Below are 115,343 nucleotides of genomic sequence, written 5' to 3'. Positions count from 1 at the left end.
CATATCATCCGCTTCGAGTCTTAGGAAGGGGATGATAACATGGTTACATATTCGGATTTATTTACGTTTGTAATTATGATATGCGCTATTATTACATTAGTCAGAAATGACAAAGACAGAAAATAGCCGCCCTGCTCTCTGGTAAAGAATTAGGCGGCTATCTCTGATAGTTACTTTTTAATTTTTCGCCGAGGCGGATAGGTTTGAGCTATCTTCTCGACTGTCTTAGTAAGTATATTATAGTCAAAATTATAAAATATGTCAATTATCTTCAACCATTTCACACGCTGCCCGGCTTGAAATGAAAGGAGATAGACACATGCCAACTTACAAAGACGAAAAGACCGGCACATGGTTCGTAAAATGTTACTATACCGATTACATGGGGAATAAGAAACAGAAGAAAAAGAGAGGATTTGCACGTCAGAAAGATGCTAAGGAATGGGAATACAGTTTCCTCAGCTCCCTGCAGTATGATTCAGACACTACTTTCGGGAGTGTCTCTAATGACTTCATAGAGGAAAATACGCCTAGAAGACGAAAGACAACGATTAGAAGCTATAATATTGCCCTTAAGCATATTTTGCCCACATTTAAGGATATACCGCTCTCAGAGATTAATGAGAAGATGATTATCCTGTGGCAAAATGAACTGTTAAACACGGAACTTTCAGAGGTATACATCAATAAAATTGATACCATGTTCCGCACAATATATAAATATGGGGCAAAACGCTGTGGACTACGCTCCAATCCATTTGACGGCATAGAGAAGATTGGAAAAGCAAGCAACAAATCACTGCACTTTTGGACGCATGAACAGTATAATGCGTTCATACCATACATTGAGCAGCCTACTACACGAATGGCTTTTCAAGTGCTTTACTACTGCGGTATTCGTATAGGCGAGTTATTCGCCCTCACAGCCGGAGATATTGACTTAGATGAACAAATCATGCATATTACCAAATCATTGCAGAGAATGGAGCGTCAGGACGTTATAACCCCACCAAAAACACGCAAAGGAATAAGGGATATAACCTTACCTAATTTTCTTGTGAAAGAACTTGAAAATTACATGTCAATGATATATGATTGTAACGGCGAAACTAGGTTGTTTGAAATTTCCAAGCAATCGCTATATTATCCAATGAAAAAATATTCAGAGATTGCCAGAGTTCCGCGAATACGCATACATGACATAAGACATTCTCACGTTGCCTTGTTGATTGAAAAGGGTGTTTCTCCGCTCGCTATCGCTGAAAGACTCGGGCATGATGATATAAAGATTACGCTCGGAACTTATGGGCATTTATACCCAAATAAACAACGAGAGATTGCGGACCTCTTGAATACTTTATAATAAAATAGTACCGTTTCAGTACCAAGAAGTATTAACAATCCCTCAGCAACCTTGATTTTAAGCCAAAAATATAAAGAGTGTTCGCGACCTTCCACTCGTAAAACAAAACTAAAGGAGAAAACAGAATATGAAAAACAAAAGTGTATTATTTATGGCACAGGCAGCCATGATCGCTGCAATCTATGTGGTGTTGACAATCGTATTTGCACCATTCAGCTTTGGGGAGGTGCAGGTTCGTATCGCTGAAGCATTGACTATCTTACCGGTATTTACTCCGGCAGCTATTCCGGGACTATTCATCGGATGTCTGATTGGTAACATCCTCGGTGGTGCGCTTCTTCCGGATATTATTTTCGGAAGCCTTGCAACGTTAATCGGTGCGTTATTTACTTATTTGTTACGTAAAAGATCAAAATTCCTTGCACCACTTCCTCCGATTTTGGCAAATATTGTCGTTGTTCCTTTTGTACTTCGCTATGCTTACGGTGTACTACTCCCAATCCCATTTATGATGCTCACAGTCGGCATCGGCGAGATTATTTCATGCGGTGTACTGGGAATGATTGTATATACTGCCTTACACAAATATCAATATATACTTTTTAAAAAACAAGTCTCATAGTAAAAAATAGGAAAGAGTGATGATATTCTCTTTCCTATTTTTTTATATGTTTTTCACTTGACATATATAGTCTACCGATATATTATATAGTTAAACTATATATAGTTATCCTACACATAAAAAGGAGGTATTTCAATGTCAATTGATAAAACATTAGTTTCAGGGAGTGTTACGATGCTCCTTCTCAAGCTTTTGTCGGAAAAGGATATGTATGGGTACGAGATGATTTCCACATTACGTGAGCGTTCACAGAATGTTTTCGAACTGAAAGCCGGTTCCTTATATCCTTTGCTTCACAATCTGGAAGGAAAGAATATTGTGGCTTCTTACGAGAAAGAGGTACTTGGAAAAGTACGAAAGTATTATCACATAACCAAAGAGGGGCATGCATTATTGGTTCAGAAACAAGAAGAATGGAACGAATATGTCGGTGCTGTAGCCGACGTCATGTTATTGGAGGTGTAATCTATATGGAGGAATATTTGAAAACTTTATTAGAACAAATCCGCTGTAAAAAAGCACATGCTTCCATTTATCATGAAATCAGGGGGCACATCGAAGAACAGGTGGCAGACAATATAGCAGAGGACATGAGCAAAGACGATGCTTTAAAAGCGGCGCTAAATGATATGGGGGATCCTGTTCAGACAGGTGTGGAGATGGATCAGCTCCATCGCCCGCAGATGGCTTGGCGCATAATTGTGGCAATCGGTATACTGACACTTTTCAGCATTTTGATACAGTATCTCGTCACGAGATATATTCCAGACAATAACGCATATTTTTTCCGCCATCATATATTTAATGCAATAATCAGTTTTAGTGCGATGATTGTAGTCTATAGGATCGATTACAGCCTGATCGGAAAATATTCCAAGTGGATTGCCACGATCTTCCTATTGTTTTTCGCTTTCCAAATATTTATAGTGGAGATGCGCCTCAACGGAACTCTTTATATGCGCATTTTATCCAAAGTGCTTATAATGTCACCGTTGTTCTTTCTGTACGTGCCGCTTTTCGGCGCAATCCTATATCAGTATCGAGGAAAGGGCTGGCGCGTTGTTCCAAAAATTTTCATTTGGATGGCTCTTCCGCTTTTTTTAACGCTGGAGCTGCCGAATCTCGGGGTAACCATTTCACTATTTTTCATGCTGGCAAGCCTATTGACCATTGCTGTATGGAAAGGATGGTTTACATTCCATAAAAAGAAATTTTTGACGGCATTTTGGGGAATCTCTATTTCATTCCCGATTGCCAGTGTTGCGATTCTGATGCAGACCGGAAAGCTTGCGCTATATCAAATTGCACGTATTCACGCATTGTTTGATCCTACGGTGGAAAACCATGCACTGCAAACACTCCGCAGTATCGTAACAAACAGCGCTTTTATCGGCGCAAGCAATAAGAAATCACTACTGCAGGAAGGGCAAAACAGTGATTATATTCTATCCACACTTTCCGCTTATTACGGAATATTAGTGGCTCTTGTTGCCGTTCTTCTTATTCTCTTATTGATCAGAAAAATATTCCAGATTTCTTCCTCACAGAAAAATCAGCTTGGAATGATGATGGGATACGGATGTGGAATAGTATTTTTTGTCTCCGCTTTTTGGAATGTGCTAGTTACACTTGGACTTGTATTTCCTACCTACACTTTTTTACCATTTTTCTCCTATGGGGGCGTTACTATGGTTGTAACTTACATTCTTCTGGGAATTGTACTCAGCATTTATCGGTACAAAAATGTGTTATCCGACACATACATGTACAAAAAAAATTGGGATGTCGCCTAAGCGATACCCCAATTTTTTTCTTATTTCACATATCCGATAAACGTGTGACCACTTCCAGCTACCATAGAATCAATTTCTTCTGCTGTACTTGTTCTGACTGCTCCGTCTGCCGGATCAATATAAGTGACTGTTGATGTGTCATATCCGATCAAAAGTACTGCATTGGAACTATCTGTCATTGCGATGACCGGAGTTCCTCTTCCGATAATATAAAGCATCTCCTCTGTTGTGCATCCAGTCAAATCCATTCCCTCTCCGCCGGAATATTCACTTAGAATATCAATTGCCGATTTACCTGCGTTCATCTCCTCTGCCACATTGACGTTCTTGCCCTCCAACGCCAAAATTTGGCGAATACATGCCACAAAGGTCGACTCACCTTCCTGAACCGTAAATCCTTCCATCTCCACTTCATACCGAAGATCGCGGTTTCCTCTCTCCCAGACGTACGCCTGATCTGAAGATACCACTACGCCTGATACCTCATCGGCCTTTTGAACTGCATATCCGGCCTTGTCATATAAGCCAAGCATCTGTCCAAGACCGTATACATAGAATTTTCCTTTTTCACTCTCACTGTCAAACGCAACCGTTGTAGGATTCTCATACAATACCTGCTTCGGTTTTAAAATCTTTGGTTTCTTATCATCGATACCATCTGCATATACAAGTCGGTATTGCAGCTCTTTCAAACTGGTCGAGTATTCCTGTAAAGAAATATTGCTCTCCGCCTTCTCCTCATTATTTGTAATATAATCTCTGTCTATTGAAGTATAAGTATCTCCGCTTTTTGTCACACGGTTCAATGTGATCATATTGTTTTCCACAAATACATCTGAAATATAAACATTTTCAAATTCATATGTCTTTACAATCTTGTCATCAGAGTCCTTGATTTCCAGCTTGTACATTGGAAGTATCTCAGAACCGGACACTGTTTTCCCTGCATCTGACGCTCTTAAGGTTCCATACACAAAGTCTTCTGAGATAAATCCAAGAGGTCGTATATTTTCACCTTCTGCCGCTGTCACCTTCTGTGTCTCTCCGGTCATGAAATTCAAAATAGTCACTTCCGTAGAATCATTGAGTCCTCCATTATCCTGGTAAGCAATCAGATGTCCGTCGTCTCCCGCAACGTACTGACCTTCTGCTAACGATTCTACAACCGCTTCTTTTTCACCGGTCTTCAAATTTACTTTATAAATAGTTCCGTCCACTAACACATACAACATGTTCTGTTCATTGTTGTAATATACCAGTTTCCCAAGCTCCTCTTCTGCAATTGCAAAAGATTTATTACTTGGAATAAACGCTTTCTCTTCCACAACATTTTGAGACAGATTAAAGTAGTAAATCGCCGCACCTACTTCTCCTTCATGTTCCCCACGGTTCATATAGCCATAGACTGCAAATGTCGTATTTCCATCCTTATCCATGGAAATAATTTTGATCGCATGCTGGTCATACAGATTCCGCACATCTTCTTTCTCCGTATCTGCAAAACTAAATACAAGCGCCAACGAATCTTCATTCTTATCAAAGCACCACAGTTCTCTCTCCTGAATAAATGACACAATACTTCCGTCCTCATTTGTCTCATATTGAACATTTTTCGGAACAATTCCAAGGTTGATTCCTTTTCCCGATAAAATCTGGTTAGAAGACTCCAATATCTGATTCATCGTCCTGTCATAATCCAAAAGATAAAGCTTTCCTTTCAGATAGCGCACACGGAAGAATTCTCTTACATTATATGTCTCCTGATCATTGTCGTCTCCTTTACACTTAACTTGATATTTCAACTGAATCGCCGTGTAAGTAGAATTTGTTTCTTTAATATCCCACTGGATATCGCCGGAAATCTCAGGTGAAAGTTTTCCCCATGTGACATGATCCAGATCTGAATGGATCGTCACATGTTGAAGTGTGGTATTATCTCCCTCTTCATTTGGTTCAATCACAGCTGTAATACTGTCTGTGTCTGACTTATTCAACATATTCGTGTGAAGTGTGTTCGCAAAATCAATACATTCCTTCACATAGTATTCATCTGACTTCACAATTCTTGTATAATAGCGAATTTTATTGTCTTTATCTATGTTCAATGTAATCTTCAAAACACCTTCTGTCCCCTCGGTCAGAACATTTCCGACACTCAAGGTCATTGTTTCTTTAAGTGTCTTCTCCGTCTTTTGTAAAAGCCGGTCCTCTCCGTTTAATGTATATACCTCATACGTAAGCGACTCCGGATCCATCTCATACAAATTCATACGAATCTCTACTGTGTTATCTGCATTCACTGGTGTGATCGTATCGCGCATTGCCGGAATATTCATCTCATCCTTATATCCCACAAGATGATTGATTTCATCTCCGTCCGTCACAAAGGAAATCATCGGGAATGTCGCCGCATTCATCTCGACTGTCATGTCAGAATTGCCCTGATTCGTGATAAAACTGAACACGATCACAGCAACGATAAAAACAGCCGTCAAAACCCCTATTTTAATGATTCTGTCTTTCATTTACTATACCTCTTTTTCTTCTAATAGCTTTTTCAATGTAGGCGCGATATTCAAAAACTGCTCGCAGGCCTCCAATTTCTCCCCATTCTTTTTTTGATTCCCACTCTTCACCGCACGAATCAGGATATTTTTTGGCGTATGCTCCATATCGATAAACTCTAAAATCTGTGCATCATAGCCTTGTCCTTCCAAATATTCCGCCCGCATCGCATCGGTCACAAGTGCTGCCAATCGCTCCTTGATCAGACCATATTTCAGGATCGGTGCAAGAGTCTCATTTTTGATCTGCCTGTTCAATTCATGCTGACAACACGGAACGGAGAAGATTACCTTTGCATTCCATCCGACCGCTTTTGCAAGCGCAAAATCTGTTGCAGTGTCACAGGCATGCAGCGTCACGACCATGTCCACTTCATTCACGCCCGTATAGTCCGCAATATTCCCCTCCAAAAACTTCAGCTTTTTATATCCATATTTTTCACTCAGCTCATTACAATGACGTATCACCTCTTTTTTCGGGTCCAATCCTATAATACGAACATCTATCTGTTTTAATTCATGCAGATAATAATACATTGCAAATGTCAGATAAGATTTTCCACATCCGAAATCAAGAATTGTCACTTCCTTGTCCCTGTCAAGCTGTGGCAGGATATCTTCTATAAATTCCAGAAAACGGTTAATCTGACGAAACTTGTCGAATTTTGTCCTGACAATCTTTCCTTCTGCCGTCATGACTCCCAAATCCTGCAGAAACGGAACTGTTGTTCCTTCCTCTAAGATATACCGCTTACTTCTATTATGAGAAAGATCCACTTCTTTTACACAGCCAGTCTGCTGCTTTTTCTGAATCGTCACCTTCCCTTTTTTACTCACAAGCACTGTGTATTTTACTGTTTTTGTCTCCATCTGCATCTGGCGAAACTTTTCCATATATCCGCACAGTACAGACACCGCCTGAGCTGCATCACAATTTTCATGAAACACCTGATTGTTTTGGTGTTCCTCACACTGAAACAGCAACACTCCCTTTTTCAAAATCGGTCTTACCTTCACTTTTTTTAGCCCGTCTTTCTCTCGCGGATTGCTAAGCGTTGCTGCAATAAAATCTATATTCAAACTCTGTTGTAACAGTTCTTTTATTTTTTCCATAAAACTGACCTCTTTTACTTTTTTCAACTATCACCCATTATTCTACAAGTTCTGCACCCGAAACGCAAGAAAGACAAGGAATTTTTTCATCCCCTGTCTTTCATTTTGTTACTAACCCGTAACCTCTTTTAAGATTTTGTCACACTTTGTCCGACAACCGCCTTCGGAAATACGATCGTAACCTTGAATAAATCTCCATCCAGATACAGTTCAAATTTTCCGCCCTGTAATTCTGTCAGATTCTTTGCAATCGAAAGACCAAGACCACTGCCTTCCGTACTTCTTGATACATCTCCCCGGATAAACCGCTCGGTCAGCTCATCTGCCGAGATATTTAATGGCTGCTCAGAGATATTCTTCAACGAAAACTCCACTGTATGCTCTTTTTCAATCAAATCCGCATAAACTCTCGTACCTTCCAGCGCGTATTTTGCCGCATTGTTATAAATATTCTCAATTACACGCCACATCCGTCTTCCATCGGTGCGGACCATAACCGGCTTCTCCGGAACATTCAGCACAATCTGAAGATTTCGCTTTTCAAATTTCTCCGCAAACTCACCGGTTGTCTGATTAATCATTTCCACAAAATTGATATTCATATATTCCATCGTAATATTCCCACTGCTAATCTTCGACGCTTCTACCACATCCTCCGTCAGATGTTTCAGCCTCTGGGCCTTAGCCTCCAGAATATCCAAATATCCTTGAATCTTCGGATCTTGAATATTTTCACGTTTCAACAAATCAACATAATTAATGATTGATGTAAGCGGTGTCTTAATGTCATGAGATACGTTTGTGATCAGATCCGTCTTCAAACGCTCATCTTTCATACTTTTCTCTACCGCTTTGCTCAAGCCTTCCCCGATATGGTTGATGTGCAATGCCATATCAAGTTCATCATCTTTCAAGCCCTTCGTCGGAATCTGATACTCTACATTTCCATCTGCAATGTGACGAATTCCATCTTTGAGTCTCTGTCTTGCAATCGCTTTTCGGATCAGATAATACAGCGTCACTCCCTCAACGAGGAACATGACAAACATCCAGCCGCCGGTTCCCATTGTACCGATCGCAATCCAGTGTACCACAATAAATGCCAGTGCACCTGCTGTCACTTTAAATGTGCAGCTTCTATATGCAAAAAACTTCTTCAGACCACGAATCAGCCAGCGCAGAACACTGTTCTTCCACAGCATTTTCGCCTTAATTCTTCGAACAATACTCAGATAGCCGATAAAAAATGCCGCACAGCATAAAAGCATCGCAAAACCTAGCAAGATCCAATCATCATCTAAAAATCCTCGTTCCAAAATCGTCGCCGCATAGGTTCGATATCCATTGCTCCAGTATTTCACACCCCACGTGTCAATAAGCGCATAGACAAAAGAGAGTGCCAACACCCACACACCAGCAATCAACGCAAGCGCAAGCTCCGTCTTAACCCGGTCAAACCACATAAGGTGCACACCTTCATCTTTTCGAGTGCGCCCTGCAATGATGGTGAGCCATACAAATCCAATAAAGAATCCCGCAATCGAAACAAGTGCGACAGCAAGCATTGTGTTAATCATTGGCGCATATTTATCAAACAGCTTATTTTGCAAATAAAAGCTGTCCTGAATCGGATATTTCGTATCAACCGAAACCACATACATATAGTTGTCTGTACCGGCCATTGTTCTCGAAGACCAATTGTCCGCTTCCGTATCCAGATTTGTCTTGAAATCCGCAAGTTTTGGTGTCACAACTACATACTTTCCACTCTCGGTGAGATTTTTTACATATTCCTGCATGTTGTTAATGTCCGTATATACCTGTCGGTTCGTGTATAATTTTCCACTGTTAAAATCTGCAAATATATAGGTAAGGTTTGTGTTTCCTTCTGTCCAGTATTCCTGGAACTGCTCATATGCGCTCAGTTCACTTTCCAGATTAGAAAGCGTGTTACTCAATGCTCGATAAATCTCACTGAGCTTTCCATTCCACTTTGGATTCTCATTTACAATCTGCAGCAATGACTTTCCATCTGCCGTCATATAGCGCTCCGGAATAGCAGTCATATTCCAGCAATCCGTATAGACTACCTTTCCATCCGCATCCAATACCTGCATCACATCTTCATCATAATAATTCTCTTCTACATATCCATCTTCCAACTCTTCCATCTGATCAACATCAGAAGTATCGTCTGAGAACTTCAGTCCTTCTTTGAACAGCTTTGCAAACTCTTCTTCCGTATAGTATGCGTATGTACCATCCGTTTTTTTGCATACGATAATATTGTCTCCTGAGCTTTCCTCCGTTCCCCAATTGTCAACCCAGTCCGATAAATCTCCTAAGCGATATGCGATTCCGGATTCATCTTCCCCTGTAATCTTTTGGGAATCCATATATGCCATAATATCCACAAACTTATTCGCATCATATTTTCCGTCTGTCTCAAAATTCTTCTGAAGATCAATCTGATTCAAAATAGTGTGCGATGCCGACTGCAGATTCTCTTCAAACCCTCTTGTTTCCTTATACTCACCCTTTGAAAGATCATTGAGATTCTTCCCATACTCCTGTCCCGGATAAATCAAAATAAATACAACACAAAGCACTGCCAGTACTGCAAAAATATGCTCCAGAATCAGAAGAATTCCTTTCATCGGTGCTGATTTGTACCAATGTTTCATAAATACTCCCTTCTAAAGCTTTTCTATCTTATATCCTACCCCCCACACAACTTTCAGATATCTTGGTTCTTTCGGGTTAATTTCGATTTTCTCACGAATATGGCGAATATGAACTGCAACTGTGTTGTCCGCTCCTATCGCCTCTTCGTTCCAGATATTTTCATAAATCTGGTCGATAGAAAAGACTTTCCCTTGATTTTTTACTAATAGCAACAAAATATTGTACTCAATCGGTGTCAGTCTTACCGATTCACCATCTACCGTCACTTCTTTAAGTTCATCGTTAATCGAAAGTCCGCCGACTTCGTACACTTCTTTCTTCTCATCCTGCACTGTGCTTCCAAGCTGTGTGTATCTTCTAAGCTGCGATTTTGCTCTCGCAACAAGCTCTAACGGATTAAATGGTTTTGTAACATAATCATCCGCTCCAATATTCAGTCCCAAAATCTTATCTGCATCCTCTGATTTTGCAGATAAAATAATAATTGGCAGACTGTTCTCTTCACGAATCTTAAGGGTTGCTCTGATTCCGTCCAGTCTTGGCATCATCACATCCATAATCAGGAGATCGACGTGCTCTTTTTTCAATGTCTGAATCGCTTCCTCTCCATCATAGGCTTTTAATACCTCATAACCTTCCTGTGTCAAATATATTTCAATTGCCTCCACAATTTCTTTGTCATCATCACATACTAATATTTTAAACATAATCATCACCTCCCTTGTAGTATACAAGATTATCAAACAAATTTTAAGAGGCAGATAGGAAATTTCTTAATATTCGTTTAATTTAAAAACCCGCACATCATTCCGATGTGCGGATCCTAATATCCTATAGCCCTTTTGCCTTTTTTACACAAGCTTTCATTGCTTCTATTACACTGCCTGTGCCGCAAACTGATAAGCCTGCTGCCCCGGCATTCCATCCGCAACTGCTCCATCTGCCATTGCCTCAATCAGCATAAACACATATGCCGGCGAACTTCCACTGACAGATACAACCACATCCATTAAGTTTTCACTTAATACCTGAGCCATTCCAAATCCACTCAAAATATTACATATATAATCAAGCTCTTCTTTTGTAACTAAATCATTGTGGCAAACACCTGTGATTCCTTCTCCTACCAGAGCAGGGGTATTTGGCATCGTACGTACAAGTTTTACCGGTTTTGCAAATGCACCCGCCAGATATTCCAATGTCTTACCCGGTGCAATAGTAACAATAATCTGAGTTTCTGTAATCAGCTCTTTGATTTCTTTAATTACTGCATCATAAAACTGTGGTTTCACAGACAGAACGAGCACTTCTGCTGTTCTTGCAACCTCTTTATTGTCTGTAGTAACATGAATTCCAAGACTTTCTTTTGCCTGTCTGAGCCCCGGCTCATACAAGTCAGATGCAATCACTTCCTCCGGCTTAAAAATATTATTTTTTAAAATACCGCCAATCATTGCTTTCGCCATATTTCTGGCGCCTATAAATCCTAATTTCATAATCTTATTCTCCTTGCTTTTTAATTAAATGACTGCTCTGTTCTCTCAATAATCTCATCTTGAAGCGCTTTGCTCAGGTTACGGAAATGATCACTATATCCCGCAACACGCACAATCAAATCTTTATACTCAGGTAGAAATTAAACACATCTTTCATGATGTTATCTGCATAATCATCGTCATTTCCATTAATCTGTTTCTATTTTTATATCTCTTTAATAAAATTATTTTTTCTTTTAGAATCTAATCATATTTTGGACACATTTTTCTTTTATACTTAGAGTCAGATAGTTGATAGAACAACTATCTCCCCCCTCATAAAGTAATCATCTTCAGATTTGAAGATGTACACTTTACTCTCATTCCTTTAGATAACTATAAAACAACGAACCCCGTTAACCTTTCGGTTAACGGGGTTTCGCTGTTTACGGGCTTCCCCAGAATTTGGATTTATCACCTCAAACTATGTTTTCAGCATAACATACTTTTTCTCCCTCGCGGGATAAAAACTAACGCCAGAACTGCAACAAACATCGTTAAAATTTCCGCTCCTGGAACTGCAAGCCAGATTCCATTCATTCCCCAAAATTGTGGCAGCACTATCAAAAACAGCAACAACAACGCGAACGAGCGAAGGAATGTAATTCCTCCTGCAAAATATCCTTTCCCATAAGCCATCATACGTACTGCTGAGAAAATGTTAATTCCGGAAAACAAAAATCCCAAACCATATATCCGCATTCCGGAAACCGCCAGTGTATATACACTGCTATGTTTATCGGCAAAAAAAGATACACACATTGGTGCCAGAAAAAAAGTCAATGCATAAATTACAATCGGGGCAATACTGAAAAAACGATATGCATACCTCTCAAGAGCACGGCATACATCAAGTTTTTTATCTCCATATGCATATCCAAGCGGAGGTGCCATCCCCATAGAAAAACCGGAATAAATCCCAATAAACAAAAATTGCAGATACATAATAATGGAGACAGCAGCTATCCCATCTTCTCCGGCAAACGCCATCGCCGTTCTATTAAAAACAATTGTTGTGATCGCGATTGCCAATTGATTCACAAACTCGGACGTTCCGTTTATCATACAGTTAAATCCTATCTTGAAAGACAGTCCTCGAAATGTAAATTCCAAGGTATGTTTCTTCTTCACAAAATAGTAAAGTCCCATAGAAAAAGAAAGTAGCAGTCCTAAAATCGTAGCAAGTGCAGCTCCCAAAATCCCCATGTCCATACATCCCACAAAAACATAGTCCAATACAATATTTAGTAGACCTCCTGCAAGCGCCGTCAAAAAGCTGTAAGTGGGTGAGCCGTCCACGCGAATAAAATAAGTAAGCAGCTCTTTTCCAATGACAACAGGAGTACCGACAAGCCACCAAAAAGCATATGTTTTGCAATCACTCATCGTTAATTGTGTCGCGCCCAGTAATTCCAATAGCGCAGGAAGTTTTATCCAGATTAAGGCAGATACACCGCATCCAACCAACAGTGACAGCAGCATGCTGACAGAAAATGTTCTGTTTGCTTCTTCTTTTCTTTCCCCACCGATATGAAGCGCTGCAAGTGCACTCCCACCTGTTGCAAACGCCAGTGCAATTCCCGTCAATATATTTACAATCGGATACACAATATTGATAGCCGCTAATGCATTTGTCCCCACATAGGACGACACAAAAATTCCATCCACAATGGTATATACCGTATTAAACAATGCCGTCAAATACGTTGGGATAATAAACTTTAATAATTTTCCAAACCGCACTTCCTTCGCTGAATCAAAAATCAATAATTTTTCCATATGTTCCCCCTCCTCAGTGCTATTTTAAACCTTAAAGTAACTTGAAGGTCAACACAAAATATCTTATAATGAAAGAAAAATTATCAGGAGCAATCATCATGAAAAAACAATTTCACATTGGAGAGATTTCAGAATTTTTCAATCTGCCTGCTTCCACCTTACGTCACTGGGAAAGCACAGGGATTTTGACACCAAAAAAGAATCACGAAAATAACTACCGCGAGTATACGATAGAAGACTTTATGAATCTCTCCGATATTATTTTTTACAAAAGTCTGGGACTCCCGCTCAAACAGATACAAACGATGGAACAGTCCACCCCTGAAGAGCATTCCTTTTTATTACATGAAAAAATTGATGAATTAGTTCAGCAACAGCAAGAACTTCAGCACCGAATGCAAAAACTTCGCAATCATCTAAATGCTATAAATACTTTAAATGAGCTGAAATCCCATCCATTCACAGAAGTCGACATCGATACCGACTGTATTGTCTCTTTTGATTTAGGTGAAATCGAAAAACTCCGACAATATATTGAGAATCCGTATCTGTATTCTCGTGTACAGCATTCAGAACATATTCAGTCAGAGCTTCGGGGATTGACGATTCCGTCTGAACAGCGCTCTTTGTTTCCCGATACTCAGGTACTTTGGGAGAAGAGCAGACACCGTTACATCGCTTGTTTGATGAAAGAAGAAGTCACGGAAGGATTTCCTAATAATTTGTCTCAACTGCTGTCGCAGATTCAAAAGACATACCGCACCGGTTTTATAATCAGCCGATTTTTATTGCGTGCCAAAGAAAATGGAAAGCTCTATGACTTTTACAAAACATTTGTTGAAATTGAGGAGGATTCTTATTTATGTTAACATCACTTGCATTTATTTTTCTCGTAGGTCTTGCTGCCGCAGCTATTTGTCAGCAATTAAAGCTACCCCGTATTATTGGAATGCTCATCACCGGAATCATTCTAGGTCCATATGTTCTTGACTTGCTTGATCCTTCTATTTTGTCCATTTCATCCGAGTTACGGCAAATGGCTCTGATCATCATTCTGTTAAAGGCCGGATTGTCATTAGATCTGTCTGACTTAAAAAAAGTCGGGCGTCCCGCTGTTTTGATGTCATTTGTACCTGCAAGTTTTGAAATACTCGCTTTTTTCCTTTTTGCCCCTCATATTTTGGGGATTAAACCGATTGAGGCAGCTGTCATGGGAGCCGTTCTCGCTGCAGTATCTCCTGCTATTGTCGTGCCACGAATGGTCCGCCTGATGGACCAGAATTACGGTACAGATAAAAGTATTCCGCAGCTTATCCTTGCCGGTGCCTCCTGCGATGATATTTTTGTCATCGTGCTGTTTTCCACATTTTCCAATATGGCCCAAGGTGGAAATGCACATCTGATGGATTTTGTCAACATTCCGGTTTCCATCTTGTTCGGCATCGTACTCGGTGGCATTACCGGGTATCTGCTCAGTTTATTTTTCGAGACAGCATATGCACACAAGCATTGTGTCCGAAACAGTATGAAAGTGATTATTGTATTAGGAATTTCTTTTTTGTTAATGGCAATTGAAACGTGGATGAAAGACATTGTATCTATATCCGGTCTTTTAGCTGTTGTAAGCATGGCATGCCTGTTAAAAATTAAAAGCACCACTTTTGTTTCCAAAAGACTTTCTGATAAATTTGGGAAATTGTGGCTCGCCGCAGAAGTCATTCTGTTTGTTTTGGTCGGAGCTGCTGTAGATATCCGCTATACACTAAACGCAGGCGGCGCTGCCATTCTCATGATACTGGTTGCACTTCTATTTCGTTCTGTCGGAGTTGCGATATGCCTTATCCGGACAAGGCTCACAAAAAAAGAACGGTTATTCTGTATCCTTTCCTATCTTCCAAAGGCTACCGTTCAGGCTGCTATTGGCTCTGTTCCGCTTGCTATGGGACTCCCTTGCGGACAGATTGTCCTTTCCGTTGCAGTTTTAGGAATTTTAATCACTGCCCCGCTTGGTGCCATATTGATCGATGGCACTTACAAAAAACTACTTTGCCAATCAAAAAATAAGAAATAACTGAACGTTTTCATTGATTCTTCAAAAACTGTTCACATTTTTCTTACTTTTCTATCACACTTTTTACACAAAAAGCCAGTATACTAATAACCATAAAAGATATTAATCTTTTTATATCATTTTCTTTTTCATAATTGCCGGTCATAAGACCGGCTTTTCCTCTGTTTATCCCCTTTTTATATACAACATAAATCTTCTTAAGATTAACTTAATAAAATTTCCTTTTCTTTTAGAATTTAATCATATTTTGGACACATTTTTCTTTTATACTAAAGTCAGATAGTTGATAGAACAACTATCTCCCCCCTCATAAAGTAATTCATCTTCGGGGTAACTCGAAGATGTACACTTTACTCTCATTCCTTTAAATAACCAAAAAAGAAAGCTGTTACAGCTTTCTTTTTTTGTCTATCTTTTTCGTTTTTCCATCCAAGTCAGCAAATCGTCAAAAACCAGACTACGATCCACTTCATTTAAAATCTCATGGCGGTCATTTTCATATAACTTCATAGAAACATCTTCTATTCCACATGATTTGTAATTTTTATAAATGTTTTCCACACTCTTTCCAAAGTTACCAACAGGGTCGTCTTTTCCAGCAACCAAAAATATAGGAAGTGTCTTTGGTATCTTTCCATTTTTTTCCTGATGGTTTACTGCCAGTATTCCACAGAACATCTGATAATAAGCGTTTACGGTAAACACAAAGCTGCATAACGGATCTTTTGCATACTTTTGAGAATTAACGGGATTCCTTGACAGCCAGTCCGAACCATTTGTCTCTTGTGAGAACTTCTTATTGAAACCGCCAAACGCCATATTGTTCACCAATTTACTGCGGTATTCCCAGCCTTTTCCAAAAGCAATAATACGACATAGCACTTTGCCGGCTGTAAGAAGCAGATTGGACTTGCTTCCAGTTCCCATCACAATGGCTCCCGAAATGCCATCCCCATATAATCCAAGATACTGTCGAAGCAGAAAAGATCCCATACTATGTCCCAGCATAAAATATGGTACATCTTTATATTTTTTCTTCGTTATCTTTCTCAAATGGTGAATATCTCCTATCACGTAGGTATTTCCTTTGGATTCATGAAAAAATCCAAGCTTATCTTTTGACGTGACAGATTTGCCATGACCTAGATGGTCATGGCCCACAACATAATATCCTTTTTCTGCTAGAAATCGTGCAAATTCATCGTAGCGGTCAATATGCTCCACCATACCATGGCACATCTGCAATACCGCCGCCACTTTCCCATCCGGTATCCACTCAATTGCATGAATCTGCGTGGCGCCGTCTTTGGATGGATAATAAAATTCGTTTTTCACTACTCTTTTGTTCATTTACATCATCTGCTATCTATCATGAATTCTTATATAATCTCTGTGCGGACACAATGGTTTATAAGCCGGACGGATGATCTTATCCACATTCTTCAGCTCTTCTAACCGGTGTGCACTCCAACCTACGATACGTGCTGCCGCAAAAATCGGTGTATAAAGCGCTTTTGGAAGCCCAAGCATTCCATATACCAAACCACTGTAAAAATCGACATTTGCGTTAACACCTTTGTAAATTCTACGTTTTTCCCCAATCACTTCTGGCGCCATATGCTCTACCATCTCATACAAAGCATATTCTTTTTCGCAGCCTTTCTCCGTTGCAAGCTGCTTTACAAATTTTTTAAAGATATCTGCTCTTGGGTCAGAAACAGAATATACTGCATGTCCCATTCCATAGATCAGCCCTTTTTTATCAAATGCTTTTTTATCAAGCAGATCTTCCAAATATTTACGAACTGCATCCCTGTCTTCCCAGTCTGACAAATGTTCTTTCATATCTTCAAACATCTGTGTCACCTTAATATTGGCGCCACCATGCTTTGGCCCTTTCAAAGATGCCATCGCTGCCGCCATAGTCGAATAGGTATCTGTTCCGGATGAAGTTACAACGTGTGTCGTAAAGGTCGAGTTATTTCCACCGCCGTGATCCATATGTAATACTAATGCCATATCCAGAATCTTTGCCTCTAATGGTGTATATTTCCGATCTTCACGAAGCATCATTAAAATATTTTCCGCCATAGACAGTTCTTTTAATGGTGCATAGATATATAAATCTTCACCTCTGCGATAATTGTAAGCATGATAGCCATATACCATTAACATCGGGAACTGGCTGATCAAATTCAGACACTGGCGCAGAACATTCGGAATCGATGTGTCATCCGCTTTTTCATCGTAAGAATACAGATTCAGTATAGAGCGTGACAAACTATTCATCATATCTCTGCTTGGTGCTTTCATAATAATATCACGCACAAAATTCGGTGGAAGTGTTCTTCTCTCTGACAATGCTTCTGTAAATCTCTTCAGCTGCCCTTCTGTCGGAAGTTCCCCGAACAACAGCAGATATGTCGTCTCTTCAAATCCGTAATGTCCCTCTGCCAAAAATCCATTCACCAGATCCTTGATATTGTAACCCCGGTAATACAAATTTCCCTCACACGGTACTTCCTCACCGTCTACAATCTGAGATGCACAGACATCAGAAATGTTAGTCAGCCCGGCGAGAACACCCTTTCCGTTGACATCACGCAGGCCTCTTTTTACCTGATATTCTGTATATAACTCTTTTTCAATTGCATTGCTTTCTTCACACAATTTTGCAAGCTGCAAAATCTCTGGTGTAATGTCAAACAATAACTCGTCTATTGAATTTGCCATAGCCATTCCCCTTTCCGTCTTTAAAGTATTGTAGTTTATTATACTAAATTGTAAATAAAAAAACAACAAATATATCATGAACGATTTCTTAAAAAAGAGACAAATTTTTGTAAAATTTGTCTCTTTTTTCAAAATATTCTAATTGCTCGTCGGAAAATATGGTCTCAATGCTCCCGCCACATTACTGATCGGCATCGTCTGAAGCCAAACGCGTCCAGGTCCCGTAATCACTGTATTAAACAGTCCCTCTCCTCCAAATACGACATTTTTTAATCCTCTGATTGTCTGAATGTCCATCTGGCAGCTTGGTGTCATCGCCGCAAGATGTCCTGAATCAATTACGATCTGCTGTCCCGGCTGCAGTTCATATTCCACTACATGACCATCAAACTCAGCAAAAACCGTTCCTATTCCAGACACCCTCTGCAAGATAAATCCTTCTCCACCGAACAATCCCGATGCCACTTTTTTGTGGAAATGAATCGACAGTTCCACACCTGCTTCTCCCGCAAGAAACGCACTTTTCTGGAAAATCATCTCATTTCCAGGTGATACCTGAAATGCCTTGATAGAACCCGGAAAGCTTGAAGCAAATGCGATCATTCCATTTCCGCCCTGTGCTGTGTAAGTATTTTGAAATAAAGCTTCTCCTGAAAATGCTCTTCCAAATACTTTTCCGATACCTCCGTTTGATGTCGTCTGCATCTCCATATTCGGTGACATCCACGACATTGATCCACGCTCTGTGATCATTTTTTCACCGGATTCCAAATAACAGATGACAACCGGTAATGTCTCCCCTTTGATTTCATAACGCATATGAATCCCTCCTTTGTGAAGTTTATAGCTGCTGATTAATTCTATCACTAAGCACTGCAAATTCCTGCAATGTCAAAGCTTCACCTCTCACACTCGGACCTTTTCCAAGACTTTCGATCGCAGTTGTGATCACTTCTTTCGGAAGATGAATCTCCGGCGAATTATTCAGTCCGTTGGCAAGTGTTTTTCTTCTCTGATTAAAAGAAGCACGGATAATCTGGAACATTAATTTTTCATTTTCAACCTGTACCGGCGGTTCTTTATGACGTGTCAGACGAATGACTGCCGAACCAACCTTTGGTCTTGGCATAAAACAATTCGGCGGCACATTCGCAACAATATATGGTTCTGCGTAATACTGCACAGCGAGGGAAAGTGCCCCGTAATCTTTGGTCCCCGGTCCCACCTGCATCCGATCTGCCACCTCTTTTTGCACCATGACAGTAATACTTTCAATCGGTACATGGCTTTCAAACAAGCCCATAATAATCGGTGTCGTAATATAATACGGCAGATTTGCTACCACTTTGATCGGCTTGTTGTCATTATATTCCTTTGCAAGTTTTGGAATATCCACTTTCAGCACATCGTCATTGATCACAGTCACATTGTCGTATGCCTGCAACGTATCCTCCAAGATCGGAATCAATGCTTTGTCGATCTCCACCGCCACAACCTGTCTTGCAGCACATGCGAGATACTGTGTCATCGTCCCGATTCCCGGTCCGATCTCCAGCACAAAGTCATCCTTCGTAATCTCTGCTGAACTGATGATTTTATCCAACACATGTGTGTCGATCAAAAAATTCTGTCCAAACTTTTTCTGAAATGAAAAATCGTATTTTTGTAATATTTCAATTGTATTTTGCGGATTGCCTAATGTTGGCTTTGTCATATATTTACCTCAAATTCTAAATAAATCTCTTCCATTTTTCTCTGTGCGGCTAACAACTTCATCGTAGCTGATTCCTTTGAGCTGCGCGATCTCCTGAGCGATATAAGGAATATTCAGAGAAGAATTGCGTTTTCCTCGATTCGGAGCCGGTGCAAGATACGGCGAATCCGTCTCCAGCAGAATCTTTTCCATCGGTATATCTGCCACAACTTCTTTGAGTTTCTTGCTATTCTTAAATGTGACAACACCTCCGACACCGATGTGAAATCCCATCTTCACATATTCCTGCGCCATCTCTTTTGAATACGAAAAGCAATGAATTACACCGCGAAGTCCTTTTGCATGCTGCTGCATCATCTCAAGCGTGTCCGCCGCCGCATCTCTGCTGTGAATGATGACCGGAAGGTTGAATTCCCGCGCCAGTTCAAGCTGCCTTTGGAACCATTTTTTCTGTATCTCATGAGATTCGTTATCCCAATAATAGTCAAGTCCAATTTCTCCAACTGCCACAACCTTATCTCTCTTGCACTGTTCTCTCAAATATGCAAATTTTTCCTCATCCAGTATTCCTACTTCATCCGGATGCACACCTACTGCCGCATAGATAAATGGATACTCTTGTGCCAATTGTACCACTTCTGTGCAGGATTGAAAAGTGGCACCGACATTAATAATCGTGCCAATGCCATTTTCCTGCATAGAATTTAAAAGCTCTGTTCTGTCTTCCTCAAACTGCTCATCATCATAATGCGCATGGCTTTCAAATATCATTGCTTCCATCTTATAAAATCTCTTTTCTTAACTGTTCCGGAGTCTTCTGTGACAATAATGCCGGCGCAATATCAAATACTGTCTTCGCCCCACATTCACCATTTGCGGAAAGTCTGTATGCCGCTCTTGCATAAGCAACTAAAACACTTGAAGTAAACTCCGGATTTGAATCCAGTTTCAAAGAATACTCAATCACATGTTTATTTCCTTCTCTTCCTGTCTCTCCTGTGCGGATCACAAAACCACCGTGAGGCATTTTGCTGTGATTTTCCTTTAATTCTTCTTCTGTGATAAATGTCACTGTTGTGTCATAATCTGCAAAATAGTTTGGCATTTCCTTGATTGCTTTTTCAATCTGTGCCTTGTCCGCACCTTCTTCCGCTACAACATAGCATTCACGCAAATGCTTCTGTCTTGTCGTAAGCTCCGGCTCACTTCCACTTCTTACTTCTTCAACTGCCGCTTCAATCGGTACTGTATACTGGATTCCGTTTTTTACTCCTTCTACACGACGGATCGCATCAGAATGTCCCTGACTTACACCTTTTCCCCAGAATGTGTAAGTGCTTCCCTGTACTAAAATAGACTCTGCGTAAATACGGTTCAGCGAAAACATTCCCGGATCCCAGCCAACAGAGATAATCCCAATATGATTTCCCTCTTTTGCTGCTGCATCTACATTTGCAAAGTATTCCGGAATCTTTGCGTGTGTGTCAAAACTGTCAATAATATTAAAGTTCTTTGCAATCTGTGGACCCATAACCGGGAGATCTGTCGCAGAGCCCCCGCACAGAATCATCACATCCACTTCTCCTTTCAGAGAAAGTACATCATCTAAATGCACCTTTTTCACACCTTCCGTGAGAATGTTTACATCCTCCGGATTACGGCGTGTCACAACCGCCACAAGCTCCATATCATCGTTACGCTCAATTGCAAGCTCCACACCACGTCCTATATTTCCATAACCTACAATACCAATTCTGATTTTATTCATTTTTCTGTTCTCCTTTCAACTTTGGGGACGTAGTAAAATTCAATTTTACTACGTCCCCAATTGAATTTTGCCCTGTCCCTTTTTGACTTTTACGTGAACTAATTTTAACAAATTTCCGCGCCTGCCGGCATTGTTTTTTCCGGTGTCATCAGCGCAAGGTTACCTTCTGCATCTTCTGCACACAAAAGCATACCTTCTGACAGAACCCCTGCAAGTTTTGCAGGCTTCAAATTCACAAGTACCATAACTTTTTTTCCAACCATTTCTTCTGCTGTATAATGTCCTTTGATACCTGACACAATCTGTTTTACCTGACTTCCGATTTTCACCTGCGAGCAAAGTAATTTTTTCGATTTTTTTACTTCCTCACAAGCGATAATCTCTCCAACCTGGAACTGCATCTTCATGAAATCGTCAAATGTGATCTCTTCTTTTGCTTCGATATCAATTCCTTCCTCTTCTTTTTCTTCCTCTACCGGTGGATGAAGCTCTTCCACTTTTTTTATCACTTCTTCCAAATCAAGTCTCTGGAATAAGATCTCCGGCTTATCTGTTACATTTCCGCCGTTCAACTGAGCAAGAATCTTTTCAGCTGTCTCCGGCATAAAGGATGACAATAATTCTGCTCCCTTAGAAATGCTGTCAATCAAGTTATAAAGCACTGTCTCAAGACGATCTTTCTGCGCTTCATCTTTTGCAAGTACCCAAGGCATTGTCTCATCAATGTATTTGTTGCAACGTTTGAAGAGATTGAAAATCTCTGTGATCGCATCTGCCACACGAAGTTTGTCCATCTTCTCCTCGACAGCTGCCGGAGTGCCGTCTACAACCGCCTTCAAGTCTGCATCTACATCCCCTGCTACTCCCTTGTCAGTCACGCTTCCGCCAAAATATTTATTTGTCATGGAAACTGTTCTGTTCACAAGATTTCCAAGTGTATTTGCAAGATCAGAGTTCATACGCTCTACCATCAGCTCCCATGTGATTACACCATCATTTTCGAATGGCATCTCATGCAGCACAAAGTAACGGACAGCATCCACACCGAACATATTCACAAGCTCGTCTGCGTAGATTACATTTCCTTTCGATTTACTCATCTTTCCGTCACCCTGCAAAAGCCATGGATGTCCGAAAATCTGTTTCGGCAATGGCAAATCCAATGCCATCAAGAAAATCGGCCAGTAAATTGTATGGAAACGAATGATATCTTTTCCAATCAAATGCAAGTCAGCAGGCCAGTCTTTTTTGAACTGTTCTGTGCTCTCGCCGTCACAGTCATAACCAATACCAGTGATGTAGTTTGTCAGCGCATCAAGCCATACATATACAACATGTTTTGGGTCAAAGTCTACCGGAATTCCCCATTTAAATGAAGTTCTCGATACACAAAGATCCTGAAGCCCCGGCAATAAGAAATTGTTCATCATCTCATTTTTACGGGAAACCGGCTGAATAAATTCCGGATGCGTGTTAATGTGCTCAATCAGTCTGTCCGCATATTTGCTCATTTTGAAGAAATATGCTTCCTCCTGTGCTGGTTGCACCTCGCGTCCACAGTCCGGACATTTCCCGTCTACTAACTGAGATTCTGTGAAAAATGACTCACAAGGTGTACAGTACATTCCTTCGTAGTGTCCTTTGTAAATATCACCTTGTTCATATAATCTTTTGAAAATCTTCTGAACTTGTTTCTCATGGTAATCATCTGTTGTACGAATGAATTTGTCATAAGAAGTATTCATCATATCGGCAATCGCCTTTACTTCCCCGGCAACTTTATCCACAAATTCCTTTGGTGAAACGCCTGCTTCCTCCGCCTTCAACTCAATTTTCTGTCCGTGTTCGTCAGTTCCTGTCTGGAAAAATACATCATATCCCTGACTTCTCTTGTATCTTGCAATCGCATCTGCAAGTACAAATTCATATGTGTTTCCAATATGCGGCTTGCCCGATGTGTAGGCAATCGCTGTCGTCATATAAAATTTCTTCTTGTCCATGTTCCTACTCCTTTTTGTATAAAAAATGAAACCCATCTTCCCAACAAAAGTTAAGAAGACGGGTCTGATACCGTGTTACCACTTCTCTTCGCTTATACTTCACAGTATAAACCTTATCAAGTATGCTCATACACCATACTCTGTCGCTGTAAAGGGCGATCCCTTTGTGCTTCACTAAAATCTTTCAGCTTGGCACACCGCTCAGGAGCCATCTTCGATATCTCTTTCATCGTCTCTTCTCAGCTTCATGAGACTTCTCTGTAAATGTCTGAAATATCTACTCTTTCCATCATTGCGTTTCCTGTTTTTAATGTTATTTCACATGTGAAAATCGTATCACAGGATTTTCTCGGTGTCAAGATTCCCATTTTTCTTTTTTATTACAGTTCGCACATCAGTCAATAGTAAATGGCGTGGAGTGAACTGTAGTCACACATCACTCTACTTCCAATACTTATCCAAGTACTTTTCTATTTCTTCTTGTGACAATGAGAATTCTTCCATCAAATTCTTCCTTGCCTGGTCTTTAGAAATATTACATTTCATGCAAATACGAATTGTTGCTTTAATCCCTTCAGCCAATCCCTCATTTAGTAAGTCTTCCCTCAAGGCTTTTCGAAATTCTTCTTCGTCATATTCTGTCAAAATCATATCTACGACCTCCGCTCGATTTTTTTGAAGTACATCTGCAAGAATTCCATTTTTAATACAATTATCCACTGCAATCTCCACTGACTTTTCAAACTGCATCCCCTCTGCAAGATACTTGCGGATTATTGCGATAAACTCTGCATATTCTCTCAATTGCTTACACTTTTCCATCAATTCTCGATTCTTCCCCAAATTAATATTAAGCACAACTGCTGTACATTCCAGTGCTGGATTCATTTCCCCTTTGTCCTCAATAAACAAATCACTCAACTTCAACTCCTGACGTTCCGGCTCCTTTTTTGTTCCATTGTAAAATACAATATACTGTGGGAACGGAATATGTAGTGGCGATGTAGAATACAATCGATATTTCACCGGCTCAATGTACTCCCGATACAACGATGAAAAATAGAATAAGCCACGCAACGGTAAGTTGGGACTGAACGAGCTCTGATGTTCATAAAGATTCATCACATCACCAATGATAAAGGACAGATCATTTTTCATCCCCATATAGACCACGTCTTCAATCGTTGTGATAGTTAAATCATCGGGATTCGTATAATTGCTGTCATTGATCGCATTGTAAAGCTCCAGCAAATCCTTTTTCTCATGGAAAATAACTCGGAATACCCTGTCTTTATACTTCTTATTTATCTTATGTTCTACCAAATGTTTTCCTCCTTTACATTTTATCAAATACAAATCTATGAATCAATGAAAAGAGCATACTTTCATAGGCGCCACCTACCTTTTTAATACAGAATAAACTATAACTTTTTCATAAAATACAAATCGGATTTCTTGTGACGAACGCCACGGAATTTTAGAAAATATAGAATGTTTGATTTGTAGAATTAATCATAGCACGATAAGTCCCAGATTACAATATTTTTGACCAAAAGAGATGCACCGACACAATGCATCTCTTTTTCCAATCTGATTACAATTCTCCTCCGTTTGTTTTGATCACCTGCTGATACCAGTAAAATGATTTTTTCTTCAGGCGTGCAAAGTCTCCTGTTCCGTCATCATATCTTCTCACATAAATCATTCCGTAACGTTTTGCATATTCTCCGGTAGATGCAGATACAAGGTCAATGCAGCCCCACGGTGTGTATCCCATCAGATCCACTCCATCTTCCACCGCAAGCTTCATCTGTTCAATATGCTGTCTGAGATAATCGATGCGGTAGTCGTCATTTACTGTTTGGTCCTCCTCCAGTACGTCTTTTGCCCCCAATCCGTTTTCTACAACCATCAGTGGTAAATGATATCTGTCACTTAAGTCATTCAACGCATAACGCAGTCCTTCCGGATCAATTTGCCATCCCCAGTCTGAGGCTTTCAGATATGGATTTAAAACTCCTCCGAGGATATTTCCCTCCCCGCTCTTTTCTTTTGAGTCTGCCGTCTGGCAAGAAGACATATAATAAGAAAATGTGATAAAATCTACTGTTCCGTTCTTTAAGATTTCTTCATCTCCTGCTTCTTTCTCCAACACAACTCCCATCTCTTTCAGAAGAGAATCTGCATATGCCGGATATGCTCCGTATGCCTGCACATCTGCGCAGTAATAATTGTAAAGACGATTGTATTTCTGGCAGACAAGAACATCCTTTGGATTGCATGTCAGCGGATAACTCGCCGCGTAAATCATCATATTTCCGACTTTATATTCCGGATCAATCTCATGCGCCATTTTCACGGCAAGTGCAGATGCAACGAACATGTGATGAAGTCCCTGAAATCTCTGCTGCGGAATGTCCGGCTGTTCCATGAACACCGTAGGATTTTCCAAATCATTTAAGATTCCCTGATTCAAAAGCGCTCCCATCGGTGCCACAGAGCTGTTGATCTCATTAAATGTAAGCCAGTATTTTACCTTCCCTTTATAACGCTCGAAAATTGCGCGGCAATAATTGAGATAATAATCGATCATTTCTCTGCTCACCCATGCATTACATTTCTTCGTCAATCCAAATGGTACTTCATAATGCGAGATAGTAATGATCGGTTCAATTCCGTATTTCAGACATTCATCAATCACTTCCTCATAGTGTCTTAAACCTGCCTCGTTTGGCTCTTTCTCGTCGCCGTTTGGGAAAATTCTTGTCCATGCAATTGAAAAACGATAGCATTTGAATCCCATTTCCGCAAATAGTTCGATGTCCTCTCGGAACTTTTCATAGTGACGAATCCCCTCGTGACTCGGATAAAATGTCCCCTCCTCCAGCACCGGAGTAATTCGCTTGCTCTGTCCAAATTTTCCTCCTGTACAAATATCAGAAACTGACACACCTTTTCCATCTTCGTTCCATGCACCTTCACACTGATTGGCAGCTGTAGCGCCGCCCCACAAAAATTTTTCAGAAAATCCCATCTTCTTATCCTCCTATCACAAGTCTTTCATTTTCTACTGTTACTCCACCGAGCTCTTCCGCATTGGTGATGATCACCGGAGTCTGAATCTCGCATCCGGCTTTTTGAATAGCATCTATATCAAATTCCAACAGAAGCGCTCCCTTTTTTAAATGCTCCCCATTTCCGGTATGTGCCTTGAATGGCTCTCCTTTCAAAGCTACCGTTTCGAGTCCTACATGAATCAACATCTCGATTCCATTGTCGGATGTGATTCCGATTGCATGTAATGTATCAAACAGATTTTCACACACTCCATCAAAAGGTGCATATACTTTTCCTTTTACCGGCGCTTCGATTTCTACTTTTCCGGTAAGAACAGCTGCACTCTTCTGTAATTCTGTTTCTTCTGCAGCTTCCTCCTCTGCCTCACCCTTTGTGAGAATAAAGGAGAGGACAAAAGAAAGTACGAGCGTCACTGCAAAAATGATTACCGCATATAAAAAGTTTTTCCCTCCATCCGGAGAAATGAACTGTACCAAAGATGTCATGGACGGAGTCACAAATGCATAAGATTTTACCTGTAAAATTCCTACGATCAATCCACCGATTCCACCGGAAATACACGCTGCAACCATAGGCTTTTTCAACTTTAGAGTAACTCCATACATTGCCGGTTCTGTTACCCCTGCAAGCAGTGCAGATACAGCCGCCGGAAATGCCATCTTTTTCATTTCTTTATCTTTTGTCTTAAATGCCGCTCCAAATGTAGCTCCCGCCTGAGCAGTGTTGCTGCACAACATTGCCGGAAGCAACATCAAATCATATCCCACACCGGAAATTCCAAGCATAGACGCCGGCACGAATGCCCCGTGCATTCCGGTCATTACGATAAACGGCATAAATCCGGCAAACAGCATCATCGCAAGCCATGGTGCAAATCCATAAATTCCGTTGATTACGGATTGCAGACCATTTCCTATGATTAATCCAAGCGGTGCGATTGCACAGAGGGTAATCGGAGTTACAATCATTACAATCAAAAGCGGTTTCAAAAAGCTTTTTGACCACTCCGGTGTGATTCGATCAACAAGTTTCTCCACATATTTTAAAAGCAGTGTTGATAACATTGCCGGAATAATCGAAGACGAATAACTTCCATGTACTACCGGTATCACACCAAACAAATATGTCGCACTATCACCGGCAAGCAATAAAACGGAGCGTCTCCAAGTGCATTCATCAAAATATAGGTGTCACTTGTCGTCTGCATCACATTCAAAAGTGTCGGACCGAAAATGACGAGCAGTACCTTCACAAGACCGCCTGCAATAATCGCTGTGAACAGCGGTGTCATACACCCTGCAATAAAGTCCAGCGCCGCAACAATCGGATTAACTTTTTCTATATGCTCTGCTGCATCGCCTCCGACCGCTGTATCAGAAATACCGGTTGCAGCTACTACTTCCTTGTAGACATTTCCAACGGAATTTCCGATAATCACCTGATACTGTCCCCCCGCAATATTGACTCCCATAACACCCGGAATCTTTTCTACCTCTTTTTTGTTTGGAATACTTTTGTCCTTCAGAACAAATCTTAATCTGGTCATGCAATGTGTCACCGACGTAATATTCGCAGTGCCACCAACTGCTTTTACGACTGCCTCTGCAATCTGTCTGTTTTTCTCTGCCATAATTTTTTCTCCTTATCGTTACTACGTTTTCTAAAATTATCTTCTCGATTCATGTGCACCTGCCCCGAGAAAACAAAAACCTCCCACAACAGAGCCGCTATACGCCATCTCTGCCATGGAAGGTAATGCCCAAATGGTTACAATCCTTCTCTCGTACATATCCTGTTAATATGCAGAATCAGATATAATTTTTCTTCTTTTGAAAGTATAATACCACATTTTCTTTTAAAATATCGTTCCAGCAATTCGACACATACCGCAATCCCCGGAAACTCATCTTTCATGCTCTGATACATGATTCCATTGTCTGAATAAAGCATCTTGTTTCCTGCAATCCGGTCTAGCAGATACATCAGATGCGAGGAATAACGCGCAAAATTAAATGAATCTCTGTCAATCACAATTCCTATCTCATCTTCCACGATACTGATCGTGTCTTCCAGAATCTCCTGATATTGCTTCTTCAACTGATCAGCCACATCCGTCTTAAGCCTTGTATCATATCGGGCATTTACAAAATTCATTGCAATTCCCGAAGCTTCATTCGGATCTAACCGAACATTGAATCTGCGTTCTATCTGCTTCACTGCATATTTTCCAATGCGTGCCTCCGCCGGAAATGTCTGCTCCACTTCATAAATCAATGGCATCTGTACATCGATATTTTTCTGTGCCCTCTGAATACTAAAGTGAATGTGATCGGACATCGTCACGACCAAATTCGGGTTCATCTCATACCCCAGCTCATTTTTTGCAATCTCCACAAGTTTCGCTGTAAAATGAACCACTTTTTCCGGAATATCCTTGAAAAGTTCAATATACTTTGGGTCAATATCGTAAAATGTCCGTGTGATCAAGTTCAGGTCTTCAACCTCATATGGAGTTTTGGGAAATCCAATACCTTTACCGACAGCAATCAGTTCTTTCCCCTCACCATCGATACAAATGGCAAAATTATTGTTTAATTTGTTAATTACTTGCATCTCTCTCCAATAAAAAAACTCCTCAAGACACTAAACACCTCATTTTCACTAAACAGGTACTATTAGTAATGCCTCAAAGAGTAACAATCTAATTTACATGTATATATTAGCAAAATACATTAATTTTGTCCAGCGGCACATTACACAAATATTTCTTGCGATTTTTAGTGGTTTTCAAAATAATATTTTTCTTTTTAAATAATTCCATTATTTATTTTACATCTCTTCACTTTCCCCGAATATCGCTTTCAGCACCGTTGAGAATACTGCTGCGACAGGCCATATGATCCAACTTCTTCCCCAGTCAAATGTATACAAACTATATCCAAGATACACTGCCGTCACCAGTGGCCAATAGATGGCAGCCCATTTTTCTGTTTTCCTGTCTATCTTTTTGGCTTTCGCCGTATATTCTCCTTCCTGCAGCAATCTGTCGTATGTCTCTCTGACCATGCACACCTGAATCAAAAGATAGACCGCAACAGCAACAATCATAAATAAAAAAACAATTCCTGTCACTAACAGGTGATCCGGAAGTCCAAACGCCCCCATCACAATAAGTGGAAGAATTGATATGATGCATAGACTGACACCAATTACAATTCCCATTGTATAACGTTCCGAATACCCTTGTTTTTTCTCTTTGATAATTCCGGTAACGCCGTATTCCAACTCAATGATTTCTGTATCAATATACTGGTATTTTTCCATTTTCATTCCGGTTGTGATAAAAAGAGCGACTGCCGGAATCACCAACAAAATTAATGCAGCAATTCCTATGCCTCCTGCCACATCTTCACTGATTCCGATCTTTCCGTATTCCGCCATACTTGCCAAATAAATTAATATCACCGGACTCAAAATACACAAAACAACCCCCACTCCGATTCTCTTTGCCGCACACCGTCTATCCTTTATATATTCCTTCGACTCTTCCAGAGAAATTTTATAAATGGTTTCACCGCCTGCCGCTTTCTCCACCGTCTCCTCTACAAAAATTTCTGCCTTTTGTGTTTCTTCTATATCGTCTCTCAACAGATAATCCGTACTCACGCCAAACACTTGACTCAGCAGCAGAATTTTACTCAGGTCCGGAATAGAAGCGCTGCTCTCCCACTTCGACACAGACTGCCTCGACACGTGAATCTTCTCAGCAAGTTCCTCCTGAGACCAACCATTTTTCTTTCTCAGCTCCATAATCTTTTCCGCTAAAATCATATTATCTCTCCTCCTGTATTGAATTTATACCACAACTCTAATCCATTTTCCAGTTGCAATCTACCAACTCCCCTTGAAAATGTGTCAACCGGCAGTTGCAAATGCCGAAAACACGCCACTTCCTGCTGTCATACATTCCCCGCATCCCACATAAGATACTAAAAACGCTCTGGAGTCTTTTATGAAACAGAAAAAATATTACGTATCTCTTATTTCATTTTTTCTCGCTATCACCATCCTTCTCACCAGTTGTTCTTCTCCCTCCATTCCGACAAATGCGAATACTGCATTTCAAAATTTTACCCGAAATCTGTTTGAGCAAGATGTCGTTTCCACAACAATCGGTCTGCACTATACCTTGCAAAATCCAGAATCCTACGGTATCAAAGAAATTCCGATTACATATGGTTCCTTCGATATAGATGAAACCGCTTCCTACGCAGCTCTTGAAAACTGTAGTGCAGTACTCGATAAATTTTCCTATGATACTCTGTCGAAAGAAAATCAAATCACATACGATGTCCTTTCTTCTTATCTGGATACTGCAAAAAAAGGGATTCCGTACAGTCTCTACGAAGAACCACTCAGTCCGGTCACCGGCATTCAGGCACAACTTCCGGTTCTGCTCGCTGAGTATCAATTTTTTTCTGCAAAAGATATCGAAACCTATTTAGCCCTCCTTAAGACGACACCGCAATACTTTGATTCCCTCATTCAGTTTGAACAGAAAAAATCTGATGCCGGATTGTTCATGGCAGATTACACCGTCAACTCCATTTTGGAACAATGCAACGCATTTCTTGCTATGGGAGATTCCAACTATCTACTATCCACGTTTGAAGAACGGCTCTCTGCGCTGGAAAATCTGACAGCGGAACAAAAACAAAGTTATATCAGCCAAAATCATGAACTTCTTTCTTCTTCGATTTTGCCCGCCTACGAGCACCTTGTGTCTGCACTCACTAAGCTCAAAGGCTCTGGTAAAAATACGAAAGGTCTCTGCAACTTGCCAAATGGAAAGGATTACTATGCTTATCTTGTTTCCCGCGACACAGGTTCTCCGCATACGGTAGAAGAAATTCAAAAACGAATCTATGCTCAGATTAGCTCCGACCTCATTGATATGCAGACAGTTGCCGCCAAAAATCCAACTCTCTCTCTGGAGACTTCCGTCACTTACGACGTTCCGCCGTCTGCTATCATACAGGATTTGGAGCAAAATATTACTGATGCATTTCCAAAACCTGCAAATGTCACCACTCGGATTAAATATGTTCCAGACGCACTGGAACCATACTTAAGTCCCGCATTTTACATGATACCTTCCATCGACAATACTTCCGAAAATGTCATCTATATCAATCAAGCTCATACTATGGAAGATATTCGCATGTTTACGACACTGGCGCACGAAGGCTATCCGGGGCATCTCTATCAGACTACCTACTATGCCAATACCAATCCGGACCCACTCCGAAATCTTTTAAATTTCAGCGGTTACGTGGAAGGCTGGGCGACCTATGCTGAAATGTGCTCCTATTATCTGAGTTCTTTGGAAAAACCGTACGCCACGCTGCTACAGAAAAACAGCTCTGTCCTCCTCGGGCTTTATGCGGCTGCCGACATCGGTATTCACTACGACAATTGGAGTCTTGCGCAGACCACTCAGTTTTTTACTTCTTACGGAATCAAAGATGAGAAGCCAATTCGAGAAATTTATGAGTTGATTATCTCTGATCCTGCCAATTATTTAAAATATTATGTGGGATATGTAGAAATTTTAGATTTGAAAAAAGCGTCACTCAAAAAGAAGAAAGAAAAGTTCTCACAAAAAAAATTCCATAAATCGATATTGGATATTGGTCCCGCTCCGTTTGATGTAGTGGAAAAATGGTTGTGATCTGCATACAATATAGCAATACCATTATGAAAGAAAGGGAATTTATGTATATCCTTTTTAGTATTTTCATCATCATATTACTGTTTTTCTTTGTAATCAATCACTCTCGAAAAAAATGTATTATACGTAAAATCTGCTGTATGACACTGGAAGAAAAATGTAATTTGCTAAATGCTATCATTGAACCGATGGGATTTTCCTATCTGGCTGATCAGGACATTTTTACTTCCACGCGTGATGCCTGGCAGCGCAAAATGGGATATCAGTCACTTTATAACCGAGGTGCTGTGCATTTTAATATGGTGTTCGACTATCTTCCGGTCTACTTTGACTACAACGATAAAACCTGGATGATTCAGCTCTGGAAAGGACAATACGGAATCAACACCGGAGGGGAAATCGGCGTATACTATGCAGACCACATTGTCTCACAGGAACAGCTTGACACCACATTATTCCAGGCAGTCGACGATTCGGATATATTAAAAATGTCAATGTATCTGATACGAGATGGGAAATGTGTTTTTCGGCTGACCTGCGTTCATTGGTGGCTCACCGGATTTTCTATGGGGTTATTTTCATGGCCAAAACAGCTCTCCCTGAATGCCTCCATCACCTTTCCAGACTGTGCAATGATGAATGCATTTATCGAAGGGCTCCTAAAACAGTCTTACTGTCGATGTGACCTCACCATCTGCGGACTGACATTGACTTTTGACATGAAACCTCTTTGCCGCCATAAAAATTGTCTGCAAAAATTAGCTGCCTGGTTCTCTCAATGGAAAAACCGCATGTTTTGTTGGCTCTTTTTATTTGCTACTCGACCATTTTGTCTTTCTTTAGATCGGCTTCTCTATCTTTACTATTTTCTTCCGTTTGCATTTCGAAAGACAATGTATGTTCGTGGCTACAAACGAAAATATATTCGCCGTTGTGGCTGTAGGAGGCAATAATTATGGGATATGAAACAAGAATTTCAAAAGCATTTGAGGGGGCATTAAAGCTCCCTCTCAGTGACAATTCTAAGTATGCTCTGTTCAGTGACTGCCATCGGGGAGTTGGCACTTCCAATGATAATTTTCTAAAAAACCAGCATTTATATTTTGCAGCCTTACAACACTATTACCAAAATAATTTTACCTATATTGAATTGGGCGATGGGGATGAACTTTGGGAAAACCGATCCTTTAACCGGATCCTTGAAATACACAGCAATGTTTTTTGGCTTCTGTCCCAGTTCTACTATCAAAAACGGCTGTATTTGATCTACGGCAACCACGATATTGTAAAACAGAATTCCTCTTTTGCCACCTTGAAATGTAAGATTTATTATTGCGATGCAACCCAATGTTACCTTCCGTTATTTCCAGGTATTACGTTTCAATCTGGGATTATTCTCTGGGATAAAAATCATAAAAAAGACATTTATCTCACTCACGGACACCAAGCTGATTTTTTTAACAGCACCCTTTGGAAAACAGCTCGTTTTCTTGTACGTTATGTCTGGGGTCCACTGGAACAAATCGGTTTTTCCAATCCAACCAGTGCCGCACGCAATCACACAAGAAAGCAGAAAATCGAAGAACGACTTACCCGATGGGCAAAAAACGAAAATCGTATCCTCATTACAGGACATACCCACCGCCCGATGCTCGGCACAAAAGATTCCCCTTATTTTAATACCGGAAGCTGCGTGCACCCACGGTGTATCACCTGTATCGAAATCGAACACCGATGTCTGACGCTCGTGAAATGGTGCCTGGATATCCACGAAGATATGAGTCTGTATGTCTCACGAGAAGAATTAGCCGGACCAATTTGCGTGGATGAATATTAATTGGGGACGTAGTAAAGCTCAAAAAGGGACAGGGCAAAGTGCAAAAAAGGGACGTAGTAAAATTCAATTTTACTACGTCCCCAATTGTTATAAATTTATATTCCCGCTCTTACCGGATGCGCTCAATCTTGACATTGCACGTGCCAAGGATGCAGAAGAAATATGGTATTCCTGTATGCTTTGTTTCTGTCTGAGTTGTTCTTCTGCACGCTCTTTTGCTTCCTGTGCTCTTTTTACGTCAATCTCTTCCGGACGTTCTGCTGTATCTACAAGCACATAAACTCGTCCGTGAGATACTCGTGCGAACCCGCTTCCGACAATCGCAATCTGCCATGTCCCATCTGGCATCTTAATCTTCAATTCTCCGCAATCAATTGCCATGATCACACTCTCATGATGTGCCAGCACTTCCCGCTGTCCATCCAGTGCCGGAATAATCACTCCGGTACACGGACCATCATAAAAGAGATGGTCACTGGCAATTAATCTGATACTAAATGTAGTTTTCATAACACTCAGCTCCTTTTAATGTTCCATTGACTTTGCTTTTTCAATCACATCATCAATTGTACCGACATTAAAAAATGCAGCTTCCGGATACTGATCCATCTCACCATCAATGATTGCTTTAAATCCGCGGATTGTCTCTTTTAATGGAACATATCTTCCCGGAATTCCTGTAAAGTTTTCCGCTACAAAGAATGGCTGAGATAAAAATCTCTGTACCTTTCTTGCCCGGTAAACAGTTGTCTTATCTTCTTCTGATAACTCTTCCATACCTAAGATGGAAATGATATCCTGAAGTTCTTTATATTTCTGCAAGATAGCCTGTACATTTCTTGCTACTTCATAGTGTTCTTCTCCCACAACATCTGCTTCCAGAATACGAGAGTTTGATTCGAGCGGATCTACCGCCGGGTAAATTCCCTGTTCTACAATCTTTCTTGACAATACAGTTGTCGCATCCAAGTGGGCAAATGTTGTCGCCGGAGCCGGGTCAGTCAAGTCATCAGCCGGCACATAAACAGCCTGTACAGATGTTACAGAACCATTTTTTGTAGACGCGATTCTCTCCTGCAGTTCACCGACTTCATTTGCAAGAGTTGGCTGATATCCTACTGCTGAAGGCATACGTCCAAGAAGCGCGGAAACTTCTGAACCAGCTTGTACGAAACGGAAAATATTATCAATAAACAACAATACATTCTGATGTTGTTCATCACGGAAATATTCTGCCATGGTAAGCCCTGTCTCAGCCACACGCATACGCGATCCAGGCGGCTCGTTCATCTGACCGAACACCAAAGCAGTCTTGTCAAGAACCCCTGACTCTTTCATCTCCGACCACAAGTCATTTCCTTCTCTGGAACGTTCTCCTACTCCGGTAAAGATAGAATATCCTCCATGCTCTGTTGCGATATTACGAATCAATTCCTGAATCAACACGGTCTTACCTACACCGGCACCACCGAACAGACCAATCTTACCACCTTTTGCATATGGAGCCAAAAGATCGATAACTTTGATACCTGTCTCCAAAATTTCTACTACAGGACTTTGTTCTTCAAATGTAGGAGCATCTCTGTGAATTACCCAATGCTCTTCATTCTCCAAAGACTCACCGCCATCAATTGTATCTCCAAGAACGTTAAATAAACGCCCCAATGTCTTATCTCCTACAGGTACTTTAATCCCTGATCCGGTTGCAGTTACTTCCATATCTCTGCTCAATCCTTCACTGGCATTCAGCATGATACAACGTACTGTATTATTTCCAATGTGCTGTGCAACTTCCATCACGCAGCGTTTCCCATTGTTATCTACTTCCAACGCATCTTTGATATATGGAATATCATTATTTTCAAATTCCACGTCAACGACAGGTCCCATAACCTGTACGATTTTCCCTTTATTCATGCGTTTGCAACCTCCCTTCTGTTATTTTGCTTTCTTCTTTTTCTGTGCTTTTGCACCACTGATTACCTCTGTGATCTCCTGCGTAATGGCAGCCTGTCTCACTCGGTTAAATTCGATATTCAGATTACGCAAAATTTCTTTTGCACTCTTTGTGGCACCATCCATTGCCATCATTCTTGAATTCTGTTCACTACAGAACGACTCAACAAGTGATCCGTAAATAAATCCAGTCACATAATTCGGAATGATACAATCCAATACATCCTTTGGTGTCGGAAGCATCGGAATCTCATCCAGCTGAATTCCCGCCGGGACCTCACAAAATGCTCCTGACTGAAGTGGAAGCAGCTGCTTTGTCTCAGCCACCATCTCCACCGCATTCTCCATTCTTGTATAAATAATATGCACCTCATCCAATTCTTTTCGATTGAATAAATCTAACATCTTCTCAGCAATCACTCTTGCGCGGTGCATCGTTGGCTTTTGCACTGTGTATTTAAAAGAAGTATCTACATCCACATTTTTCTTTTGAAAATAACTTCTTCCAAGCTGTCCCAGCACAAACAACTCATTATGTCCCGGCTTATCCAAAAACTCCTGAGCCAGTTTGATAACATTATGGTTATATCCTCCTGCAAGACCTTTATCTGCCGTTACCACAATATAGCCTTTCTTTCTGTCAGCTTCTTTTATCTCCGGGCGCTCATCAAAATACTGATGTTCGATCCCACCCTGCATATGTCCAAGAATACCGGCAATCATGATTTGCAATGTATAAAAATACGGCTCTGTCTCTTCCAAATTCTTTTTCGCTTTCTGTAAATTAGAAGAGGCAATCATATGCATAGCACTTGTGATCTTCATCGTATCTTTTATACTTTTCATTCTGCTTTGCAGCTCTCTTGTATTTGCCATACTAACACCTGCTCTTGAATTCTTTTGCTAACTCTACAATTTTATCAATTAATTCGTCGGACAATACTTTCTTTTCTTCAATTTCATTTACAATCTCTGCATGTTCTATTTCAAAGAAATTCAGCATATCCTTCTGGAAATCTTTGATTTTTGAAATCTCTACATCAACCAATACTTTATGTGTTGCCACGCACAACGTGATAACCTGTTCATGTAAACTCATTGGATGGCACAGTGGCTGTTTTAACAGTTCCATCAAACCTTTACCATATTGCAACTGCTCTTTTGTCGCTGCATCCAAATCCGAACTAAACTGTGTAAATACTTCCATCTCACGGAACTGTGCAAGGTCGATACGGATACTTCCGGCAACTTTTTTCATTGCCTTTGTCTGTGCTGCACCACCTACACGGGATACAGAAAGACCTACATTGACCGCCGGTCTCATACCTGCAAAAAACAGATCACTCTCAAGGAAAATCTGTCCGTCTGTAATAGAAATTACGTTAGTAGGAATATACGCAGAAACATCTCCTGCCTGTGTCTCAATAATCGGAAGTGCGGTAATCGAACCACCACCAAGCTCATCACTCAATCTGCTGGAACGTTCCAACAATCTTGAATGCAAGTAAAATACATCTCCAGGATATGCCTCACGTCCAGGAGAACGTTCCAATAACAACGATAATGCACGATATGCAACTGCATGTTTTGATAAATCATCGTACACAATCAGCACATCTTTCCCTTTGTGCATAAAATACTCTGCAAGCGCTGTTCCTGAGTACGGTGCAATATATTGTAACGGTGCAGAATCACTCGCTGTCGCAGATACAACAATCGAATAATCCATGGCATCATTTTTTGTAAGAGTTGATACAATTTTTGCAATTGTAGATGCTTTCTGTCCGATTGCAACATAAATACAGATAACATCTTTTCCTTTTTGGTTGATGATCGTATCTGTTGCAATAGATGTCTTACCTGTCTGTCTGTCACCGATAATCAACTCTCTCTGTCCGCGTCCAATCGGGAACATAGAGTCAATTGCCAGGATTCCTGTCTCAAGCGGAACACTGACTGATTTACGATCAATAATTCCAGGTGCCTCTTGTTCAATCGGACGGTATCCGTCAGAAGGAATATCTCCTTTTCCATCAATTGGTGCTCCCAGAGCATCCACAACTCTTCCTAAGTATGCATCTCCAACCGGAATTCCGGCTTTCTTTCCTGTTCTTGTTACCTTTGTACCTTCTTTGATTCCTGTGTCTTTTCCAAGTAAAATGACACCGATCTCATTTCTTCTGATATCCTGAACCATACCTTTTACGCCTGTTTCAAAGATAACAATCTCTCCATACATTGCATGGTCAATTCCGTAAACAGTTGTAATTCCGTCACTGATCCAGATAACAGTTCCGACCTCCTGGTCTTTTGTTTCTAACTCATAATTTTCTATCTCGCTTTTCAAAATAGAAATAATTTCTTCTGAACTAATTGAGCTCACACTTTCACCTCCAGATCAATCTTAACTGGTTCATACGGCCACGCAGACTCCAGTCATATTCATAGTCTTTCACATGCAAAATAAATCCTCCGAGCAGCTTATCATCCTGTTCAAGCTGCCACTCTACTTCTTTTACATGATACTTTTTACATAAAAATGTTTTCATTTGCTCTAACTGCTGTTCACTAGGGCAATCCACATACGTAAGAACTGCCGGTAAAATTCCGTTCTGTTCGTTATAGTACTCTTTGTATGCGGAAAATATATCTTCAATTACTTCTACGCTATGGTAGTCGCATAAAATTTTCAGGAAATTTTTGATTTCCTTTTGAAATACTTTTTCTATAATGCTGTGTTTTACCTGAATTGGAATAATCGGACTCATCAGGGAGGTTCTAAGCTTTGGCACTTTCTTGAAAGCTTCTTCTGTCTCTTCTATGATCGTTTTGTCAATTCCTAACTCATAAAGAACTTTCGCATAATTAATTGCCGTTTGCGTCATTTTGCTCACCTACCTGGGATAAAAATTGTCCGTATAGTGCCTGATTTGCCGCCGCATTTTTCTGCTCTCCAAGCATTTTTGAAACTGCCACAAGTGCAAGATTGGCAACTTCTTTTTCCATGCCGCGCACTGCTTTTTCTCTGTCTAATTCCACAGTCTTTCTCGCATTGTCAATGATTTTTCCAGCCTGCTCATCTGCCTCTTTGACAATTCTTGAATATTCTTCCTGTGCTCTTGCCTTTGAATTTTCCACAATTCTCAAAGATTCGTCATGTGCATCATTCAACGAATTCTCATACTGAGCTTTCAACTGCATAGCATCCTGTTCCGTCTTTTTTGCAGTTTCAAGCTGAGTTTTGATCATTTCATCTCTTTTCTCAATGATTCCCATAACCGGCTTGTACAAAAACTTTCTCAGCAGCAAATACAGTACCAATATGTTAATAATGGTGATAACAAGGTTTGAAACACTTAAACTAAGCATCCTGATAACCTGCCTTCCTGTATATTATTTGTTAATATTCACACCGTTGTCTGATACGTGAACTATAAAAATTATTTTAAGAATAAGATGATTAATAATGCGATAACGAAACCGTAAATAGCTGTTGCTTCGGCTAAGGCACATCCAAGTAAGAGTGATTTACTGATCTTGCTCTCTGCTTCCGGCTGTCTTGCGATTGCATCCACTGCTTTTGATGTTGCGATACCAATACCGATACCTGCTCCAATACCTGTTAAAACTGCAATACCTGCTCCAATTGCGATTAATGTTGTTGACATAATAATTTCTCCTTTTCTTCTCTTTTTGTAATTATTCTAGTGCTTCTTTTATAAATAGTGATGTTAAAAATACAAACACATACGCCTGAATCAATCCATCGAAAATGTCGAAGTAAAAACTGAATGGAATCGGCAGTAAAGCCGGCATGATAATCTTGATCAATTCCATTACTACAAATGCTCCCAAAACATTTCCGAAAAGACGCATGCACAATGACAATGGCTTGATAAATATCTCAAGGACATTGATTGGTGCGATAATAGGCATCGGCTCCGCAAAGCTCTTTACCCATTTCTTTAACCCTTTCTGATGAAACCCTGCGTACTCAATTAAAATAATACTCATAATTGCAAGCGCTGCAGTCACATTCATATCCTTTGTCGGCGGCTTAAATCCTAGAAGCCCTATCAAGTTAGCAATTCCAATATAAATGCCAACTGACATCAAATACGGAATGTATCTCTTTCCCTCTTTTCCAATAATCTCTTCAAAAAAGTGGTTCATTCCGCCAACTGCCGTCTCTAAAATAAGCTGTTTTTTACTTACACGTTCGACCGACAGATTCCTAACGAGGCAGATACATAGCAACGTGACGACTGCCATAATAATCCAGGTAACTACAACCGATTCTGAAATAGGAATACCTCCGAAAATCGGAATAGTAAATGCTGTCTCGCAGTTTAATTCTTCTAATAATTGCGTTCCTAAATTTTCCGTATCTATTCACTCCCTTTCCTCATTTTTCGTTCGACTTATTATACAACTTTGATTTTGAGATACAATCCGCAATCCGCGAATAATTTGACGAATATCATTTGTTTTTTTCAGCAGTTTGTACATTGTATTTTTAGAAATGCGTGTATGGCTCATATTTTAATAACGATTCATCCCCCTACAATTGTTCCGCCGTCTCATCTTCCGATAAAAAACGTTCCAAAGACTGGGCCATTGCAATTGCTCGAATTACAGCACTTTTCGCCATGTCCATGTGAATACTTTCAAGTCCATTTAATCCCACAAGGGCGTATTGTTGCGCTAACGTATAATCTCTCATATTGAACCTCCTGCATCTTTGTTATTTTCATCCAAATTTTACATAGTTGCATTATAACATATAACAAAGAAAAAAATGGAGGAGTTAATGATTTCTGTAAACCATTAACTCCTCCATATCCTCAATTAGTTGCCAGCCATACACTTGCCATAATCCCAGCCAGCGTTGCAGCAAGTGCCCCGGCAAGTGTATATCTGGTCTTTCGCACTTTCGCCGCCATAAAATATACGCTCATCGTGTAAAATATTGTCTCTGTACAGCTCATCATAATCGAAGCAATCAAACCAATTCTGGAATCCGTGCCATATTCTTTAAATATATCTAGTACCAATCCCGTTGCCGCCGAGGAAGAAAACATTCTCACAATCGCAAGCGGAACCAACTGTGATGGAAATCCAACATATGCCGTCATTTTCCCGATTATTTCTGACAAAAAATCCAAGAAGCCGGAAGCTCTCAATATTCCGACTGCCACCATAAGTCCGATTAACGTCGGCATAATTTTAATCACTGTAAAAAATCCGCTTTTTGCTCCCTTGATAAAGTCATCATATACATTCACTTTATTAAATACACCATAAGCAACAATTCCTAAAATAGTAACCGGAACAATAAAATCTGATAAATATAAAAGAAGCTTCATAAATTACTCCTGTTTTCGTAATCTATAAAATATATGTACTTCATTAGCTAAACATACTAAATCAATCACCTTCTCTGAGAAAATCCCTCAAATTATCAATAAATAATACAACTTCCGTTCCCGCTTTTCTTCTTATAGTTTCTTCTTTATTATGTAAAAATACATCGCAATCAGCAATAACGATGCCAAAATCCAAGCTATGGGACTCGCCATACAAATTCCAAAATAGCTTTTATATCGTGAAGCAACAATTGCTGTCACACCTCTTCCCACAAGCTCCGCAATTCCCGCCATCATCGGAAGTAAACCAAATCCCATACCCTGAATTCCGTTTCGATATAAATTGACCACTGCCAAAGGGATAAAGAATACACCTACACATTTCAGATAAATGTCTACAGAACCAAGGATATTTGTCAAATCTCCGGACAAGAACAATACCGTCAGATGTTTTCCGACCGTAGCAATCAAAACTCCTGTCACGATTGCATATGCAAATGAAATCAATGTTGCTGACTTAAATCCATCTCGAATACGTTTGATTTTTCCTGCTCCCACATTTTGTGCGGAATAGGTTGCAAGCGTCGTCCCCATAGCAACGAATGCCTGTGATACCAACTGCTCAATCTTACTTGCTGCTGTAAATGCAGCTACCATTGTAGAGCCGAGCACATTCAACGCAGACTGTACCATCATTGTTCCAATCGCCGTGATTGAATACTGAAATGCCATAGGAAGTCCTATACTCAACTGAATTCTTGCCATTTTCCAATCCATTGTCCAGTCCTCACGATGCATCTTAAGCACCGGAACTGCCTTTATAATATACACAAGGCAAAGAATTCCGGATACTCCTTGTGAAATAACAGTCGCATACGCAGCTCCCGCCGCTCCCATATGGAACACGATAATAAATACCAAATCCAAGACAATATTAAGCAGTGCTGCCAAAATCAGAAAATACAACGGCACCTTACTGTTTCCAAGTGCACGCAAAATACTTGACAGCAGATTATAAAGCACCTGTGCCACAATCCCTGCACAGATAATCATAATATATTGATAGGCATCTGCAAAAATATCAGACGGTGTATTCATGAATGTCAAAAGCTTATGCATTCCCAGCATACTTATAATCGTAATCACAACCGAAATCACTCCCGACAGCACTGCTGCCATCGCAACAGTCTTTCGCATCCCTTTCATATCTCCCGCACCAAATCTTTGCGCAGTCATCACCGTAAAACCGGCAGTCAGTCCAATCAGACTTGTAATGATCAGAAACATAATCGTTCCCGTCGATCCGACTGCCGCCAATGCTTTTGTTCCAACAAACTTTCCAACTATGATCGTATCCGCCATACTGTAAAACTGCTGAAATACGTTGCCCAAAAAGATTGGAACCGTAAAATTAAAAATCACTTTTGCAGGATTTCCTACCGTCATATCTCTTTCCATCAATATTACCCCCTTGTTAATTCTTCCCTGCACAAATTGAGCGCAGCTTCAATCACCTTATCCATATCATAATATTTGTAGCTTCCCAAACGCCCTCCAAATATCACATTCCTCTCCTTCTTCGCAAGCTCCTGGTACTGCTCAAACAGCCGATTGTTCTGCTCATCATTTACCGGATAATACGGTTCCATTCCCACTTTCCATTCCAGCGAATACTCTCTTGAAATAACCGTTTTTTCCTGCATTCCAAACTCAAAATGCTTGTGCTCAATAATACGCGTATACGGAACCTCTCTTTCCGTATAATTCACAACTGCATTTCCCTGATAGTTGTCCGTATTCAATACTTCTGTCTCAAATCTTACCGAACGATACTGAAGCGCCCCCAACTGATAGGAAAAATACTCATCAATCATGCCTGTGAACACAGTCTTTTCTGCAATGTCCGGATTTTCCTTGATAAAGGAAAAATAGTCCGTACCGGTCTTCACCGGGATCCCATCCAGCATCTTTTCCACGATTCTTGTGTATCCGCCAATGGGAATTCCCTGAAAACGGTCATTAAAATAATTGTTGTCATAGGTAAAACGCACCGGCAAACGGCGAATAATAAATGCCGGAAGTTCCTTACACTCTCTTCCCCACTGTTTTTCGGTGTACCCCTTTACCAGTTTTTCAAACACATCTTTTCCGACAAGAGACAGTCCCTGCTCTTCTAGATTCTTTGGCTCTGTAATTCCCGTCTCAGCCACCTGCTGCGCAATCTTTTCTTTCGCCTCCTGTGGCGTTTTGATCCCCCACATTTTGCTGAATGTATTCATATTAAACGGCAAATTATAAAGTTCATCTTTGTAAACAGCAATCGGCGAATTGATATAATGATTAAATTCTGCAAACTGATTGATATAATCCCACACCTCTTTATTGGACGTGTGGAAAATATGTGCTCCATACTTGTGCACCTGAATTCCTTCTATTTCTTCACAATAAATATTTCCGGCAATGTGATTTCGTTTTTCAATCACAAGGCATTTTTTTCCACTTTTCTTTGCTTCATGTGCGAAAACTGCACCAAAAAGTCCTGCTCCCACAATCAAATAATCGTATTTCATATTTTTTCTCCATTATTTTGTCTTATCTCTCCCCATTTTAGACAATTCAGCTTAGAATCGCAATATTTTTCTCCATTGATTTTCCCTTTTTATTGCACTAAAATAGTATTTAGAAAATTAGGAGGTGTTATTTTATGGGTGCAAAACAACAAGCTTACAAAAAACTTGCAGATACCATGATCAAAAATTTTTTCAAAAGAAATATCGAGGCTTTCTATTGTGATGATCGAAATCAAGCAGTTTCATTGGCAATGGAAATGATGAAAGATGGCAATACCGTCGGTTTTGGCGGTTCTGAGACATTGAACGAAATCGGAATTTTAGATACAATCAAGAATTCTTCTTTGACTTTAATTGACCGGAATACTGCAAAGACTCCGGAAGAGAAAAAAGAGATGTATTTTAAAAATGCGATGGCAGATTATTTTTTGATGAGTTCCAACGCCGTTACGATTGACGGAGAGTTAATCAATATCGACGGTAACGGTAACCGCGTTGCCTGTCTCATTCACGGTCCGGAGCACGTCATCCTCATTGTCGGGATGAACAAAGTAGTCACAGATGTAGAATCCGGAGTTGCCCGCGTCAGAAACATCGCTTCCCCTGCAAATGCCGCTCGTCTCGGAACAAGAACTCCTTGTGGCGCAGTCGGACATTGTGGCAACTGCAATTCTCCTGACTGTATGTGCTGTCAGGTTGTCATTACAAGACACTCCAGACACACCGGAAGAATCAAAGTTATCTTAGTTGGCGAAGAATTAGGTTATTAAGAATTTCTTAAAGGGGACGTAGTAAAATTGAATTTTACTACGTCCCCTTTTGAATGTTTTAACAATATTTTTGAATGATTTCCTGCATTTTATCAAACTGCTGTTCCATCTCGTCCACCAGTTTGAACTGTGTGCGGGCGCGAACCAGATTGTGTTCCGGATACGCTGTTTTAAAGTAAGTGTCTCCCTGAAGATAATCTGTCAGGAAACGGATTCCACACTCTAATGTCATCAGTCTTGCCCCCCAAGGCAAGCTTTCTTTTTCTTCCTGTGTCAACACATCACCAGTACCTTCCAAATAGCCTTTTACATATGTGTCATACAGAGAAATATCAAAGTGAACCAAATCCAGATCCTTCTCATCTTCCGCCGCTGTGGCAGCGCCAAAGCGAATCGAATCTCCGAAGTCATTTGCTGCAAGACCAGGCATAATTGTATCTAAATCAATAATACAAAGTCCTTTTCCAGTCTTGGCATCAAATAAAATATTATTTAATTTTGTATCATTATGTGTAACACGCAACGGAAGTGTTCCCTCTTCCTGCTGTTTTACAAGCACTCCACAGTCCTCTTTTCTATTTAATGCAAACTCAATTTCTTTCTTGCAGGAAGCTGCTCTGTTCTTAATATCACGCTTTAACGACATCTGGAATGCCTCAAATCGTTTTACCGTATTGTGGAAATCCGGGATTGTCTCATTCAACTCAGATGCCGGATAATTGCCAAGCTGTTTTAAGAAATGTCCGAAACTGTTTCCTGACTGATAGAACTGTTCCGGTTTCTCCACAGACTGGAAACATACCGAATCATGGATGAAGTGATAGCTTCTCCAAGGTTGTCCCTCGTTATCCTCAAAATATGTACATCCATTCTTTGTTTTAATCGCAGCAAGTGTCTCCCTATCCGGATCACCGCCTTCTTCTCGAATCACATTTCTCAAATACTCAGTCACACGGAAAATATTTTCCATAACTCCGGCAGGATCTTTGAATACATTGTTATTTACTCTCTGCAAAATATAACACAACTCATCTTCTCCATCTACCGGCATATATACTGCATATGTCTCATTGATATGTCCTTCACCAAATGGCTTTACATAGCTGCACTGTGTTCCAAAACCAAACGCATACAATGCATCTTCAAGATTTCTGTTCTTGCCTACTCCATCTATCTTTCTTCTAGTCGAAAATACAACTTCGCCCTCTTCTACTTTTCTCTTTGACTCAATTGTACAGTTCGCCTTTACCACACTTCCAAGACCGATATGTGCGCCGCATCCCACAAAAGAATCATGATCCACTACAGCGCCACTGTTTACCAAAACACCATGCTCAATCACAGTATTTGTGTTCACTACCGCATTCTGCATAATAAAACTTCCCTCGCCAATCTTTGCACTCGGGCTTACTACTGCAGACGGATGAATAATTGCCGGAACATTGTATCCAGCCTCCATCAATTGTTCTGTCCAATACAGACGCATTCCATTATCTCCAAGACCTGCCACTGCAGTGTCATACTTTTCCAGAAATGCTTTGTAATCACAGCATTTCCCTATAATATCTGTTCCTATAACAGCATCATCTAAAAAGACAACCTCTTCATATCCAAGTATTTTTGCCGTCTCCTGAATCATATGACCAAATCCACCAGCACCTAAAATCAATAAATTCTTCATCGTAATCTTCTATGAGCAAATCCGCTCATGCTTCCCCTTTCACTATAATTTTTCTTCATTATAACATTTGTATCTGCTTCTGTCTCCCTTTTCACAAAATAATATTGGGTTTAGTTTTATTCATTCCATACCACTTATTGAGCGTATTGTAAACATACAACTTTTACGCTCAAAACATTTCTTAAAATTTTCAAACTCTTCGTCTTTTTCCCATCACCACCGCAAACACCACACCCACAGCCGTACTGATCGTTGTCGCCACAATCCCAGCACCTACAATCCCAGCCGGGTTCACACTTCCATATTGGCTGCGATATGCGATAATATTAATCGGTATCAACTGTAATGAGGAAATATTCAGGATTAAAAATGTACACATATCCCGGCTTGCAATTGTCTTATCCCGATTCGGATTGATTTCCTGAAGGCTCTTCATCGCCATTAATCCTGCCGGTGTCGCTGCCCAGCCAAGTCCCAGAAAATTAGCAATCATATTTGTTGTAATATGTTCATTCGCTTTATGCCCTCTTGGAATATCAGGGAACAAAATCCGCACAATCGGCTGGATTTTTCTCGATGCTGCCTTAATGATTCCTGCCTTTGTTGCTATTTCCATCAAACCGACCCAAAAAGACATCACTCCCATCATCGTAATACAAAGCGTCACTGCCTCCTTAGAAGAATCCAATGCCGCATTCGTAATTTCCGGCATCTTTCCGTTAAATGCTCCAAACAAAATTCCAATTACAATCATACCTGCCCAAAGGTAATTTAGCATCATTTCACCACATTTATTTTTTATAAAATGTATGCAGGAGGTTTTCAACTTATGTTCCTGTTCACACCACGCCATTCGCAGTAAATGAATCCTCATGTAAACATGAACTCATTTGCTATTGACTGATGTGTGAGCTGTAACCAAATTATCAATCCGGTTCAGTATATTCTTTCTCTTCTCATCAAATAGCAGATTCTTGTTATATTGATAATAACGCTTGCACTCATAATTTTGCAAAAACTGTACGCTGTAAAAATTAGTGTTGAGCTCTGTCACAAACACGGTCATCTCCTGACTATTACCAAATGCAATCTCCATAAAATCAAATCCATACTCCAACATTTGTCCTGCCGCATCCAGTTCTTTTTGATACGCCTCATTTTCTTTGGCAAATTCCTTTTTCACAAGTTCAAATGCCGCTTCATGTTCCGGATTTCCTGCTTCTTTTAGTAACTTTTCATATTGCTCCAATTTCTCAATTGTCTGCTTCAACGCATACCCTTCTTCACGATTTAGTATTTTTGCTTTTTTCTTTGAATTCAATGTCTGCTCCATCTCCTCGCAAATCTGTTTCAGAGATAGTGACCCACTTTTATAGCCCTTCAGTTTTTCAAACAGAACCGTGATGCTCGCTTCTTTCTTGTATGTCTGTCGAAATGCCTCTACTGTCTTTGCAAGTACAAGACTTACAACACTTAACTTTTCATCAAACGATGCATGTCCGACTTTTTTCACAAGAATCGGATCGATTTTTCCCTGCATCACCTGTTCAATCTGGTAATCTGCCTGATATTTATAATAAAGCTCCAAATAATTTGCAAAATCTTTTGCTATCTTCGGATACTGAATATACTGCACTACAACCTCCCAGTCTACTGTGATTTCGAGTTTTTCATATACCTGAATCAGACGTGATAAATCCTCCCATCCTCGCGGAGTTGCAAACAACATTCCATCCACAGTTGTCTCCATCTGATAGAAATATGCCACTCTCGTTGTCAGATAAGAAATCACCGCCGGATGAATATCCTGCACATACGCATATTCTTTCCAAACCGAAAAATCCGGCTCCACCTCAATTTTCTTCACACGATCCATAGTCACCACGTCAAACTCACGCACTGATTTGTTATATTCTGGTGGGTTTCCCGCAGCCACAATAATCCACCCTTCCGGAATGGCATGATTTCCAAATGTTTTATATTGAAGGAACTGAAGCATCGCCGGCGCCAATGTCTCCGAAACACAGTTGATCTCGTCGATAAACAAAATTCCTTCTTTGAGGCCACTTTCTTCAATTTTATTGTACACCGATGCAACAATTTCGCTCATTGTATATTCCGTCACTGAATATTCATTTCCATCATATATGTGCGTTGAGATAAACGGAAGCCCGATAGCGCTCTGTCTCGTATGGTGCGTAATTGTATATGCGACAAGACCAATTTCACACTCTTTAGAAATCTGCTCCATGATCTGCGTTTTTCCAATTCCCGGCGCCCCAATCAGAAAAATCGGCCGCTGTCTCTGCGATGGAATCTCATAATTTCCTTCTTCATCCTTCAACAAATATGCCTCTATTGCATGTTTTATTTCCTGTTTTGCTCTCTTTATATTCATTCTATTCTTTTTTCCTCCAACTCTTCCGGTTCTATAATCAGTTTTATCGCCCAAACCGGCACATCTACATCCCGATAATCTTCTTTTAGAAATACAAATGCAACCTCATAGTTTGGACGCTTTGCCGGAAATGTTCCATACCCATCCGTAAAATAAATTAACCCTTTTAATCTGTGAAATGCTTTCGCCTTTAGCAATTGGTTGACATATCCAAACACCGGACGAAAATCCGTCCCTCCAAATCCTTTTACCTCAAAATGCTCCATATATTCATCCAACTCCTGCCGATTTGTAATCACTACATCCGACTGCACTTTATCATCGCACTGAATGACATGCACATTTATTTTTCGAAAGAAACTTTCTGATTTACCCAAAATACTGAACGTTTCCTCCAGAAATTTTTTTATTAACTCTTCTTTACAAGACATCGATGTGTCAATCGCAATGACAAAATCTTCAATTTTGCGCAATTCTTTTGTTTCCTGTGGCTCAATCAACGGCATATTCCCGTACATTTCCATTCCGTAATTATAAAAAATATAATCAAAGCTATCCTGATCCACCTGCATTTCCTCTTTTAAAATCGCAAACTTTTCCAAAAACTTTCGATAGTCATATCGGTTACGATTTTCAATCTGTACTTGATTTAAAATATTTTCCGCATTCTCAGAAGCCTCCTTTGAAAATGTCTCCATCTCCGTCTGCAATTTCTCATTTTGCTCTTTCCACTTTTTCTCCCGCTCAATGCATTTTTCAGGGGACACATTCTCGTTCCACAAAACATGATCATCCACAAAAAATTCTTCCTGCATTTTTCCAAACTGCTCTTCTTCTAAATGCATCCCCAGCAATTCCCAGTACACCCCTTTTGGCGTCAACACTTCCATCTTTTCTCTCAATTTTTGGTAAACTCCCTTTCGATATGGAGGCACATATTTGCGGACACTGTGCTCATTGAGTTCATCTATGATTGACTCCACAACAATATCACAAGCTAGATTCCAATACTGTTCATCCGTATGATCCGGTTGTTTCAAATGCCCGAAAAGACAGTGAAAAATCATATGAAGATACGCACGGTTTACTTGCACCGGCGTCCTCTGGTACAGCCCAATCAGATAGTCTGGATAAAAATAAACCGTAAATCCATCCGTCCCCATACCGGAAATCTTCGTGTCCGGCAGAAATTCAAATCCGCTTAAAATCACATCAAAAAAGCGCATGGACAAATATAGCTCATTCCTTGCATTTTTCAAAATATCTATGCAAATCTCGATTTTCTCGAGTTCTTTTTGTTGTTGTTTTTGAATTGGATTCATAACTCAAACGTCTTCCTTTTTACTTGAAATCTTTGATGTTTTAACTCCATCAAATAGCTTGTCAGTTCCACTCTGCTTTTTTTATTAACCTGCTCGATTAAATACTCCAGCGTCTTTTGCTCTGAAATACAATGCTCTGCCAAAAATTTACATTCTTTCTCCCGCATCTTTTCCGCTGCCCATTTTATGCATGTTTCAATGTGATCCTTCAAAAAGCTCATATATTTTTTCTTTGCCTTCTCACTTAACTGATACGGATATAAAAGCCTTCCGAACACGAGCCGAAATAACGTATCTTCATATTCCCTTCCTTTTGCCCATTCAAACCGCTCATCGTACAGATGAAACTGAAGTTCTTGCCGAACAAAACAATTCCGGTACATCATACCACTTCCATGCGTGTGTGTCTCCAAAATCCTCGCAGGCGTATTTTCGACCGCCTCCTCAAAAAACTCTGGGAATATCAGTTTCGCTTCCCCCTGTTTACTGTGATAAAAAATTGTCTGCTCCTCTGGCAATTCCATCAAAAGCTCACGCAGACAAGATTTTTCATTCTCCACAAAAGTCACATCAATCTCCCTCACCTTGTGACACCCCGTAAATGCTCCCGCACCGATATCTTTCAACGTATTGTAAAATTGTATTCTCCTTAAATTGCGGCAATTGTAAAATGCATATCGCCCAATTTTTTTAATAGAGTTTGGAAGGATGATTTCTTCAATCGGGGACGTAGTAAAATTTAATTTTACTACGTCCCCGATTGGTTGCGAAAATGCATAATCTCCTATCTCCGTCACCTCAAATCCATCAATTTTTTCTGGTACTTCTATAGCCATACTATTCCAAAAAGCTCCTGTAATTCGGGCTTTGTTGTCATTTACTTTATACTCATACTTTTGAAAATCTTTTTCCATTTTATTATTTTACCTCTAAAAATTTTTCAAAAAACTACAAATTTATTTTAATAAATTTTTTTTAACTTGTCAAAAAGGGACAGGGCTATTTTCGTTTTGGGACACCACAATACTCAATTGGGGACGTAGTAAAATTAAATTTTACTACGTCCCCAATTTAAACTTCTATCTCTTTTTCTTTCAATCTCCGATGTACAATTCCACGAAACAATGTATAAACCACCGAAGCAATCGGAATAAAAATCAACATTCCGACAATGCCCATCAAGCTCGCTCCAATACTGACTGCAACAAGCACCCAGATAGACGGCAGCCCCACAGAATTTCCAACGACATGCGGATAAATCAAATTTCCTTCGATCTGCTGTAATACAAGGAACATTACCACGAAGATCAATGCCTGCATCGGATTCACCATAAAGATCAAAAGTGCTCCGATTACACATCCGATAAATGCTCCAAAAATCGGAATTAATGCCGTAAATGAAATCAGGATTCCAATCAACAGTGCATATGGCATTCCAAAAATTGTCATCGCCACAAAAAACATACTTCCAAGAATAATTGCCTCAACACACTGTCCGGTTAAGAAATTAGAAAAAGTCTTATACGTCAGTGAGCTAAGCGCAAGCAAAATCTCTGTCCAGTCCTTTGGCATAAATGCGTACATCACCTTGCGAACCTGTACGTTTAACTTTTCTTTCTGAAGCAGAATATAACACGAAAATACAAAAGCAATAAAGAATGTCGTCACACCACTTACAATACTTTTTGCAGCCTCAAATGTAGATCCAAGCACGCTTCCAGCACCATTTTTAAAGAAATCAATACCGCTTTTAATCATCTCATCCCACTTGAACTCCATACTGCCAATCCACTTCACGATTTCCTTATTATCCTGAAAAATATTTTCCGCCCACTCCTGTACTTGCGGAATGAACGCCTGAATATTTCTTCCAAGATTCATCGCCGTATCTCCCAGCGCCGGCGCTACGACAAACACAACGATTCCAATGATTCCAAGTACAAACAAAATCGTAATCAGAAAGCTTGCAGGTCTGGCAAATTTCTTTGCCCATTTATTCTCCTTCATTTTCTTATTTCCGAAAAACTTTTCCTCAATGAAATGCATTGGCACATTGAGTACAAATGCAATCGCACCACCAAGTACAAACGGGAAAATCACTCTGCCGATAAAACCAAGACCATCTAGCACTACTTCGTAGTTCCATAGCCCAATCAGTATAATTGCTGTAAAAACAATCAATCCTCTTATTTTCTTAATCGTTTCCTTATCCAAATTCATTTACTCGCCTTCCTATCGTCTTTTACGAATCCATTTCAGAAGCTGAATCACTGGAAGATTCAAAAGTGCAAGACCATAAACAGTAAATAATTGTGTCACATTCAACGGAACAACCTTAAATACATTCTGTAATGCTGGAATTGTCAATACACTTGTAATCAATACAAAGCCAATCAAAAATGCACCAATCAAGTAAATATTATTCCACAATTTTTTACTGAACATCATCGGTCTGTCTGATTTACAGTTAAATCCATGTACAAGTCTTCCTGTACATAATGTACCAAATGCCATCGTACTTGCAAGCACTGCATCACCGCCACGGTAACCAATCAAAAATGCTAACATTGTCATCAGACCAATACAGAAACCTTCTGTTCCAACCTTAATCAAAAAGTCCTTTGTCAGAATCGATTCATTCATCGGACGCGGTTTCTCATCCATGACAGTCTTTGTATGCGGCTCCAGTCCAAGCGCGATTGCCGGAAGACTGTCTGTCAACAAGTTGATAAACAACAGATGTACCGGGGCAAACGGAACCGGAAGTCCTGCCAGCGAAGCATATAATACTGCAAGAATTCCACCAAAGTTACCTGAGAGCAGGAACTGAATAGAACCCTTGATGTTTTTATATACATTTCTTCCATTTTCAACTGCTTTGATGATAGTTGCAAAATTATCATCTGTCAATACCATTGCCGCTGCGTCTTTTGATACTTCACTTCCTGTAATTCCCATCGCAACACCGATATCCGCCTGCTTCAATGCCGGGGCATCATTTACACCGTCACCTGTCATCGCAACAATATTTCCTTTATTCTGCCATGCACGCACGATACGAATCTTATGTTCTGGAGAAACTCTCGCATATACGGAAATTCCATCTACAAAATCCATCAATTCTTCATCAGACATATTATCAATCACAGAGCCTTCACACGCTTCTGATTCATCTTTCAAAATACCAATTCGTTTTGCGATAGCTGCCGCTGTTACTTTATGGTCTCCCGTAATCATAATAGGCTTGATTCCCGCACGGATACAATCTGCAACTGCTGCCTTAGACTCTTCTCGCGGCGGATCCATCATCGAAATCAATCCCACAAATATCAAGTCATCCTCATCTTCTAACTGCAGCACCTGATCTTTTTGAATCGGTTTATATGCAAACGCAAGTACTCGCAAACCGCTTCTTGAAAATTCCTGATTCTGATTTTCAATCGCTTCTTTATCTTCCTGTGTAATCTGACAGACTTCTGTTCCCTTTTGAATCTTTGTAACACGATTTAAAAGTACATCCACCGCACCTTTTGTCACCATAACCGGTCCATTCTCCAGCACATGTGCTGTAGACATTAATTTTCTGTCGCTGTCAAACGGAATCTCACTTGTACGAGGGAATTTTCCCCTTACATACCCTGCTTCTGCTCCAAGCTTTGTTCCTAGATTAATCAGGGCTGTCTCTGTCGGATCCCCAATTTCCACACCATCTACATTTGTAGAGTCATTACATAAAATACTATATCTTAAAAGTTCTTTTTGTCCAAGCGCCTGACGGTCAATCTCTGCCGCCGGAATTCGTTTTCCATTTACATAATAATCTTCTACAGTCATACGGTTCTGAGTCAATGTTCCAGTTTTGTCAGAACAGATAATCGATACACTTCCAAGACCTTCCACTGCCTGTAATTTACGGATAATTGCATGCTCTTTTGCCATCTTCTGTGTTCCAAATGACAGCACGATCGTCACGATAGAACTAAGCGCTTCCGGAATCGCTGCAACAGCCAGTGCTACTGCAAACATAAAGGAATCTCCGATGTTGACTCCCTGAAATACATTTACACCAAACAAAATGCCACAGAAAATTAAAATTACAATTGATAATTTCTTTCCAAATTCATCTAAGTTCATCTGAAGAGGTGTTTTCTTTTCAGATGTCGTCTTCAAAAGTGTAGCAATCTTACCTACCTCTGTATCCATTCCAATAGCTGTTACAAGGAAAGAACCACGTCCATATGTCACAAAACTTCCTGAGAATACCATATTGGTTTGGTCACCTAATGGCACTTCGCCAGTAATCGTATCTTCTGACTTTTCTACCGCAAGACTTTCTCCTGTCAGTGCACTTTCGTCAATTTTCAAACTCGCATTTGTCAAAATACGTCCATCAGCCGGAACATAATCTCCTGCTTCCAGAAAAACTTCGTCACCGATTGTTACCTCTTTTGACGGAATCTGAATCACATTGCCATCACGGAGTACCTTCGCAAGTGGCGCCGATAATTCTTTCAGACTATTCAACGACTGTTCTGCCTTTACTGTCTGAACCGTTCCAAGAATTGCGTTAATCGTAATTACGATCAAAATAACAATTGCACTCTCTGCATCTCCAAGTATCCCCGATACGACTGCTGCAACAATCAAAATAATGACAAGGAAATCCTTGAACTGCTCCAGAAATATCTGAATCGTACTTTTCTTTTTTCCTTCTACAAGTTCATTCAGACCATACTTTTCCTGGTTCTGCTGCACTTCACTTGAAGTCAATGCCTCTTCTTTTCCATTGACTTCCCGCCTCACTTCATTTTGTGAGAGCTGATAATAATTTTTCATTCCAAAATCCTCCATTCTTCCGTGCACTACCTAGTCTCTATTGTTTACATTTTCACCCTTTTTATAAAAAATTACAAAAGAGAATAAAAAGAGACCTTTATTGCACGTTAATTATGCAATAAAAGTCTCACTATTTCATTACGATACGGATGAAATTCATCGTATTGACGACATCGTAAACGTTTAGTAACGCTAGTTACTCCCTTTTATCTATAAAATACTATAGTCAACTTTTTTGGTTCTGTCAACTGTAATTTTTAATTCTTTTACAATTTGATACAACAAAAGCATCATAACCTGCGTCGCCGCAAGCGACCACCAAATTCCGATAATCCCGAACACAGCCGGCAATAAAAATAGAAATATCGGTGCCACAATCAATGTCTCCCCATAGATCAACGCCATAGCCGGCTTTACTTTCAATGTTGCATTTAAATAAGATATATGAAATTTTGCAAGTCCGGTAAACAAAAACGACACCGCACTAATTCTCATTCCCACATGAAAAAACTGCTCTGACTGCTTTGACATTCCAAAAATAGCCGGAAAGAAATCCGATACTGACACGACAACTGCAAGCATAACTACTCCTAAAACAATGACACTTGCTGACGCTACTCTTTTAATATACGCAAGTTCCTCTCGTTTTCCTGCGCCACAGTAAAAGCTCATAAGCGGCTGAGAACCATCTCCCACACCTACCAGCATCGACTGCACCGGAAATACAATATAAGAAATCACTGCATAACACGCAACCGCTGCATCACCACCGTATTTCAGGCACTGCAGATTTGTAAAAATCAGCACAATCGACGGTGCCAGAGACAGTCCAAATGCAGACACCCCAATCTGAAAAATTTTCACACTTCTTTTCCAGTTCCAAACCAACTGTACCTTTGTTTTTCCTTTGATATAAATTAAGTAAATGCAAATAAAAATCACGGATATCTGCGCTGCAATCGTGCCAAGAGCAGCTCCCCGAATTCCCAGTCCCACTTTAAAAATGAATACATAATTCAATGCAAGATTTACGAACATCCCTGTGACCATACTCACCATAGCGCTGACTGCCATCCCTCTGTTTCGAAGCAACGGTATCATTCCTGAACCGATGATCTGAAAAACACATCCTAAAATAATAATCTGCACATAGGCCTCAGCCTGCATCAGTACCTCTCCTCTTGCACCAAGAAGCTGTAATAAGATCGGATACGTCAAAAACAATATTACACTTAATAAAATTCCGACTCCCACAAGCAGACACACCGTCAGATGATACGTTTTTTCACTTTCTTGTTTCTCATCTTTTCCAGCTAAATTCGAAAACAAAACACTGCCGCCACTTCCAATCCCTATCCCTGTTGCAGTAATCACTGCAACAAGCGGCCATGCAAGGTTAACTGCTGCAAGTCCGGTATCTCCCGCTGCCCGTCCTACAAATAATCCGTCCATTACGGAATAAAGTCCTGACAGCATCAGTGAAAACACCGTCGGGAGACAATCCCTGATAAGATTTTTCTGAATTACTTTCTTTTCCATAGTCACTCCTTATCGCACAAAAAGGGCAAGGATTTCCACCTTGCCCTAAAACTTCATTCTCACTAGTTTGTGATTGTTTTTTCTGTTTCTTTATCGAATACGTGAATTTTTTCTGCATCTAATGCAAATTTCACTGTATCGCCTGTTCTTGCTGTTGTTCTTGGGTTTACTCTTGCTGTCATACTTGTTCCTTCGTAATCGAAGTATAAGTAAACTTCAGCACCAAGCATCTCGTATACACGGATTGTAGCTTCGATTACTGTATTTGGTGAAGCTTCAATAAACATCTGCTCATCATGTACATCTTCCGGACGAATACCAAGTACAACTGTCTTTCCATCATATCCTCCTTCAATGAGTTTTTTCGCTTTTGCTGGTGGAAGTTCAATTGCAGAAGGTCCTGCTTGAAGATAAACTTTATCTCCTTTTACCTTACATACTGCATCTACGAAGTTCATCTGTGGTGATCCAATGAATCCTGCTACGAATAAGTTACATGGTGTATCGTATAATACCTGTGGTGTATCTACCTGTTGAACAATACCGCCACTCATAACTACGATTCTTGTTCCAAGTGTCATAGCCTCTGTCTGGTCATGTGTAACGTAGATGATCGTTGTACCTAATCTCTGGTGTAATTTAGAAATCTCGATACGCATCTGTCCTCTTAATTTTGCATCCAGGTTTGATAAAGGCTCATCCATAAGAAATACTTTTGGATTACGAACGATAGCACGTCCCATAGCAACACGCTGTCTTTGTCCACCTGATAATGCTTTTGGTTTACGATCTAATAATGCTTCCAAGTCAAGAATCTTAGCTGCTTCACGAACCATCTTGTCAATCTCATCTTTTGGCACTTTTCTTAATTTCAAACCAAATGCCATGTTGTCATATACTGTCATATGTGGGTATAACGCATAGTTCTGGAATACCATCGCAATATCTCTGTCTTTTGGCTCTACGTCATTTACTAACTTATCTCCAATTCTTAATTCTCCAGAAGAAATATCTTCCAATCCTGCAATCATACGAAGTGTTGTAGATTTACCACATCCTGATGGTCCTACAAAGATGATAAATTCTTTATCTTCAATTTCAAGGTTGAAATCTTTTACTGCTTCAAATCCATTTGGATAAACTTTATTAATATGTTTCAATGATAAACTTGCCATTTCAATCTTCCTCCTAAAAGCTTTCGTTTTCTAACTCTTTCTAAAGTATATAAAAAAAGCCAATTAGGGTCTATGCCAAAGTTGAACAAATTTTTTTCAGTTGTCTCGTCAAGTCGACGAATCTTACGAAATAAGCATCTGATACACATCCCGTTTCCCGATTCCCCGATCTTTTGCCACTTTTTTCATTGCCTCTTTCTTATCCATACCTTGATCCAAATAGAAGTCCATATGCTCCTCTATACTCATCTCTTCCCACTTTGCAACTTCTTCCTGACGAAGTTCCTCGCGGCTTTTTCCTTCAATGACAAGCACACACTCACCCTTTGGCTCATTTGCCTCATAATATGCAAGTGCTTCCTCAATTGTTGTTGCAAATGCAGTCTCGTGCTTTTTGGTCAATTCCCGGCACACCGTAATTCTTCGGTTTCCAAGTCTCTCCAACAGTTCCCGCAGTGTACGAACAAGTCTATGCGGCGCCTCATACAAAATCATTGTCCGTGTCTCATTTACAAGTTCGTTCAATACAGACTGCTTTTCTTTTTTATCTGTCGGCAGAAATGCCTCAAACGCAAATCTTCTTGTCGAAAGTCCCGACAACGTCAATGCCGTAATACATGCTGCTGCTCCAGGCAGAGATGTGACTTCAATCCCTTCCTCATAGCACATCTTCACAAGCTCTTCCCCCGGATCTGATACCCCCGGTGTTCCTGCATCCGTCACAAGTGCAATCTGCATCCCATCTTTCAGCTTCTCAATGAGCTTTTTACCTTTTTCTATCTTATTATATTCGTGATAACTTGTCATCGGAGTCTTAATTCCAAAATGATTCAAAAGCTTTATGCTATTTCTCGTATCCTCCGCTGCGATCAAATCCACCTCACCCAATGTACGCACAACACGATATGTCATATCTTCGAGATTTCCAATCGGTGTCGCACACAAATACAGCTTTCCTGACATATTTGTGCCTCCTTCTTATTTCATCGCATACTCCGAAAGCAATTCTTCTGAATATACGCCCTGCTCTTTATAGACAATCAATGGCGGCTCCACGCGCATACGTGAATTCGCCCCACGCATTCCTTCAATCAGCACCATATTCGGTTCCTTATGTACAAATGGATGTACCATTCTCATACGTTTTGGCTCAATTCCTACCTGTATCATCTTTGACAGGATTTCCGCCAATCGAAACGGTCTGTGCACCATATAAAATCGACCTCTCGGCTTTAAAATTCTTGCGCTTTCCCGCAAAATATCATTCAAATCACAAAGCACCTCATGCCTTGCAATTGCCTTTGCATCCGACGGATTCTCAATACCGTGATGTCCAATCATATATGGCGGATTTGTTGTTATGACGTCAAAAGAGGCTGGTCCGAATAATTCGGCTGCCTCTTTGATATCTCCCGTCACAATGTCAACTTTCTCTTCCAAATGATTATGGGCTACGCTTCTTCTTGCCATGTCAGCACTTTCTTCCTGTATCTCCAGTCCGGTAAAATGCATCCCTTCGGTCTTTGCCGTAAGTAAAATGGGAATGATCCCTGTTCCTGTTCCAAGATCCAGCGCACATTCTTTCTGTTTTACACGGGCAAAATTGGCAAGTAATACGGCATCCATTCCAAAACAGAATTTCCCCGGATGCTGTATGATCTCATACCCGTTAATCTGTAAGTCATCCAGACGTTCGTCTGATTTCAGATTAGTTATCATCTAATTTTGACGCTCCTTCATTCTTCTCCAATGCTGCAAGTTCCTTCATCTCTTCTTTGGAAAGTCTCACATCATTTTTTCTCTTTCGCGGTCTGAATTTCAGCTCATCCACTTTGTACTCGCGAATCTCTTTCTCATCATTTTCTAACGTCACAACTACTTTTACAAGCTGGCGAAGCACACTGACACTCTGTACTTCTCCTTTCAAGCCCTCATTCGTTGTAACTGTGTCCCCGATTGCCGGAAGACGGCTGTTCAATTCTTCATACGTCTCTTCCTCATTGGTCAGACAACACATCAGCCTTCCACACACACCGGAAATTTTCGTCGGATTCAAAGAAAGGTTCTGTTCTTTTGCCATCTTGATTGATACCGGTGCAAACTCTGATAAATATGTGTGACAACAAAGCGGACGTCCGCAAATTCCGATTCCGCCCCGAATCTTTGTCTCATCACGCACACCAATCTGACGCAGCTCAATTCTTGTACGAAATACTGCTGCCAAATCTTTTACAAGCTCACGAAAATCAATTCTTCCGTCTGCAGTAAAATAAAACAGCACTTTATTATTGTCAAATGTATATTCGGCATTGATCAGCTTCATATCCAGATTGTGTTTTCTTATTTTTTCCAGACAAATTTCAAATGCCTCTTTTTCTTTCTCTCGGTTCTTTTCTTCCGCTCTTTTGTCTTCCTCTGTGGCAATTCGAATTACCGATTTTAGCGGCTGCATGACCTCTTCGTCCTTCACTTCTTTCGGTCCTGTCACAACAGTTCCAAACTCTATGCCTCTTGCTGTCTCCACAATTACTTTATCACCCTGTCTGATGTGAAATTTACCTGGTGCAAAATAATAAATCTTTCCTGCCGGACGAAATCTTACTCCGATTACTCTTGTCATATTCTAGTTCTCCTTTATCGTAAGCAACAATAATTCCATTACCAGATCAAAGTTTACATTCGCTTTCAGGCGTGTTTTCGCCTTTTCGATACTGTCCAGAATAATCTCAATTCCCTCATAAGAACTTTTGCTTGCCTTCTCCTTGATGTAAGTCAATTGGTCACCAAATACAACTTTTCCTGCTTCTTTTGTTGCCTTATAAAGCAGAACATCCCGGTACCAGACAGTAAGCAGATCCAGATAATCTGTCACTTCTAATTTATATTTATTAATCTCTTTTATCGCACTGACAATCTCGTTCAGTTCCATCTCATCAATATATTTTAACAACTGAACTGCTTCTTCTTTAATCTCATTAAAGTGTTCTGACGTTGCCAGCATAATGGCACGCCCCATGTTTCCCTGTGCAAATGCGGCACAGATATCTGCCTGATAATCCGGAATATGCAGTTGCTCCATCAAATACTTTTTAATCAAAGTATCCTTAATATTCCTCAATTTCAACATGACACATCTTGAACGAATTGTCGGCAGCAAACTGTCTGCATTCTCTGTCAGCAGAAAAATAATGGCATATTCCGGTGGCTCTTCAATCGTTTTTAGCAGTGCATTCTGCGCCTGCACAGTCAACAGATCCGCTTCCGGAATAATGTATATCTTATAGCGGTTGCTGTATGGCTTGATCATAATGTCACCATTGAGCTGCTCTCGTATATCATCTACACTGATTGACCCCGGCTTTTCATGCTGTATCGTAATGATATCCGGCTGATTCCCGCTATCTGCCTGCCTGCAGGAACGACACTCACCACAAGGTTCTAACTGGCTGTTCTCACATTGCAGAGTCATTGCAAATAATTTTGCAAGCATCTTTTTTCCAGAGCCTTTTGCGCCATTTAAGATATATGCATGAGATACTTTATCCTGCTCTACGGCATTTTGTATATATTGAATTATGTCTTTGTGTCCTACAACATCTTTAAATCCGCTCATATTATTACCTTTCTATTACGCACTTTCTTATACAGTTTCACTCGACGTGCAACCTTGCCATCGCTTTGCTTACGTGAACATTATATCATAATTCTTGGTGAATACATAGCATAATTTCTTGGATGCAGTTTTCCATATTGTCATTAAAATAATGGTGAGTTATCCCCATTCTTTGTAAGTTTTCCTCAGAGAAATCCTCTGCATCTGCAAGGAATCTCCTGCACAGTTCTTCGTATTTTGGCTCTTTCTGTTTTCTTTCTCGTTCTACCGCCCTTAACAATCGCACTCCATCGTCAACATCAATGTATATAGGTACCAATGAGTCCGTCCCCATATATGCGAGCATCTTTGCATATGACTCTAAAGTCCCGATTGCAATGTAATTCTCATCTCCGTCAAACTGTCCGTCATCCACCGTAAAATATTTCCACACTCCGTGTACCGTATTGTATGCGCGAAGCTCGATTACTTTCCCTTGTGCTTCGAGCTCAGCCAATCTTTTTTCATCGACAAAATAATATTCCACACCCTCCTGCTCACCTTCCCGAATCGGACGTGTTGTATAGATTACAATTGTCTTAAGATTTGGCATCCTCTCTTTGATCTGTTTAAAAATTGTATCTTTCCCGGAGGCACTTTTCCCCATAAAATAAAAAATCTTACTCATTTATCCACACCTTTATCTGTTTATCCACTTCCAGACCTTCAATCGAAAATCCTAACTGCTCATACATTTCCAAATATGCAATCACATCCTCCGTAATCTGCTCTCCCGGCACAATAATCGGGATTCCGGGTGGATACAAATACGCATATTCCATCGAAATTTTTCCGATACTCTCTTTCCATCCACAAAGTTTTCCGCACTTTTTATGCAGTACGTCAGAACTTTTTGCACAAAGTCTCGTTCTCGGAAGTTCTCTCCACACTCGTTGTTTGTTCATGGCAGACAAGGAGCAATCAATTTCTAACAATGCCTGTGTAAATCTTTCCAATCCTTCTTTCGTGTCTCCTACTGCCGTCATTCCAAGCACATAGTCTCCCGAGGTCATCTCCATCTGCAAATGATACTTCCTACGCAATATTTTTTCAAGGTCTCTGCTTGAAATATTTGTATTTCTCACTGAAATCACAAATTTAGAGCAGTCATAATGTGAAGTCTCGACAAGCCTCAAACAAGAAAGTTTTCCCAACTCTTCCCGCATTTTTTGCAAGTTATCCACATAAGCCGAAAAGATATCCTCACCTTTTTTTTCAATCAATTCCATACATTCATCTATGCTTGCCATCAATACATACGACGGACTGCTGGATTGTAACATGTGTAGATACATCCTCACTTTTTCTCTATTTACAAACGTTCCATTGATATGAAGCAATGCGGTCTGTGTGAGCGATGGAAGTGTCTTGTGCACACTATGTATGACAATGTCTGCACCATTTTCATTCGCATTTTTCGGAAAATACGGATCAAATCCAAAATGTGCTCCATGTGCCTCATCCACAATCAACGGAATCTCATGTGCATGTGCCACTTCTGCAATCTTTTTCACATCAGATACCACACCGTCATATGTCGGTGATACAATCATAACTGCCTTGATATTTGGATTTTTTTCCAATAACAACGCAATCTCATCTGCTTTTACTTCCCCGTTTAATCCTGTTTTCTCATCGTATTCCGGATAGACATACACCGGTTCCAGCTCATTTAAATAAATGGCATGATACACAGATTTGTGGCAATTACGGGCTACAAGAATCTGGTCTCCTTTGTCAGTCACTCCCATAATCGCACTCAGAATTCCAACCGTACTTCCATTTACAAGAAAATGTGTCTCATCTGCACCATATAATCTCGCTGCACGTTCCTGCGCCTCCCGAATGATCCCGTCTGCGTGGTGGAGATCATCAAACCCATCTATTTCGGTAATATCAATTTTATAAGGCAGATCATTCTCCATCATTTTTTCATTTCTTTTGTGCCCCGGCATATGCATTCCATAGAAATCACTCTCACTATATTCGTTCAGATAATTGTAAATTGTCTTCATGTTCAGCTCCCTACTAAAATGAGCCACATCACAGGATGCAGCTCATTTCTTTATTTATGCTTTTCATATTTATCATAATATTTTCAATCGTTTGATTCTTGAAATACTATAACACAAATTCAAACAAAATGAAATACAGATATTTTATAATTGCTACTATTTTCTTCTTTTTATTCCGGTTACAAACACGCCTCCAATTACTAAAGAGAAAACTGTGAAAAGCAATGGCGTCTTAATATTCGATTTATCACTGGTTTTAACACTACTTTGACTCTTTATATCAGCATTTGGTGTTGTTGAAACATGGTTGTTGCTTCCCTCCGATTTATTTGTGTCTTGTGAATTTAAATCTGCAGCACTTTTTGTTTCTACTATAATCTCCCTTGTAACCTGTGCTTTATTTCCTGCTGCATCAGTTACTTCATAGACAAGCTCATATGTGCCCGCTACGCTGGTATTCACTTTTCCTGTTACGATAATCTTATGAGTGATATCACCATCTACATTATCTTTCGCAGTAACACCTCCCATTTCATCGAAAGTATCGCCTTCTTTTAAAACTGTTTTTTCCGGAACCGTTAGCACTGGCTTTTCTGTATCTGTTTGCACATTTACATAATAAACATTCGTTCTGGACAAACCTCCGTTTTCATCTGTAACTTCAGCATACCAGCCATTGATACCCTCTTGTGCATCTTTCCACTCATAGGATGCTGTTGTTCCACTTTCAACATGTTTTACACTTCCTATAACATCTTCCTTATACACATTTACTTTAAAATCATCTGTCTCCAATGTTTTCACTTTTGGAACAATTCCAAGTTCAGAAAATGGCACTTCAAAGCTTTCTGCATCATTTAAATTAGCATTTTCTACAGAAAACTCATTTCCGGGATTTGGTGTTTCTGATGGTTTTGCATCGTAATCTCCATAATTGCTAAAATCTGATCCACCGTAAGAAGGGGTAAATGTTCTTACAATCATACGCTGTCCCTCTACATCAAAATGCATCAGTCTTATATATCCGGCTCCTCCTTCCATAAGTCCCTGATAATCAAACAGCATATTGTACACTTTTCTTGTACTTCCATCTGCATTTGTAAATGTATCAATTCTTGTCTTCGCATTATGATAATGTCCGGAAAGAACCATGCAGACATTTTCATTTTTCGAGACAACTTCATCGTAGATTCGCTGTGGTTCCTCGCCAAGTCCACCGCTTGCTAGCAAATATTCATGGAAATTCAATATCGCTTTCCTTTCCGGATATTGTGCCAACACATCGTTCATCCACTGTATTTCTTCATCTCCGATACCCCAGCCCATGTAAAGCATAATAAAGTCAATTCCGTCTACAGAAATCAAATCATAATGACCACGGTTATTTTTGTAACTTCCACCGTACCATGGATTTGATAAATAACGATTTTCTCCAAAGTACTGTGTATAGTTTGAATAATCTCCATTTAAGTGTCCCACATCGTGATTTCCCGCAAGAACTCCATACGGGAATTTAGCCACATCTAATTTTTTATAAGCCGCGTCTGCCTGTTCCCATTCTTGTATATTCGGCTCATCATCAATGATGTCTCCATCATGGAACAAATACTGAATGTTCATTCTCTGTCTGTTGCCAAGCAGCCAATTATGAATATTCATCTGATGCTGATATTGTCCGTCATTAGACTGATCAGTATTTCCATCATAATCTTCATTATAATACTGTGTATCACTCTCTACCGCAAAGGTAAAATCATAGTCTTCGCGTGGAGTATCGTTTTGATTATGTGTTTCCACATTATCCGGAGTTTCGTTCATTGCATAAGAAGCTATCTCTGGAATATCACCATTTTGTGGTGGTGTGTATCCTTCTCCATTTTGCACAATCACTCTGACTTTTCCGTCTACAATATGATTCTTCAAGACAACTTCTCCTGCCAGTGTCATCTTATCACCTTCTGTTGTCTGCTTTGCATCTACCTTCTCCCATTCTTCTGATTCTGTGTTATACACATACATAAATGTCTTGGTATTATTTGATTCTCCTGACCATTGAGCTGTAATGACTGTGTTTTCATTTGCCTCTTCATCAAGCTGTATTTGGAAACTGTCGTAAGGAAATCCATTTCCTGTATTTTCCTCAAATGCCTTTTCAATGCTTCCACTCTCTGCACTTACACCACTGTCCTGTACAATATTGGTATCTCCCAGCTCATATTTTTCACCTTTCTTGAAGGTAACAGTCATTTCATCCCCTGCTTCGTCTTTTGGTGTCACAGAAAGAACCGGTGCCCTATTTACAGTCATTCCATTTTCCGGTGATACATTTTCCTCAAGACTTGCAGATTCTTCCGGTGTAGTAAAATGAATTTCCTTTTGTGCACTGTTTCCCACCTGATCTCTTGCTGTAATTTGAATCGTATGTTCACCTGCCACCATTTCCAATGCACGGAAATCATACGGAACAGAAATTGTTTTACCGTCAAGTGTTACTACTGTTGAAACGCTCTCGCTAATTGCATCCTTACTTGTAACCTCTATTGTTCCATTGTGATATTGCTTTCCCTCCTCAATATTGCTTGTAATCTCCGGTGCGGTATTGTCTACTGTTACCGATACCTGCTCATCTCCATTGGATACGGTATGCTCTCCATCCGTGGTTTCTGTTGTATCCCAAAGATAGCGCATAGCTTCAAAGTCACTATCCTCTAGTTGGAAATTTGCATATAGAATTTCATATTTTGAAGCACCGTCTCCCATTGAGATATTGGATTCCTGTGACGGAATATTAACATTTACTTTTGGAACTTGATCCAAATTGTCATGCTCCACTTCACCTAAACCTTTCTTGGCTTCATAAGAGACTGGTGTCAGTGTCTTTCCATTCGGCAAAATCATACGAATATTGCGAAGCGTAAAGTCATCGTTATTTTCAATATTATGCTCTAATACGTTTGCTTTATTTCCCGCATGGAATTCCACAGTAATTGTTTTCTTCTCTGCGTCAAACTTGTCCGCATTTATATCGTATACATAAGTTGCAACATTACTATACGTTCCCTCATTGAATACTCCTACCACATCTCCGTCTACTGCCACTGCGTTTTTGAAGAATACATCCGTGTCTGTAGCTTCAAAAGCAATTTTTCCGCTGCCGCTAATAGATTTCTGAGCCTTACTTGAATAGTCAGTTCCATCTATAAGCAGCTGCGAACCATTTGCTATAATCTGCTGTTTGTCTGTAATGACATCACCGTTCTTCAGGTTTAACCCTTGAGACATTTCACTGTCTGTATTATTAACGGTCTTTTCTTCCGTTGTAATGACAGAATATCCATCGCTCACTTCAAAATAATACGAAAAACTCTTTTTATTTAAAAGATCAACATTACTCAATATCCTTTCAAAGCGATTTTCCCCCGCACTTCTTCGTGTCAAATTATAACTCTTATAATCTGACTGATTACTGTCTTTCATATATAATGTGACTGTTTTAACTGTAGACTCTTCAGAAATAGCTTCCACTGAAAATGCCAAAGAATCTGTTTCATTATTAAATGTCGTTTCTGTATAATCTGTTACTGCCGGTTGTTTCACCGGTGCTGTTATCGATGCCTGGTACATCGCTTTTTCTTTATCTGTAATTGTGCCAGGAGTAGGTGTTTCCTCGTCAGAAGTCATTGCTGTTGTAAAGACATCATTTACATACTGATTCTGGAAAGTAATAGATTTATCTGCTGTTGTATTATCTGCATTATTATCATTATACACCACATTATCTACCATATCGCCTACATTAGTCGTAAGGCACAAGCCTCTTTTTCCACTATTTGCCATTCCTCCAACAGAGATGTCAATCAATTGATCCTCTGTTAAACTGACACCAAATTTACTATTAAAATCCGAAAGTGTCAGACCATCGTTGGAACCATTTTTAATCCAAAATATAAGAGTTTCACCTGGTTCGAGAATTTTATCTTCTGCAGTTTCCCACCATACAGTCTGCACTCCCGTATCCGGATATGTATATGACAAACGATAGTCTTTCAAATTAATACTTTTGTTTGCATTGTTACAGATTTCCACAAATTCATATGCATCGGCTCCCTCTACATTAGAACTGTCAGGAAGAATTTCTGTAATTGTCAATGTCGGAGCTTTCACACTTGATGGTGCTAACTGTTTTGCTGCTTTAGTTTCTATACTTCCCCCTTGAACTGCCAGCAGTCCGATAATTCCCAAAACTGCCAGTTGTCTGCTTCTTTTCTTCATTTTTGTCTCCTCATACTTTTTTAACTATATTTTTATCTGATATATAAAAAATACTCCTTAACTCTTTGTTTTTCTATCTTGTTTCTGTAAACACTTTTTTAAATAATTGTAAAAAAGGAGACTACTAAAAAATAAAACCCTGACTTTTACCACAACAAAAATCAGAGTTTTATTTTAACATATTTTATTTATCTTTAATCTCACTGTGAAGTTCTTGCAATGATTTCACTTCACCGCAGCCCGGTTTCTTCAATGATTGAATACCACTTACAGTTGCTTTCGCTGCTGCCATTGTTGTCATATACGGCACTTTTTTCTTAATTGCAGCTTTACGTAAATAACTATCATCTACATTTCTGTCTTTTCCAATCGGAGTATTAACGATTAAATCAATCTTTCCGTTTGTGATCAGGTCAAGGATATTTGGTCTTCCTTCCTGCAGTTTATTCACAATCTCTACTTCGATTCCGGCATCCTGAATCAATTTTCCTGTATGCTTAGATGCAAGAATCTTGAATCCTGTATCCGCGAAGTCTCTCGCCAGATCAACTACTTCATCTTTATCTTTGTCATTTACCGTAATCAACACAGTTCCTTCCAACGGAAGTTTTGTCTGTGTTGCTTCCTGTGCTTTAAAGAATGCTTCTCCGTAAAATCTTGAGAGTCCAAGTACTTCACCTGTTGAACGCATCTCAGGTCCAAGTACAGGGTCTACTTCCTGGAACATATTAAATGGAAATACAGCTTCTTTTACTCCATAGTAAGGAATATCCTGTTCTTTCAATTCCGGTACCGGAGATTTTCTTCCTGTCAATTCACTTGTCACAATATCAATTGCAAGAGGCACCATTCTGACATTACATACTTTTGATACAAGCGGCACAGTTCTAGATGCTCTTGGGTTCGCCTCAAGAACATATACTTTTCCGTTTTCAATTGCATACTGCATGTTCATAAGACCTTTTACATGCATTTCTTCTGCAATTCTTCTTGTATATTCTTTAATTGTTTTTACGTTTTCCTCAGAAATATATTTTGACGGAATGATACAAGCAGAGTCCCCTGAATGAACTCCCGCGAGCTCAATGTGTTCCATTACAGCCGGCACAAATGCATGTGTTCCGTCGCTGATTGCATCCGCCTCACACTCTGTTGCGTGTCCTAAGAAACGGTCGATCAAAATCGGACGATCCGGTGTCACACCAACTGCAGCATTCATGTATCCAACCATGCTTTCTGCATCGTATACAACTTCCATTCCACGTCCACCAAGTACGTATGACGGACGAACCATAACCGGATAACCAATCTTCTCAGCAATTTCCAATGCTTCCTCTACATTAACAGCCATTCCTGATTCCGGCATCGGAATATCTAATTTTTCCATCATTTCACGGAATAAATCTCTATCCTCTGCAAGATCAATTACAGAAGGAGCTGTTCCAAGAATCTTCACACCGTTTTTCTCAAGATCAGCAGCAAGATTCAATGGAGTCTGTCCACCAAATTGCGCGATTACTCCAACCGGTTTTTCTTTCTTATAAATACTAAGTACATCTTCCAATGTAAGTGGTTCAAAATACAACTTGTCAGATGTATCGTAATCTGTAGAAACTGTTTCTGGATTACAGTTTACAATAATTGTTTCAAATCCAAGTTTTCTAAGTGCAAGAGAAGCGTGTACACAGCAGTAATCGAACTCAATACCTTGTCCGATTCTGTTTGGTCCACCGCCAAGAATCATAATCTTCGGTTTTTCTTCACTTACCGGATTCTTATCTTCTGCATTGTATGTTGAATAGTAGTAAGCATTGTCTTTCGTAGCACTTACATGTACGCCTTCCCAAGCTTCCTCTACACCAATCTCGATTCTCTTTTCTCTGATATCGGCTTCATCTACTTCCAAAATCTGGCTCAAATATTTATCTGAAAAACCGTCTTTTTTCGCTGCAGTTAAAGCTTCATCGGAAGGAAGATTTCCTTTATAAGCTAAAAGAGCTTCTTCTTCTTCCACAAGTTCTTTCATTTGTTCAATGAACCAGTGTTTTACTTTTGTCAATTCATGAATTTCATCCACAGTTGCACCTTTGCGAAGTGCCTCATACATAATAAAATGACGTTCGCTAGTCGGTGTAATCAACATTTTCAACAATTCTTCTTTTGATTTTGTATCAAAATCTTTTGCATGTCCAAGTCCATAGCGACCTGTCTCAAGGCTTCGGATTGCTTTCTGGAATGCTTCCTTATATGTCTTACCAATACTCATAACTTCACCTACGGCGCGCATCTGAGTACCAAGTTTGTCCTCTACACCTTTGAATTTTTCAAATGCCCAACGAGCAAATTTGATTACAACGTAATCACCATCCGGAACATACTTATCCAATGTTCCATATTTTCCACATGGAATATCTTTCAATGTAAGCCCTGTTGCCAGCATTGCTGATACCAAAGCAATCGGGAAACCTGTCGCTTTAGAAGCAAGTGCCGACGAACGCGATGTTCTTGGGTTAATTTCGATAATGATATCTCTGTCTGTTTTTGGATCATGCGCCCACTGTACATTACATCCACCGATTACCTTAACAGAATCTACAACTTTATGAGATTTTTCCTGCAAACGTTTCTGTACTTCTTCTGAGATTGTAAGCATAGGAGCTGAACAGAATGAGTCACCTGTATGGACACCAAGCGGGTCAATATTTTCAATGAAACATACTGTAATCATATTACCTTCAGAGTCACGAACCACCTCAAGCTCTAACTCTTCCCAACCTAAAATAGATTCTTCAACAAGTACCTGGCCTACCAGACTCGCCTGAAGACCTCTTGCACATACAGTCTTTAATTCTTCTACATTATATACAAGACCGCCTCCTGCTCCACCCATTGTGTACGCCGGACGAAGTACTACCGGATAACCTAATTTATCTGCGATTGCAAGCGCCTCATCTACCGAATATGCAACCTCACTTCTTGCCATCTCAATTCCAAGACTGTCCATAGTCTTTTTAAATTCAATACGGTCTTCACCACGCTCAATCGCATCTACCTGAACACCGATTACTTCTACATTATATTTTTCAAGAACTCCCGCCTCAGCTAATTCCGAGCATAAATTAAGACCCGATTGTCCTCCAAGGTTTGGTAGTAATGCATCTGGTCTTTCTTTTGCGATAATCTGCTCAAGTCTTTCAACATTGAGAGGTTCAATATAAGTAACATCAGCTGTCTCCGGATCTGTCATAATAGTAGCCGGATTCGAGTTCACGAGTACGATTTCATAACCTAAATTTCTAAGAGCTTTACATGCCTGTGTACCCGAATAATCAAATTCACACGCCTGCCCAATAATAATAGGACCTGAACCAATAATAAGTACTTTCTTAATGTCTTCTCTCTTTGACATATCTATTCTCCTCCTATTCCGTAATCTCATAAATTTTTATCACCAAATATTATACATGTTGGTGATAGCGATGTCAATTACTAATTAAACTCCCTTCCTTCGTTGCCTTAACAGGCAAGAATTTTATATTTTTGTTATTTTTTCTACAAACCTGTTCAAATCTATGATATACTAAACGCTGGAATTTATTACAAAAGAATATAGGGGAAATTATGAAACACTTAAACGCATTAAAAAAGGCAATTGTTGCAGGAGTTTTAATCGGGATTGGATGTACCGTATATCTCAATATGGATAATTCGATCGCCGCTTCTTTTCTGTTTGGATTAGGTCTCTTCACGATCATCAATCTAGAATTGAACCTATTTACCGGAAAGATTGGCTATCTCGGAAAAAACAACTACATTGAAATTCTCATTACTCTGATCGGCAATGCAATTGGCGTAAATATCATGGCATTCCTTATCAAACAGACCCGTCTTAATGATCGGTTAGTGGAAAAAGCCATACCAATTGTGGATAACAAACTCTCAGATACCTACATAAGTTTATTTCTTCTTGCGGTTTTCTGCGGAATGCTAATGTTCATTGCAGTTGCAACATTTAAAAAACAGCCAAATATCCTTGGAACACTCGCGGTTTTCCTATGTGTATCTGTTTTTATTCTAGCCGGATTTGAACACTGTATTGCAAATATGTTTTATCTTGGACTTGTTAGTACTCCAACAAAATACTTCTTACCTTTGATTGTCATGATCTTAGGAAACAGTACAGGTGGAATTCTTCTTTGTAAATTAACAAAAGATGGACAATAAAAAAAGAGATAAGCTATCTCTTTTTTTATTGCATAGAACGCAATTTTCTATATAAAAAAACATCTAAGAAATCTCTTAAATGTTAAAATAAATGAAGCATCGGGGATTCGAACCCCGGACAACTTGATTAAAAGTCAAGTGCTCTACCGACTGAGCTAATGCTCCACAACTATTAACTTGTACTACCTTTCAGTAGCAATGCCCAGAGCCGGAATCGAACCAGCGACACGAGGATTTTCAGTCCTCTGCTCTACCGACTGAGCTATCTGGGCAGAAAAAATTGCGGGGGCAGGATTTGAACCTACGACCTTCGGGTTATGAGCCCGACGAGCTTCCAGACTGCTCCACCCCGCGTCAATATCTAATTAATTATATGCATATATTTATAAAATATACATTATCTTTCGGAATTTATATTCCTAATGGATGGAGAAGGATTCGAACCTTCGAAGGCGGTGCCAACAGATTTACAGTCTGCCCCCTTTGGCCACTCGGGAATCCATCCAAAAAGCCGATGATCGGACTCGAACCGATAACCTGCTGATTACAAATCAGCTGCTCTGCCAATTGAGCCACATCGGCGAAGTTTATTACTACTTCAATAATAAATGGGACCAATAGGGCTCGAACCTATGACCCTCTGCTTGTAAGGCAGATGCTCTCCCAGCTGAGCTATGATCCCATGAGATATTAAATTCTATGTATCAAATGATACAAACGACCCGGAAGGGACTCGAACCCTCGACCTCCGCCGTGACAGGGCGGCGCTCTAACCAACTGAGCCACCGGGCCAAATATTATGTACCTTCAAAATCACATACAATCCACTCGATAAGTCTCTCTTCATCCTTCTTGTTCCTATCACCTTTTGGTTATGCCCTCGACCGATTAGTAACAGTCAGCTGCATACATTACTGCACTTCCACCTCTGTCCTATCTACCTTGTCGTCTTCAAGGGGTCTTACTAACTTGACGTTATGGGATATCTCATCTTGAGGGGGGCTTCACGCTTAGATGCCTTCAGCGTTTATCCCTTCCCGGCTTGGCTACTCTGCCATGCTCTTGGTAGAACAACAGATTCACCAGCGGCCAGTCCAACCCGGTCCTCTCGTACTAAGGTCAGCTCCTCTCAAATATCCTACGCCCACGCCGGATAGGGACCGAACTGTCTCACGACGTTCTGAACCCAGCTCGCGTACCGCTTTAATGGGCGAACAGCCCAACCCTTGGGACCTACTCCAGCCCCAGGATGCGATGAGCCGACATCGAGGTGCCAAACCACTCCGTCGATGTGAACTCTTGGGAGTGATAAGCCTGTTATCCCCAGGGTAGCTTTTATCCGTTGAGCGATGGCAATCCCACTTTATACCACCGGATCACTAAGTCCTACTTTCGTACCTGCTCCACCCGTCGGTGTCGCAGTCAAGCTCCCTTCTGCCTTTGCACTCTTCGAATGGTTTCCAACCATTCTGAGGGAACCTTTGAGCGCCTCCGATACCCTTTCGGAGGCGACCGCCCCAGTCAAACTCCCCACCTGACATTGTCCCCCAGCCGGTTCACGGCTGCTGGTTAGAAATCCAATACTGCAAGGGTGGTATCCCAACAGCGACTCTGCGGCAACTGGCGTCACCGCTTCCTAGTCTCCCACCTATCCTGTACATGCAATATCGAATCCCAGTATCAAGCTGGAGTAAAGCTCCATGGGGTCTTTCCGTCCTGGCGCAGGTAACCAGCATCTTCACTGGTATTTCAATTTCACCGGGTGCATTGTCGAGACAGTGCCCAAATCATTACGCCTTTCGTGCGGGTCGGAACTTACCCGACAAGGAATTTCGCTACCTTAGGACCGTTATAGTTACGGCCGCCGTTTACTGGGGCTTAAGTTCAAAGCTTCGCGTTACCGCTAACCTCTCCCCTTAACCTTCCAGCACCGGGCAGGCGTCAGCCCATATACTTCACCTTTCGGTTTTGCATAGACCTGTGTTTTTGCTAAACAGTTGCTTGGGCCAATTCTCTGCGGCCAGCTCTCACTGGCACTCCTTCTCCCGAAGTTACGGAGTCATTTTGCCGAGTTCCTTAACAATGCTTCTCCCGTCGGCCTTAGGATTCTCTCCTCATCCACCTGTGTCGGTTTACGGTACGGGTACGATATGAACAATAGCGGCTTTTCTTGACGCATGGCTCACGGACTTCCTTACTTATATTTCAGTACGCATCACATCTTCAGATTGACTGGCGGATTTGCCAACCAGTCTCTTACCTTGCTTGCACCGGTCTTTCCATTCCCGGCTTCCGCTTTCCACACGTGTCCCCACAGTTCTGTCATATCATAGTACAGGAATTTCAACCTGTTATCCATCGACTACGTCTTTCGACCTCGCCTTAGGCCCCGACTTACCCAGAGCAGATCAGCTTTACTCTGGAAACCTTAGATATTCGGCCGGAAGGATTCTCACCTTCCTCTCGCTACTCATTCCGGCATTCTCTCTTCTTAAAAATCCACTGCTCCTTCCGGTACAGCTTCTTCTCTTTAAGAATGCTCCTCTACCAATCATCTTGCGATGATTCCACGGCTTCGGTAGTGTGTTTCAGCCCCGGACATTTTCGGCGCAGGACCTCTCGACCAGTGAGCTATTACGCACTCTTTTAATGTATGGCTGCTTCTAAGCCAACATCCTGGTTGTCTTCGAAATCCCACATCCTTTTCCACTTAACACACATTTTGGGACCTTAGCCGGTGGTCTGGGCTCTTTCCCTTTCGACTATCCAACTTATCTCGTATAGTCTGACTCCCATACATCATCTACGCGGCATTCGGAGTTTGATATTCTTCGGTAAGCTTTGACGCCCCCTAGGAAATTCAGTGCTCTACCTCCGCAAGACTCGTATGAGGCTAGCCCTAAAGCTATTTCGAGGAGAACCAGCTATCTCCGGGTTCGATTGGAATTTCTCCCCTACCCACACCTCATCGCCACCCTTTTCAACGGATGTGCGTTCGGTCCTCCATTGCCTTTTACGGCAACTTCAACCTGGACATGGGTAGATCACCCGGTTTCGGGTCTGCTCCGACTGACTATATTCGCCCTATTCAGACTTGGTTTCCCTTCGGCTCCGGACCTTCAGTCCTTAACCTCGCCAGCCAGCGCAACTCGCCGGACCGTTCTACAAAAAGTACGCGGTTGAGCATGTAAAGCTCTTCCACAGCTTGTAAACATATGGTTTCAGGTTCTCTTTCACTCCCCTCCCGGGGTCCTTTTCACCTTTCCTTCACAGTACTATGCGCTATCGGTCACTAAGGAGTATTTAGCCTTACGGGGTGGTCCCCGCTCATTCCCACAAGGTTTCTCGTGTCTCGTGGTACTCTGGATACTGCCATGCTCACTCGTCTTTCATGTACGGGGCTTTCACCCTCTCTGGCAGGCTTTCCCAAAACCTTTCCATTAGACTCGCTCGTCAATTTTGCAGTCCGAACCCCGACCTGCACGCAGGTCGGTTTGGGCTCTTCCGCTTTCGCTCGCCGCTACTCACAGAATCGATGTTTCTTTCTCTTCCTCCGGCTACTTAGATGTTTCAGTTCACCGGGTTCCCTTCTTAACGTTATGGATTCGCGTTAAGATGACGGAGGGTTGCTCCGCCGGGTTTCCCCATTCAGATATCTCCGGATCGTAGGATATTTGCTCCTCCCCGAAGCTTTTCGCAGCTTATCACGTCTTTCATCGGCTCTTAGTGCCAAGGCATCCACCATACGCTCTTTCTAGCATAACCAACTGCTTCCATCCACGGGAATGGATGTCTGCTACACACACCTAGCGTGATGTGCGTTGGTAATAGGTCATTTTTTTAATTCGTTGTGTTCGAATGAGTTAATTATTAGTTTTAACAATTACCTCGGATGTCTTGATATTTTTCTTATCATTTCGTTTCTTGTATGCGATTTTCAAGGTACATTTGATAATCGTCCACAACAATTCTTCTGTGTTTCCAATTATCGAATGGAGATAACGAGATTCGAACTCGTGACCTCCTGCTTGCAAGGCAGGCGCTCTCCCAACTGAGCTATACCCCCAAATGGTATGTTTCAATATTTACTTTATCGATGGGCTTAAGTGGACCTTACTTCCTCAGCCTCATACTTAAAGACCTGGGCTTAAGTGGACTCGAACCACCGACCTCACGCTTATCAGGCGTGCGCTCTAACCGGCTGAGCTATAAGCCCTTCTTTGTAGATTCGGCAGCCACCTACTCTCCCACACCGTCTCCAGTGCAGTACCATCGGCCTCCCAGGTCTTAACCATCGTGTTCGGGATGGGTACGGGTGTTTCCCCTGGGCGTATCGCCACCGAAAAGTTTTGTACTCTTTGAGCACTCATAACTAAACAACAGATTTCTTTCAATCCCTTACTTCTTCCCTAGAAAGGAGGTGATCCAGCCGCACCTTCCGATACGGCTACCTTGTTACGACTTCACCCCAGTTATCGGTCCCACCTTCGGCAGCTCCCTCCTTACGGTTGGGTCACTGACTTCGGGCGTTACTGACTCCCATGGTGTGACGGGCGGTGTGTACAAGACCCGGGAACGTATTCACCGCGACATGCTGATTCGCGATTACTAGCGATTCCAGCTTCATGTAGTCGAGTTGCAGACTACAATCCGAACTGAGACGTTATTTTTGAGATTTGCTTCCCCTCACAGGTTCGCTTCCCTTTGTTTACGCCATTGTAGCACGTGTGTAGCCCTGGTCATAAGGGGCATGATGATTTGACGTCATCCCCACCTTCCTCCAGGTTATCCCTGGCAGTCTCTCCAGAGTGCCCACCTTAAATGCTGGCTACTGAAGATAGGGGTTGCGCTCGTTGCGGGACTTAACCCAACATCTCACGACACGAGCTGACGACAACCATGCACCACCTGTCTCCTCTGTCCCGAAGGAAAACTCCGATTAAAGAGCAGTCAGAGGGATGTCAAGACCAGGTAAGGTTCTTCGCGTTGCTTCGAATTAAACCACATGCTCCACCGCTTGTGCGGGTCCCCGTCAATTCCTTTGAGTTTCATTCTTGCGAACGTACTCCCCAGGTGGACTACTTATTGCGTTTGCTGCGGCACCGAAGAGCTTTGCTCCCCGACACCTAGTAGTCATCGTTTACGGCGTGGACTACCAGGGTATCTAATCCTGTTTGCTCCCCACGCTTTCGAGCCTCAACGTCAGTGATCGTCCAGTAAGCCGCCTTCGCCACTGGTGTTCCTCCTAATATCTACGCATTTCACCGCTACACTAGGAATTCCGCTTACCTCTCCGACACTCTAGTTACATAGTTTCCAATGCAGTCCCGGGGTTGAGCCCCGGGCTTTCACATCAGACTTACACAACCGTCTACGCTCCCTTTACACCCAGTAAATCCGGATAACGCTTGCACCATACGTATTACCGCGGCTGCTGGCACGTATTTAGCCGGTGCTTCTTAGTCAGGTACCGTCATTTTCTTCCCTGCTGATAGAGCTTTACATACCGAAATACTTCTTCGCTCACGCGGCGTCGCTGCATCAGGGTTTCCCCCATTGTGCAATATTCCCCACTGCTGCCTCCCGTAGGAGTTTGGGCCGTGTCTCAGTCCCAATGTGGCCGTTCACCCTCTCAGGCCGGCTACTGATCGTCGCCTTGGTAGGCCGTTACCCCACCAACTAGCTAATCAGACGCGGGTCCATCTCATACCACCGGAGTTTTTCACACTGTGCCATGCAGCACTGTGCGCTTATGCGGTATTAGCAGTCATTTCTAACTGTTATCCCCCTGTATGAGGCAGGTTACCCACGCGTTACTCACCCGTCCGCCACTCAGTCGCAAAAACTTCAATCCGAAGAAATCCGTTTAAGCGCTTCGTTCGACTTGCATGTGTTAAGCACGCCGCCAGCGTTCATCCTGAGCCAGGATCAAACTCTCGTTAAAAGTGTTTGTTCCGGTTCAGATAACTGCTAGCTATCTTTCCCTTTACTGTTTTAGGTTGACATTTTCATGTCTGTTCTGAATTTTTCTCTTTCAAGAATCTTTCAGGGTTATCTTGTCATCTGTTGTTTAATTATCAATGTTCTTTGTTTTTGTTGTCTTGCGACAGCTATATTAGATTACCACATCTTTTAGAGCTTGTCAACAACTTTTTTAAAGTTTTTTATTTTTTATTTTAATGCTCTTTTTTCAAAGCGGAGAAAGAGGGATTTGAACCCTCGCGCCGGTTGCCCGACCTACACCCTTAGCAGGGGCGCCTCTTCGGCCTCTTGAGTATTTCTCCGAATTGTTTTTTGATATGATATTCACATTGCTCTCCTGCAATGCAAAAGTTATTATACTAGAGGATTTTACAAATGTCAACGGTTTTTTTAACTTAATTTTCATATTGACTCAATTCCTTGTTTTTATTAAGGATTTCAGGCATTTTATTTTTCTTTGTAATCCTCATATCTTGCCATAATATATAGATAATCAGACAGTCTGTTCATATATTGCATTGCTTTCTTATCCACATGATATTGAAGTTCTACCCTTTTAAAGCATCTTTCTGCACGCCTTGCAACTGACCGCGCGACATCTAGACGTGCGGATGCTTCACAGTCACCGTAGAGAATGAATTTCTTTTCTCTTGGAAATGCATTTTCTATCTTATCAATTTGGCTTTCAATATAAGTAATTTGCTCATTGTTTACTCTAAAGTCTGCATTCGCAGAGTCTGCAATTCCTGCCATCACTGTAAGCAGTACCTGTTGAATCGCAGATAATTCTCGTTTTTGTTCTTCTTTTACCACAACTTTTGCCAAACCAATATTACTGCTTAGTTCGTCTATTGTTCCTAACAGTTCAATTCTGTCATCTGCCTTTGACACCTTAGTCTCGTTGAGTAAAGATGTCATACCTATGTCCCCCGTACCTGTATATAACTTCATTTTTATCACTCCTCGCTTTGTTTTACTGTAAACTAATATTTAAAATGGCTGCTAAATCTAAGAATATAATTTCCGCTCGTCAGCTGTTCTCGCGTCTTTAGCGGAAATATCTTGTTTGCACCGACTTCTTTCGTCGGATCTTTGTAATATGTTGTATCTCCTATTTTAATTGCTGTCCATGCATGATTTAAAGGACTTCCTCCATTAGACACTGTTCCAAGACAAACATAGGACTCTATCCCAGCTTTCCGACATAACTCTGATAAAATCATGGAAAGCCCCGCACACACTGCAGATTTATTTGTCACAGATGAAATATACACACTAAATTGTAATTCTTCGTCCTTCGCCTCTCCATATCCTATATTGGGTGTATAGTTCTCTGTATAATCCATATTTTCGATGATCCAATTACTAAAATACTCAACTGCCTCTTCCTGTGTCAGATTTTTAGGCATTTTAGAAATAACATCATCTAATATTTCATTCGTCTCTTTTTGAATACTCTCATATTGATTCATTAAATCATTGGAAATTGTTGAAAAAATTTTCTTTTCCGATTCATAATTTGTCACAATCATATCATCTGAAATTTCAAACTGATTTAACCTCGTGTCTTCCTCTCCAACATAGAGTTCCAATAATAGTTTACCTATCTTTTTCTCTTCCAAGTCCTCTTTTTTCTGATTTGTTCCCCAGTTTACAAGTTTATTTTCTGATGTAAATGGTAATGTTAAAAGAAAATAAAAATAGTTGTTATGATTGTTAAACCGAACTGCATCTGCGATTCTAGATAATTCGTTGACCGATATCTTTTTATCCAAAAGAATCTCTCCACCTTGATACACATCTAACTGTTCTATAATTTTATGGTAAACCTCCTGCTCATCAGAGGTTAATTGCTCATAATAAAAATTTGTATCAATATACTCATATGTCAATGCCAGCTCTTTAATCTGATTCTTTGCTACATTTTGTGACTGGTTTTCACTAATGATATTGATTGCCACTAATATTGCAAATACAATGCAACAACAAATAATCAGATATTTAGGTTTTATTTTCATGGCTCTCTCCTACCGCTCATTCTCCTTAATAACTTCCTCAATCCGTCTTTTTACTTCCGCCGCAATCTCCACTGTCTTCATATCTTTATATTCTTCGTACAGCATCGGTTTTAAGAAATGTACCTGCACATCAACCTGTGAAATTGTCTTTGTATCAAATGGTTTGAAGGAATCAATCAGTGCAACCGGCACAATCGGACATTTTGCTTTTGTCGCTGCTTTGAAGCTTCCACCTTTAAATTCTCCGACTTGATTTCCATTTTTTGATCTCGTTCCTTCCGGAAAAATGAGATAGTTACGTCCGTTTTTTACCTCTTCTGACACTGCCATGATAACTTTCATGGACTGTCTCACATCATCGCGGTCGATTGTAAACGCTTTCATGCAGGCAAATACCTGCTTTAAAAATTGTATATTTTTCACTTCCTGCTTTGCCACAACAGAAAATGGATGGTCCGGGCAGGCATCTACAATCGCCAGCACATCATACAGTCCTTGATGGTTCGGGAAGAACATAAATCCATCTTCTTTCGGTATATTATTCTGTCCATGCACATCAATATGTACATTCCCGCCTCGATTAGCTCGTTTTACAATAAATTTCAACATGTCATAGCGCTGCTTTTCTGTGTATTTTTCCACATGACTTGCATAATAGCACAGCTTGCACCACATATATGGAACAAGCAGAATATTTCGGAATACCATCATTAAAATTCTTTTCATCTTTTTGCCCTCTTTTATTTTTTATACTGTTCTATTGCAGTCTCGTACAGATTATTGCCTTCGCAGTCAATTACAACGATAACGGGAAAATTTTTTACAGTCAGCCGACGTATTGCCTCTGTTCCGAGATCGTCGTAGGCTACCACCTCGGACTCCTGAATACATTTTGAAAGAAGAGCCCCTGCACCTCCGACTGCCGCAAAATAAACTGATTGATTGCGAATGATTGCATCTATGACTTCTTTGGACCGTTTTCCTTTTCCAATCATCCCGCCAAGTCCTAAGTCTAGCAGCTTCGGTGTGTATTTATCCATACGGCTTGCGGTCGTCGGTCCAGCAGATCCGATTACCCGTCCCTCTCTCGCCGGAGACGGTCCCATATAATAGACAATCTCATCTTTGAGCGGAACCGGAAGTTCTTTTCCTTCCCGCAATGTCTCATCCATTCTTTTATGCGCTGCATCACGTGCTGTATAAATTGTTCCTGTGATATATACATAATCTCCGGCACGCAGTGTTTTTACGATTTCTTTTTCCAGTGGTGCTTTTATATATTTTTCCATAATGACCTCCTATAATACACGAACAATATGACGGTTCACATGACAGCAAATATTAATTGCAACCGGAAGTCCGGCAATATGAGTTGGATAGGTGTTGATATTTACCGCAAGAGCCGTCGTGGTTCCTCCAAGACCTCCCGGTCCTATTCCAAGACTGTTGATCTTCGCAAGTAATTCTTTTTCCATCTCTTTGACATACTGAATATCAGAGTGTGTTCCGACTTCTCTTGTCAATGCCTCTTTTGCCATAAGTGCACATTTTTCAAATGTGCCTCCAATTCCAACTCCCACTACCATCGGTGGACATGCATTCGGACCTGCTTCTTTAACAGCTGTCAGGACCGCTTCTTTGACACCTTCTATTCCGTCTGCCGGTTTTAGCATAAAAACACGGCTCATATTCTCACTTCCAAATCCTTTCGGTGCAACTTTGATTTTTACTTGCGAACCTTCCACAATTTTATAATGAATGACCGCAGGTGTATTATCTTTTGTATTTTCACGAATAAGAGGATCTTTGACGACGGATTTTCGTAAAAATCCTTCCACATATCCCTGACGTACCCCCTCATTGACCGCATCCTCCAATGAACCACCTTGTAAATGGACATCCTGTCCGATTTCCAAAAAAATCACTGCCATTCCTGTATCCTGGCAAATTGGTATCATATCATCTGCAGCAATCTGAAGATTCTCCTCAAGCTGTTCTAATATCTGTTTTCCAAGAGGTGATTGCTCTGCTTTTTCGGCTTGCTTCATTGCTCGCTCCATATCTTCGGATAGAAAATGGTTCGCTTCGATACACATTTCTTTTATATTTGTTGTAATTTCTTTTATATTGATTGTACGAATCACGTAGGTCACTCCTTTCAGGCTAAAAGAGCCAAAATATAATATGTATTATCATATCATATTCTGGCTCTTCTTTCTATTTTTTATTTGTCCGTCAAATATTGTTCTGCCTCTTTTACAGCCTGCATTTTTGCATAGTTCCACTTGCGTATATCCAAATTCCGATATCTTTCCTTTATGTCAGAAAAATAATTTTTCAATACATTCTTTGGTTGCTCTAAATCATCATAATACCAATAATCATTTTCACTCCATGTAATCTCTTGTGGCTGAATCTTGGCAATTGCTGGTGCTGCATCATCGGATAAACTATAAACAAGATAATTCAGTTCTCCCATATTCATATTTTCTGTATTTGCAATATTATATGTTGCAATCCAATAGTCTGGTCTCGCCAAAGAAAATACAATATAACAACAGCCAACTACCAGCATGATATAGCGAAACAACGGAAATTTCTTTTTATAAATGCTAAGAATTGTTCCGAGCATTACCAATGTAAGTGTTCCCAAAAACCAAAGCACAAACATCCGTAAAAATGTAAGATGATAAACATCTACATACATCCACATGCGGTACGCAGATGAAAAAATCATAATAAACGTACACATACAAATGATTGCAAGGATTCCTTTTAAAATCTTATTTTCTTGAAACAAATAGATACTTACGAGCACCATCAAAAAGTTAATAATACTCACAAAGAGAAGTTCCCAAAATCCGGAACGTGCATACTCTGCATAAGTGATTTCTGCCGGAATTCCACCATCCTGTCCTATGAACAGATATATAATCTGAATCACACTGTAAAAAAGATATATTACTGCGATAACAGATGTAAATGTAATTCCTACTATCGGATTGCATTTCTTTCCTCTCGTCTCTGTTTCCTCTTCTGGTTGGTATCTGCATAGTGCACTGAAAAATGCATAACATAAAATGCACATTATCAAAGCCATCATACAAATTCCAAAAATATTCCCAAATTGAATATGGCTTGCTATATTTCCAAAATACATCTCAAAGATACGATCTGAATGTACGAGCAACGGAAGAATGAGCAATAAAAGTCCTGCTGCAATTACCACTCCGACTAAAATATACACTGCAATCCTTTTCTGTTTTGATGATTTTGGTGCAATATACGCTGCCGCATGACGGAACGGATAAACGATACTCCCAAGCGTTATTCCAAGTACCACAATTATATTTCTAAAGTATACTTGAAAGCTCCAATTGAGGTCTTTGTAAAACTGATGTATCATCATTACAACAAACAATAAAAAGATTCCAACCCAGTTAAAAAATATGATAAATGCATTGGTCGTCATAAAGCTTGAAATTGCAAGCAATATCATCCCTAAAATATAAATCCATGTATATCTTTGGATTGTAAGCCCAATCTTTTTCACATATCGGACTCCAAACAATATTGTAACCACAATAAGAATCGGAAACGTAACACCATTGAAGTTACTGTACATACAAAACGCAAATATCATTCCGTATAAAAGACTCATTAGACCAAAGAATGGAAATTGTGTTTCCATTTTGCTAATCAATGTTTTTTCCATAATGTCACCTCTTTTTTCTTGTCAAGAATAAAAATACAATCTGTATTATCCAGCAACTCACACTTATGAAAGCAATTCCATTCAAATGAATCTGCCAAAATGACAGGTTTGCCGCATAGTTATCCGCCAATACACCAAAAAAGAAATAGATTGATATCAATGCAAACAGAACCATTGTGGAAATTACGAGAAAAACTGTTCTGCAATTTTTCTTTTTTATATTTGCCACTGTTGTAATAACAGTAATTCCACCAAGCACATATACCGCAATCATAACAAAATGAAAATAGTTCATTACATCTGTCAAAGTATTCATACTATCCTCTCCTTTTCAATATCACTCTTCTTCATCAGGAACATACTCAATAATATCTCCCGGTTGACAATCAAGAGCCTTACATATTGCTTCCAATGTAGAAAACCGAATTGCTTTTGCTTTATTATTTTTTAAAATAGATAAGTTTGCCATCGTGATATCCACCTCTTTTGAAAGCTCTGTCAGCCCCTTTTTCCTCTGTGCCATGACGACGTCTAAGTTAATGATAATTCCCATATGGCACCTCCCTAAATTGTAAGATCATTTTCTTCTTTGTAATTGATTGCCTGGCGAAAAACACAGGATAATACAATACAAAAAAGTGCTGCGATGAAAAATACAAGAATAATAATCAATGTGGCCGGTGTTGGGACAAAAAATACTTTTAAAATAAATAAAATAGAAATACTAAAACTGCAGACTGACATAATTTCTAAACTTTTTACATTCTGCCACACAAAGCAATCATCACAAATTACCGTCTTCATCATTTTACGGAGCTGTCCTAAAATAAATATTCCAAATATAGATGATGCCGCAAATACAACCAGCATCTTGTAATAATTCTGAGCAATTGCTACTGAATAGTATTCTCCTGCTAATTTTAGAGTGAACGGCAAAGTCACAACAACTATCATTCCAGAAAAATACATGATATCTAATATGATTTTTGTAAATTTAATAATTTTTTCTTCTCTCATAGCTTTTTCCTTTCTTTTAATGTCTTATTTGTTGATGTTAATATATCACATAACATTCTGTTTTTCAATAGTTTTTTATCGTTTTTCAATATGTATTTATTGTTTTATAAAAAGTTACAAAAAAAGACACAGCACTATTTTGTGCTGTGACTCTTTGCAAATACTGTAGCGGCTATAAACGCCACAAACGGCACGGTACATATAATTCCGATACTTCCGGCAATACTTCTGATTACTTCGATTGCTATAAAGTCTGTATTCATCAACTGCTGGAATCCGATTCCGTAGGAATAGATCATAACCATCATGTTTAATGAATTTCCTGCAAATGCAAGAATCAATGTGTTCGACATTGTTCCCATTGCATCTTTTCCAATATTCATTCCTGACCGGAACAACTCCCACCTTGTCAGTTGTGGATTTACTATGTGAAGTTCCGCAATGGAAGATGCAATACTCATTGCCACATCCATTACCGCCCCCATACATGCAATTAAGATTCCACACAGGAAGAGATCCTTTATCTTTAAATCAGTTGTTCCCATGATGAGAAGTAAATTTTCCGCTTCTTCCATCTGGTATGTTGTCACTGACATGAATCTCTGTGCAATAACAGAAAATCCTGCTCCTGCAAGCACTCCGCACATGCTTCCGATTGCTGCGACCACAGTCTTAATCTGAATCCCATCTATCAAAAAGAACGTTACCAGATTACAAATCAGAATGAGAACAATTGTTACAAGGAGTGCCGAATATCCTTTCATTGTAAGCGGCAGTAAAATCCATATAATACACACCATCGTGAATATAATACCAACCGCTGATTTTGCTCCCTTTTTTCCGCCAATGACAATTAACAGTAAGATAAAAATTGCAATCGCTGCTATAATCTGTGGTACTCGATAATAATTATAGACCGATACCTGATATCCTCCATCATCATCTGTATCAATTCGGATAGATACTTTATCTCCCTGACTGACTCTGACATTATACAGAGAACTGAAATAGTTTGTTACTTCTGCAGTTTCACCTTTGTATGCTCCTGTCAGTATTTTTACCTGAAGTTTCATATCCCCACGCCACAGACCATCTGTACTCTCATCTACAGTCACATTATCTTCCAGAATTCCAACTACTTTTCCAATTTCATAAGAAGTCCCTGATGTATCTCCTTCTTTGTAAACTGGTCTGTCATGGTTTGCATAGTAGATCACCAATATAAAAGCAAGGGCAGCCAGCACCCCAATGAGCAACTGGCCACCTTTCCTTTTCATAGGTGAAGTCCATATTTTTTTCATTTTTGTTCACCTGTTTTGCTGTTTAGTTTACTTTTCTCTTTTTTGTAAATGACACTGCGATCACTGAGGCTGCAATCAGAACCAGATACATTGTAACAGCTTGTTGATCGCCGGTCTGAGCCCCTTTATTTGCTGTATTTTGAGGTTTCTTGCCGTTTCCATTTTGACTACCGCTTCCGGCATTTCCACTGTTTCCGGTATTACCATCATTGTTGTTATTACCGCCATTGCCATTATTACTCTTTTCTACAAGTGCCTTTTTCGCATCCTGAAGTGCTTTTACTGCTGCATCTACTTCTGCCTGTGTTGCATTTTCATCTGCATATACACGTTGTGCCTCTTTCAATGCCGTAGCATAGTTGTTCCAGCTTTCTTCTGTATAACTGCTCTGTGATTTTGCAGGAAGTTTTTCTATTTCTTCCAAAAGCGCATTCTTATCAACTGTCACGCCAGTCTGTTCTTGTTTAATCTCATCACAGTTACGGACTCTTAAGCATGTGACCGGAATGTCTGACTCTCCTTCCGGATGTGCATATACAAGTCCTACTGCCGAAACGGTTGCTCCTTTTTTCACGAAAGATGCCAGTTCATTCTTTCCGGTTGTTCCGGAAGTAATATAACCGTCAATAAAGACATTTCCTTTTTCTCCGCTTCCATCCTCAATCCAGAACTGTGATACTCCGGTTCCATCTGCACTGTAAACTACATCTGTTACCTTTCCACTGATCTGAACAAGCTTTCCTCCGTTCTCTTCATAATTCATCGCATCTTTTGCAGATAGTTTTTCCGGATCATACACATGGGTATCATCTGGAATGATCTCGCTTTTAATGATCTGGATTTCTTTATCTCCCTGATATGCGTCTACATATCCGGTAATTCTGATTTTTGTTCCGATTTCCAGACCCGTCTGTGCATATGGGAATACGGTAATTCCGGCAGTGTCGTCCTGCACGTAAATAGCATCAAAGAATTTGTTATTTTCATTGCTCGTACCTGCTGTCACATAGCCTTCGATTGCAAATACATCACCCATTTTTCCCTCTTTACGCACTGTCTCAATCGGTGTCGTCTCAAGCTCTACTGTCACTTCATCCAAAATATTCTCTACAATTGTCTTGTTGAGGTATGGCAGATCCCAAATATTATCCTGCTCCGCCTTCACTTCAAAGTCAGAGATAAATACAGTTCCTGCCACAAATACATTTGCACCGCTATCAAGCGTCTCATGTGCAAGCGCCACCATATCTCCTTTTTCTACTACAACCGGACTACCTGATACTGGATTTCCGTTTTCATCTTTGCAGTCAATAGAATATGTTGTGTCATATCCTGTAATCAGTGCCTCTGCTTTTCCGGCTGCAACTGCATCTTTGTCAAGGTTTACCGTACATCCGCTGTATGCACTGTATTCCTGATCTTCTACTGCACCTTCTAAATATTTTGAATCTTTGTTGTAGTTTTTCAGATATAAGCGGTATGGCTGACCGCCGTTATTTGTCTCGTCATATGCTTCATCACTGTTCAGGGTTGTTGTTGCCCCGACTGCTTTTAAGAGCTTGTTCATCTCTGTTGCTGTCTGGCCGCTTGTTGTATCCTGATAATCTGCAATTCCGCATGCGATTAATGTGCCGCCTTTATCTGTGTAGTCTTTTACCATGTTAATAAATTCATCACTGAAATGCGAAGGTTTGTAATCTCCGGCATTTGCTGTTCCTGTTTTCTTTGCCGGTGCTGAGACAACAAGCAATGCACAGTCTTCTAACATTTCTGGTGTGATCTCATCTTTCACAACCTCAACTTTTACATTCTTGTCTCCCGCAATCTTTGTAAAGTTTCCGACATTTCCACCATAATATCCTGTCACATAGTCATTGTAATGTGTACCGTCAATGATTACTTTTGTCACCATCTCCGGCGTTACATATGTAAGCTTCAAAACGCTGCTATAAACTTTCTCTACTCCGTTGAGTGTTGCATTCACTGTGACATTTAGTTCCATGTTTCCTACTTTGTCATAAGTATAATCAAATGTGTAAGATGCTGTTCCCATCGAATCTACTTTTGTCAGGTTATTTTTCTCCAAATCAACTTCATGTACATTTTCTCCATCTACGGAAAATGTAATTGAGTTGATTGTCATATCTGTATTTTCATTGTTGTATAAATCCAATGTAACAGGCAATGCCTCTCCTTTTACCGGAAGTACTTCGGTTGTAGAGATTCCGTTGATTCCTGCTGCTTCCACTTCTCCTACCCATACCGGAGCCGTCACTGCTATATCACCGTCAGTCTCTGTGATTTTCAAATAGTAATATGAATAGTTATTATCTATCTGGAATTCTACTGTATCTGTATTGGCTGCAACAGTCTCTTCTTTCAGTACAAGTCCGCCATTTGTAATGACTTGAACTTTTCCGATAGAATCATCAGTCTTATCACTTAATTCTGCTTTTAAAGTAACGGTGTCTCCTACCTGTCCTTCTGACAAAATAGAGCCCATCTCATAACCATCTAATGTGTAATAAATGTTTAAGTCATTATCTTCAGTTGCATACACACGATAGTTGCGCATTGCATCATAGATATTTTCCTGTGTGAGGCTGTCAGCTAATACAACACTTCGTGCTGTGTTGGCATCTCCCCAAAGTCCTTTGTGGTTGTCCTGATTGTTTGTCGGAGCTACATGCCATCCTTTATCAAGTGCTCTCTGATAGTACTCGTAAGATGGGAAATATCCGGAACTTCCGATTGCTCCTTCTCCATTTCCAACTTCAATTGTTGTGATCAGCTTGTCAATTTCTTCATCGTAGTGAGCAAAATCACTGAAATCACCAAATGTCGTTCCTGGGTGATTGAATTGTGAAATTGACTGTGGCGCTGTCTTTAACGCTGCATAGTAGTTCTGCAAGGCTGTGCTGTATGTTGAGAATTCTGTCTGTGTCCTGCTCTGGAACCCTTCCGTATTGAAAGTGTTCATATGTCCAAGACCGTTTGACCATGTCATCTCATATCCAAACAAACCTACAAAATCGTCAGTTGTATACTTTTGAGCAAGCTCATGTCCTTCTGTCCATTCCTCACTCATAGAACCGTCTGTAATAGATGCACTGTCTGCGTTGTCAAACGAGTTCGAGTGATCTGTCAGTGCAAGGAAATCAAGATTTTCCACCCCTGAAGCATGTTCATATGCCTGCTGTGCAGTTCCCGCACCATCGGAATAGCTTGTGTGGGAATGAAGCTGTCCAAAATAAAGATTATATTTTTCACTTGTTCTCTCTGTGTAAGAAAGTGTAACAATGTTGCTGTCTTCATATCCTTCTTTGACTGCTTTTACTTTGAACGTCATTGGAAGTTCTGACAACACAATTTTTTCTGTGTACTCTGTCCAATTCTGTCCATCGTCAGTAGAATATAAAATAGTTGCACCTTCTGTTGCACATTTCAAAGTGACTTCTGTGTTTTTCATAACTGCGCCGCCATTTGGTGTTGCCTCTACGTTTTTCACCTTGCCGCTTGTATATTTGTAAATTGTCTTAATACTGTCTGACACACCATCTTTTGATGCATATGCCCGCATATTTGCAGGAAGCTTTTCTAAGACAGGTTTGTTGGCATCATCGTATACTTTGTACTCTCCGCCATCTATTGAATAATAAATAGCCGCACCTTCTGTCGCACTTGTCAGTGTGATCTCGGTTCCCGTTGCCGCTTCTCCGGATGCCGGATCTGCTTTTACATAACCGCAGATATCATCCGCAATGACCGGACTTCCGGTAAGCACTACCGAATCTATACGAAGTGTTCCTCTTTTATCTGGTGTTCCTTCTTTTCCATCTGCACGCTCTGTTCCTGCTACAAGACGAACATATAATTTCTCCGCATGTTCTGCTCCTTCCGGAACATCAAATTTAAAGTTAATGTATTCCCCCGGAGCATAGCTTGTCTTTGCAATCCCGTCTTTGACATCTCCCGATTTACTTACTTCATACGGTTTTCCATCTGAGCCATAGCTTGTATATTTGTAAGAATAAGAACCGGTTGTAAAATCCTCAAATTTTGTTCCATCTACAGAGTACTGAAGCTGATAAGAGCCTGCCCCTGTCTTGCTTGAGCGAAGACGGAATGAAAGTTCCATCGCTCCGTATCCTTTTGAAGATAATGCAAATTGCAGGTAATCATTGTTCCCTGATCCTAATCCGGTACCGCCCATATAGTAAGAAGTAGAATCCGTGTTAGAGCTCGTTGCTTTTGTGTATGGGAGTACTTCTTTGCCGGACACAACTGCTATATAATTTGCATCGGTATCCAACATGTCATTTGTCTTATACAAATCCCCTGCAATGCTTGTCTGCACACCAGCTTCTTCGTAGTTGGCATTTCCTGCCCACTGTGCCACATTCAGAACAGTATCTGTCTCTACCTGAACACCTTCTTTTGCCGGATAGAAATACATCAAGTACGCGTCTGCTGAGGAACCTTCTTTCTTTCCGAATGTTGTAAACGTACTATAGTATTCTATGTATTGATTTTTCTTTCCACCATACTCTGCATTGACACTTCTTAAAAAGAATCCGCCATTTTCGTCTGCTTTTTCTACTTCCCACAGACTATAATCACTTTCTTTTTCTTCTAACGTAAGGCTTCCACCACTTTTTCCAGTTGTGAGGTATTTGCCTTGTGCAGTAAGTGTGTAATATCCTGTCTTTTCATCTAATGATGCTTTCAAAACTGCTGAGCCTTCCGGTGCATCTAAAACATCTTCTTCCGATGGTTGTCCATCCAATGCTGCCAGCCTTGTTCCACTTGCGGAAGCTGACATTACTTTTTTGTTTGCCGGATTGTACATTACAAACACATCGCCGTCTTTTAACTCTGTGAGTCTTTGTCCTTCTGATGGATCCGGTTCTGGCTCCGGAGCCGGCTCTTCTTCCACTGTATACGAAAATACTTTCTGTTCACTGTTATTGAATCCTTCTTTTTGTGAATATGCAGTGATTGTTGTATTTTCTGTAATCGTGATTGCTGCATCATATTTTGTAAATTCCTGTGCATCATTTACTTTGTAGTAAATTTCTGCCCCCTCGGTCTGGCAGGATAATGTGACCTCTGTTCCGGCTGCCACCTTGCCAGGTTCTACGGATGCCTCAACCTCGGCACAAGTCTCGGTCGTTTCTCCGCCATCTTCTGTCGTTGTTCCTTTAATCACAATATGGTTAATATTGCTTGCTCCGGTCGGTGCAACTGTACCGCCGTTCACACTTGTTGTCCCAACTTTTTTTACACGAAGTGCAAAATTCTGTCCGGAAAGCTCTGCCGGAAGTTTCACATCTTTGTATAATTGTGTCAAATTGGTACTTGTAATTTCTACCGCTCCGCCGTCAACGACTGTCCAACTCTGTCCTTTATCCAAAGAATATTCCAATTGGAAATTTTTTGCTCCTGTATTTGAGGAACGAAGCGAAGCCGAAAATGTTAAATTTTCATACTTTTCTGCATTGATTTCGGAAATGGTCCAATAACCTTCTTCTTCCCAGTTATTCGCCGCCAGGCTTTTTGACGAATATCCGGTATAAGTTGCTCCTGTGACATTAAGCTGTCCACTTCCTGATGTCGCACCTGCCGGAAGGCTGGAAGGCGCGGAATCCTTGTCCTTGTATTCCCATGCTGCGATTGTCTGAACTGTCTCTGCCGCTTTTGAAGGAAGACTGATGTTGCTACATACCATCATAACTGCAAGAAGCACTGCAAACATTCGTGACACGATACTGATTTTTCTACCTTGTTTCATAAAAATCCTCCTCGTCTCAATTAAATTGTTACATTGTACTATTTTGCTACAGTTGTTATTTCTTTTCTACCATACTTTTGCAAAGTTCCAGTTAAATCTATCCTCTATTCTCTTTTTTTCTAGCAGAAAGCTCTATAGCTGCCACACCTGCGCCGCCAGCAATAACTAACACTACCCATGGCATTGTACTTGCTGTATCGCCTGTTTTTGGACTCCTTTTTGGCGGTGTAATTGGTTTCGGAGCCGGTGTTGTGTCCGGTTTTTCTTCTGGTTTGGAATCTGTTGTCTTCAGAAGTTCTTCTGCGATTGCTTTCACGTTCTGAAGTTCTGTCTTTTCTTCTGTTGCCAAATCACCTGAAGATAAAATATAGTTTACCTGATCTAAAATATTTTGAATCTCTGTTCGATCTGCCTCTGTCAAAGAAGCCTTGTCATAACTTCCAAGTGCATCTTTCCACTGCTGAATCTTGTTCTGTAATGTCAATGTATGAACAGTTGTATCTAACTCAATGTTCAATCCTTTTGTATCACGGTGTTCTCTCAATGCCGCAATCGTACTTAAATTATCTACCGGAGCTTCATCCATCGGTACAAGCGGTGTCATTCCTTTAAATACAGAACCGTCCAGTGTTGCACAGTATTCATTTACACATACGTTGTATGTCTTTGTTGTGTCGTTGACATCAATCATCTGACCGTCATCTGTCATGATGGATAATACTTTGATTCCACCGTCTACAACTTTATATGTTGCTGTGATACCTGCAAACTGATCTCCCAAATTCGAAGCCTGATATGCCACAGTAGAATCAATTTCCGGATTTAATCCAATCAAAGCACGCTCCAGCTGCTGTCCCATCTGTTGTCCGGTAATCGCAAATGTCAAAATGCGGTTTCCAAATGGTGAGATTGTGTAAATATCTGCCACCGTAATATCACGGCTTGACGCTCCTTCTGCCATCTCAAGGTTTGCACGGATTCCACCTCTGTTTGCAAATGCTGCCACTGTGTTCTGATCTTTTGTCGCTGCAAGCATCATATCTGCAAGCCAGTTACCTGCGATAGAAGATGTCCCGTTCGTCTCATCGATAAAGTCTTTTGTAATGCTTTGGTCAACTGTTCCGAGTACTTCGTACATCTCACCTTTTACTGCATCCCATGCCGCCTGACTGATCTTTGTAACTTCCGGATCTAATTGTGTATTATTTCCATTGTTGTAATATAAGTAAGAATGATCTCCGCCTTTTGGAGAAATGTCCTTGAATTCCGGTGTTGTCACTTCTACGTCTTTTGTCTCAGGATTCACTTTAATCTCTGCTGTAGAATATCCATATGCATAGCAATTTCCCTGCATATAGTCGATACCGTTATCAGCAGTTCCATTTACATTTTTATGTGTATGTCCCCCTGCCACAAGATCAACGACTTCCGGATCCATCTCTTCTGCAATCGATTTTGGATCAGAATGTGCAAGAATAACCACAATATCGGCTTTCTTATCTACTTCTTCCGCAAGTTCCTTTAATTTTTCCCGATTGTCATCGATTGTATATGGTGCAATCTGAGAAGCCTTGATATCTGCTGAGTAGTCATCTGCCCAGCCGACGATTCCGACCTTGTAATCTCCTTTGTCTACGATCGTATAATCCTGTGTGAATTCTACACGTTCACCACTGTCTTTATAGTACAGGTTACTCATAAGAACAGGAATATCCGAATCCCCCTTGTAAGAACCAATCTCATATGGAGCCATGGTTCCTTTTGCATCTGTCGCATATGTTTTTACATCCCAGTCAAACTCATGGTTTCCAAGTCCTACCGCATCATAGTCCATCTGATCATATGCTGCACGCATTGCTGCACCATAAGTCAGATTAGAATGTGGCGTACCTTGATAGATATCACCGGTATCCAAAAGCAGTACGTCCTCATACGCATCGTTATTGCGTGCATCGTTTACAATTTTTGAAAAATATGCAAGACGATATTCAAACGTATCCTCTTTGTAACTGGAGACATCTGTAATGTATCCATGTACATCTGTCGTCTCAAATACTTTTATTGTGTCCCATCCAGTGTAATCTGGCTCCTGTGTTCCTGCATCTTCTGCAAATACTGCCGGTACATAAGATGCTGTCATTGTCAGAACCATCGCCATAGCACCTAATCTTTTTGATAACTTATTCATTTTCTTTTCCCCTTCCTTTACGGAAACTCTTTAGATGTTTGTTACAATTCCTGTAATCAGTTCTTTAAACTGTTTCGCTACACGGTCTGCCGTCTCCTGTACTTCTTTGTGATCTAATTTTTCTGTCGACATTCCCGCTGCAAGATTTGTAATACATGAAATTCCACATACCTCCATTCCCATATGATGTGCAGCCATCGCTTCACATGCCGTACTCATACCAACAGCATCTCCGCCGAGTGTTCTTGCAAGACGAACCTCTGCTGGTGTCTCATATGCTGGTCCTGTAAACTGCATATATACACCTTCCTGCATTTTGATTCCCATTTTTTCTGCTGTATCTTTGATGATTTTACGCATACGCTGGCTGTATACCTCGCTCATATCTGGAAATCTTACGCCGAGTTCATCTATATTTTCACCGATCAGAGGGCTTGGTATTGCAATTGTAATATGGTCATTGATGATCATAAAATCTCCCGGTTTAAAATCAAAGTTTGCACCACCTGCTGCATTGGTCAGGATTAATTTTTTTGCTCCGAGCATTCCCATCAGTCTTGTTGGAAGCACTACATCTGACATCGGATATCCCTCATAAAAATGTACTCTTCCCTGCATGATCACAACTGGTACTTCATTCACATAACCAAATACAAATCTTCCTTTATGACCTGCTACTGTTGAAGTTGGAAATCCTTCGATTTCCGTATAGTTGATCGTCTGCTCAATCTGAATCTCATCTGCGTAATCTCCAAGACCTGACCCCAAGATCAATGCAACCTCCGGCTGAAAATCAATTCTTTTTCGAATACTCTCCACGCATATCATCAATTTTTCATATACTTTATTCATCTTTTTACCTCTTTTCCCTTTATTCCAAAGTTACGATTTTGGAAATGATTTCTTTTAAACGTTCATACTGTGATTGATCGACCAAAATTTTATTTCCTTCTTTAGTTATCAATCCTTGTTCTGATAGCTTTTTTACTGATCGATTGATCGTTTTTAAGCAAAGCCCTGTTGAGTTAGATAATCCCTGCTGACCACCTCGGACCTGCAGAAGACCATTTTTTGCGTAACGCTCAAATCGTTCCACGAGAAGCATCGAAAGTCTGTCCGCCCCTTGAAGAAATAATAAAGTCCGCCCTTTTCTTCCCTCCTCCAGAAGATAGTTTGCAACTTGCTTTGCCTCCTGTTTTAATGCATGAATATCCGCACTCATCCATTTTTCAAAATTTGCTCTCGACATTTTTACAACGGTACATCTTGTCACTGTTCTAAGCGTTGTCCTATAAGTCTTCATATCCATGATGTACTCCATCCCACCCATTGCATACACATTATCGAACCGCATAAACTCATACGCTACTCCATGCACTCTATAGTCAATGGCTTCGATAATTCCTTTTCCGATGAAATAAATATTTTCTACAGGTGCATTTTCGCGTACGAATATCACACCCTTATCCATCTCTTCTATATGAAATGAATCCATCACCCAAAGTGGCGCCGTCCTGAAATATTCTTTAAACTGTTCCTGACGTTTTTTATCAATGTCTTTTAAAAATGGAAGTGCATCATATAAAGTCTTATATCCCACACACTATTCACCTCTCTTTTATCGTCTTTGGCTGAATAGTCCTGTCTTTTCCATTTGTTTTTGAACAATCTCAGCTAAAAACTGAATGACCGGTCCTGCCGCCAATGCTGTCAGAATCGTAATGATTCCAAGCTTTCCTCCAAGCACAAATCCAAGCACAATACAACAGATGTCAAAACATACTTTTACTACACGGAACTGTTTGTTCACCTTGTCTCTGATTGTCATTACAAATCCGGTAAACGGATCTAGTCCGACATCCGCCGTAATGTACATTGCAACCCCCATATAAAGCAGGAAACAACCGATTGCTGCACCTGCAATCTGTACCGGAAGTGTCTGAACCTTAAACAACATGTGATATAATCTTCCACCCAGATCTACAACGAACCCATATGGAATAATATAAATAAATGTTCCAATATTTACATAGTGTCTTTCCCAAAAGAATATAATCACTACAAGAACAATATTTACAATGTTAGATGCCATTCCAAGCTGTTCTGAAGAAAGATTTAAAGCGCTTCTGATTCCGTCATAGACAATTCCAACCGGATCATTTCCAAGTGCTGCGGCAGCATTGAATGCTACACCTGTCCCGACTAGAATAATTCCCAAAATTGCTAGAATAATTCTTATCCTTTTTTCTCTTTTCACGTTTTTTCTCTCTTTACACTAGTTTATTTAAAATAGATTTTCCGATTGTTCCATCCGGCATCGCAACGCCAAAGTTTTCTGCTACAGATGCCCCAATCACCGCAAATGTATCTTCATTTTCAATTGGACCTCCATGCCCCATCTTCTTTGCATAGGCAACAAACGGCACATATTCTCTTGTATGATCTGTTCCGGTATACGTCGGGTCATTTCCGTGATCTGCCGTCAAAATCAGTAGATCGTCTTCCCTTAACTGTTCCAAAAGAACACCCAGATTTTTATCGAATTTTTCAATCTCTTTTCCGTATCCTTCCACATCTCTTCGATGTCCCCAAAGAGCATCGAAGTCAACAAGATTAACAAAGCAAAGTCCGTGGAAATCCTTTTTACTGATCTCGATGGTCTGCTCCATTCCATGAACCGAACTGTCTGAATGATGTGTCTCTGTAATTCCTTCGCCGCAGAAAATATCATTGATCTTTCCTACGCCAATTACATCAAGACCTTTGTCTTTTAATGCATTCAACGCTGTTCTTCCCGTTGGTTTTAAAGCGTAATCATGGCGATTGCTTGTACGCTTAAATTCTCCTTTTTTCTTTCCAACATATGGTCTTGCAATGACACGTCCCACTCTCCACTCATCTTTCAGCGTGATCTCTCTTGCAATTTCACAGCAGCGGTACAGATTTTGCAGATCAAATGTCTCCTCATTTCCACAAATCTGAAGAACCGAATCGGCAGATGTATACACGATCATTGCCCCTGTGTTGATCTCTTCTTCACCAAGCTCCTCAATAATCTCTGTTCCGCTTGCACTTTTATTTCCGATGACTTTTTTGCCACACTGTTTTTCTAATTCTGCAATCAGTTCCGGCGGAAATCCGGTATCTGTAAATGTCTTAAACGGTCTTTCTGTCTTGATTCCCATCATCTCCCAATGTCCGGTCATCGTATCTTTTCCATTGCTTGCCTCACCAAGTCTCATATAACGTCCTTTTGGTTCTTCGACTTTTTCCATCTTCCCTGCCGAATGCAAATTTAACATTCCTAATTTTTGCAGATTTGGAATCTCCAATGTGCCCATTTTTTCCAAAATATGTCCAAATGTATCTACGCCTTCATCTCCGAATTTTTTTGAATCCGGCATTGCTCCGATTCCAAGTGAATCAAGAACAATCACAAATATTCTTTTATACTCGTTCATTTATTCTCACCTCATTTTATTTGTTAGATTACGTCTAGTTTTTTATAAAGTCTGTGTTTTAGTTCTTCAGATGCAAATGCTGTCTCCGCCGCATTTCGCATCATCAAAAGGATCTCCTCATCACTTACTCCATACATACTTTGAATAAATTCAAGCTCTTTTGTCATGGACGTACTGCTCACCGTCCGATTATCTGTATTAACACTGACAAGCAGACCGGCATTTAAAAATTCTTTGATTGGATATTCTTCCGGTCTCTTGACTGCTTTTGTCTGAAGGTTGCTGATCGGACATATCTCAACTCCAATATGGCGCTCTTTTACCAATTTTTGTATCTCTTCATGACCTCGCATCGCAATACCATGTCCGATTCTTTTTGCCCCGGCTTCTATCGCATCTACAATATTCTGGGCATTTCCACATTCTCCGGCATGAATAGTAAAAGGCATACCAAGCTTCTTTGTCTGTTCAAAGAGTTCCATAAACTCTGTCATTGGATATTGTGCTTCTGCTCCTGCTAAATCGGCTGCACACACACCCCTTCCAAGAAACTGGCATGCCGTTTTTATCATCTGATAATTCTGCTTCGCACTATGATGTCTCATAGCACATGTTATTACATTATATTCTACCCCAAAGTCTTTTTTCCCTTTTTCGAGCCCATTTAAAAGTGATTCTATCACCTGCTCTGTGTTCATCTGTTCCGACACATGAAAAAGTGGTGCAAAGCGAATCTCAGCATAACACACATTTTCCTGGCTCATTGTTCGAAGTACATCATATCCCGCTCCAAAAAGTCCCTCTTCATCTGTAAGACACTGCCCCGGAAGATCAAATTTTTTCAAATATTCCACAAGGCTTGTACACTCATCGGAAACACTGAGCTCTTCGCAAGACACAGCTCTTTGAAGCCGTGTCTCTACGAACTCTTTACTTAAGGAACCATCCAGATGACAATGCAGTTCGATTTTTGGTAACTGTCTCAATTCGTTTACTGTCATATTTTTCTCCTCTACCTCAGATTTTTAGGTCCGAATCCAAGTGGAAGTATCTCTTTTAACGTAAATACTTCATATTGCTCTTTCCCTGTTGCAAGGATAATCTGAAATGTCTCCGGATCACAAAACTCCATCATTACCTGCCGGCACACACCACATGGCGATGCATAATCGGTAAGAATCCCGTCTTTTCCTCCTACCACACAAATAGCTTCAAATTCTCTTACGCCTTCACTGACCGCCTTAAAGAATGCTGTTCTTTCTGCACAGTTTGTCGGTGTGTAAGAGGCATTTTCAATATTACAGCCTGTGTAATATTGTCCATCTTTTGTGCGAAGCGCCGCTCCAACCTTAAAGCCTGAATACGGTACATATGAAAAATCCAATTGTTTTATGGCAAGTTCAATCATTTCTTCTGCAATTTTTTTATCCATTCACAGTTCCTCCGTTTTTTTAATACCCGGACGCCTCTTCATTTTTCACAAGTTTGATCATTCTGCTTGTTCCAAGGCGATCTGCTCCCAATGCAAGGAATTTTTCCGCATCATCCAGAGAAGAAATTCCTCCTGCTGCTTTCATCTTCACATCTGGTCCGATATGCTTTGCAAACAATTCAATATCTGCAAAGGTTGCTCCTGCAGTTGAAAATCCGGTAGAAGTCTTAATATAATCTGCGCCTGCATTTGTCACAAGTTCGCACATTTTAATCTTTTCTTCTTCTGTCAAAAGACATGTCTCAATAATCACTTTCAAGATTTTTTCACCACATGCTGCTTTTAACGTACGGATTTCTTCTTCTACAAGATCATATTTTTTATCTTTTAACCAACCGATATTAATGACCATATCAATCTCAGATGCTCCGTTTGCAATCGCATCTTTTGTTTCAAATTCTTTGGTCTTTGTTGTCATATATCCATTTGGAAAACCGATTACTGTACAAACCGGAATCTTTCCCTGCATATATTCATTTGCCTGCTTCACATAGCTTGGAGGTATACATACAGAGGCTGTCTCATATTTTACTGCATCATCACAAATCTGCTTGATCTCTTCCCATGTAGCAGTCTGTGTCAAAAGTGTATGATCTACATGTTTTAACATTTCATTTACGTTCATTTTTTATCTCCTATTTTTCTTTTTTCTGGTCTTCCTGAATCAGAGAGCGGATTGCCTCAACTGCGACCTGAATTGCCATATCGGTATCGTGTACGACCGGATTTTCCAGTCCCAGTTTTTCTCTTTCCTGATTTGCAACTACAAGAAAGCAGGAGCCGGCTCTCACACGAAGATAACTTGCCACAATAAACAATGCGGCTGATTCCATCTCAGATGCCAGACAGCCAAGTCTTTTCCATGCTTCCCACTTATTCATCAATTCATAGCTGACCGGTTTTGTCTCCGGCTCATGCTGTCCGTAAAAAGCATCTTTACACTGAACAACACCTGTGTGGAAAGGATACCCTTTCTTTTCAGCTGCATGCACAAGTGCATTTGTCACAGACAGATCTGCAACTGACGGAAATTCCATCGGCGCATATTCTCTTGATGTTCCTTCCATGCGAATCGCACCTGTTGCAACTACGACATCTCCGCTTTTTACTTCTGTCTGCATACCTCCGCAAGTTCCAATACGGATAAATGTATCTGCTCCACAGCGATATAATTCTTCCATCGCGATAGCTGCAGACGGACCGCCGATTCCGGTAGATGTCACACTTACCTTCACTCCATCCAAAGTTCCTGTGTAAGTGATATATTCCCTGTTATCTGCAACTAAAATCGGATTGTCAAAATACTGTGCAATCTTTACACACCGTTTTGGATCTCCCGGCATGATCACATAGCGTCCGACTTCACCTTCTGCTACCTGAATATGGTATTGTCTGCTTGCATCTTCCGAATAATTCTTCATCGTCATCTTCCTCCCTTTTTCACTTTTCCGTCTCTATTTTTCTAACGTTGACCTTTATCGTAAGGAATTCCTTCTGCTTTTGGCGCTCTTGATTTCTTCGATACAAATATAAGAACAATCAGAGAAATAATGTATGGAAGCATGTTGTATACGGTGCTTGGAAGTTTTAACGCAACAAGTGCATCAAATCCTGTGTAAACATTAGAAAGTGCACGGAACAGCCCGAACAATAATGCTGCAAGTCCGATATTGACCGGTTTCCACTGACCAAAAATCATAACGGCAAGAGCAAGGAAACCAAATCCCGCAACACCATTTTCAAATTTCCACTCACTTACACCGGCTGTGATATACACAAGTCCTCCAAGTCCTCCGAGTGCTCCCGAAATCAAAACACCCGCATAACGCATCTTATATACATTGATACCAACTGAGTCAGCTGCCTGTGGGTGTTCACCACACGCGCAAAGTCTAAGTCCGAATTTTGTCTTGTAAAGGACGATATATGCCGCAATCAAAACAAGTAGTGCAATAAGCATGAACCAGTTAAACTCAAAACTTCCAATATTCATAACAAATGCTTTTTTAGAATGTCCATATGCCACTGTTGAAGATACATTGTCTACACTTTCTGCTGTATTGATTGCTCTTACTAATACAACTGCTGCTGCAGGTCCTAATAAGTTTAACGCTGTACCTACCAGTGTCTGGTCTGCGTTAAATTTGATTGCTGCCACTCCAAGTAACATTGAAAAAATCATACCGATCAGAACACTTGCCAGCACAACAAGCAAAATTACAAGCGGTGCAGCCATTCCTGCCGGAATATATTTCATCATAAGCGCTCCTCCTAAAGCACCCATAACCATGATTCCTTCTAATCCGATATTGATAACGCCACTATGTTCTGAGAAACATCCTCCAAGTGCTACGAGAACCAGAACAGAAGCAAATATTAACGTATACTGAACTAATAACAACATTATGCTTCTCCCCCTTTCTGCTCTTTTGCAAGACGTTTTTCTTCTCTTTTATTGAGAAATCTATTCAGCCACATTTTGAAGAAAAGTACGAATCCGCACAGATAAATGATAAATGCTGAAATCAAATCAGAAATCTGTGTACAATACATTGTTTTGTCTACATAAGTACCACCACTTGTGATGTGCTGGATAAAGTATGATGAAAAAATCGCTCCAATCGGGCTTGATCCACCAAGAAATGCCGCTGCAATTCCATTGAATCCCATTGCCGGAACTGTTGTCTGCTGAACCATCCACTGCTCAATTCCAGTCAGATAAAAGATTCCAGCACCAAGTCCTGCAAGTCCGCCTGCAATTACCATTGTTAAAATAATATTTCTTTTTTCACGCATACCGCAGTATTTTGCTGCATTTTTATTTAATCCGGTTGCTTTTAATTCATATCCGAATTTTGTTTTTTCTAAAATTACCCATACAACAATTGCCATTACAACGGAAAGTACAAGACCGATTGTAACAAATTCATTATTGGCAAACAGTTTATCTAAACCTGCATTCGGAAGCAACGCGTTTTTATTTGTGCTGGATAATGGCTTTGTATATGGTGTCGATGCATCTTTTACTTTTGTCAGCAACATGTTGACACTGTAAAGTCCAATCCAGTTCAGCATAATACACGAAATAACCTCATTTACGTTAAAATATGCTTTCAATAACCCTGAAATTCCTCCGACAATTGCTGCTGATACAACTGCTGCGATCAAACATACATACCAAGGCATTTTAAGTTGAAGTCCAAAGTAAAGACATGCCCCTGCGCCGATTACATATTGTCCGGCTGCTCCGATATTGAACAATCCTACTTTATATGCAAACAATACCGAAAGAGAACACATCAAAAGTGCAGATGCTTTTACAAGTGTCGTTCCGAAATATTTCTTCACCGCAACTTCACTCGGGTAATAGAAGAAGTTCTTTAAAATTGCTGTGATTGCTTCTCCCGCACCGCTTGGATTAATGATTAAAAGCACGATATAACCAATCAAAAGTCCAATAATAATACAGAGCAGAGACGCAATGATTGTCTGAAACCCATTGTTTCTTAAGATACTTTCTTTCTTTTTTATCTGATTATTCATTTGTTCCTGCCCCCTTTCTCTTAGAACCTGCCATGTAAAGTCCAAGTTCTTCTACCGTCACTTCCTTAGGATCAAATTCTCCCACAATCTCACCTTCATACATTACGAGAATTCTATCAGAGACATTCATAACCTCATCAAGTTCCAGACTGACAAGAAGAACACCTTTTCCGGCATCTCTTTGTGCCACTAATTGTTTGTGGATATATTCAATCGCTCCTACATCCAGACCACGTGTTGGCTGCACTGCAATCAAAAGTTCAGGATTCTTATCTATCTCACGCGCGATAATCGCTTTCTGCTGATTACCTCCTGACATAGAACGAGCTTTTGTGATTGCTCCCTGTCCGGATCTTACGTCATACTGTTCAATCAGCCGATTTGCATACTTACGAATCTCTTTTCGTTTTAAAAATCCAAATTTGTTTGTAAACTGTGGCTCAAAATATCTTTGAAGCACAATATTATCTTCCAATGAGTAATCAAGTACAAGACCATGTTTATGTCTGTCTTCAGGAATATGACTCATGCCGGATGTCAGTCTCTTTCGGATTGACATCTCTGTGATATCTTCCCCATTCATTGTGATCTTACCGCTCTTTAATGGCTCTAATCCGGACAATCCATATACAAATTCTGTCTGTCCATTTCCATCGATTCCTGCAATACACACAATCTCTCCTCTGTGCACCTGAAGAGATACATTGTTTACCGCATTGTTTTTATGGTGTTTTGAAGCAACCGTCATGCCTTCTATATCAAGGACAACCTCACCTGGTTTTGCCGGCTTTTTCTCCACTACAAAATTAACATCACGACCTACCATCATTGCTGAAAGCTTTTCCGGTGTTGTATCTTTGATGTCTACCGTTCCGATATATTTTCCTTTTCTGAGTACACTGCATCGGTCTGCCACCTGCATGATCTCGCCAAGCTTATGTGTGATAAAAAGAATACTTTTTCCTTCTGCCGCAAGGTTCTTCATGATTTCCATAAGCTCCTGAATCTCCTGTGGAGTCAGTACCGCTGTCGGTTCATCAAAAATTAAAATCTCGTTGTCTCGATACAGCATCTTTAAAATCTCCGTTCTCTGCTGCATACCTACTGTGATATCTTCGATCAAAGCGTCTGGGTCTACTGAAAGACCATATTTTTCAGAAAGATCCATGACTTTCTTTCTCGCTGCATCTTTTTTGAGTAAACCTCCCTTTGTCGTCTCCACTCCAAGAATAATGTTATCCAAGACACTGAAACATTCCACCAATTTGAAATGCTGGTGAACCATTCCGATTCCAAGTGCATTCGCATCATTCGGGTCATTGATAGACACTTTTTTTCCGTCTTTTCGTATCTCACCCTCCTCCGGCTGATACAAACCAAAAAGTACACTCATCAGTGTTGATTTTCCCGCGCCATTTTCTCCTAAAAGCGCGTGGATCTCACCTTTTTTAAGCTGTAAAGTGATATTGTCATTTGCAATGATTCCCGGAAAACGTTTTGTAATATTCAGCATCTCAATTGCATAATTTCCCATCCTTTACATACCTCCTCTCCCTTTTCTTAATGAAAAAGGAAGCAGGCGTCACACCTGCTCCCCCTTATTTCAACTCAGTATTTATTTAATGCTACCGTAGTCGTTTACTGTAATTTCTGTCTTTGGCATTGCTGTAATGTCGTTAGAAACTTTGATATCTCCATCGTACATTGATTTTACAAGTGCATGATAATCATCTTCTGTAAATCCATCATTCCACTGTGTAGATTCCACTGGAAGCTGTACAAAGTTTTCATCTGCATTTTCAGATACTAAACCAAGTTTATCAATTTTTCCTCCGTAGTTGCTCCATTTGTCTGCTTTGATATCTGTAAGAACTGTTGTAACTGTTGTTCCAAGCCCTTTCATAGCAGATGTGATTGTTAATCCTTCACCAGCTTTGTCGATAATCGGAGCCTGATCTGTATCTACACCGATTACTTTTCCGCCAACTTTTGCTGCTGCTTCTGCTGCTGATGTATAAATACCACCACCACATGCAAATACAGCTTCTACACCTTTTGTTCCATACCATGTATCCATGTAAGCTGTGATGTCAGCATCTCCATAGAACTGACCTCCACATACATATTCTACCTGTACCTGATCTGTAATTCCAAGTTCTTTTGCTGCTTCGTTAGCACCTTGTACGTATCCGTATCCGAAACGTGTTACAGCCGGTACTTTCATTCCACCAAGGAATCCAAGATGTTTGTATCCTAATTTCACAGCTGCATATCCTGCCATATATCCTGAAAGTTCTTCCTGATAAGTCGCGCAGTAAACATTATCTGCATGATAATATTCTTTTACATCATAGTTTTCTTCGTTTCCATCATATTCATCACCAAGTGCTGAGCCAAGGATGTCTCCTGCTCCAACATCAAGTGCAACGAATTTTACATCCGGATACATCTCTGATTTTTCAATTACTGCACTCGCAAATAAATATCCTGGTAAAAGAATTACATTTGCTCCATCTGCAACAGCTTGATCAACGCTTGCTTTTCTCGCCTCATCATTGTCACTTTCCGGTTTGTAATAAGTAAATTCTACATCGTTGTCCTCTGACCAGGCTTTCCCTGATTCATAAGTTGTCTGGTTAAAACTCTGGTCTGTGATATCTCCTGAGTCTGTAACCATTGCTACCTTCATTTCTTTCCCTGATTCTTTTTTCCCTTTATCACTGTCTCCACCACCACATGCGGTCAATGATAATGCCATCACGCCTGCAAGTAACATTGCAATAACTCTCTTTTTCATAAATACGTGTCCTCCTTTTTTTTGTTAGAATCGGTTGTTAATTGAACAATAACATATATTGCTTTTCCATTATAGGACTTATGTCCTTTTTTGTCAAAACAAAATATACTTTGTAAAATTTCTATAGTAATTTTTTATGTTTTTTGTGCATTTTTAACTCGTTTATAACCTCTTTTTATTTTAACCAACTTAAGAAATAATAAACAGATTTGAAAATAACATTTTTTTGCTCTATAATTTATTTAGAAAAGTCAAAAGAAAATATTATTATTGAGAAAGAGGTTAAAAAATGACAAAAGACGTAAATTTAGACCAATTGCAAAAAGATGCTGTTGAGATTTTTAATCAGGGCTTTGCCTGTTCAGAATCTATCATCTATGCAATCAAGAAAAATTTTGAATTGGAAATGTCTGACGATGCTATTGCGATGAGTTCCGGTTTTCCATGGGGGCTTGGCGGTGGCGGCTGCATCTGCGGAGCTCTTGCCGGTGGTACGATGTGTATCGGATACTTTTTCGGAAGAAAAACTCCGGGAGATCCAAAAATCAACAAATGTTTTGAATTGACAAAAGAATTACATGATTTCTTCCGTGAAACCTGCGGTGGTACATGCTGTCGTATTCTCACAAAAGGAAAAGAAAAGAATTCTCCTGAAAGAAAAGAGCAGTGTACGAAATTTGTTGCCGCTACCGTGAAGAAAACAGCAGAAATTATCTTGAGAGAATTGTAAAACTTAAGGGGAGATCATAACTCATAGAGCTTTCATCTCCCCTGTTTAAACCAATTTGTGTTATTCTCTCACTATCTTCCCGCAAGCGATCATCGCCCCTGAATTTCCGGACGGCTGTGTCCGAAAATCATCTGCATTTTCATGTACGATAACCGTTCTCCCGATTACATCTTCCGGATAAAACCGGTCAGTATAAAATGCACCGAATGCGGTTCCATGATTCGCCAATAATGGCTGCAAGTCTCCCGCATGATTCGGATGTTGTGTGTTTTTGGGATTATAATGCGTTCCTGCATTTTGAAATGGTTCTGCTTCTGTTCCAGTACAATTTTCTCCTTCATGTATATGAAATCCATGAAATGTACTATTTTCCGGAAGTCCTGTCACTTCTGCTACAACAATCGTTCCCCCATGTACTCCATAAAAAGAAACCGTTCCCTTTAAATTCGGATATTTTTTATTTCCTTTTATCTTTGCATATGCCTCAGGCATTGTGTTCGTGATAGAAAGCATCCTCTCACCTCCTGTATCAGCATATGCAAATATTGTTGTTTTGGTTACTCTGTCTCTCTTACTTTTGCAATACTTGCAACTGTCGCATTGTCATTTAAGTTAATTAATTTCACTCCGGATGTGATACGTCCAAGCACAGAAATAGAATTACATTCCATACGGATTACGATTCCTTCTGTGTTAATGATCATAATCTCATTGTCTTCATTAACTGCTTTTACGCCGACTACATTACCGGTCTTTTCCGTAATCTTATAGCATTTCACACCTTTTCCACCACGATTCTGCGATGTGAATTCTTCCATTGCCGTACGTTTACCCATACCTTTTTCAGATACGATCAGCAAATGGGTTCCCTGTGTATGAAGCTGCATTCCGACTACTTCATCGCGATCCGCAAGATTCATTCCACGAACTCCCATAGAAGTTCTTCCGGTTGCACGGACATCTTTTTCGTTAAATCGGATACACTGTCCATATTTTGTGACAAGAATAATATCCTGATCCTGATCTGTGAATTTCACTTCGATCAACTCATCCTCTTCTCGAAGTGTGATTGCCGCAAGCCCTGTCTTTCTTACATTTGCATAGTCTGTAATCGGTGTTTTCTTCACGAGACCTTTCTTGGTAGCCATGAACAGATATTGTCCTTCTTTATATTCATCAATTGGAATCATGGCTGTAATCTTTTCATCCGGCATTAACTGAAGCAGATTGATAATTGCAGTTCCTCTTGCAGTTCTGCTCGCCTCAGGAATCTCATATCCTTTTAAGCGGTATACACGCCCTGTATTCGTAAAGAACATGATATAGTGATGCGTCGACGTCATAAACAACTCTTCCACATAGTCTTCATCAATCGTCTGCATTCCTTTGATTCCTTTTCCTCCACGGTTCTGGCTCTTAAATGTATCTACTGTCATACGTTTGATATATCCAAGTTTCGTCATTGTAATGACAACATCCTGTCTTGGAATTAAATCTTCCATGGAAATATCAAATTCATCAAATCCGATTGAAGTTCTTCTCTCATCACTATATTTACCGTCAATGATTAAAATCTCTTCCTTGATCACACCTAACAGCAGTTTTCTATCTGCCAAAATTGCTTTCAATTCGCCAATTCGTTTCATTAACTCTGCATATTCCGTCTCCAACTTTTCACGTTCCAAACCTGTCAGAGCACGAAGTCTCATGTCCACAATCGCCTGTGCCTGTACTTCAGTAAGTTCAAATGCTTCTATCAAGCCTTCTTTTGCAATCTGTGTATTTTTCGAACCACGGATAATGCGGATTACTTCGTCAATGTTATCAAGGGCAATCAGTAACCCCTGTAAAATATGGGCGCGCTCTTCTGCCTTATTTAACTCGTACTGAGTTCTTCTTGTCACAACTTCTTCCTGATGCTTTAAATAATAATTCAGCATATCCAGAATATTCATGACTTTCGGCTCATTGTTTACGAGTGCAAGCATGATAACACCAAATGTATCCTGAAGCTGTGTATGTTTATATAACTGATTTAAAATGACATTTGCATTCACGTCACGGCGCAGTTCGATACAGATTCTCATACCTTCTCTGTTTGACTGGTCGCTTAAATCTGTGATACCGTCAATTTTTTTATCTCTTACAAGCTCTGCAATCTTTTCAATCAGACGTGCTTTATTAACCATGTACGGAAGTTCTGTCACTACAATACGGTTCTTTCCGTTCTGCATTGGCTCAATATCTGTCACCGCACGCACTCTGATTTTTCCACGTCCGGTGCGGTATGCTTCCTCAATTCCGCGTGTTCCGAGAATCATTGCTCCGGTCGGAAAGTCAGGACCTTTGATAATCTGTAAAATATCTTCGATTGTCGTCTCACCATTTTCATCAATCTGATCATCAATGATTTTTACAACCGCACTGATTACTTCATGCAGATTGTGAGGTGGAATGTTTGTCGCCATACCTACAGCAATACCTGATGTTCCGTTCACAAGCAGATTCGGAAATCTTGCCGGAAGTACAGACGGTTCTTTTTCCGTCTCATCAAAGTTCGGTGTAAAATCAACTGTATTCTTGTTGATGTCAGCCGTCAGTTCCATCGAAATCTTACTCAGACGAGCCTCTGTATAACGCATCGCCGCAGCGCCGTCACCATCTACAGAACCAAAGTTTCCATGTCCATCGACAAGCGGATATCTTGTAGACCATTCCTGCGCCATATTTACGAGTGCACCATAGATTGAGCTGTCACCATGCGGGTGATATTTACCCATCGTATCACCGACGATACGGGCACATTTACGATGTGGCTTATCCGGACCGTTGTTCAATTCAATCATTGAGTATAAAATTCTTCTCTGTACCGGCTTCAAACCGTCCCGGACATCCGGGAGGGCACGGGAAGCGATAACACTCATCGCATAATCGATATAAGATTCTTCCATTGTCTTTTTCAGATCAATGTCATGCACTTTGTCAAAAATATTATCTTCCATTTTTCATTCTCCAATCTCTAAATGTCCAGGTTATTTACATATTTTGCGTTCTCTTCGATAAATTCTCGTCTCGGTTCTACCTTGTCTCCCATCAAAGTTGTAAATGTAAGGTCTAACTCCGATGTAGATTCCTCGTCCATTGTCACACGAAGTAAAATTCTGTGTTCCGGATCCATAGTTGTCTCCCAAAGCTGCTCTGCATCCATCTCCCCAAGACCTTTGTAACGCTGAATCTTGTTATTTCCATCTCTTCCAACTTCCAAAAGAATCTTATTCAACTCTTCATCACTATACGCATACCATACTTTTTTGTTCTTTTCAAGCTTATAAAGTGGAGGCTGTGCCAAATACACATAACCTTCTTTGATCAGCTCCGGCATAAAACGATACAGGAATGTCAATAATAACGTACTGATATGAGCTCCATCGACATCGGCATCTGTCATGATGATGATCTTATGATAACGAAGCTTTGAAATGTCAAAATCCTCATGTATTCCAGTTCCAAATGCAGTTATCATCGCCTTAATCTCTGCATTGGCATAAATCTTATCTAATCTGGCTTTCTCCACATTCAGGATTTTTCCACGAAGCGGCAGGATAGCCTGTGTTGCTCTGTCCCTGGCCGTCTTTGCAGAACCACCGGCAGAGTCACCCTCTACAATGTAAATTTCACAGTTTGCAGGATCCTTATCAGAACAGTCCGCAAGCTTTCCCGGAAGCGACATTCCTTCTAACGCAGATTTTCTTCTTGTCAGATCTCTCGCTTTTCTGGCTGCCTCTCTTGCCCTTTGAGCCATGACAGACTTCTCCACTGTCATCTTTGCTACATTTGGATTCTGCTCTAAGAAAATCTCTAACTGCGTACTAACAATATTGTCAACCGCACCGCGCGCCTCACTGTTTCCTAATTTTTGTTTTGTCTGTCCTTCAAACTGCGGATCTTCAATCTTTACACTGATGATCGCTGTCAGACCTTCTCGGATATCTTCTCCGGAAAGATTTGGCTCGTTATCTTTTAATAATTTATTTTTTCTCGCATATTCATTGAACGTCTTTGTCAAAGCATTTCGGAATCCAACGACATGTGTACCGCCTTCCGGTGTCGTAATGTTATTTACAAATCCATATGTGTTATCGCTGTAAGAGTCATTGTGCTGCATTGCAACCTCTACTGCGACACCGTCTTTTTCACCTTCACAGTAAATAATCTGCTCATAAAGAGGTGTCTTACTTTTATTCAGATACTGCACAAACTCTTTAATTCCGCCTTCGTAGTGGAAAGTCTTCTCAATCGGCTCTTCCGGTCTTTCATCTTTCAGGACAATCTTCAGATTTTTTGTCAAAAATGCCATCTCACGGAAACGCTGTTTCAACGTGTCATAATCAAACACTGTCTCCTCAAAAATCTCTTTGTCTGGAAGAAATGTAACCTTTGTTCCTGTCTTTTGTGCATCACATTCATCTATAACCTTTAATTTATAGACTACTTTGCCTCTCTCATATCTCTGCTTATAGACTTTTCCTTCGTTGTAAATCTCAACTTCAAGCCATTCAGAGAGCGCATTTACAACAGACGCACCAACCCCGTGAAGTCCTCCGGATACTTTATATCCGCCACCGCCGAATTTTCCTCCGGCATGCAGTACCGTAAATACAACCTCTACCGCCGGAAGTCCTGCTTTGTGATTGATTCCTACCGGAATACCACGCCCATTGTCAATAACTGTAATGGAATTATCTTCGTTAATCGATACGAAAATCGTATCACAATATCCCGCCAATGCTTCATCTACTGCGTTATCTACAATCTCATACACCAAATGATGAAGTCCTCTGATCGAGGTACTCCCAATATACATTCCCGGTCTTTTTCTTACTGCTTCTAATCCTTCTAGTATCTGGATTTGATCTGCACCATATTCTGCACTCATATAAATCCTCCTATATTTTCGATTCGTTCAGAACCTTTACTTCTCCTTGTTTTACATATAAAATTTTATTTATAGAAAAACGATGATTCACAAAATCGTCTAATCCTGTACACGTGATTAGAGTCTGTACATCGCGAATGCTATCTAATAAATAGTTTTGCCTGTGTTTGTCCAATTCAGACAAAACATCATCCAATAATAATATTGGCGTATCTTTTATAATCTCTTTTACAAGTTCAATCTCTGATAATTTCAATGATAACGCCGCCGTCCTTTGCTGCCCCTGAGAACCAAATTTACGTATATCCAAATCATTTGTCATGAAACAAATATCATCTCTGTGAGGTCCGACGGAAGTACTTTTCATTCGAATATCCCGCTCTCTGTTTTTCAAAAGTGCCTTTTCAAATTCTAAATTTCCAATTCCCGGTTCGTAATAAAGCTTTAATTCTTCTCTTCCACCGGTCAGTTTCTTGTGCACTTCTGAGATAATCTCATTCACCTGCCCGATAAACTGTTTTCGTCTCTCAATAATCTTGTTTCCATACTGAATAAGCTGAAGATCCCATATTTCAAGGGTCTCAAGCAGATCATTCCTGTTATAGACATCTTTTAGCAATTTATTTCTCTGATTAATGATTCGATTATAGTTCGACAGGTCGCTGAGATATAATTTATCAAGCTGTGCAAGTTCCAAATCAATAAAACGTCTTCTCTCCGCCGGTCCATTTTTGATAATATTCAAATCCTCCGGCGAGAAAAACACGATATTGATAATTCCAAACAATTCACTTGCCTTGCGAATTGGTATTTTGTTAATTGCAATTCCCTTCGGACTGTTTTTCTTTAAATGCATGTCAATCTGAAACGGAATTCCATTTTTTTCTACTACAGTCTCGATATGAGCTTCATCATGTCCAAACTGTATCATATCACGGTCCTTCGTTCCGCGATGAGACTTTGTCGTCCCCGACAAATAGATGGATTCGAGAATGTTAGTCTTTCCCTGTGCATTATCTCCACAAAAAATATTGGTAGCTGCATCAAACTCTATGTTTAACAAATTATAATTTCTAAAATTTTTCAATTTTAAAGACTTTACTATCATCCTTACACCAACTATTCATGTTCTATTTTTCAATCTTTATATCTGTTCCATCAAAAGATACGATGTCGCCATCATAAAGTTTCTTTCCTCTTCTTGTGTCGACTTCTCCATTGACTTTAACAAGACCGTCCTGAATCACTTCTTTTGCTTCCACTCCGGATTCTACAAGTCCTGCCGCTTTCAAAGCCTGACCAAGTTTAATAAATTCTTCTCTTAATTTTATAATTTCCATTTCTTAAACTCCTGCATTAAAGTTAACCGGCAAAATCAAATACACATAGCTTTCCTTCTCATCTCTGATAAAGCATGGTGCTTTCGCATTCATAAGATAAATTGTAACTTCCTCATCCTCGATCACACGAAGTGCATCAATTAAGAATTTCGGATTAAATCCGATCAAGAGATCTTTTCCTTCTTTGGAAATCATAATCTCTTCGTTCATGGATCCTAGCTGGGATTTGATTCTCAATTCCATAACCTCGTCCATAATATTGATAATGATTGGTTTTTTATCTCCTTCTTTTACCAGAAGCGTTGCTCTGTCGATACAACTCAGAAGTTCTTTTTTATTGATTTTAACCTTTGTTTCATAGTCGCTGGATAACATCTGATCGATACGGAAATATTCTCCTTCAATCAAACGCGACACAACAATTGTGTTATCAAATTCGAATACAACGTGGTTGTCCGTGAATGACAGACATACTGTGCTGTCTGCTTCACCTGACAAAATTTTACTAACTTCCATCAATGTCTTTCCAGGAACGACAACTTTTCTCGATTGATAATTTTTTGTCAATTCCGTCTTCCTGATCGAAATTCGGTGTCCGTCAAGCGATACTACTTTCATAATATTCTCATCAATTTCAAACAATTCACCAGTCATTAATTTGTTGCTATCGTTATCTGCAATTGAGAAAATTGTCTGACGAATCAACTCTTTCAATGTAAATTGTGATAAAGTGATAGATTCTGCTTTTTCAATATATGGAAGATAGGAAAAATCTTCTCCGGATTTTGCAGAAATACTAAATTTTGCTTTTTCGCACGTAATCATTGTCTGAAGATTGCTGTCTGATTCGATTGTAATCTCATTATCAGGAAGTTTTCTGACAATTTCTGAAAAAATCTTTGCATCTATAGCAATAACTCCTTTTTGAATAATGTCTCCTTCAATAATAGTCTCGATTCCTAATTCCATATCATTAGCTGTTAACTTAATAATATCTGTTGTTGCATCTATAAGAATACATTCAAGGATAGGCATTGTTGTTTTAGAAGGAACTGCTTTTGATACAATGTTAACTCCTTTTGCAAGGTTTGATTTTGTACAAATGATTTTCATGTGTATAACTCCTTTCGGGTTGCTTTGTGTATATATTTATTAAAAGTTATCCGCCGTATCCGTCTTAGGGGCTGTGGATATGTGTATAACCCTAGAAAACCCCGATTTTAACGGAATTTAAGGACAGGAAAACTGTGTTGATAAATAAAAAAGTTTACGTTGACAAGAGATGGACAACTTTTTGCGAAAAATCGGCTATTTTTTTATCCACATCTTGTAAACAAGTTATCAACAGTTTATTCACGTTCTTTATACGACTTATAAACAAATCTTAAACTGGGTTAATTTTCTTTTTAATAATCTCAATTGTATTGTTTAATGCTTCATTGGTCTTAATATCTTCGGTAACTTTATCTACTCCATGGCTGACGGTAGAATGGTCACGCCCTCCGAGCATAATTCCAATTGATTTTAAAGGAGTATCTGTCATTGTACGACACAAATACATTGCAATCTGCCTTGAGTTTGCAATGTTCGCATTACGTTTTCCACTTTTTAAGTCCGCAATAGAGACAGAAAAATGCTCGGAAACAACTTCTAATATTAGTTCCGGAGTGATCTGTCTGTTTTTGTTCGGTGATACAATATCTTTTAACGCCTCGGCGGCGAGCATAATATTAATCTCTTCATTTTTTAATTTATGAAGTGCAATCAATTTATTCAGTGAACCCTCCAGCTCACGAATGTTCGATTTTACATTGGTAGCAATATACTGCATAACTTCATTCGAGATATGATATTTCTGAAGTCCGTCTAATTCTTCTTTTTTGCGAAGAATTGCCATCCTTGTCTCATAATCAGGTGAAGAAATATCGGCAATTAATCCCCACTCGAAACGCGTTCGAAGTCTTGCTTCTAAAGTCTCAATATCTTTCGGAGGCTTATCGCTTGAGATAATAATCTGTTTACCTGATACATGTAAATGATTAAAGGTATGGAAAAATTCTTCCTGTGTACTTTCTTTTCCGATAATAAATTGAACGTCATCGATTAGCAAAACGTCGATATTACGGTATTTTTCACGAAAAGCAGTCATCGCAAGCTCGTTGCCGCCGCTTGTTTTACCACTTTTTAATGCTTCGATCAATTCATTTGTAAAAGTTTCACTTGTGACATATAAAACTTTTTTCGTCGGATCTTTTTCTAATATAAAATGTGCAATAGAATGCATCAGATGGGTCTTCCCAAGTCCAACACCTCCATATAAAAAGAGAGGATTATAAATCTCTCCCGGAGATTCTGATACAGCTAAAGAAGCAGCGTGGGCAAAATTATTGTTTCCACCAACTACAAATGTATCAAAAGTATATTTTGGATTAAGGTTCGCCTGCTCAAAAATACTGTTTTGAGTTGCATTCTTTTTATAAGTGTCATCTTGATTCTTTACATTAATATTCTGAGAATCATCAACTGTAATAAATTTTACTTCAAATTCCTGTCCGGTTATCTCTGCAATACAGACTTGAAAAGGCAGAAGATATTTTTGATTAATATAATCCACACTTGACTTTAAAGGCACAAGAATATAAACCGTAGAATCTGATACATTGTAAACTTCCAAGGGTTCAATCCAGGTCCGGAAAGAAACGTTAGAAAGTCCATATTCGATCTTCAATTTGTGGATAATCTCATCCCATTTTTCCGCTACAATATTCATTCCGTTAACTCCTAATCTTTACATTTAAGGTATACCTACTCCAGAGTATATCTCTACACTATTCTACATCAAAATAAGTAGATAAGCAATGATTAATCCA

90 protein-coding genes, 10 tRNA genes, 3 rRNA genes and 1 pseudogene are annotated in these 115,343 nt (G+C 40.2%); 12 read left to right on the top strand and 92 right to left on the bottom strand.

Translation table 11 applies throughout. From position 1 onward, the window contains the following. Positions 1-319: 319 nt before the first annotated feature. The 4 genes from AC6I5B_RS00520 to AC6I5B_RS00505 all read left to right on the top strand — a co-directional run bounded on the left by AC6I5B_RS00520 (position 320) and on the right by AC6I5B_RS00505 (position 3,778). Positions 320-1,363: a site-specific integrase gene (locus AC6I5B_RS00520; protein ID WP_044988008.1), complete on the top strand. Its 1,044-nt coding sequence runs from the start codon at positions 320-322 to the stop codon at positions 1,361-1,363. A gap of 127 nt (positions 1,364-1,490) precedes the next feature. Further along, entirely contained in the window at positions 1,491-1,985 is a 495-nt protein-coding gene (locus tag AC6I5B_RS00515) for a QueT transporter family protein (protein WP_004614370.1), read from the top strand. Between the two features lie 135 nt (positions 1,986-2,120). Further along, positions 2,121-2,450 (top strand): PadR family transcriptional regulator, encoded by a 330-nt coding sequence (locus tag AC6I5B_RS00510; RefSeq protein ID WP_004614371.1) that lies wholly within the window; start codon positions 2,121-2,123, stop codon positions 2,448-2,450. 17 nt (positions 2,451-2,467) lie between these two features. Further along, complete coding sequence (locus AC6I5B_RS00505) at positions 2,468-3,778, top strand: FtsW/RodA/SpoVE family cell cycle protein (RefSeq protein ID WP_181989676.1); 1,311 nt, start codon at positions 2,468-2,470, stop codon at positions 3,776-3,778. Positions 3,779-3,798: 20 nt separating this feature from the next. Here the strand turns inward: AC6I5B_RS00505 and AC6I5B_RS00500 are convergent, their stop codons facing one another. The 6 genes and pseudogenes from AC6I5B_RS00500 to AC6I5B_RS00475 all read right to left on the bottom strand — a co-directional run bounded on the left by AC6I5B_RS00500 (position 3,799) and on the right by AC6I5B_RS00475 (position 13,454). Beyond that, a complete protein-coding gene (locus AC6I5B_RS00500) occupies positions 3,799-6,303 on the bottom strand; it encodes a cysteine peptidase family C39 domain-containing protein (protein WP_497773530.1) in 2,505 nt (834 codons plus the stop codon). 3 nt (positions 6,304-6,306) lie between these two features. Next, positions 6,307-7,455: a class I SAM-dependent methyltransferase gene (locus tag AC6I5B_RS00495; protein WP_497773529.1), complete on the bottom strand. Its 1,149-nt coding sequence runs from the start codon at positions 7,453-7,455 to the stop codon at positions 6,307-6,309. 128 nt (positions 7,456-7,583) lie between these two features. Further along, on the bottom strand, positions 7,584-10,139 hold the full coding sequence (locus AC6I5B_RS00490; protein WP_004614375.1) for a sensor histidine kinase: 2,556 nt from the start codon (positions 10,137-10,139) through the stop codon (positions 7,584-7,586). A 12-nt stretch (positions 10,140-10,151) separates the two neighbouring features. Then, complete coding sequence (locus tag AC6I5B_RS00485; RefSeq protein WP_022249867.1) at positions 10,152-10,847, bottom strand: response regulator transcription factor; 696 nt, start codon at positions 10,845-10,847, stop codon at positions 10,152-10,154. A 171-nt stretch (positions 10,848-11,018) separates the two neighbouring features. Beyond that, positions 11,019-11,636 (bottom strand): annotated as a pseudogene (locus AC6I5B_RS00480) (pyrroline-5-carboxylate reductase family protein); the annotation flags it as partial. 471 nt (positions 11,637-12,107) lie between these two features. Next, a complete protein-coding gene (locus tag AC6I5B_RS00475) occupies positions 12,108-13,454 on the bottom strand; it encodes an MATE family efflux transporter (protein ID WP_004614378.1) in 1,347 nt (448 codons plus the stop codon). 98 nt (positions 13,455-13,552) lie between these two features. Here AC6I5B_RS00475 and AC6I5B_RS00470 point away from each other — a divergent pair, with 98 nt between their 5' ends. Further along, on the top strand, positions 13,553-14,323 hold the full coding sequence (locus AC6I5B_RS00470; RefSeq protein WP_022250211.1) for a MerR family transcriptional regulator: 771 nt from the start codon (positions 13,553-13,555) through the stop codon (positions 14,321-14,323). After that, the gene (locus AC6I5B_RS00465) at positions 14,317-15,525 is read left to right on the top strand and encodes a cation:proton antiporter (protein WP_004614380.1); all 1,209 of its coding nucleotides are present in this window, start codon (positions 14,317-14,319) and stop codon (positions 15,523-15,525) included. The genes AC6I5B_RS00470 and AC6I5B_RS00465 overlap by 7 nt, the downstream gene beginning before the upstream one ends. A 408-nt stretch (positions 15,526-15,933) precedes the next feature. Here the strand turns inward: AC6I5B_RS00465 and AC6I5B_RS00460 are convergent, their stop codons facing one another. The 13 genes from AC6I5B_RS00460 to AC6I5B_RS00400 form a co-directional block, all read right to left on the bottom strand. Beyond that, positions 15,934-16,875 (bottom strand): alpha/beta fold hydrolase, encoded by a 942-nt coding sequence (locus tag AC6I5B_RS00460; RefSeq protein ID WP_004614381.1) that lies wholly within the window; start codon positions 16,873-16,875, stop codon positions 15,934-15,936. 12 nt (positions 16,876-16,887) lie between these two features. Then, complete coding sequence (locus AC6I5B_RS00455; RefSeq protein WP_044988010.1) at positions 16,888-18,258, bottom strand: citrate/2-methylcitrate synthase; 1,371 nt, start codon at positions 18,256-18,258, stop codon at positions 16,888-16,890. Positions 18,259-18,396: 138 nt separating this feature from the next. Continuing rightward, positions 18,397-19,077, bottom strand: coding sequence for a TIGR00266 family protein (locus tag AC6I5B_RS00450; RefSeq protein ID WP_044988012.1), 681 nt, complete (start codon positions 19,075-19,077; stop codon positions 18,397-18,399). A 22-nt stretch (positions 19,078-19,099) separates the two neighbouring features. Continuing rightward, positions 19,100-19,972, bottom strand: coding sequence for a 16S rRNA (adenine(1518)-N(6)/adenine(1519)-N(6))-dimethyltransferase RsmA (rsmA, locus tag AC6I5B_RS00445; protein ID WP_004614384.1), 873 nt, complete (start codon positions 19,970-19,972; stop codon positions 19,100-19,102). A 9-nt stretch (positions 19,973-19,981) separates the two neighbouring features. Further along, the gene (locus tag AC6I5B_RS00440) at positions 19,982-20,743 is read right to left on the bottom strand and encodes a TatD family hydrolase (RefSeq protein ID WP_044988034.1); all 762 of its coding nucleotides are present in this window, start codon (positions 20,741-20,743) and stop codon (positions 19,982-19,984) included. A 10-nt stretch (positions 20,744-20,753) separates the two neighbouring features. Next, positions 20,754-21,740 (bottom strand): diaminopimelate dehydrogenase, encoded by a 987-nt coding sequence (locus tag AC6I5B_RS00435; RefSeq protein WP_004614386.1) that lies wholly within the window; start codon positions 21,738-21,740, stop codon positions 20,754-20,756. A 104-nt stretch (positions 21,741-21,844) separates the two neighbouring features. Then, positions 21,845-23,776 (bottom strand): methionine--tRNA ligase, encoded by a 1,932-nt coding sequence (gene metG, locus AC6I5B_RS00430; RefSeq protein ID WP_004614387.1) that lies wholly within the window; start codon positions 23,774-23,776, stop codon positions 21,845-21,847. A gap of 405 nt (positions 23,777-24,181) precedes the next feature. Further along, positions 24,182-25,063: a hypothetical protein gene (locus AC6I5B_RS00425; protein ID WP_022249873.1), complete on the bottom strand. Its 882-nt coding sequence runs from the start codon at positions 25,061-25,063 to the stop codon at positions 24,182-24,184. Between the two features lie 271 nt (positions 25,064-25,334). Further along, positions 25,335-26,774 (bottom strand): glycoside hydrolase family 1 protein, encoded by a 1,440-nt coding sequence (locus tag AC6I5B_RS00420; RefSeq protein ID WP_022249874.1) that lies wholly within the window; start codon positions 26,772-26,774, stop codon positions 25,335-25,337. 4 nt (positions 26,775-26,778) lie between these two features. Continuing rightward, positions 26,779-27,966: a PTS glucose transporter subunit IIA gene (locus AC6I5B_RS00415; RefSeq protein WP_497773528.1), complete on the bottom strand. Its 1,188-nt coding sequence runs from the start codon at positions 27,964-27,966 to the stop codon at positions 26,779-26,781. Then, entirely contained in the window at positions 27,927-28,448 is a 522-nt protein-coding gene (locus AC6I5B_RS00410) for a PTS transporter subunit EIIB (RefSeq protein ID WP_004614393.1), read from the bottom strand. Before AC6I5B_RS00410 ends, AC6I5B_RS00415 begins: the two co-directional genes overlap by 40 nt. Positions 28,449-28,585: 137 nt before the next feature. Next, entirely contained in the window at positions 28,586-29,431 is an 846-nt protein-coding gene (locus tag AC6I5B_RS00405) for a PRD domain-containing protein (protein ID WP_004614395.1), read from the bottom strand. A gap of 216 nt (positions 29,432-29,647) precedes the next feature. Continuing rightward, positions 29,648-30,649: a helix-turn-helix domain-containing protein gene (locus tag AC6I5B_RS00400; RefSeq protein ID WP_004614396.1), complete on the bottom strand. Its 1,002-nt coding sequence runs from the start codon at positions 30,647-30,649 to the stop codon at positions 29,648-29,650. A gap of 181 nt (positions 30,650-30,830) precedes the next feature. On the opposite strand from AC6I5B_RS00400, the gene AC6I5B_RS00395 reads away from it, so the two are divergent. Genes AC6I5B_RS00395 through AC6I5B_RS00385 form a run of 3 tightly spaced genes read left to right on the top strand, consistent with a single transcriptional unit; the run spans position 30,831 to position 34,386 of the window. Further along, positions 30,831-32,549 carry a DUF885 domain-containing protein gene (locus AC6I5B_RS00395; RefSeq protein WP_004614397.1) on the top strand — a complete coding sequence of 573 codons (1,719 nt, stop codon included), beginning with the start codon at positions 30,831-30,833 and terminating at the stop codon, positions 32,547-32,549. A gap of 44 nt (positions 32,550-32,593) precedes the next feature. Beyond that, positions 32,594-33,502: a DUF4474 domain-containing protein gene (locus tag AC6I5B_RS00390; RefSeq protein ID WP_497773527.1), complete on the top strand. Its 909-nt coding sequence runs from the start codon at positions 32,594-32,596 to the stop codon at positions 33,500-33,502. Between the two features lie 2 nt (positions 33,503-33,504). Next, complete coding sequence (locus AC6I5B_RS00385; RefSeq protein WP_497773526.1) at positions 33,505-34,386, top strand: metallophosphoesterase; 882 nt, start codon at positions 33,505-33,507, stop codon at positions 34,384-34,386. Positions 34,387-34,473: 87 nt separating this feature from the next. Here AC6I5B_RS00385 and atpC read toward each other — a convergent pair whose 3' ends face one another. From atpC to glf, 12 genes are all read right to left on the bottom strand, one after another. Further along, positions 34,474-34,896 (bottom strand): ATP synthase F1 subunit epsilon, encoded by a 423-nt coding sequence (atpC, locus tag AC6I5B_RS00380; protein WP_004614400.1) that lies wholly within the window; start codon positions 34,894-34,896, stop codon positions 34,474-34,476. Between the two features lie 15 nt (positions 34,897-34,911). Beyond that, entirely contained in the window at positions 34,912-36,303 is a 1,392-nt protein-coding gene (gene atpD, locus AC6I5B_RS00375; RefSeq protein ID WP_004614401.1) for a F0F1 ATP synthase subunit beta, read from the bottom strand. 21 nt (positions 36,304-36,324) lie between these two features. Further along, positions 36,325-37,218: an ATP synthase F1 subunit gamma gene (gene atpG / locus AC6I5B_RS00370; RefSeq protein ID WP_117787734.1), complete on the bottom strand. Its 894-nt coding sequence runs from the start codon at positions 37,216-37,218 to the stop codon at positions 36,325-36,327. 1 nt (position 37,219) lies between these two features. Continuing rightward, entirely contained in the window at positions 37,220-38,725 is a 1,506-nt protein-coding gene (atpA, locus tag AC6I5B_RS00365) for a F0F1 ATP synthase subunit alpha (RefSeq protein WP_004614403.1), read from the bottom strand. A gap of 4 nt (positions 38,726-38,729) precedes the next feature. Further along, positions 38,730-39,227, bottom strand: a complete 498-nt coding sequence (gene atpH, locus AC6I5B_RS00360) for an ATP synthase F1 subunit delta (RefSeq protein WP_004614404.1) — start codon at positions 39,225-39,227, stop codon at positions 38,730-38,732. After that, positions 39,208-39,711 carry a F0F1 ATP synthase subunit B gene (atpF, locus tag AC6I5B_RS00355; protein ID WP_004614405.1) on the bottom strand — a complete coding sequence of 168 codons (504 nt, stop codon included), beginning with the start codon at positions 39,709-39,711 and terminating at the stop codon, positions 39,208-39,210. The genes atpH and atpF overlap by 20 nt, the downstream gene beginning before the upstream one ends. Positions 39,712-39,782: 71 nt before the next feature. After that, positions 39,783-40,010: an ATP synthase F0 subunit C gene (gene atpE / locus AC6I5B_RS00350; RefSeq protein ID WP_004614406.1), complete on the bottom strand. Its 228-nt coding sequence runs from the start codon at positions 40,008-40,010 to the stop codon at positions 39,783-39,785. 31 nt (positions 40,011-40,041) lie between these two features. Then, positions 40,042-40,734, bottom strand: a complete 693-nt coding sequence (locus AC6I5B_RS00345; protein WP_044988017.1) for a F0F1 ATP synthase subunit A — start codon at positions 40,732-40,734, stop codon at positions 40,042-40,044. A 169-nt stretch (positions 40,735-40,903) separates the two neighbouring features. After that, entirely contained in the window at positions 40,904-41,065 is a 162-nt protein-coding gene (locus AC6I5B_RS00340) for a hypothetical protein (RefSeq protein ID WP_004614408.1), read from the bottom strand. A gap of 121 nt (positions 41,066-41,186) precedes the next feature. Continuing rightward, positions 41,187-41,708 carry a spore maturation protein gene (locus AC6I5B_RS00335; protein ID WP_004614409.1) on the bottom strand — a complete coding sequence of 174 codons (522 nt, stop codon included), beginning with the start codon at positions 41,706-41,708 and terminating at the stop codon, positions 41,187-41,189. A 132-nt stretch (positions 41,709-41,840) separates the two neighbouring features. Next, positions 41,841-43,166, bottom strand: a complete 1,326-nt coding sequence (locus tag AC6I5B_RS00330) for an MATE family efflux transporter (protein WP_004614411.1) — start codon at positions 43,164-43,166, stop codon at positions 41,841-41,843. Positions 43,167-43,171: 5 nt separating this feature from the next. Further along, positions 43,172-44,278 (bottom strand): UDP-galactopyranose mutase, encoded by a 1,107-nt coding sequence (gene glf / locus AC6I5B_RS00325; RefSeq protein ID WP_004614412.1) that lies wholly within the window; start codon positions 44,276-44,278, stop codon positions 43,172-43,174. 134 nt (positions 44,279-44,412) lie between these two features. Between glf and AC6I5B_RS00320 the strand changes: the two genes are divergently transcribed. Continuing rightward, positions 44,413-45,048 (top strand): lactate utilization protein, encoded by a 636-nt coding sequence (locus AC6I5B_RS00320; RefSeq protein WP_497773525.1) that lies wholly within the window; start codon positions 44,413-44,415, stop codon positions 45,046-45,048. A gap of 58 nt (positions 45,049-45,106) precedes the next feature. Here AC6I5B_RS00320 and AC6I5B_RS00315 read toward each other — a convergent pair whose 3' ends face one another. The 17 genes from AC6I5B_RS00315 to carB all read right to left on the bottom strand — a co-directional run bounded on the left by AC6I5B_RS00315 (position 45,107) and on the right by carB (position 71,347). Then, positions 45,107-46,729: a phosphotransferase gene (locus tag AC6I5B_RS00315; protein ID WP_004614414.1), complete on the bottom strand. Its 1,623-nt coding sequence runs from the start codon at positions 46,727-46,729 to the stop codon at positions 45,107-45,109. Positions 46,730-46,919: 190 nt separating this feature from the next. After that, entirely contained in the window at positions 46,920-47,507 is a 588-nt protein-coding gene (locus AC6I5B_RS00310) for a nucleoside recognition domain-containing protein (RefSeq protein ID WP_044988038.1), read from the bottom strand. Positions 47,508-47,615: 108 nt separating this feature from the next. Continuing rightward, the gene (locus tag AC6I5B_RS00305; protein WP_004614416.1) at positions 47,616-49,127 is read right to left on the bottom strand and encodes an ATP-binding protein; all 1,512 of its coding nucleotides are present in this window, start codon (positions 49,125-49,127) and stop codon (positions 47,616-47,618) included. Beyond that, on the bottom strand, positions 49,124-50,449 hold the full coding sequence (locus tag AC6I5B_RS00300) for a vWA domain-containing protein (RefSeq protein ID WP_004614417.1): 1,326 nt from the start codon (positions 50,447-50,449) through the stop codon (positions 49,124-49,126). The genes AC6I5B_RS00305 and AC6I5B_RS00300 overlap by 4 nt, the downstream gene beginning before the upstream one ends. Beyond that, entirely contained in the window at positions 50,446-51,363 is a 918-nt protein-coding gene (locus AC6I5B_RS00295) for a leucine-rich repeat domain-containing protein (protein ID WP_004614418.1), read from the bottom strand. The genes AC6I5B_RS00300 and AC6I5B_RS00295 overlap by 4 nt, the downstream gene beginning before the upstream one ends. Before the next feature lie 157 nt (positions 51,364-51,520). After that, positions 51,521-52,669 carry an AI-2E family transporter gene (locus AC6I5B_RS00290; RefSeq protein WP_022249885.1) on the bottom strand — a complete coding sequence of 383 codons (1,149 nt, stop codon included), beginning with the start codon at positions 52,667-52,669 and terminating at the stop codon, positions 51,521-51,523. A gap of 12 nt (positions 52,670-52,681) precedes the next feature. Further along, positions 52,682-55,285: a cation-translocating P-type ATPase gene (locus tag AC6I5B_RS00285; protein WP_044988022.1), complete on the bottom strand. Its 2,604-nt coding sequence runs from the start codon at positions 55,283-55,285 to the stop codon at positions 52,682-52,684. A 210-nt stretch (positions 55,286-55,495) separates the two neighbouring features. Further along, positions 55,496-56,824, bottom strand: coding sequence for an MATE family efflux transporter (locus tag AC6I5B_RS00280; protein ID WP_004614421.1), 1,329 nt, complete (start codon positions 56,822-56,824; stop codon positions 55,496-55,498). Between the two features lie 62 nt (positions 56,825-56,886). Beyond that, the gene (locus tag AC6I5B_RS00275; protein ID WP_004614422.1) at positions 56,887-57,999 is read right to left on the bottom strand and encodes an ABC transporter ATP-binding protein; all 1,113 of its coding nucleotides are present in this window, start codon (positions 57,997-57,999) and stop codon (positions 56,887-56,889) included. 123 nt (positions 58,000-58,122) lie between these two features. Next, positions 58,123-58,962, bottom strand: coding sequence for a 16S rRNA (cytidine(1402)-2'-O)-methyltransferase (rsmI, locus tag AC6I5B_RS00270; protein ID WP_004614423.1), 840 nt, complete (start codon positions 58,960-58,962; stop codon positions 58,123-58,125). 15 nt (positions 58,963-58,977) lie between these two features. Next, positions 58,978-59,718 (bottom strand): tRNA1(Val) (adenine(37)-N6)-methyltransferase, encoded by a 741-nt coding sequence (locus AC6I5B_RS00265; RefSeq protein ID WP_004614424.1) that lies wholly within the window; start codon positions 59,716-59,718, stop codon positions 58,978-58,980. Continuing rightward, the gene (locus tag AC6I5B_RS00260; protein ID WP_004614425.1) at positions 59,708-60,619 is read right to left on the bottom strand and encodes a PSP1 domain-containing protein; all 912 of its coding nucleotides are present in this window, start codon (positions 60,617-60,619) and stop codon (positions 59,708-59,710) included. Before AC6I5B_RS00260 ends, AC6I5B_RS00265 begins: the two co-directional genes overlap by 11 nt. A gap of 3 nt (positions 60,620-60,622) precedes the next feature. Next, positions 60,623-61,612, bottom strand: a complete 990-nt coding sequence (holB, locus tag AC6I5B_RS00255; protein WP_004614426.1) for a DNA polymerase III subunit delta' — start codon at positions 61,610-61,612, stop codon at positions 60,623-60,625. A gap of 85 nt (positions 61,613-61,697) precedes the next feature. Beyond that, the gene (locus AC6I5B_RS00250; RefSeq protein WP_004614427.1) at positions 61,698-62,279 is read right to left on the bottom strand and encodes a nucleoside/nucleotide kinase family protein; all 582 of its coding nucleotides are present in this window, start codon (positions 62,277-62,279) and stop codon (positions 61,698-61,700) included. Further along, positions 62,272-63,666: an aminotransferase class I/II-fold pyridoxal phosphate-dependent enzyme gene (locus AC6I5B_RS00245; protein ID WP_004614428.1), complete on the bottom strand. Its 1,395-nt coding sequence runs from the start codon at positions 63,664-63,666 to the stop codon at positions 62,272-62,274. The genes AC6I5B_RS00250 and AC6I5B_RS00245 overlap by 8 nt, the downstream gene beginning before the upstream one ends. A gap of 156 nt (positions 63,667-63,822) precedes the next feature. Continuing rightward, a complete protein-coding gene (locus AC6I5B_RS00240) occupies positions 63,823-67,938 on the bottom strand; it encodes an immunoglobulin-like domain-containing protein (protein WP_004614429.1) in 4,116 nt (1,371 codons plus the stop codon). Positions 67,939-68,122: 184 nt separating this feature from the next. Continuing rightward, positions 68,123-71,347 (bottom strand): carbamoyl-phosphate synthase large subunit, encoded by a 3,225-nt coding sequence (gene carB / locus AC6I5B_RS00235; protein WP_004614430.1) that lies wholly within the window; start codon positions 71,345-71,347, stop codon positions 68,123-68,125. A gap of 212 nt (positions 71,348-71,559) precedes the next feature. Between carB and AC6I5B_RS00230 the strand changes: the two genes are divergently transcribed. Beyond that, a complete protein-coding gene (locus AC6I5B_RS00230; RefSeq protein WP_022249892.1) occupies positions 71,560-72,162 on the top strand; it encodes a formate/nitrite transporter family protein in 603 nt (200 codons plus the stop codon). 92 nt (positions 72,163-72,254) lie between these two features. Here AC6I5B_RS00230 and AC6I5B_RS00225 read toward each other — a convergent pair. The 37 genes from AC6I5B_RS00225 to AC6I5B_RS00045 all read right to left on the bottom strand — a co-directional run bounded on the left by AC6I5B_RS00225 (position 72,255) and on the right by AC6I5B_RS00045 (position 105,467). Next, positions 72,255-72,327, bottom strand: a tRNA-Lys gene (locus AC6I5B_RS00225). Between the two features lie 34 nt (positions 72,328-72,361). Continuing rightward, positions 72,362-72,434: transfer RNA gene (locus AC6I5B_RS00220), tRNA-Phe, on the bottom strand. An 8-nt stretch (positions 72,435-72,442) separates the two neighbouring features. After that, positions 72,443-72,516, bottom strand: a tRNA-Met gene (locus AC6I5B_RS00215). Between the two features lie 69 nt (positions 72,517-72,585). Beyond that, positions 72,586-72,667, bottom strand: a tRNA-Tyr gene (locus tag AC6I5B_RS00210). 4 nt (positions 72,668-72,671) lie between these two features. After that, positions 72,672-72,744: transfer RNA gene (locus AC6I5B_RS00205), tRNA-Thr, on the bottom strand. A gap of 27 nt (positions 72,745-72,771) precedes the next feature. Beyond that, positions 72,772-72,844: transfer RNA gene (locus AC6I5B_RS00200), tRNA-Val, on the bottom strand. Between the two features lie 36 nt (positions 72,845-72,880). Further along, a tRNA-Asp gene (locus AC6I5B_RS00195) sits at positions 72,881-72,954 on the bottom strand. A gap of 76 nt (positions 72,955-73,030) precedes the next feature. Beyond that, positions 73,031-75,927 (bottom strand): 23S ribosomal RNA (locus tag AC6I5B_RS00190). Positions 75,928-76,155: 228 nt separating this feature from the next. After that, positions 76,156-76,228, bottom strand: a tRNA-Ala gene (locus AC6I5B_RS00185). A 76-nt stretch (positions 76,229-76,304) separates the two neighbouring features. After that, positions 76,305-76,378 (bottom strand) — tRNA-Ile (locus AC6I5B_RS00180). A 10-nt stretch (positions 76,379-76,388) separates the two neighbouring features. Further along, positions 76,389-76,506 (bottom strand): 5S ribosomal RNA (gene rrf / locus AC6I5B_RS00175). A gap of 69 nt (positions 76,507-76,575) precedes the next feature. Continuing rightward, positions 76,576-78,106: ribosomal RNA gene (locus AC6I5B_RS00170) — 16S ribosomal RNA — on the bottom strand. The 16S, 23S and 5S rRNA genes sit together here with 10 tRNA genes alongside, the layout of an rRNA operon. 252 nt (positions 78,107-78,358) lie before the next feature. Continuing rightward, a tRNA-Ser gene (locus AC6I5B_RS00165) sits at positions 78,359-78,446 on the bottom strand. 145 nt (positions 78,447-78,591) lie between these two features. Continuing rightward, positions 78,592-79,095 carry a cob(I)yrinic acid a,c-diamide adenosyltransferase gene (locus AC6I5B_RS00160; RefSeq protein WP_117787997.1) on the bottom strand — a complete coding sequence of 168 codons (504 nt, stop codon included), beginning with the start codon at positions 79,093-79,095 and terminating at the stop codon, positions 78,592-78,594. Positions 79,096-79,127: 32 nt separating this feature from the next. Further along, positions 79,128-80,162: a transglutaminase domain-containing protein gene (locus tag AC6I5B_RS00155; RefSeq protein WP_004613316.1), complete on the bottom strand. Its 1,035-nt coding sequence runs from the start codon at positions 80,160-80,162 to the stop codon at positions 79,128-79,130. A gap of 9 nt (positions 80,163-80,171) precedes the next feature. After that, positions 80,172-80,888 (bottom strand): lysophospholipid acyltransferase family protein, encoded by a 717-nt coding sequence (locus AC6I5B_RS00150; RefSeq protein WP_117787995.1) that lies wholly within the window; start codon positions 80,886-80,888, stop codon positions 80,172-80,174. Positions 80,889-80,902: 14 nt separating this feature from the next. Beyond that, positions 80,903-81,451 carry a Fe-S-containing hydro-lyase gene (locus tag AC6I5B_RS00145; protein ID WP_004613314.1) on the bottom strand — a complete coding sequence of 183 codons (549 nt, stop codon included), beginning with the start codon at positions 81,449-81,451 and terminating at the stop codon, positions 80,903-80,905. A 9-nt stretch (positions 81,452-81,460) separates the two neighbouring features. Next, positions 81,461-82,306 carry a fumarate hydratase gene (locus AC6I5B_RS00140; RefSeq protein ID WP_004613313.1) on the bottom strand — a complete coding sequence of 282 codons (846 nt, stop codon included), beginning with the start codon at positions 82,304-82,306 and terminating at the stop codon, positions 81,461-81,463. An 80-nt stretch (positions 82,307-82,386) separates the two neighbouring features. After that, positions 82,387-83,877: a DUF4153 domain-containing protein gene (locus tag AC6I5B_RS00135; RefSeq protein WP_497773524.1), complete on the bottom strand. Its 1,491-nt coding sequence runs from the start codon at positions 83,875-83,877 to the stop codon at positions 82,387-82,389. Between the two features lie 4 nt (positions 83,878-83,881). Beyond that, the gene (locus tag AC6I5B_RS00130) at positions 83,882-84,193 is read right to left on the bottom strand and encodes a hypothetical protein (protein ID WP_004613311.1); all 312 of its coding nucleotides are present in this window, start codon (positions 84,191-84,193) and stop codon (positions 83,882-83,884) included. Positions 84,194-84,214: 21 nt separating this feature from the next. Further along, positions 84,215-84,430 carry a helix-turn-helix domain-containing protein gene (locus tag AC6I5B_RS00125; protein ID WP_004613310.1) on the bottom strand — a complete coding sequence of 72 codons (216 nt, stop codon included), beginning with the start codon at positions 84,428-84,430 and terminating at the stop codon, positions 84,215-84,217. Positions 84,431-84,441: 11 nt separating this feature from the next. After that, a complete protein-coding gene (locus tag AC6I5B_RS00120; protein ID WP_004613309.1) occupies positions 84,442-84,894 on the bottom strand; it encodes a DUF2975 domain-containing protein in 453 nt (150 codons plus the stop codon). Between the two features lie 134 nt (positions 84,895-85,028). After that, complete coding sequence (locus tag AC6I5B_RS00115) at positions 85,029-86,195, bottom strand: YibE/F family protein (protein ID WP_004613308.1); 1,167 nt, start codon at positions 86,193-86,195, stop codon at positions 85,029-85,031. A gap of 22 nt (positions 86,196-86,217) precedes the next feature. Continuing rightward, the gene (locus tag AC6I5B_RS00110; protein WP_497773523.1) at positions 86,218-91,986 is read right to left on the bottom strand and encodes a CehA/McbA family metallohydrolase; all 5,769 of its coding nucleotides are present in this window, start codon (positions 91,984-91,986) and stop codon (positions 86,218-86,220) included. Between the two features lie 97 nt (positions 91,987-92,083). After that, complete coding sequence (locus tag AC6I5B_RS00105; protein ID WP_117787986.1) at positions 92,084-94,174, bottom strand: bifunctional metallophosphatase/5'-nucleotidase; 2,091 nt, start codon at positions 94,172-94,174, stop codon at positions 92,084-92,086. 30 nt (positions 94,175-94,204) lie between these two features. Next, the gene (locus AC6I5B_RS00100; protein ID WP_004613305.1) at positions 94,205-95,026 is read right to left on the bottom strand and encodes a purine-nucleoside phosphorylase; all 822 of its coding nucleotides are present in this window, start codon (positions 95,024-95,026) and stop codon (positions 94,205-94,207) included. A gap of 19 nt (positions 95,027-95,045) precedes the next feature. Continuing rightward, a complete protein-coding gene (locus AC6I5B_RS00095) occupies positions 95,046-95,774 on the bottom strand; it encodes a Crp/Fnr family transcriptional regulator (RefSeq protein ID WP_022251131.1) in 729 nt (242 codons plus the stop codon). A gap of 18 nt (positions 95,775-95,792) precedes the next feature. After that, entirely contained in the window at positions 95,793-96,431 is a 639-nt protein-coding gene (locus tag AC6I5B_RS00090) for a YczE/YyaS/YitT family protein (protein ID WP_004613303.1), read from the bottom strand. Positions 96,432-96,444: 13 nt separating this feature from the next. Next, positions 96,445-97,635: a phosphopentomutase gene (locus AC6I5B_RS00085; RefSeq protein ID WP_004613302.1), complete on the bottom strand. Its 1,191-nt coding sequence runs from the start codon at positions 97,633-97,635 to the stop codon at positions 96,445-96,447. Positions 97,636-97,658: 23 nt separating this feature from the next. Next, positions 97,659-98,636 carry an adenosine deaminase gene (gene add / locus AC6I5B_RS00080; protein WP_004613301.1) on the bottom strand — a complete coding sequence of 326 codons (978 nt, stop codon included), beginning with the start codon at positions 98,634-98,636 and terminating at the stop codon, positions 97,659-97,661. Between the two features lie 11 nt (positions 98,637-98,647). Further along, complete coding sequence (locus AC6I5B_RS00075) at positions 98,648-99,067, bottom strand: cytidine deaminase (RefSeq protein WP_004613300.1); 420 nt, start codon at positions 99,065-99,067, stop codon at positions 98,648-98,650. A 19-nt stretch (positions 99,068-99,086) separates the two neighbouring features. Then, complete coding sequence (gene deoC / locus AC6I5B_RS00070; RefSeq protein ID WP_004613299.1) at positions 99,087-99,752, bottom strand: deoxyribose-phosphate aldolase; 666 nt, start codon at positions 99,750-99,752, stop codon at positions 99,087-99,089. A 10-nt stretch (positions 99,753-99,762) separates the two neighbouring features. Continuing rightward, positions 99,763-100,548 (bottom strand): uridine phosphorylase, encoded by a 786-nt coding sequence (udp, locus tag AC6I5B_RS00065; protein WP_044987382.1) that lies wholly within the window; start codon positions 100,546-100,548, stop codon positions 99,763-99,765. A gap of 41 nt (positions 100,549-100,589) precedes the next feature. Then, positions 100,590-101,531, bottom strand: coding sequence for an ABC transporter permease (locus AC6I5B_RS00060; RefSeq protein ID WP_004613297.1), 942 nt, complete (start codon positions 101,529-101,531; stop codon positions 100,590-100,592). Further along, entirely contained in the window at positions 101,531-102,670 is a 1,140-nt protein-coding gene (locus AC6I5B_RS00055) for an ABC transporter permease (RefSeq protein ID WP_071143459.1), read from the bottom strand. Before AC6I5B_RS00055 ends, AC6I5B_RS00060 begins: the two co-directional genes overlap by 1 nt. After that, the gene (locus AC6I5B_RS00050; protein WP_022251133.1) at positions 102,663-104,204 is read right to left on the bottom strand and encodes an ABC transporter ATP-binding protein; all 1,542 of its coding nucleotides are present in this window, start codon (positions 104,202-104,204) and stop codon (positions 102,663-102,665) included. Before AC6I5B_RS00050 ends, AC6I5B_RS00055 begins: the two co-directional genes overlap by 8 nt. Positions 104,205-104,285: 81 nt before the next feature. Continuing rightward, positions 104,286-105,467 carry a BMP family lipoprotein gene (locus AC6I5B_RS00045; RefSeq protein WP_022251134.1) on the bottom strand — a complete coding sequence of 394 codons (1,182 nt, stop codon included), beginning with the start codon at positions 105,465-105,467 and terminating at the stop codon, positions 104,286-104,288. Between the two features lie 289 nt (positions 105,468-105,756). On the opposite strand from AC6I5B_RS00045, the gene AC6I5B_RS00040 reads away from it, so the two are divergent. After that, positions 105,757-106,197: a C-GCAxxG-C-C family (seleno)protein gene (locus AC6I5B_RS00040; protein WP_004613292.1), complete on the top strand. Its 441-nt coding sequence runs from the start codon at positions 105,757-105,759 to the stop codon at positions 106,195-106,197. Positions 106,198-106,257: 60 nt separating this feature from the next. Here AC6I5B_RS00040 and AC6I5B_RS00035 read toward each other — a convergent pair whose 3' ends face one another. The 7 genes from AC6I5B_RS00035 to dnaA form a co-directional block, all read right to left on the bottom strand. Then, entirely contained in the window at positions 106,258-106,710 is a 453-nt protein-coding gene (locus tag AC6I5B_RS00035) for a superoxide dismutase family protein (RefSeq protein WP_004613291.1), read from the bottom strand. Positions 106,711-106,754: 44 nt separating this feature from the next. After that, complete coding sequence (gene gyrA, locus AC6I5B_RS00030) at positions 106,755-109,199, bottom strand: DNA gyrase subunit A (RefSeq protein WP_004613290.1); 2,445 nt, start codon at positions 109,197-109,199, stop codon at positions 106,755-106,757. A 17-nt stretch (positions 109,200-109,216) separates the two neighbouring features. Further along, the gene (gyrB, locus tag AC6I5B_RS00025) at positions 109,217-111,133 is read right to left on the bottom strand and encodes a DNA topoisomerase (ATP-hydrolyzing) subunit B (protein ID WP_004613289.1); all 1,917 of its coding nucleotides are present in this window, start codon (positions 111,131-111,133) and stop codon (positions 109,217-109,219) included. A 10-nt stretch (positions 111,134-111,143) separates the two neighbouring features. Beyond that, the gene (gene recF / locus AC6I5B_RS00020; RefSeq protein WP_071143460.1) at positions 111,144-112,241 is read right to left on the bottom strand and encodes a DNA replication/repair protein RecF; all 1,098 of its coding nucleotides are present in this window, start codon (positions 112,239-112,241) and stop codon (positions 111,144-111,146) included. A gap of 22 nt (positions 112,242-112,263) precedes the next feature. Further along, positions 112,264-112,473, bottom strand: a complete 210-nt coding sequence (locus AC6I5B_RS00015; RefSeq protein WP_004613287.1) for an RNA-binding S4 domain-containing protein — start codon at positions 112,471-112,473, stop codon at positions 112,264-112,266. Between the two features lie 3 nt (positions 112,474-112,476). Then, the gene (gene dnaN, locus AC6I5B_RS00010; RefSeq protein WP_497773522.1) at positions 112,477-113,586 is read right to left on the bottom strand and encodes a DNA polymerase III subunit beta; all 1,110 of its coding nucleotides are present in this window, start codon (positions 113,584-113,586) and stop codon (positions 112,477-112,479) included. Positions 113,587-113,857: 271 nt separating this feature from the next. After that, entirely contained in the window at positions 113,858-115,243 is a 1,386-nt protein-coding gene (gene dnaA, locus AC6I5B_RS00005; RefSeq protein WP_004613285.1) for a chromosomal replication initiator protein DnaA, read from the bottom strand. Between the last annotated feature and the right edge of the window lie 100 nt (positions 115,244-115,343).

This window comes from Faecalimonas nexilis (genome assembly GCF_059731825.1).
Note: the sequence above shows the minus strand (reverse complement) of the source record. Positions and strands in the feature narration are given on the sequence as shown.

What these genes read in the sequence shown, in the direction of transcription:
- AC6I5B_RS00520 (WP_044988008.1), top strand. Translation starts at nt 320, where the DNA reads ATGCCAACTTACAAAGACGAAAAGACCGGCACATGGTTCGTAAAATGT.
- AC6I5B_RS00515 (WP_004614370.1), top strand. Translation starts at nt 1,491, where the DNA reads ATGAAAAACAAAAGTGTATTATTTATGGCACAGGCAGCCATGATCGCT.
- AC6I5B_RS00510 (WP_004614371.1), top strand. Translation starts at nt 2,121, where the DNA reads ATGTCAATTGATAAAACATTAGTTTCAGGGAGTGTTACGATGCTCCTT.
- AC6I5B_RS00500 (WP_497773530.1), bottom strand. Translation starts at nt 6,303, where the DNA reads ATGAAAGACAGAATCATTAAAATAGGGGTTTTGACGGCTGTTTTTATC.
- AC6I5B_RS00495 (WP_497773529.1), bottom strand. Translation starts at nt 7,455, where the DNA reads ATGGAAAAAATAAAAGAACTGTTACAACAGAGTTTGAATATAGATTTT.
- AC6I5B_RS00490 (WP_004614375.1), bottom strand. Translation starts at nt 10,139, where the DNA reads ATGAAACATTGGTACAAATCAGCACCGATGAAAGGAATTCTTCTGATT.
- AC6I5B_RS00485 (WP_022249867.1), bottom strand. Translation starts at nt 10,847, where the DNA reads ATGTTTAAAATATTAGTATGTGATGATGACAAAGAAATTGTGGAGGCA.
- AC6I5B_RS00475 (WP_004614378.1), bottom strand. Translation starts at nt 13,454, where the DNA reads ATGGAAAAATTATTGATTTTTGATTCAGCGAAGGAAGTGCGGTTTGGA.
- AC6I5B_RS00470 (WP_022250211.1), top strand. Translation starts at nt 13,553, where the DNA reads ATGAAAAAACAATTTCACATTGGAGAGATTTCAGAATTTTTCAATCTG.
- AC6I5B_RS00465 (WP_004614380.1), top strand. Translation starts at nt 14,317, where the DNA reads ATGTTAACATCACTTGCATTTATTTTTCTCGTAGGTCTTGCTGCCGCA.
- AC6I5B_RS00460 (WP_004614381.1), bottom strand. Translation starts at nt 16,875, where the DNA reads ATGAACAAAAGAGTAGTGAAAAACGAATTTTATTATCCATCCAAAGAC.
- AC6I5B_RS00455 (WP_044988010.1), bottom strand. Translation starts at nt 18,258, where the DNA reads ATGGCAAATTCAATAGACGAGTTATTGTTTGACATTACACCAGAGATT.
- AC6I5B_RS00450 (WP_044988012.1), bottom strand. Translation starts at nt 19,077, where the DNA reads ATGCGTTATGAAATCAAAGGGGAGACATTACCGGTTGTCATCTGTTAT.
- rsmA (WP_004614384.1), bottom strand. Translation starts at nt 19,972, where the DNA reads ATGACAAAGCCAACATTAGGCAATCCGCAAAATACAATTGAAATATTA.
- AC6I5B_RS00440 (WP_044988034.1), bottom strand. Translation starts at nt 20,743, where the DNA reads ATGATATTTGAAAGCCATGCGCATTATGATGATGAGCAGTTTGAGGAA.
- AC6I5B_RS00435 (WP_004614386.1), bottom strand. Translation starts at nt 21,740, where the DNA reads ATGAATAAAATCAGAATTGGTATTGTAGGTTATGGAAATATAGGACGT.
- metG (WP_004614387.1), bottom strand. Translation starts at nt 23,776, where the DNA reads ATGGGTTTCATTTTTTATACAAAAAGGAGTAGGAACATGGACAAGAAG.
- AC6I5B_RS00420 (WP_022249874.1), bottom strand. Translation starts at nt 26,774, where the DNA reads ATGGGATTTTCTGAAAAATTTTTGTGGGGCGGCGCTACAGCTGCCAAT.
- AC6I5B_RS00410 (WP_004614393.1), bottom strand. Translation starts at nt 28,448, where the DNA reads ATGGCAGAGAAAAACAGACAGATTGCAGAGGCAGTCGTAAAAGCAGTT.
- AC6I5B_RS00405 (WP_004614395.1), bottom strand. Translation starts at nt 29,431, where the DNA reads ATGCAAGTAATTAACAAATTAAACAATAATTTTGCCATTTGTATCGAT.
- AC6I5B_RS00400 (WP_004614396.1), bottom strand. Translation starts at nt 30,649, where the DNA reads ATGATTTTAGCGGAAAAGATTATGGAGCTGAGAAAGAAAAATGGTTGG.
- AC6I5B_RS00395 (WP_004614397.1), top strand. Translation starts at nt 30,831, where the DNA reads ATGAAACAGAAAAAATATTACGTATCTCTTATTTCATTTTTTCTCGCT.
- AC6I5B_RS00390 (WP_497773527.1), top strand. Translation starts at nt 32,594, where the DNA reads ATGTATATCCTTTTTAGTATTTTCATCATCATATTACTGTTTTTCTTT.
- AC6I5B_RS00385 (WP_497773526.1), top strand. Translation starts at nt 33,505, where the DNA reads ATGGGATATGAAACAAGAATTTCAAAAGCATTTGAGGGGGCATTAAAG.
- atpC (WP_004614400.1), bottom strand. Translation starts at nt 34,896, where the DNA reads ATGAAAACTACATTTAGTATCAGATTAATTGCCAGTGACCATCTCTTT.
- atpD (WP_004614401.1), bottom strand. Translation starts at nt 36,303, where the DNA reads ATGAATAAAGGGAAAATCGTACAGGTTATGGGACCTGTCGTTGACGTG.
- atpG (WP_117787734.1), bottom strand. Translation starts at nt 37,218, where the DNA reads ATGGCAAATACAAGAGAGCTGCAAAGCAGAATGAAAAGTATAAAAGAT.
- atpH (WP_004614404.1), bottom strand. Translation starts at nt 39,227, where the DNA reads ATGACGCAAACGGCAATTAATTATGCGAAAGTTCTTTATGAGTTAGGA.
- atpF (WP_004614405.1), bottom strand. Translation starts at nt 39,711, where the DNA reads ATGCTTAGTTTAAGTGTTTCAAACCTTGTTATCACCATTATTAACATA.
- atpE (WP_004614406.1), bottom strand. Translation starts at nt 40,010, where the DNA reads ATGTCAACAACATTAATCGCAATTGGAGCAGGTATTGCAGTTTTAACA.
- AC6I5B_RS00340 (WP_004614408.1), bottom strand. Translation starts at nt 41,065, where the DNA reads ATGAGAGATTATACGTTAGCGCAACAATACGCCCTTGTGGGATTAAAT.
- AC6I5B_RS00335 (WP_004614409.1), bottom strand. Translation starts at nt 41,708, where the DNA reads ATGAAGCTTCTTTTATATTTATCAGATTTTATTGTTCCGGTTACTATT.
- AC6I5B_RS00330 (WP_004614411.1), bottom strand. Translation starts at nt 43,166, where the DNA reads ATGGAAAGAGATATGACGGTAGGAAATCCTGCAAAAGTGATTTTTAAT.
- glf (WP_004614412.1), bottom strand. Translation starts at nt 44,278, where the DNA reads ATGAAATACGATTATTTGATTGTGGGAGCAGGACTTTTTGGTGCAGTT.
- AC6I5B_RS00320 (WP_497773525.1), top strand. Translation starts at nt 44,413, where the DNA reads ATGGGTGCAAAACAACAAGCTTACAAAAAACTTGCAGATACCATGATC.
- AC6I5B_RS00315 (WP_004614414.1), bottom strand. Translation starts at nt 46,729, where the DNA reads ATGAAGAATTTATTGATTTTAGGTGCTGGTGGATTTGGTCATATGATT.
- AC6I5B_RS00310 (WP_044988038.1), bottom strand. Translation starts at nt 47,507, where the DNA reads ATGCTAAATTACCTTTGGGCAGGTATGATTGTAATTGGAATTTTGTTT.
- AC6I5B_RS00305 (WP_004614416.1), bottom strand. Translation starts at nt 49,127, where the DNA reads ATGAATATAAAGAGAGCAAAACAGGAAATAAAACATGCAATAGAGGCA.
- AC6I5B_RS00300 (WP_004614417.1), bottom strand. Translation starts at nt 50,449, where the DNA reads ATGAATCCAATTCAAAAACAACAACAAAAAGAACTCGAGAAAATCGAG.
- AC6I5B_RS00295 (WP_004614418.1), bottom strand. Translation starts at nt 51,363, where the DNA reads ATGGAAAAAGATTTTCAAAAGTATGAGTATAAAGTAAATGACAACAAA.
- AC6I5B_RS00290 (WP_022249885.1), bottom strand. Translation starts at nt 52,669, where the DNA reads ATGAATTTGGATAAGGAAACGATTAAGAAAATAAGAGGATTGATTGTT.
- AC6I5B_RS00285 (WP_044988022.1), bottom strand. Translation starts at nt 55,285, where the DNA reads ATGAAAAATTATTATCAGCTCTCACAAAATGAAGTGAGGCGGGAAGTC.
- AC6I5B_RS00280 (WP_004614421.1), bottom strand. Translation starts at nt 56,824, where the DNA reads ATGGAAAAGAAAGTAATTCAGAAAAATCTTATCAGGGATTGTCTCCCG.
- AC6I5B_RS00275 (WP_004614422.1), bottom strand. Translation starts at nt 57,999, where the DNA reads ATGGCAAGTTTATCATTGAAACATATTAATAAAGTTTATCCAAATGGA.
- rsmI (WP_004614423.1), bottom strand. Translation starts at nt 58,962, where the DNA reads ATGTCAGGAAAGCTGTATTTGTGTGCGACACCGATTGGAAATCTCGAA.
- AC6I5B_RS00265 (WP_004614424.1), bottom strand. Translation starts at nt 59,718, where the DNA reads ATGATAACTAATCTGAAATCAGACGAACGTCTGGATGACTTACAGATT.
- AC6I5B_RS00260 (WP_004614425.1), bottom strand. Translation starts at nt 60,619, where the DNA reads ATGACAAGAGTAATCGGAGTAAGATTTCGTCCGGCAGGAAAGATTTAT.
- holB (WP_004614426.1), bottom strand. Translation starts at nt 61,612, where the DNA reads ATGAGCGGATTTAAAGATGTTGTAGGACACAAAGACATAATTCAATAT.
- AC6I5B_RS00250 (WP_004614427.1), bottom strand. Translation starts at nt 62,279, where the DNA reads ATGAGTAAGATTTTTTATTTTATGGGGAAAAGTGCCTCCGGGAAAGAT.
- AC6I5B_RS00245 (WP_004614428.1), bottom strand. Translation starts at nt 63,666, where the DNA reads ATGAAGACAATTTACAATTATCTGAACGAATATAGTGAGAGTGATTTC.
- AC6I5B_RS00240 (WP_004614429.1), bottom strand. Translation starts at nt 67,938, where the DNA reads ATGAAGAAAAGAAGCAGACAACTGGCAGTTTTGGGAATTATCGGACTG.
- carB (WP_004614430.1), bottom strand. Translation starts at nt 71,347, where the DNA reads ATGTCAAAGAGAGAAGACATTAAGAAAGTACTTATTATTGGTTCAGGT.
- AC6I5B_RS00230 (WP_022249892.1), top strand. Translation starts at nt 71,560, where the DNA reads ATGAAACACTTAAACGCATTAAAAAAGGCAATTGTTGCAGGAGTTTTA.
- AC6I5B_RS00160 (WP_117787997.1), bottom strand. Translation starts at nt 79,095, where the DNA reads ATGAAGTTATATACAGGTACGGGGGACATAGGTATGACATCTTTACTC.
- AC6I5B_RS00155 (WP_004613316.1), bottom strand. Translation starts at nt 80,162, where the DNA reads ATGAAAATAAAACCTAAATATCTGATTATTTGTTGTTGCATTGTATTT.
- AC6I5B_RS00150 (WP_117787995.1), bottom strand. Translation starts at nt 80,888, where the DNA reads ATGAAAAGAATTTTAATGATGGTATTCCGAAATATTCTGCTTGTTCCA.
- AC6I5B_RS00145 (WP_004613314.1), bottom strand. Translation starts at nt 81,451, where the DNA reads ATGGAAAAATATATAAAAGCACCACTGGAAAAAGAAATCGTAAAAACA.
- AC6I5B_RS00135 (WP_497773524.1), bottom strand. Translation starts at nt 83,877, where the DNA reads ATGGAAAAAACATTGATTAGCAAAATGGAAACACAATTTCCATTCTTT.
- AC6I5B_RS00130 (WP_004613311.1), bottom strand. Translation starts at nt 84,193, where the DNA reads ATGAATACTTTGACAGATGTAATGAACTATTTTCATTTTGTTATGATT.
- AC6I5B_RS00125 (WP_004613310.1), bottom strand. Translation starts at nt 84,430, where the DNA reads ATGGGAATTATCATTAACTTAGACGTCGTCATGGCACAGAGGAAAAAG.
- AC6I5B_RS00120 (WP_004613309.1), bottom strand. Translation starts at nt 84,894, where the DNA reads ATGAGAGAAGAAAAAATTATTAAATTTACAAAAATCATATTAGATATC.
- AC6I5B_RS00115 (WP_004613308.1), bottom strand. Translation starts at nt 86,195, where the DNA reads ATGAAAAAAATATGGACTTCACCTATGAAAAGGAAAGGTGGCCAGTTG.
- AC6I5B_RS00110 (WP_497773523.1), bottom strand. Translation starts at nt 91,986, where the DNA reads ATGAAACAAGGTAGAAAAATCAGTATCGTGTCACGAATGTTTGCAGTG.
- AC6I5B_RS00105 (WP_117787986.1), bottom strand. Translation starts at nt 94,174, where the DNA reads ATGAATAAGTTATCAAAAAGATTAGGTGCTATGGCGATGGTTCTGACA.
- AC6I5B_RS00100 (WP_004613305.1), bottom strand. Translation starts at nt 95,026, where the DNA reads ATGAATAAAGTATATGAAAAATTGATGATATGCGTGGAGAGTATTCGA.
- AC6I5B_RS00085 (WP_004613302.1), bottom strand. Translation starts at nt 97,635, where the DNA reads ATGAACGAGTATAAAAGAATATTTGTGATTGTTCTTGATTCACTTGGA.
- add (WP_004613301.1), bottom strand. Translation starts at nt 98,636, where the DNA reads ATGACAGTAAACGAATTGAGACAGTTACCAAAAATCGAACTGCATTGT.
- AC6I5B_RS00075 (WP_004613300.1), bottom strand. Translation starts at nt 99,067, where the DNA reads ATGGATAAAAAAATTGCAGAAGAAATGATTGAACTTGCCATAAAACAA.
- deoC (WP_004613299.1), bottom strand. Translation starts at nt 99,752, where the DNA reads ATGAACGTAAATGAAATGTTAAAACATGTAGATCATACACTTTTGACA.
- udp (WP_044987382.1), bottom strand. Translation starts at nt 100,548, where the DNA reads ATGAAGAATTATTCGGAAGATGCAAGCAGACAATACCATATTCAGGTA.
- AC6I5B_RS00060 (WP_004613297.1), bottom strand. Translation starts at nt 101,531, where the DNA reads ATGTTGTTATTAGTTCAGTATACGTTAATATTTGCTTCTGTTCTGGTT.
- AC6I5B_RS00055 (WP_071143459.1), bottom strand. Translation starts at nt 102,670, where the DNA reads ATGAATAATCAGATAAAAAAGAAAGAAAGTATCTTAAGAAACAATGGG.
- AC6I5B_RS00050 (WP_022251133.1), bottom strand. Translation starts at nt 104,204, where the DNA reads ATGGGAAATTATGCAATTGAGATGCTGAATATTACAAAACGTTTTCCG.
- AC6I5B_RS00045 (WP_022251134.1), bottom strand. Translation starts at nt 105,467, where the DNA reads ATGAAAAAGAGAGTTATTGCAATGTTACTTGCAGGCGTGATGGCATTA.
- AC6I5B_RS00040 (WP_004613292.1), top strand. Translation starts at nt 105,757, where the DNA reads ATGACAAAAGACGTAAATTTAGACCAATTGCAAAAAGATGCTGTTGAG.
- AC6I5B_RS00035 (WP_004613291.1), bottom strand. Translation starts at nt 106,710, where the DNA reads ATGCTTTCTATCACGAACACAATGCCTGAGGCATATGCAAAGATAAAA.
- gyrA (WP_004613290.1), bottom strand. Translation starts at nt 109,199, where the DNA reads ATGGAAGATAATATTTTTGACAAAGTGCATGACATTGATCTGAAAAAG.
- gyrB (WP_004613289.1), bottom strand. Translation starts at nt 111,133, where the DNA reads ATGAGTGCAGAATATGGTGCAGATCAAATCCAGATACTAGAAGGATTA.
- recF (WP_071143460.1), bottom strand. Translation starts at nt 112,241, where the DNA reads ATGATAGTAAAGTCTTTAAAATTGAAAAATTTTAGAAATTATAATTTG.
- AC6I5B_RS00015 (WP_004613287.1), bottom strand. Translation starts at nt 112,473, where the DNA reads ATGGAAATTATAAAATTAAGAGAAGAATTTATTAAACTTGGTCAGGCT.
- dnaN (WP_497773522.1), bottom strand. Translation starts at nt 113,586, where the DNA reads ATGAAAATCATTTGTACAAAATCAAACCTTGCAAAAGGAGTTAACATT.
- dnaA (WP_004613285.1), bottom strand. Translation starts at nt 115,243, where the DNA reads ATGAATATTGTAGCGGAAAAATGGGATGAGATTATCCACAAATTGAAG.